The organism is Pseudomonas sp. 86_A (assembly GCF_017491705.1).
Classification (GTDB): Bacteria; Pseudomonadota; Gammaproteobacteria; order Pseudomonadales; family Pseudomonadaceae; genus Aquipseudomonas; species Aquipseudomonas koreensis.
In genome coordinates this window covers 56,681-172,023 of sequence record NZ_JAFGYS010000002.1, presented here as the reverse complement: position 1 = coordinate 172,023, position 115,343 = coordinate 56,681, and the positions used below count along the sequence as shown (strand labels likewise).

Annotated in this window: 98 protein-coding genes and 1 pseudogene; 53 read left to right on the top strand and 46 right to left on the bottom strand. The window is 57.6% G+C overall.

Annotated features, from left to right (window positions below; all coding sequences use genetic code 11):
- Positions 1–244: 244 nt before the first annotated feature.
- The 3 genes from J5M57_RS04105 (at position 245) to J5M57_RS04095 (ending at position 4,187) form a co-directional block, all read left to right on the top strand.
- A complete protein-coding gene (locus tag J5M57_RS04105) occupies positions 245–835 on the top strand; it encodes a fimbrial protein (protein WP_207847559.1) in 591 nt (196 codons plus the stop codon).
- 46 nt (positions 836–881) lie between these two features.
- The gene (locus J5M57_RS04100) at positions 882–1,613 is read left to right on the top strand and encodes a molecular chaperone (RefSeq protein ID WP_207847556.1); all 732 of its coding nucleotides are present in this window, start codon (positions 882–884) and stop codon (positions 1,611–1,613) included.
- 78 nt (positions 1,614–1,691) lie between these two features.
- Positions 1,692–4,187 carry a fimbria/pilus outer membrane usher protein gene (locus J5M57_RS04095; RefSeq protein ID WP_243435058.1) on the top strand — a complete coding sequence of 832 codons (2,496 nt, stop codon included), beginning with the start codon at positions 1,692–1,694 and terminating at the stop codon, positions 4,185–4,187.
- A 1,147-nt stretch (positions 4,188–5,334) separates the two neighbouring features.
- On the opposite strand, the gene J5M57_RS04090 is transcribed toward J5M57_RS04095, so the two are convergent.
- Positions 5,335–5,643 (bottom strand): winged helix-turn-helix domain-containing protein, encoded by a 309-nt coding sequence (locus tag J5M57_RS04090; protein ID WP_207847552.1) that lies wholly within the window; start codon positions 5,641–5,643, stop codon positions 5,335–5,337.
- A gap of 168 nt (positions 5,644–5,811) precedes the next feature.
- Positions 5,812–6,237: a hypothetical protein gene (locus tag J5M57_RS04085; RefSeq protein WP_207847549.1), complete on the bottom strand. Its 426-nt coding sequence runs from the start codon at positions 6,235–6,237 to the stop codon at positions 5,812–5,814.
- 1,024 nt (positions 6,238–7,261) lie between these two features.
- On the opposite strand from J5M57_RS04085, the gene J5M57_RS04080 reads away from it, so the two are divergent.
- From J5M57_RS04080 to J5M57_RS04040, 9 genes are all read left to right on the top strand, one after another.
- Positions 7,262–7,450, top strand: coding sequence for a carbon storage regulator (locus tag J5M57_RS04080; RefSeq protein ID WP_207847547.1), 189 nt, complete (start codon positions 7,262–7,264; stop codon positions 7,448–7,450).
- A gap of 270 nt (positions 7,451–7,720) precedes the next feature.
- On the top strand, positions 7,721–8,941 hold the full coding sequence (locus J5M57_RS04075) for an aspartate aminotransferase family protein (RefSeq protein ID WP_207847545.1): 1,221 nt from the start codon (positions 7,721–7,723) through the stop codon (positions 8,939–8,941).
- A gap of 20 nt (positions 8,942–8,961) precedes the next feature.
- Positions 8,962–10,023: an alcohol dehydrogenase catalytic domain-containing protein gene (locus tag J5M57_RS04070; RefSeq protein WP_207847543.1), complete on the top strand. Its 1,062-nt coding sequence runs from the start codon at positions 8,962–8,964 to the stop codon at positions 10,021–10,023.
- Between the two features lie 10 nt (positions 10,024–10,033).
- Positions 10,034–10,663: an HAD-IA family hydrolase gene (locus tag J5M57_RS04065; protein ID WP_207847531.1), complete on the top strand. Its 630-nt coding sequence runs from the start codon at positions 10,034–10,036 to the stop codon at positions 10,661–10,663.
- A 39-nt stretch (positions 10,664–10,702) separates the two neighbouring features.
- Positions 10,703–11,869, top strand: coding sequence for an MFS transporter (locus J5M57_RS04060; RefSeq protein WP_207847530.1), 1,167 nt, complete (start codon positions 10,703–10,705; stop codon positions 11,867–11,869).
- A gap of 82 nt (positions 11,870–11,951) precedes the next feature.
- Positions 11,952–13,715, top strand: coding sequence for an alpha-glucosidase (locus tag J5M57_RS04055; protein ID WP_207847529.1), 1,764 nt, complete (start codon positions 11,952–11,954; stop codon positions 13,713–13,715).
- 224 nt (positions 13,716–13,939) lie between these two features.
- Positions 13,940–14,983 (top strand): fimbrial protein, encoded by a 1,044-nt coding sequence (locus J5M57_RS04050; RefSeq protein ID WP_207847528.1) that lies wholly within the window; start codon positions 13,940–13,942, stop codon positions 14,981–14,983.
- 975 nt (positions 14,984–15,958) lie between these two features.
- Entirely contained in the window at positions 15,959–16,540 is a 582-nt protein-coding gene (locus tag J5M57_RS04045) for a hypothetical protein (RefSeq protein ID WP_243435056.1), read from the top strand.
- 63 nt (positions 16,541–16,603) lie between these two features.
- On the top strand, positions 16,604–16,975 hold the full coding sequence (locus J5M57_RS04040) for a histone-like nucleoid-structuring protein, MvaT/MvaU family (protein ID WP_207847527.1): 372 nt from the start codon (positions 16,604–16,606) through the stop codon (positions 16,973–16,975).
- An 85-nt stretch (positions 16,976–17,060) separates the two neighbouring features.
- On the opposite strand, the gene J5M57_RS04035 is transcribed toward J5M57_RS04040, so the two are convergent.
- Complete coding sequence (locus J5M57_RS04035; protein ID WP_207847524.1) at positions 17,061–18,809, bottom strand: recombinase family protein; 1,749 nt, start codon at positions 18,807–18,809, stop codon at positions 17,061–17,063.
- A gap of 37 nt (positions 18,810–18,846) precedes the next feature.
- On the opposite strand from J5M57_RS04035, the pseudogene J5M57_RS04030 reads away from it, so the two are divergent.
- Positions 18,847–19,113: pseudogene (locus J5M57_RS04030) on the top strand (phosphate-starvation-inducible PsiE family protein); the annotation flags it as partial.
- Here J5M57_RS04030 and J5M57_RS04025 read toward each other — a convergent pair.
- The 3 genes from J5M57_RS04025 to J5M57_RS04015 all read right to left on the bottom strand — a co-directional run bounded on the left by J5M57_RS04025 (position 19,110) and on the right by J5M57_RS04015 (position 22,505).
- The gene (locus J5M57_RS04025; protein WP_064586032.1) at positions 19,110–19,427 is read right to left on the bottom strand and encodes a DUF3509 domain-containing protein; all 318 of its coding nucleotides are present in this window, start codon (positions 19,425–19,427) and stop codon (positions 19,110–19,112) included. The pseudogene J5M57_RS04030 and the gene J5M57_RS04025 sit on opposite strands and share 4 nt — an antisense overlap.
- A 313-nt stretch (positions 19,428–19,740) precedes the next feature.
- Positions 19,741–21,042 (bottom strand): HAAAP family serine/threonine permease, encoded by a 1,302-nt coding sequence (locus J5M57_RS04020; protein ID WP_207847516.1) that lies wholly within the window; start codon positions 21,040–21,042, stop codon positions 19,741–19,743.
- 86 nt (positions 21,043–21,128) lie between these two features.
- Entirely contained in the window at positions 21,129–22,505 is a 1,377-nt protein-coding gene (locus J5M57_RS04015; protein ID WP_207847514.1) for an L-serine ammonia-lyase, read from the bottom strand.
- Between the two features lie 135 nt (positions 22,506–22,640).
- Between J5M57_RS04015 and J5M57_RS04010 the strand changes: the two genes are divergently transcribed.
- Together J5M57_RS04010 and J5M57_RS04005 are read left to right on the top strand one after the other, a co-directional pair.
- A complete protein-coding gene (locus J5M57_RS04010) occupies positions 22,641–23,588 on the top strand; it encodes a LysR substrate-binding domain-containing protein (protein ID WP_083366973.1) in 948 nt (315 codons plus the stop codon).
- 200 nt (positions 23,589–23,788) lie between these two features.
- Positions 23,789–24,193 carry an HPF/RaiA family ribosome-associated protein gene (locus J5M57_RS04005; protein ID WP_169843137.1) on the top strand — a complete coding sequence of 135 codons (405 nt, stop codon included), beginning with the start codon at positions 23,789–23,791 and terminating at the stop codon, positions 24,191–24,193.
- A gap of 206 nt (positions 24,194–24,399) precedes the next feature.
- On the opposite strand, the gene fecA is transcribed toward J5M57_RS04005, so the two are convergent.
- The 3 genes from fecA to J5M57_RS03990 all read right to left on the bottom strand — a co-directional run bounded on the left by fecA (position 24,400) and on the right by J5M57_RS03990 (position 28,362).
- On the bottom strand, positions 24,400–26,730 hold the full coding sequence (fecA, locus tag J5M57_RS04000; protein WP_207847505.1) for a TonB-dependent Fe(3+) dicitrate receptor FecA: 2,331 nt from the start codon (positions 26,728–26,730) through the stop codon (positions 24,400–24,402).
- Positions 26,731–26,944: 214 nt separating this feature from the next.
- Positions 26,945–27,877, bottom strand: coding sequence for a FecR domain-containing protein (locus J5M57_RS03995; RefSeq protein ID WP_207847503.1), 933 nt, complete (start codon positions 27,875–27,877; stop codon positions 26,945–26,947).
- Positions 27,874–28,362, bottom strand: coding sequence for a sigma-70 family RNA polymerase sigma factor (locus J5M57_RS03990; RefSeq protein ID WP_064586039.1), 489 nt, complete (start codon positions 28,360–28,362; stop codon positions 27,874–27,876). The genes J5M57_RS03995 and J5M57_RS03990 overlap by 4 nt, the downstream gene beginning before the upstream one ends.
- 178 nt (positions 28,363–28,540) lie before the next feature.
- Here J5M57_RS03990 and J5M57_RS03985 point away from each other — a divergent pair, with 178 nt between their 5' ends.
- From J5M57_RS03985 to J5M57_RS03960, 6 genes are all read left to right on the top strand, one after another.
- Positions 28,541–28,846, top strand: coding sequence for a DUF3649 domain-containing protein (locus tag J5M57_RS03985; protein WP_169843141.1), 306 nt, complete (start codon positions 28,541–28,543; stop codon positions 28,844–28,846).
- A complete protein-coding gene (locus tag J5M57_RS03980) occupies positions 28,843–30,432 on the top strand; it encodes a PepSY-associated TM helix domain-containing protein (protein ID WP_207847501.1) in 1,590 nt (529 codons plus the stop codon). Before J5M57_RS03985 ends, J5M57_RS03980 begins: the two co-directional genes overlap by 4 nt.
- Positions 30,432–30,758, top strand: a complete 327-nt coding sequence (locus tag J5M57_RS03975) for a DUF3325 domain-containing protein (protein WP_207847499.1) — start codon at positions 30,432–30,434, stop codon at positions 30,756–30,758. The genes J5M57_RS03980 and J5M57_RS03975 overlap by 1 nt, the downstream gene beginning before the upstream one ends.
- A gap of 1 nt (position 30,759) precedes the next feature.
- Complete coding sequence (locus J5M57_RS03970; RefSeq protein ID WP_064586043.1) at positions 30,760–31,326, top strand: RNA polymerase sigma factor; 567 nt, start codon at positions 30,760–30,762, stop codon at positions 31,324–31,326.
- Complete coding sequence (locus J5M57_RS03965) at positions 31,323–32,312, top strand: FecR family protein (protein ID WP_207847497.1); 990 nt, start codon at positions 31,323–31,325, stop codon at positions 32,310–32,312. The genes J5M57_RS03970 and J5M57_RS03965 overlap by 4 nt, the downstream gene beginning before the upstream one ends.
- A 204-nt stretch (positions 32,313–32,516) precedes the next feature.
- On the top strand, positions 32,517–34,946 hold the full coding sequence (locus J5M57_RS03960; RefSeq protein ID WP_207847495.1) for a TonB-dependent receptor: 2,430 nt from the start codon (positions 32,517–32,519) through the stop codon (positions 34,944–34,946).
- A gap of 84 nt (positions 34,947–35,030) precedes the next feature.
- Here J5M57_RS03960 and J5M57_RS03955 read toward each other — a convergent pair whose 3' ends face one another.
- Positions 35,031–35,906, bottom strand: a complete 876-nt coding sequence (locus J5M57_RS03955) for an AraC family transcriptional regulator (protein ID WP_207847493.1) — start codon at positions 35,904–35,906, stop codon at positions 35,031–35,033.
- Between the two features lie 201 nt (positions 35,907–36,107).
- Between J5M57_RS03955 and J5M57_RS03950 the strand changes: the two genes are divergently transcribed.
- On the top strand, positions 36,108–37,007 hold the full coding sequence (locus J5M57_RS03950) for a DMT family transporter (protein ID WP_169843146.1): 900 nt from the start codon (positions 36,108–36,110) through the stop codon (positions 37,005–37,007).
- A gap of 24 nt (positions 37,008–37,031) precedes the next feature.
- Here the strand turns inward: J5M57_RS03950 and J5M57_RS03945 are convergent, their stop codons facing one another.
- From J5M57_RS03945 to J5M57_RS03930, 4 genes are all read right to left on the bottom strand, one after another.
- A complete protein-coding gene (locus tag J5M57_RS03945) occupies positions 37,032–37,541 on the bottom strand; it encodes a DUF2165 domain-containing protein (RefSeq protein ID WP_169843147.1) in 510 nt (169 codons plus the stop codon).
- Positions 37,542–37,696: 155 nt separating this feature from the next.
- Entirely contained in the window at positions 37,697–38,671 is a 975-nt protein-coding gene (locus J5M57_RS03940; protein WP_064586049.1) for a D-glycerate dehydrogenase, read from the bottom strand.
- 894 nt (positions 38,672–39,565) lie between these two features.
- Complete coding sequence (locus J5M57_RS03935) at positions 39,566–39,940, bottom strand: DUF6124 family protein (protein WP_064586050.1); 375 nt, start codon at positions 39,938–39,940, stop codon at positions 39,566–39,568.
- Positions 39,941–40,321: 381 nt separating this feature from the next.
- Positions 40,322–41,290 carry a LysR family transcriptional regulator gene (locus J5M57_RS03930; protein WP_064586051.1) on the bottom strand — a complete coding sequence of 323 codons (969 nt, stop codon included), beginning with the start codon at positions 41,288–41,290 and terminating at the stop codon, positions 40,322–40,324.
- A 284-nt stretch (positions 41,291–41,574) separates the two neighbouring features.
- Between J5M57_RS03930 and J5M57_RS03925 the strand changes: the two genes are divergently transcribed.
- The 4 genes from J5M57_RS03925 (at position 41,575) to J5M57_RS03910 (ending at position 46,517) form a co-directional block, all read left to right on the top strand.
- Entirely contained in the window at positions 41,575–43,074 is a 1,500-nt protein-coding gene (locus tag J5M57_RS03925) for an efflux transporter outer membrane subunit (protein WP_169843149.1), read from the top strand.
- Between the two features lie 171 nt (positions 43,075–43,245).
- Entirely contained in the window at positions 43,246–45,438 is a 2,193-nt protein-coding gene (locus J5M57_RS03920) for an FUSC family protein (RefSeq protein ID WP_207847491.1), read from the top strand.
- Complete coding sequence (locus J5M57_RS03915; RefSeq protein ID WP_003221811.1) at positions 45,428–45,628, top strand: DUF1656 domain-containing protein; 201 nt, start codon at positions 45,428–45,430, stop codon at positions 45,626–45,628. The genes J5M57_RS03920 and J5M57_RS03915 overlap by 11 nt, the downstream gene beginning before the upstream one ends.
- Positions 45,629–45,653: 25 nt before the next feature.
- A complete protein-coding gene (locus J5M57_RS03910; RefSeq protein ID WP_064586054.1) occupies positions 45,654–46,517 on the top strand; it encodes an HlyD family secretion protein in 864 nt (287 codons plus the stop codon).
- 146 nt (positions 46,518–46,663) lie between these two features.
- Here the strand turns inward: J5M57_RS03910 and J5M57_RS03905 are convergent, their stop codons facing one another.
- Both J5M57_RS03905 and J5M57_RS03900 read right to left on the bottom strand, forming a co-directional pair.
- Positions 46,664–47,062, bottom strand: a complete 399-nt coding sequence (locus J5M57_RS03905; RefSeq protein ID WP_207847482.1) for a DUF4440 domain-containing protein — start codon at positions 47,060–47,062, stop codon at positions 46,664–46,666.
- On the bottom strand, positions 47,059–48,429 hold the full coding sequence (locus J5M57_RS03900) for an MFS transporter (RefSeq protein WP_207847480.1): 1,371 nt from the start codon (positions 48,427–48,429) through the stop codon (positions 47,059–47,061). The genes J5M57_RS03905 and J5M57_RS03900 overlap by 4 nt, the downstream gene beginning before the upstream one ends.
- Positions 48,430–48,538: 109 nt before the next feature.
- Between J5M57_RS03900 and J5M57_RS03895 the strand changes: the two genes are divergently transcribed.
- Positions 48,539–49,420: a LysR family transcriptional regulator gene (locus tag J5M57_RS03895; protein WP_083366957.1), complete on the top strand. Its 882-nt coding sequence runs from the start codon at positions 48,539–48,541 to the stop codon at positions 49,418–49,420.
- Positions 49,421–49,531: 111 nt separating this feature from the next.
- Here the strand turns inward: J5M57_RS03895 and J5M57_RS03890 are convergent, their stop codons facing one another.
- From J5M57_RS03890 to yaaA, 15 genes are all read right to left on the bottom strand, one after another.
- A complete protein-coding gene (locus J5M57_RS03890) occupies positions 49,532–50,356 on the bottom strand; it encodes an SDR family oxidoreductase (RefSeq protein ID WP_207847477.1) in 825 nt (274 codons plus the stop codon).
- Between the two features lie 31 nt (positions 50,357–50,387).
- A complete protein-coding gene (locus tag J5M57_RS03885; protein WP_064586059.1) occupies positions 50,388–50,852 on the bottom strand; it encodes a hypothetical protein in 465 nt (154 codons plus the stop codon).
- Between the two features lie 234 nt (positions 50,853–51,086).
- Positions 51,087–52,538, bottom strand: coding sequence for a mannose-1-phosphate guanylyltransferase/mannose-6-phosphate isomerase (locus tag J5M57_RS03880; protein ID WP_064586060.1), 1,452 nt, complete (start codon positions 52,536–52,538; stop codon positions 51,087–51,089).
- 215 nt (positions 52,539–52,753) lie between these two features.
- Entirely contained in the window at positions 52,754–53,410 is a 657-nt protein-coding gene (locus tag J5M57_RS03875; protein WP_038357614.1) for an alginate O-acetyltransferase AlgF, read from the bottom strand.
- Positions 53,411–53,425: 15 nt separating this feature from the next.
- Positions 53,426–54,601, bottom strand: coding sequence for an alginate O-acetyltransferase (locus J5M57_RS03870; protein ID WP_207847475.1), 1,176 nt, complete (start codon positions 54,599–54,601; stop codon positions 53,426–53,428).
- A gap of 10 nt (positions 54,602–54,611) precedes the next feature.
- The gene (locus J5M57_RS03865) at positions 54,612–56,177 is read right to left on the bottom strand and encodes an MBOAT family protein (protein ID WP_207847473.1); all 1,566 of its coding nucleotides are present in this window, start codon (positions 56,175–56,177) and stop codon (positions 54,612–54,614) included.
- Positions 56,178–56,424: 247 nt separating this feature from the next.
- On the bottom strand, positions 56,425–57,549 hold the full coding sequence (locus J5M57_RS03860; protein ID WP_207847471.1) for a mannuronate-specific alginate lyase: 1,125 nt from the start codon (positions 57,547–57,549) through the stop codon (positions 56,425–56,427).
- 8 nt (positions 57,550–57,557) lie between these two features.
- Positions 57,558–59,018, bottom strand: a complete 1,461-nt coding sequence (locus tag J5M57_RS03855) for an alginate O-acetyltransferase (RefSeq protein WP_207847468.1) — start codon at positions 59,016–59,018, stop codon at positions 57,558–57,560.
- A gap of 10 nt (positions 59,019–59,028) precedes the next feature.
- Positions 59,029–60,615, bottom strand: coding sequence for a mannuronan 5-epimerase AlgG (gene algG, locus J5M57_RS03850; RefSeq protein ID WP_064589955.1), 1,587 nt, complete (start codon positions 60,613–60,615; stop codon positions 59,029–59,031).
- Positions 60,616–60,641: 26 nt separating this feature from the next.
- Positions 60,642–62,129, bottom strand: a complete 1,488-nt coding sequence (locus J5M57_RS03845) for an alginate export family protein (protein WP_169843159.1) — start codon at positions 62,127–62,129, stop codon at positions 60,642–60,644.
- Positions 62,126–63,631, bottom strand: a complete 1,506-nt coding sequence (algK, locus tag J5M57_RS03840; protein WP_207847466.1) for an alginate biosynthesis TPR repeat lipoprotein AlgK — start codon at positions 63,629–63,631, stop codon at positions 62,126–62,128. The genes J5M57_RS03845 and algK overlap by 4 nt, the downstream gene beginning before the upstream one ends.
- 9 nt (positions 63,632–63,640) lie before the next feature.
- A complete protein-coding gene (locus tag J5M57_RS03835) occupies positions 63,641–64,810 on the bottom strand; it encodes an alginate biosynthesis protein Alg44 (protein ID WP_064586067.1) in 1,170 nt (389 codons plus the stop codon).
- A gap of 35 nt (positions 64,811–64,845) precedes the next feature.
- Complete coding sequence (gene alg8 / locus J5M57_RS03830; protein ID WP_169843210.1) at positions 64,846–66,330, bottom strand: mannuronan synthase; 1,485 nt, start codon at positions 66,328–66,330, stop codon at positions 64,846–64,848.
- A 175-nt stretch (positions 66,331–66,505) separates the two neighbouring features.
- A complete protein-coding gene (locus J5M57_RS03825; protein WP_207847455.1) occupies positions 66,506–67,822 on the bottom strand; it encodes a nucleotide sugar dehydrogenase in 1,317 nt (438 codons plus the stop codon).
- Positions 67,823–68,632: 810 nt separating this feature from the next.
- Positions 68,633–69,412, bottom strand: coding sequence for a peroxide stress protein YaaA (gene yaaA / locus J5M57_RS03820; protein WP_064586070.1), 780 nt, complete (start codon positions 69,410–69,412; stop codon positions 68,633–68,635).
- A gap of 297 nt (positions 69,413–69,709) precedes the next feature.
- Here yaaA and J5M57_RS03815 point away from each other — a divergent pair, with 297 nt between their 5' ends.
- The gene (locus tag J5M57_RS03815) at positions 69,710–70,786 is read left to right on the top strand and encodes a polysaccharide deacetylase family protein (protein WP_207847825.1); all 1,077 of its coding nucleotides are present in this window, start codon (positions 69,710–69,712) and stop codon (positions 70,784–70,786) included.
- 176 nt (positions 70,787–70,962) lie between these two features.
- Here the strand turns inward: J5M57_RS03815 and J5M57_RS03810 are convergent, their stop codons facing one another.
- Positions 70,963–71,109, bottom strand: a complete 147-nt coding sequence (locus J5M57_RS03810) for a hypothetical protein (protein WP_169843162.1) — start codon at positions 71,107–71,109, stop codon at positions 70,963–70,965.
- Positions 71,110–71,123: 14 nt separating this feature from the next.
- On the opposite strand from J5M57_RS03810, the gene J5M57_RS03805 reads away from it, so the two are divergent.
- From J5M57_RS03805 to J5M57_RS03785, 5 genes are all read left to right on the top strand, one after another.
- Positions 71,124–72,518, top strand: a complete 1,395-nt coding sequence (locus tag J5M57_RS03805) for a PhoH family protein (RefSeq protein WP_064586072.1) — start codon at positions 71,124–71,126, stop codon at positions 72,516–72,518.
- Between the two features lie 239 nt (positions 72,519–72,757).
- A complete protein-coding gene (moaC, locus tag J5M57_RS03800) occupies positions 72,758–73,231 on the top strand; it encodes a cyclic pyranopterin monophosphate synthase MoaC (RefSeq protein ID WP_207847453.1) in 474 nt (157 codons plus the stop codon).
- The gene (locus J5M57_RS03795) at positions 73,228–73,470 is read left to right on the top strand and encodes a MoaD/ThiS family protein (protein ID WP_169843163.1); all 243 of its coding nucleotides are present in this window, start codon (positions 73,228–73,230) and stop codon (positions 73,468–73,470) included. Before moaC ends, J5M57_RS03795 begins: the two co-directional genes overlap by 4 nt.
- Positions 73,471–73,473: 3 nt before the next feature.
- Positions 73,474–73,926, top strand: a complete 453-nt coding sequence (gene moaE / locus J5M57_RS03790; RefSeq protein WP_207847444.1) for a molybdopterin synthase catalytic subunit MoaE — start codon at positions 73,474–73,476, stop codon at positions 73,924–73,926.
- A 244-nt stretch (positions 73,927–74,170) separates the two neighbouring features.
- Positions 74,171–74,947 (top strand): ABC transporter substrate-binding protein, encoded by a 777-nt coding sequence (locus tag J5M57_RS03785; protein ID WP_064586075.1) that lies wholly within the window; start codon positions 74,171–74,173, stop codon positions 74,945–74,947.
- 99 nt (positions 74,948–75,046) lie between these two features.
- Here J5M57_RS03785 and J5M57_RS03780 read toward each other — a convergent pair whose 3' ends face one another.
- The 5 genes from J5M57_RS03780 to J5M57_RS03760 all read right to left on the bottom strand — a co-directional run bounded on the left by J5M57_RS03780 (position 75,047) and on the right by J5M57_RS03760 (position 80,343).
- Positions 75,047–75,673, bottom strand: a complete 627-nt coding sequence (locus J5M57_RS03780; RefSeq protein ID WP_064586076.1) for a transcriptional regulator — start codon at positions 75,671–75,673, stop codon at positions 75,047–75,049.
- A 93-nt stretch (positions 75,674–75,766) separates the two neighbouring features.
- On the bottom strand, positions 75,767–76,894 hold the full coding sequence (locus tag J5M57_RS03775; RefSeq protein ID WP_207847441.1) for an FAD-binding oxidoreductase: 1,128 nt from the start codon (positions 76,892–76,894) through the stop codon (positions 75,767–75,769).
- Between the two features lie 149 nt (positions 76,895–77,043).
- Positions 77,044–77,988, bottom strand: coding sequence for an ornithine cyclodeaminase family protein (locus J5M57_RS03770; protein WP_207847439.1), 945 nt, complete (start codon positions 77,986–77,988; stop codon positions 77,044–77,046).
- A 135-nt stretch (positions 77,989–78,123) separates the two neighbouring features.
- A complete protein-coding gene (gene rhlB, locus J5M57_RS03765) occupies positions 78,124–79,590 on the bottom strand; it encodes an ATP-dependent RNA helicase RhlB (protein WP_207847438.1) in 1,467 nt (488 codons plus the stop codon).
- 96 nt (positions 79,591–79,686) lie between these two features.
- A complete protein-coding gene (locus J5M57_RS03760; RefSeq protein WP_207847436.1) occupies positions 79,687–80,343 on the bottom strand; it encodes an alpha/beta hydrolase in 657 nt (218 codons plus the stop codon).
- A 468-nt stretch (positions 80,344–80,811) separates the two neighbouring features.
- Here J5M57_RS03760 and J5M57_RS03755 point away from each other — a divergent pair, with 468 nt between their 5' ends.
- From J5M57_RS03755 to J5M57_RS03740, 4 genes are all read left to right on the top strand, one after another.
- Positions 80,812–81,843: an amino acid ABC transporter substrate-binding protein gene (locus tag J5M57_RS03755; RefSeq protein ID WP_047292688.1), complete on the top strand. Its 1,032-nt coding sequence runs from the start codon at positions 80,812–80,814 to the stop codon at positions 81,841–81,843.
- A 65-nt stretch (positions 81,844–81,908) separates the two neighbouring features.
- Positions 81,909–83,090, top strand: coding sequence for an amino acid ABC transporter permease (locus J5M57_RS03750; RefSeq protein WP_027610940.1), 1,182 nt, complete (start codon positions 81,909–81,911; stop codon positions 83,088–83,090).
- A 10-nt stretch (positions 83,091–83,100) separates the two neighbouring features.
- Complete coding sequence (locus J5M57_RS03745) at positions 83,101–84,198, top strand: amino acid ABC transporter permease (protein WP_064586082.1); 1,098 nt, start codon at positions 83,101–83,103, stop codon at positions 84,196–84,198.
- A gap of 13 nt (positions 84,199–84,211) precedes the next feature.
- The gene (locus J5M57_RS03740) at positions 84,212–84,976 is read left to right on the top strand and encodes an amino acid ABC transporter ATP-binding protein (RefSeq protein WP_003221897.1); all 765 of its coding nucleotides are present in this window, start codon (positions 84,212–84,214) and stop codon (positions 84,974–84,976) included.
- Positions 84,977–85,046: 70 nt separating this feature from the next.
- On the opposite strand, the gene J5M57_RS03735 is transcribed toward J5M57_RS03740, so the two are convergent.
- Positions 85,047–86,672 (bottom strand): S8 family serine peptidase, encoded by a 1,626-nt coding sequence (locus J5M57_RS03735; RefSeq protein WP_207847434.1) that lies wholly within the window; start codon positions 86,670–86,672, stop codon positions 85,047–85,049.
- Positions 86,673–86,939: 267 nt separating this feature from the next.
- Between J5M57_RS03735 and J5M57_RS03730 the strand changes: the two genes are divergently transcribed.
- The 5 genes from J5M57_RS03730 to J5M57_RS03710 all read left to right on the top strand — a co-directional run bounded on the left by J5M57_RS03730 (position 86,940) and on the right by J5M57_RS03710 (position 90,912).
- A complete protein-coding gene (locus J5M57_RS03730) occupies positions 86,940–87,599 on the top strand; it encodes a FadR/GntR family transcriptional regulator (RefSeq protein ID WP_207847432.1) in 660 nt (219 codons plus the stop codon).
- Positions 87,589–88,875 (top strand): CynX/NimT family MFS transporter, encoded by a 1,287-nt coding sequence (locus J5M57_RS03725; RefSeq protein WP_064586085.1) that lies wholly within the window; start codon positions 87,589–87,591, stop codon positions 88,873–88,875. Before J5M57_RS03730 ends, J5M57_RS03725 begins: the two co-directional genes overlap by 11 nt.
- A 204-nt stretch (positions 88,876–89,079) precedes the next feature.
- A complete protein-coding gene (locus tag J5M57_RS03720; protein ID WP_003221901.1) occupies positions 89,080–89,550 on the top strand; it encodes a nuclear transport factor 2 family protein in 471 nt (156 codons plus the stop codon).
- Between the two features lie 39 nt (positions 89,551–89,589).
- Positions 89,590–89,892: a GIY-YIG nuclease family protein gene (locus tag J5M57_RS03715; protein ID WP_207847430.1), complete on the top strand. Its 303-nt coding sequence runs from the start codon at positions 89,590–89,592 to the stop codon at positions 89,890–89,892.
- Between the two features lie 84 nt (positions 89,893–89,976).
- Positions 89,977–90,912, top strand: coding sequence for a glutathione S-transferase family protein (locus J5M57_RS03710; protein ID WP_207847428.1), 936 nt, complete (start codon positions 89,977–89,979; stop codon positions 90,910–90,912).
- Positions 90,913–91,060: 148 nt separating this feature from the next.
- On the opposite strand, the gene J5M57_RS03705 is transcribed toward J5M57_RS03710, so the two are convergent.
- Positions 91,061–91,411, bottom strand: a complete 351-nt coding sequence (locus J5M57_RS03705) for a glutaredoxin family protein (protein WP_083366937.1) — start codon at positions 91,409–91,411, stop codon at positions 91,061–91,063.
- Complete coding sequence (yejK, locus tag J5M57_RS03700) at positions 91,411–92,415, bottom strand: nucleoid-associated protein YejK (RefSeq protein ID WP_003221908.1); 1,005 nt, start codon at positions 92,413–92,415, stop codon at positions 91,411–91,413. Before yejK ends, J5M57_RS03705 begins: the two co-directional genes overlap by 1 nt.
- Before the next feature lie 396 nt (positions 92,416–92,811).
- On the opposite strand from yejK, the gene J5M57_RS03695 reads away from it, so the two are divergent.
- Positions 92,812–93,093 carry an HU family DNA-binding protein gene (locus J5M57_RS03695; RefSeq protein WP_003221909.1) on the top strand — a complete coding sequence of 94 codons (282 nt, stop codon included), beginning with the start codon at positions 92,812–92,814 and terminating at the stop codon, positions 93,091–93,093.
- Between the two features lie 195 nt (positions 93,094–93,288).
- On the opposite strand, the gene rlmF is transcribed toward J5M57_RS03695, so the two are convergent.
- The 5 genes from rlmF to J5M57_RS03670 all read right to left on the bottom strand — a co-directional run bounded on the left by rlmF (position 93,289) and on the right by J5M57_RS03670 (position 100,025).
- Positions 93,289–94,308, bottom strand: a complete 1,020-nt coding sequence (gene rlmF / locus J5M57_RS03690) for a 23S rRNA (adenine(1618)-N(6))-methyltransferase RlmF (protein ID WP_207847426.1) — start codon at positions 94,306–94,308, stop codon at positions 93,289–93,291.
- A gap of 228 nt (positions 94,309–94,536) precedes the next feature.
- The gene (locus J5M57_RS03685) at positions 94,537–97,383 is read right to left on the bottom strand and encodes a valine--tRNA ligase (RefSeq protein ID WP_207847424.1); all 2,847 of its coding nucleotides are present in this window, start codon (positions 97,381–97,383) and stop codon (positions 94,537–94,539) included.
- 267 nt (positions 97,384–97,650) lie between these two features.
- On the bottom strand, positions 97,651–98,037 hold the full coding sequence (locus J5M57_RS03680; RefSeq protein WP_207847415.1) for a DNA polymerase III subunit chi: 387 nt from the start codon (positions 98,035–98,037) through the stop codon (positions 97,651–97,653).
- Between the two features lie 8 nt (positions 98,038–98,045).
- On the bottom strand, positions 98,046–98,474 hold the full coding sequence (locus J5M57_RS03675; RefSeq protein ID WP_064586093.1) for a DNA polymerase III subunit chi: 429 nt from the start codon (positions 98,472–98,474) through the stop codon (positions 98,046–98,048).
- Positions 98,475–98,534: 60 nt separating this feature from the next.
- Entirely contained in the window at positions 98,535–100,025 is a 1,491-nt protein-coding gene (locus J5M57_RS03670; RefSeq protein WP_083366934.1) for a leucyl aminopeptidase, read from the bottom strand.
- Between the two features lie 308 nt (positions 100,026–100,333).
- Between J5M57_RS03670 and lptF the strand changes: the two genes are divergently transcribed.
- The 8 genes from lptF to pdxJ all read left to right on the top strand — a co-directional run bounded on the left by lptF (position 100,334) and on the right by pdxJ (position 108,794).
- Positions 100,334–101,455: an LPS export ABC transporter permease LptF gene (lptF, locus tag J5M57_RS03665; RefSeq protein ID WP_207847413.1), complete on the top strand. Its 1,122-nt coding sequence runs from the start codon at positions 100,334–100,336 to the stop codon at positions 101,453–101,455.
- Positions 101,448–102,509, top strand: a complete 1,062-nt coding sequence (lptG, locus tag J5M57_RS03660) for an LPS export ABC transporter permease LptG (protein ID WP_169843177.1) — start codon at positions 101,448–101,450, stop codon at positions 102,507–102,509. The genes lptF and lptG overlap by 8 nt, the downstream gene beginning before the upstream one ends.
- Before the next feature lie 172 nt (positions 102,510–102,681).
- The gene (gene lepA / locus J5M57_RS03655) at positions 102,682–104,478 is read left to right on the top strand and encodes a translation elongation factor 4 (RefSeq protein ID WP_207847410.1); all 1,797 of its coding nucleotides are present in this window, start codon (positions 102,682–102,684) and stop codon (positions 104,476–104,478) included.
- A 9-nt stretch (positions 104,479–104,487) separates the two neighbouring features.
- Entirely contained in the window at positions 104,488–105,342 is an 855-nt protein-coding gene (gene lepB / locus J5M57_RS03650; protein ID WP_064586097.1) for a signal peptidase I, read from the top strand.
- A 183-nt stretch (positions 105,343–105,525) separates the two neighbouring features.
- On the top strand, positions 105,526–106,215 hold the full coding sequence (rnc, locus tag J5M57_RS03645) for a ribonuclease III (protein ID WP_024011703.1): 690 nt from the start codon (positions 105,526–105,528) through the stop codon (positions 106,213–106,215).
- A complete protein-coding gene (gene era, locus J5M57_RS03640; RefSeq protein WP_064586098.1) occupies positions 106,208–107,110 on the top strand; it encodes a GTPase Era in 903 nt (300 codons plus the stop codon). The genes rnc and era overlap by 8 nt, the downstream gene beginning before the upstream one ends.
- 208 nt (positions 107,111–107,318) lie before the next feature.
- Entirely contained in the window at positions 107,319–108,008 is a 690-nt protein-coding gene (gene recO / locus J5M57_RS03635; protein WP_064586099.1) for a DNA repair protein RecO, read from the top strand.
- Between the two features lie 39 nt (positions 108,009–108,047).
- Complete coding sequence (gene pdxJ, locus J5M57_RS03630) at positions 108,048–108,794, top strand: pyridoxine 5'-phosphate synthase (RefSeq protein ID WP_065118207.1); 747 nt, start codon at positions 108,048–108,050, stop codon at positions 108,792–108,794.
- 85 nt (positions 108,795–108,879) lie between these two features.
- Here the strand turns inward: pdxJ and mltF are convergent, their stop codons facing one another.
- Entirely contained in the window at positions 108,880–110,340 is a 1,461-nt protein-coding gene (gene mltF / locus J5M57_RS03625) for a membrane-bound lytic murein transglycosylase MltF (RefSeq protein ID WP_082920283.1), read from the bottom strand.
- A 285-nt stretch (positions 110,341–110,625) separates the two neighbouring features.
- Here mltF and purL point away from each other — a divergent pair, with 285 nt between their 5' ends.
- Both purL and J5M57_RS03615 read left to right on the top strand, forming a co-directional pair.
- Positions 110,626–114,522 (top strand): phosphoribosylformylglycinamidine synthase, encoded by a 3,897-nt coding sequence (gene purL, locus J5M57_RS03620; protein ID WP_064586101.1) that lies wholly within the window; start codon positions 110,626–110,628, stop codon positions 114,520–114,522.
- A gap of 5 nt (positions 114,523–114,527) precedes the next feature.
- Positions 114,528–114,839 carry a YqfO family protein gene (locus tag J5M57_RS03615; protein ID WP_169843178.1) on the top strand — a complete coding sequence of 104 codons (312 nt, stop codon included), beginning with the start codon at positions 114,528–114,530 and terminating at the stop codon, positions 114,837–114,839.
- Positions 114,840–115,343: the final 504 nt, after the last annotated feature.

Here is a 115,343-nt window from a genome sequence, read left to right as displayed (position 1 = left end):
GGTCGAGGTGCATTTTAAAAAATGTAGTTTTTTGATTCAATGCCGGTTTCTTTGGGCTTAAAGAATTTTGCTTTATGAATTTTAACGTGCAGGTAGTTTTCATGCTATCTAGTTTCTTGTTATGTATTCAATATCTTTATAATTATTCCAGTTAAGTATATCTGAAAAATAAGAATCGTCTCATATACGTTTTTTTTATTGTTTTATACAATAAGTGCTCTTTACAACAACGTGAGTCTCTTGAATGTCTTTTACTAAAAAAATGACCGTCTTAGCAATCGCCGCTGGCTTTAGCAGCCTCGTTTCTGCAGCAGATGGCGTAATCAACTTTACTGGTAGTATTACCGCTGCTTCGTGCTCTGTTACTGCGGGCGCCGGGACAACCGTAGGTGGCCAGGGTGGATCGCAAACAATTAGTGTGGCGATGGGTGCTGTAAGTACTGATTCCCTCGGCGACAGCAGTGCTGCGAACATCGTGGGTGCTAAAACCGTAAATCTTAACCTCGATTGCGGCGGCACTGCTAATGGCCTTAGTAGCGTGAAATTGCAATTCGACCCCGCTAGCGGTTCAGGTATCGATACAAATAATAATGCTCTTCTTAAAACTACTGGCAACGCTACAGGTGTAGGTATTGGCCTATACAATAGTTCTAATGAGCTAATTAATCTTTCTGGTAACGGCAATGTAGTAGGTCAACTCGTCCCTACTGGTACAAATCCGAATATCACTTATTCTGCAAATTTGAATTTGCGTGCTGCATACGTGGCTAATGGGCAGACTCTCGGCGCAGGTACTGCAAACGGTACTTTGCCGTTCACTCTTATTTACGAGTAATCGGAATAGGGGGGGGGGCTTAGCTTCCCCCTTTTGAGGATAAATTTTGAAATCTAAACTCATTATCAAATTGTTCTTGCTCTTTTCACTTTGTAATTTCCTTGAGACAGCAAGTGCAGGTATTACACTGGACAGAACTCGCTTAATTTATAACGGTTCGGATAAAGAGACGTCCTTTCTAGTTTCGAATAAAAATGATCAAGATGTAATGTTACAATCATGGGTTGAAGGAACTCGAACAGCGCCAGAATTTACAGTGCCTTTTATCGTAACTCCAACACTTGTAAAAGTAGGACCAGAACGACAACAAAAGTTACGTCTTTTTTACAAAGGATCTGGGCTTCCTGCTAATCAGGAAACCGTTTTGTGGATGGTGGTGCAAGAAATACCCCAGAAGATAAAAACAGATGGTTCGTTGGTGATGGCCGTTCGCCAAAAAATAAAACTATTTTACAGACCCGAAACACTGACAGGAACTCAATCAGCTGCTGCCAATGATCTCAAGTTTGTCGTTAAAACCACTCAAAACAGAAAAACATTAACACTATCTAATCCGTCTCCATACCATGTAACGATTGCTCAAAAGAAAATAGATCTGCATTCAATAGAAAGTAAACAAACTGTTTTTCTAGATGATGGGATGCTATCACCTTTTGAGACTCGAGAAATTGAGCTAGAAAGAAACGTTTCCCTTAACGCGGATAACTTTTTGGTTGAATTTGACAGTGTCAATGATTTTGGTGGTCTCGACAAAATTAAGATTACGGTCAAAAAGTAAATTTAGATCTTAATTAGGTAATCCGCTTACCGCAATTATAAACTTGTTTATGTATCAGCTTTTTGCTGAGGATGTTGTATGACTTTTTTTATAAAAATATTGTGTACTTGCTTTCAACTAAGCATCTGCTTGATGATTGCGATGTGCGCAGACATCTCTCTTGCGGAAGAAATCGAGTTTGACGAAACATTTCTTAATTCGGGTGCGGGTACTGGTGATTTAAAAACATTTCAGGGCATCAATTACGTCCGCCCTGGAGTCTATGATCTTGATATTTATTTGAACGATAGCTTAGTAAAGAGAGAGCCAATAACCTTTTTCGTTGATCCTGATGGTGACACTGTGCCTATGATTAACGTCAAGTTATTGGAGCGCCTTGGTGTTGATGTTGATAAGGCGCGTAAAGACCATGCCATACCAACAATTGTAGAAGATAATGAATCTGACAATTTGGTCCCTAAATTAGTTGGCAGTTCAGTAGAATTTGCAGCTGATAAATTAGAACTTAAGATAAGTATCCCACAAATTTATTTGAAAATAAAAAATCGTGGTAGCGTCGATCCATCTCTGTGGGATAATGGAATATCAGCAGCTTTCAGTGACTATCAGACAAACTTTTATAGATCTAAAAATTATGGTGAACAAAGTGATTACTATAATATTAATTTGAGAAATGGATTTAACATTGCTGGATGGAGGTTTAGGAATGAATCCGCCTATACTCAAGGTTCCAAAGTGGAGCGAGAATTCAAAAGTAATCGCTCATATCTTGAAAAGGATATCAATGCGCTAAAAAGTAAACTTTCTATTGGTGAACTTTTTGCTGGTGGCGATATCTTTGAATCATACCGCTTTAAAGGTATACAGTTAGGCTCTGAATTAGGAATGCTAAGCGATTCCGAAAATGGATACGCTCCTGTGGTGCGAGGCATTGCCGAATCTAATGCAGTCGTCGAAGTAAAGCAGAATGGATTTATAATTTACTCTGCGTCGGTGCCGCCTGGTCCATTTGAATTCAGAGATATTAATCCTAGTGGATCAAATGGCGATATTTTAATCAGAATTCTAGAATCAGATGGACGTATAAAAGAATACACGCAGTCTTTTGCTTACCAGCCAGTTATGACTAGAAAAGGAAATTTTCGTTATAGCCTTACATTTGGTGAGTACAGTTCCACCGATCTTCCGTCTCCATCTTTTGCACAAGGCACTGCTGTGTACGGTGCTCTTGACAACATCACCGGCTTTGGAGGATTTATTACATCACCCCGATATTCGAGTCTAAATACAGGCGTGGGATTGAATTCTCCCTATGGTGGTATATCGTTTGATGTGACAACCAGTGAGTCAAAAAATTATAATGGCGCTTCTGATCATGGCTATAGTTCACGTGTCTTATATTCGAAGACACTAAACGCTACACGTACTACTTTTACAATGGCCGGTTATCGGTATTCCACAGAGGGCTATCGTACATTCAATCAGCACGTTAGCGATCAACAGCAGCGTGAAAGATTCTCGCAGTCCATTATTTATAGAAACCCTCAAAAAAGCCGGTTCAACTTACGGGTAAATCAAACGCTATCCCAAAATAAATCAGTCTATATTTCTTTGGAAGAGACGGCCTATTGGCGATACAAAAAACCGAGCAAAAACTGGCAGCTTGGTTTTAATGGAAGCACGCAAAAGTTTAGCTACGGTATTGCAGTTGCAAGGACGCAGGGGCCGAATAGTTACAGCAGTGGCGATTCCCAGGTTACATTAAGTATCAGTGTTCCATTAGGCAGTGGCAGTAATACACATAATTTGTCCAGTTCAGTAGTTAGCTCAAAAGAAAATGGTGCAGCCTATCAATCTTCTATTTCTGGTTTTGTAGATTCAAATCAGAAATACGGATATACGGCGAGTGTTGGTAATAATAAATCAAGTGGCACATCCACAGGCGCTACACTTAACGCTGATACTTCAGTTGTGAAGATCCAAGGAGGATTTAATCAAGGGAGTAATAGCGAACAAATGAATATAGGTGCTTCAGGATCTGTGGTCGCTCATAGCAACGGCGTGACATTCGGACAGCCTGTTGGTGACACATTTGGTCTAATTGAAGTTCCAAATGTAGAAGGTGTGGGGGTATCCGGCTGGACAGGTATTAAAACCAACCGAAAAGGATTTGCTGTTGTACCGTATATGCAGGCTTATAGATACAACTGGATGAACCTCGATACGGAATCAATAGGTACTGATACTGAAATTAATGAAAATTCCAAAGTTGTAGTGCCAACCCGTGGTTCAATCGTGAAGGTTGCCTATAGTTCAACGACTGGGCGAAGAATTCAATTCTCAATTCTTAACGATAGCGGAAAACACATACCGCTAGGAGCTCAAGTACTTGACCAGAACTCTAAACCAGTTGGACTCGTAGATAATCAGTCAAAGGCTTTGATTTTTGGTATACCTGATCAAGGCAAACTAAAAGTTATTTGGGAAGGTGGTGAGTGCAGTCTGCCCTACGTTTTGCCTGAAAAAGATCCGAAACTCACCTATCAAGATGTAAAAGGAACTTGTTCGATGTAACACCTCGAGTATAGACCGCTCTCTTTAGAGCGGTTTTTTTAAAGCTTGAGTAGAAGCGCATGGTAAATTACAAAGACTATTAAAGGTTTTGCGTAATGAATTAGAAAAACTACAACATGCTCTATAATAATTATCTATGCTTAACTAAAATATTGTGATTTGCCTGTATTTGGTTGTTAGAAAGCCCGATAAAGATTAAAATTACGGAATTTTTTTAATCTTTGATTTGCTTATTTTTCTTTTGGACTATGAGCTTGTGGTGAGTTTTTTACAGGGAGTTGAAAATGGATTCGCAATATAGTGAAACACCGTCTTGGGTAACGCCTCGTTTTTTTATAGTTTACACACCATTGTGTCTCAATAAAAACATAGATGGCTTTAGTTTGGGAAATATCATGCTTATGCATATGGTTTCCGTCAGGCATAAGGATGTGTTTCTCGTGCGCGAGATAAGTGAACTCTGTACTCTAATTGATAAGGGCGATTCATTCGCATCCCTTCAGCTTTGGCGACTCGCACAAGGACTATATTACTCAGGAGGGTTGAAACCTGAGTTCTTAATTTTCCTAAAAAAGAATTTAAGTATTTTGTCGCCTTATTGGTGTAACCTATAGTTTTAATTTTTAAAATTGCTTAGCAATAAAAGGCCTTTAATACTGGAACTTTTTTATTTTATCATCTAATACCATTGCGTTCATACGATTGTTGGAATATCAATAATAAGTTTTAGGTCTCACTATGTTTTATTGAAATATAAATGGCGTAGCTTGTTAGTTGAAAGCTACCGAGCAACTATTTGTGAATTGATTTGCACTAAGATATAAATAAAATATTTCTTGGGGCGGTAGTATTTAGATAGTGATCCAGCCCGGTATTGAATATTTAAAATTTGTGAAAGTTCTGTTTATTAGCAGCATCTTTAAGTCTTCCTTATTACTGACATTGCATCCGCATCCATAGCGCTAGATGCGAGCTTTTTGATGGAAGGCTTAAAAAAAAACACGCCATGCCACAGTCCCCATATGGTAGATTTCACTGCGTGTCGCAATACATTTAATGATTAACGACACGAAGCGATTTGGTAATAGCGCCATCGTGTTTTGATGGAGAGTGTTCCATCAGAGCATTGATGTTTAATTAGAACTTATTATAGCTGACATTTAAAGAAATCTGAGATAGTTATTATTTGAACCAGACAGTATCCTTGATTCCTCACTGACCGAAACAACCGCTCCTCACTATCAATTTGTCTAAATTTTTTCTGTAACCGACTAAGGCACATCTCTAGGCCAGTGTAGTTTTCATAATTTTTGCCTAACGACTTTGCTAAATCTTCCTTACTAACAATACGAGTTGATTTAAGTAACAATGTTGTTATTAATTTTAATTCGCTGCGAGTTAAGTGTATTACGTGATTCCCGTTCTTTAGGTTAGAATCATTGTGATTAAGGAACAATGATGAAGTTTTAGGTTGATTTTTTTTTCATTATAAAGCACCAATATAATTTAAATGGTTGCATGGAGTATCTTAGGATTTAGCATACAATGATATATGGTAGCCAAGATAGAAAGGTATTATTCATATTAAATGCTATTATTAAAATGAAATGGAGAATGAAGCTGACTAACTTTTAAGAGCATTCATAATTGTCCGTCCAAAGCTAGCTGATGATAGTAACCCTAACAGAGCTCTTCTAAGCTCTTGTAAGTCTTCACATGAATGGTCATTTTCCTCGAAACTAAGTACACATGGGAAGCCATTTGAGGTATGTTGGAAGGTTGCTACTTCGGCATAAGTCTCGATTCCGAATTTATGGCATAGGTGTAATGTAAAAATCATGTTTGAATTGTGGTTTAAACCGTTTATTCTAAAATCCACACATTGATTATTACCTTCTTTAATTACTACCTTGAAATTATTAGAATGCTTTTGGAGGTCTGAATTTAATTCTTCAAAGATTTGTTTTATGCTTTCAATGTTTTTGATCTCCAGCATCGCCTTATTGATTCCGATATTAATGGACTCTAAAAATGTCATGTTAGGTTTCATTCTGTCTCCAGTAATTAGATAGTCGATTTGAAATATATGATAATTCCCTACTCGGCTGAATTTGTAACTCCATTTGGTCTAATAGCTAAGTTTCCTAGTGTTTAAGATGGCAGTACATAAGAAAAATCTTAAATCTCGTTTTTCTATTTCTCCGCCGCACCGCATTTCAAACTGCCCAACCGCTTGATAGATCAGCGCCAATTTAGAGCTTGATCGGGCGCGCCTAATTAAAAGAATGTTTTTAAAACTGAATAGCTAAATAAATCGCACCTAATAACCATATTTACAGTACTTACGATTTATGAAAGCGCCTAGTATTTAAAATCCTATTCGTTAGACTTAATCGAAACTTAGTTGAGTGCGCAGCTCGATTTTCGAATCTCTGCATTAACTTTAAGAAACTTATTTTTATGTACAGAACGATATTATTTTATGGGGCTATCAAAAAATTCAGTTAATTAAATGCGGTCTCTTTCGCAATTATTTTTGTGAGCGACGAAGTTATATCTTTCATATAACATGAAATTATTGTCGAATTGTTTAATGTTTTAAACTTGAAGGCGTAATTCAATTTCGATAAAGATAAAAAATACTAAGTTTAGTAAATGCACACTTTACTGGTGCTTTCTATTGCCAATCGCTAGACACCTTTGAAAGTTTTTCTCTTCTATGTCAGCAGTCTAACCTCAATCAACTGCAACTACTCCCCGTAATTTGATATTGCTTTGAATCCAACCAAGCTAGTTTTAATAAAGCGCTAACCAAATAGTCGATCACATTTTAACAATCCTAATCATCGTTTATATCCCCATGCGGGAAAGCTGATCTTATTTTCGAAACCCCATGATGATCAACAACGTAACGTTAGTATGTGTTCACATTATGAGCATCTGGACTCAAAATATACATTGTAATCAGATCGAAAAACCACCATGAACAAGATTTTTAAGATTTTTCTTATTGTGTTTGGTGCAATCTATATCGATTATATAGGGAAAGGAACGGAGCTACGAGGGATTGGGAAATGCTAGTTATTAGTCGACGCTCCAAAGAGCGAATTCGGATTGGCGAAGCTATCACAATAAAACTGATTAAAGTCGACGAAAACTCAGTTTTATTTGGTATTACCGCACCTTCACATGTGAAAATTTATAATAAACCCTCAACAAAATCTTCATTCAATAAAAATATAAGCGTTGATGGCGATATTTGATTACTTTTAATGATTTATTAAAAGCTTACAAAGGTGCATGAATTTTAGGGATCATTATCTGAACTCTAAACTTTTGTTTGTATCTGTAAATCACATTAAGGTTAAATCAATGCCGTTAATACTTTCTCTCAATGCACATTACTAATTTTGGCGAACTCTATGCGCCTAGTTGACAGTTGCTAGGAGTCAAAGATTATCCATTGATCATTAAAGGCGCGTAATTTTCATTTGCGACGGCCAATCGTTATAAATTAATTAAGGATTTGATAAATGAGAAATAACGTTGAGCATTTACTAAATAGGTTTAAAGGAGATGGACCATACTTATACATAGATAACGCGAAATTGATTGACGCAGCATCTGGAACTTTTAATTTACCACTTGGTTACACAAACGAGAGGATTACAAATAAATTGAGCGCCCAGCTTGCTAGAGGTGCACACCTAAGCTCAGCTTATACATTAGAGATGGCTCAATCGATTCTAGGACGCCTCTTACCATATGCGCCTGCCGGATTTACGAATATCTGGCTGAGAGATGTAACAGGATCTGGTGCTGTTGAATGTGCGATTCGAATGGCTCAAAAAGCTACGGGTCGTTCCGGTGTCATGTCTTTATACATGTCACACCATGGACAATCATTAGCGACTGCACAAATATCGGGTAACGCATTTCGCATTAAAGATTTCCATGTCGAAATAACAGGTTCTGTAAAAATCCCCGTCCCGCCTAGTGTCCTTGCAAATCAAATTGGTGATAGAGACCTTCATGAATTTGCGGATTTGGACGCTCTATTCGAATTTGGATTAACTCAAAATATTGCGTGCGTCATCGTCGAACCTGTATTAGGTAACGGTGGTAATATCGTTATCCCCAAGGCGTTCTACTCCCACCTAAATAAATTTTGCCGTCGCAATAATATCGTAATTGTAGCAGATGAAGTACAAACTGGTTTTGGTCGAACCGGAACATTTTTTGCTTCAACTGGTTATGCTAGAGATCTAGATCCGGACATTATTGTATTTGCTAAAGGAGCTGGTGGTATCGGTATTCCAACTGGTGGAGTACTGATGAGAAAGGAGTTAGATGTCCTAGAATCCTTTGAGCACTCTAGTACTTCAGGTGCAAATCCATTGTCTCTGATCGCAATGAACGAGACGATTAGCATAATTGAGGATGAAGATCTTCTTGGAAGGGTCACCGAAAATCAAGATTTTATTCTCAATGGGCTTATAGATATTCAGAGCAGGCATTCGTCGGTAAGCGGAGTTAGAGGCTTGGGCTATATGTTTGGGTTTGATACACCTTCACCGGAATTTGCCAAACAATTTATTGATCTTGCACATAAGAATGGTTTAATCATACGCGGTTCTAGATATGGCAAAAGTAGCGCGCTTAAAGTACGCCCACCGCTGATTTGCACACGACTGCATATTGATGAAATTCTCCAGAAAATTGATCTTACTCTAAATCAAATTTCCGCCCAATAAATTATTTAACAGAGGTTAATATGAAATCTTTAAAATTTAATTCTAATTGGTCTGTAAGTATTACTGAAACGCCTGAGTTAAATTGCATTGAGCCCGACGACGTAGTAATAGATGTCGGTGTATGTGGGATTTGTGGTACTGACGTAGGGATTATAAGCGGTGATTATTCGGTTGCTGTTGAGGGCGTAACATTAGGTCACGAGACTTCAGGTATTGTATCTAAAATTGGTAGTGACGTAACTCTGTTTAAGCCCGGTGATAGGGTAGTAGTTAATCCAACATACTTTTGTGGAGTTTGTCGGATGTGTAAAATTGGAAACCCAAATCATTGTGAAGCAAAAGCGGGAACAGAAGCAGGAGTTTCTTATGACGGTGCCTTCGCCACTCAGTATCGTTCTAAGCAGAAATTCCTTCTAAAACTACACGACAGCGTCTCATTACAGGCAGCATCTTTAACAGAGCCACTTAGCTGCACTATCACCGGTGTTGATAAGCTCGGAATAACAAGCACTGATCTCCGAGCTTGCGTTGTTGGCGCAGGCCCCATGGGGATGTTGTATCTTTGGGTACTTTATAATAAAGGTGTAAATGCGTTTCTAGTCGAAAACAATCCATTCCGCAAGACCTTCGCCAGGGACATCTTACCTCCTCATTGTAAAATGTATACCACTATCGACGACGCCATCGATGCGGAATACGGTGCTGATAATACTCAACTTGATCTTGTTGTTGATACAACAGGACAACTAACAGAGCAAGTTTTTAATTTGCTAGCACCAGGTGGGAAATTACTGAATGTTGCATTGAAAGAATCTAGAGCTTCTATCGATGTTCAGCGTATTGCCGACAAAAGTCTTACCATCGTCGGATCTATTGACTCTCTCAATAACAGCTTTGAGCGGGCGTACACTATGATCGAAAAGGGCCTTGTACCTGCGCAAGCGCTGGTAAGCCATGAATTAGATTTCGATGATTATGTAAATGCATTCAAATTGGTTGGGTGCGATCTTCAAAATTCTAGAATGGCGCCGGTGCAAGTACCTTGCTGTAAGGTTTTGCTTCGAATCGCTGATTTTAAATAAAGAGTTATTTATGAAAGACTTATCTGTAATTTTTGATATTGATGGCGTAGTGATAGATAGTGAACAATTGCACTTTAATGCTTTAATGCAAGTGGTTCCCAATCTAGCAAGGAATTTCAAACCGGAAAATCTCATCGGTTTAAGCTTAGATGAAACACTTAGACATCTAAAAGTCAACCCTGAACAAATTGAAAATCTTAAAGTAGATCTTCATATTGCTTATGAGTCTCTTTTGTCCGATCAATTTGTAAGGCCGGGAATTAAGAAATTAATTCATGAGCTTAAAGATTCTAAAATTTCTTACGGATATGTTTCGTCTGCACCTAGGGATACATGTTTGCTTAATCTTGCTTTAATTGAAAATTGTGCTCCGTTTTTGATCGCTGGTGACGATGTTATCCGAACTAAACCTTATCCTGATCCTTATCTTCAAATGATCGATAAATTAGGTGCTCACGCAGATGATGTAATTGTAGTTGAAGATACTGATATTGGAATAAATTCTGCAACAGCTGCAGGTATTACGAAGGTTTATGCGTGGCCTCATTCCTTATCGTCTAATCAAAATTATAAGCTTGCATATAGGGTGATTGACAGCCTCAACGACATATCTGAGTTTCAGATTTTGAAAAAAAGTTGACTCGCTCAGATAAACAAGCTTAATCATTAGGTCTATATGATGACTGGAAAAATTAAATGTAGTGCTAACAACAGTAAACTTATCTCGTCTACACGAATAGCTTTCTTTGTAGTAGGTTTTATTTTGGCAAGTTGGGCGCCTCTAATTCCTATTCTAAAATATAAGTTGGGAATCAGTGATGGTGATCTTAGTATTTTGCTGATTGCATTTGGAGTTGGCTCGATTAGCTCAATGTTTGTTTCTGGAGTGTTGGCAGCTAAGTTTGGATGTAGAATTATATATTTATTTTCGGTGATACTTGCTACCGTTTTACTACCAGTGATCATGACAATCGATAACTTCTTACTCATTGCTCTATTTATATCACTTTTCGGTGCTAGCGTAGGTGCAATGGATGTGATTGTTAATATACAAGCTGTTCAGGTTGAAAAAATTGCTGACAGATCTTTGATGCCCCGCTTCCACGCGCTTTTTAGTTTTGGTGCATTTATTGGTGTGTGTACAACCAGTTTATTACTTTTAATTGGATTAACAGCTAACCTTTGCTTACTTCTAACGGCGGTAATAATAGCCACATTATTGCGACGTTCTGTTCCAAACATTTTGCGGGAAGTAGAAACCTCATCATCGAACAATTTTGTTTTTCCTAAAGGTAAGGTTATTTTGCTGGGGCTTCTGTGCTTCATTGCTTACATAGTTGAAGGTTCGATGTTGGATTGGAGTGGCGTTTTGCTTGTCGATCAACACGCCGTAAGTATAAGTTATAGTGGAATTGGATACGCAGTGTTTTCCGTGACAATGACCATTGGTCGTTTTTATGGTGGATACTTTGTTGATAATCTCGGCAAAAGTAAAACTTTTTTAATCAGTTCTTTTTTAGCATTTATAGGCCTGATTATGCTGTGGTTGAGTAGCGGTCTTTCGATAGCTGTTTTAGCATTCCTAATGATTGGTTTAGGTGTAGCTAATATTGCGCCACTGTTGTTTACTGCGGCGGGCAACCAAAGTGTTATGCCTGTGACCCTTGCAGTAGCTGCAATTTCCACCATAGGCTATTCTGGAATATTGATGGGGCCGGGCATCGTGGGAGCTATTGCGCATTTCTCATCAATATCTGACGCCTTCTTGGTGTTGGCACTTTTTTCTAGCTTTCTAATTGTTTATTCAATTAAGGATACCTTCAAAAGCAAGAATTTGCTCAAGTAAGTTCAATATTGCTTGGTTTAAGCTGAGTTTAGAGTAGGCGTGTTCGCTAACAAGGAGAGGTAAAATGGCTAGGGGTTTTCTGATGACTAAAGTTCACAAATCTTTATTACTTTATTTTAATTTATTGATATATTGCTTTGGCCTACAGTTTGCTGTGGCATCCGAACTTGATGCAACTAGGCAAAGCCTGCCTTGGTGGAAAACAGCAGTCTTTTATGAAATTTATATCAAATCTTTCAAAGATACGACTGGAGACGGTATTGGTGATATTAACGGTATCACTGAAAAGTTAGATTACCTCCAAAATTTGGGTGTCGACGCTATTCTCCTGACTCCACACTATGGTTCGCCAGGTAAAGACAGTGGATATGACGTTAGTGATTATCGTAGGGTGATGAAGGAATACGGCAACAACCATGATTTTGATGTTCTAGTATCTGAGCTCAAAAAAAGAAACATGCGTATAATGATTGATGTTGTGGTGAACCATACTAGCGAAGAGCACCCTTGGTTTATCGAAAGCATGAAGTCTAAAGACAATCCTTATCGTGATTTTTACATTTGGAGAGATGGCGTTAACGGAGGACCGGCTACTGATAATAACTCTTCATTTGGTGGTTCTTCCTGGGAGAAATCAAAACAAACGGGTCAATATTATTATCACACCTTCGCGTCCAGCCAACCTGATCTTAATTGGGATAATCCCCGTGTTCGTGATGCTGTCTACGAGGACATACGATTTTGGCTTGATAAAGGGGTTTCAGGGTTGCGCTTCGATGCAGTCGCTGACTTCGTAAAGCCTTATGATACTAAAGCACAGTTCGAAAAATTCAAAAGTGATACTGTTGAAAAGGTCGTAGATCCTAAAGTTCATTCATATATTAAAGATATGCATGAAAAGCTTTTTGCTGGCAGAGATCTTGCCACCATTGCTGAGGTTTGGCGAACTCCTCCAGAAGAAATTCAATTATTTACTAATCCGTCAAACAAAGAATTTAATTTGGCTTTCATTTTCGACGCTATCTTCGTTGGTCGGAAAAGTGTTTGGGAAGCGAAAGAGTGGAGTATTCCGGAGTTTAAGCAAGCCATTAGTAATGTCGATAGAATTACCGGTAATAATGGTTGGGGCGCATTCTTTTTGAGCAACCATGATAACGCGCGAGTAGTATCCCATTTTGGTAATGATTCGAATGAATGGCGTGATTCGTCTTCTAAAGCTCTTGCCCTTTTAAGTCTGACCCAGCGCGGCACTCCGTTCATATACCAGGGCGATGAGATTGGCATGACTAATTACCCTTTTAAGGATATCAACGACTTTGATGATATTCAGCTCAAAGGTTACTGGCGTGATTTGGTCGAGACCGGAACTATTGATAGTGAGTATTTCCTCAATAATGCTCGACAAACTAATCGAGATAATGGGCGAACTCCTTTTCAATGGGATAGCTCTCCGAGCGGAGGCTTCACTTCAGGCACCCCGTGGATTAGTGTCAATCCGAACTACATTTCAATTAATGCGAGTAGCCAAGTCAACGAACCTAAATCAGTTTTCAATTTTTACAGAAAATTGATAAATTTGCGAAAGTCTAACCCGGCTCTTGTTGTTGGTGAATATCGTGACCTAGACCCTAGCCATGAACAGGTCTTCGCATATACTCGTACTCTAGGCACAGAGTCTTTTCTGATTGTCATAAATATGACGGATTATCAAGTCAAATATTCTTTGCCGAATAAACTAAACAGAGGTACACTAATTCTCCAAAATTTACCCGATCCACGTTCAAATGGCTCGCTTGAGTTTATAGATCTTAAACCCTGGCAAGCTTCAATATATAAGCTTCACTGATAAACTGCCTTAAGCGCCGAGTGGTAAGATTTACTTGGCGCTGTTGATTCAGTTATCTTCATTAGAGTGGATCTGATAATGGGCTGAAGTCTTTATGGTTATGACAATTGGTTAAGTTCGCCAGGATAACCTTTAAGAAATATAATATCAATTAGTTAATGGCTTTATATGGTTTTTAGAAGATTCATCGCCGAAATACCTGCGTTAGCAGTGTCGACATACTGATGAAAATTTTTAAAAATGTTAAACGCGTTTTAGATTTTAAGAGATTTAATAATATGTTTAAAATAATGTATGTGACGATATTGGCTTTATTTTCCTGTAATAGTTTTGCGACTCTTTGTCAGAGTTATGGGACATCAAACTCACAGTCGGTGAGTATAACTGAAAATATCGCGGTTTTACCGTCGTTGCCTAAAGGTACGAAATTGTGGGTTGGCGACCAATTTACTCTTTCTATTGAATGCTGGCAGAATGGTGCGGCTGATTCTGAAAATGTATATCTTTATCTCAATCCTGCTGATAAAGCGAACAACGTACTTGGCCCTGATATTGAAGTGGGAGTGACAGTCAATGGCGTTGATCTTATATGCAGTGTCGTTGGCGCTAGTGCATGTAAAACTGATATGGGGATTACATTAGGATCCTGTAATAGTTCCAGAGGTTGCAAATCAACAACGATTAGAAGTTTTATGGTAGGAATTCGCCCATTCGTATCGAAGAAGAGTGAAGCAGAGCCTAATAAAGAGGGTGCTCTCACCACTGTGTCTTCTTATCAGTTGTTAGCATTTGATGGCAAAGGAGGTGTAAATACAGGAGACGCTTATTATAAGTTTTTTGTCAATAATTTGAATAATTTCCGATATGTTTCATGTGCTTCTACGTTGTCCATATCCCCACAAACTGTCAATTTTGGGAATATTGCAGGGAGGCCTGATAAAGGAGTTCTTATAAAAGAGATTCCATTCACTGTTTCTTCCAGTAAGCAATGCGATAGCGTTTACGCTATTGGAGCAATGTTGACCCCGATTAATGCTGCTGTACAAGATAATCTTCTCATCCCATCTGATAATGATGCAGTTGGTATTAGAATTTTAACAGAGGATAATCGATCTATAGTTCCTTTCAATTCTGAGTTTCGGTTAATTGAGGCGACCAACCAATTATTGTCGAGTAAGCGCTTCATTGCTCAACTTTTGTGGAATAAAAATGTTTACCAACCTGGCTCCTTTAGTGCCGGGGCTTCCGTGGATATATATTACAGATAAAACAGATGATTATTTGATTTTCATTATGGTTTAATGTGGATTTTTTTGGGTGTATTTGTCGAAGGGCTTGCCGGCATTGTTAGATAATGCATCAATAATTTTAAATTCTTAGTGATTTAATACTTATTGGTGCATTTTTAATGCGGCGATGGGTGCGGCAATCTCTTAGCCAAATTTCTATATTTGCATGGTCTTGGCTATATAATAATATTTCGCTGTGCAAAGTTCGTGTTTTATTAGATTCTATATAATTAACACGTTAAGATCTATTGGCTCATAAATGTTTTATATATTCTTTCTAATTATGTTATTTTTGATTTAAATCTTACAGCGCATTTTATTTTTTAGCGCTTTTGTTTATTTTAAAGATATCGTGTTTTGATCTATGATTTATATTTTTATAAGAAATGTATTTTTCATTTTAGTCTTGATTAGAGTTGTTGTATGTATCCCTATAGCTTCGCTCGTCTGGAAATGCAATTGGTGATTTTTATGTATTCATGATCTTTGGTTTCTGTAAGATTTTATATTTCTCAGTTTGGTATAAGTTTATTTTGTCTTGATACTCATCCTTTTGTATGCAGGCTGAAGTAATCGAATCTATGATTAATATCCTCAGTCAAAAAACATGAACGTAAAGTTTTGCTGTCGGGATGCCACTGTCCTACTCAGTTGATTAAATAAATATGTGTCATGCTTAAAGGCGATTTAGCTTTGCTGCGTTCTGTTTAGGTTCTCCATCTCTTGCTTTGATGAATGTGTGATTAAATTTAACTGAGGTCGATATTAATTTATTTTCTAAATTGGATTTATTTATATAGAGGATTTCACAAATTTCGTTATTGTGCGTCCGCTGCGCGAAATAAATAAATGGATAAGGTTTCTGAAGAAGCTGTTTGTCATTTCAGGGAAAAGCAGTTTTAAAGCTATATCTGCCGGGTTTCGTAACGTTCTAAAATATTTTTTGGAACGATCTTGATTGATCCAACAGACTGGAGCTATGGTTTTGCCTCTAACCAACATCGAGTGATTCAAATGAAAAGGATTTTGACTGCTGTAGCTCTTGCCATGTGCGTAGCTTCTGCAAGCCATGCAGATGACCGATTCACCTTTGAGAAATACCCGGCTTCCTCGGTCTCTAACAAAACATTGTCAAAAGTCGATTGGTCGAGTAACAAAGCCCTAGCAGGGCAGTGGCGCATCAAAGAATCCATCGAAGGCACCATTGGCAAGAAAGCCGATTTTGCGGGGCACTTTGTTGTCGCTACTTATGGTTGCGGCACGGGATGCCAAGCCACGGTCTTCGTTGATGTGAACGATGGGAAGCTTTACAAAGCACCTATGCAGTTTCCAAGCGAATCAGATGCGCTAGCGCCTGCTAATGGTGGGGTTGCTCACAGGCAAAACAGCAATGCAATTTTCATGAGCGATTTGCGTTACTACAAAGCTGGTAGCCCGGACATGATGCAATCCGATGGTGTGGTGCTTTGGAATGAAAATTCTAAGAAATTTGAACTTGTAGCCAAATCCAAACCATTCAAAATGAAAATGGACTGACCTATTTTCAAACTGAATTAATTTGTTGTAGTATCCAATCATCACTAATTAAAGGGTTACATCATGTCGAAGCTTGCAGAATTCCGTCAGCTTGAAAAACACCTTGCAGAACAAATGGCCCAACTGGAAGCCTTGAAAGGTGACGCTGGTTTGGCTGAAGAAATCAAATTTGAAGAGAAGCTGCGCAATCTGCTAGGCCAATATGGCAAAAGTCTGCGTGACGTGATCGCAATCCTCGATCCAGCTTCGCTTAACCGCAAAGGTGGTGCTGCTCCTGTAGCTGCCAAAGCAACCCGCCGCGAGCGCGTGGTTAAGGTCTACAAGAACCCGCACACTGGCGAAACCATCGAAACTAAAGGTGGCAATCATCGCCAGCTTAAAGAATGGAAAAACGAGTTCGGTGCTGACACCGTTGAGTCGTGGTTGAGCAAGTAACACCAGCTATCATGCCGCCGCAATGGCGGCATGTGCTTCACGTCTCATCCCTTTGGTGCTTTGCTTGACTCAAAAAGCCACGTATTTAAGCATCTGGTAATTTGAATTCTTCTGCAATGTTCCCGATCCCGTATTTTTCAAGCGCATTGATTTCATACATTGTGTTGTATGTACTGACCACTTCGCCGTCTATTGCAACCTTTGTATTTAGCGTTTTTGCGTCTTTGTTGTAAGTGAAGAAAAATGTTATTCCGTTGGATGCTAGGAAGTTAATGATTTGAAGGCGTCCGTGTTCCTTCTTGAATAGCTCGACGAATTCATCAACGGTTTTGACGTGAAGCGTTGTTTTTGTGTCGATTGAATTTACGGTCAGTTCTTCAAGTTCTTCTTTTAGTCTCGAAACTTCTTCTTCTGCATTCATCAGCATTTTAAGAATGGAAGCCGGGATTGCTCCGTCCTGGATTGTCTCAACTGATTTTTCAAGGTTCTCCAATGTCATTTTCTTTTTGGAAAGAAGAATCTCTTTTTCAATTCTTTCTTTGTTTTGAGATTTGTTGTCCGTGTTTCCTTCCAAGAATCTAATGAAATGCTCGCCAACTTTTGCGTAGCTTATCATGTCCTCAGCCGTTTCTACTTTTGTTCCAAAATCGCCTTCGCTATAAAAAGTTGATTTTTTAACTGCTTCAAATAGGGCGGGCCGTTTTGATAGCATATTCCAAAAGAAGGATGAAGCGATAATGTGGAAAAGAACCGAAACGCCAAAATCATACCGAAAGCGGTTTTTGCATTTATTGTTCTGCTCAAAATTGCTTCTGCAACTCATGTAAAAATAGCGTTTCGTTTGCGAGCCGAAATTATTCATAAAGAACATGGATTCGCCGCAAATCCCGCACATGGCTGTGTGGCGAAAGATGTTTGAGTTGTCTTGGCTTGATCGGCCAGCGCGGCGGTTTACTTTTCGCCCTTGCATTGCTTGGCGAGCTTGTTCAAAAAGCTCAAAGCTTATAATTTGAGGGTAATAGTTTTCAATGTATTTATCGAACTGCATTTTCCCGTCTTTTTTTACTTGGGAATACATGTAGCCAAGTGGATATTTTTTTTCAAAAATGTCTTTAACTCGGTTTTGAGTCCATTTTACTGACGATGTTTTGTTAATTTCTTTAATCGTTGCTGTAACACCTTGAAGCCTTAACGATTCAAAAATTCGGTTAAGCTCTTCGGCTTGTTCAGGGTGTGGCTCAAACTTTTGTGTGAGTTCGTTGTACTGAATGCCAAAAGGAGGACGCTTTTTGTTGAAGGGTATTGATTTTTCAACCGCGTCTTTCTTGGCCTTTGCCCACGCTGATAGGCGGCGAACGCTTTTGGTTTTCGATTCTTCGTGTGAACGTTTTGAAATCACAGACAAAAGAATATCTTGTGATAAATCGTCAATACCGTTTTTATCAGAGGCTTTTTCGTAGCGCTGATTGTCAATCGTGGTGACTAAAACGATACCTTTTTCAAGAATTCCATTGACCAAATCTTTAGCTTGTAAAAGCCTCTGGCGACTCAAACGGTCAATAGATTCAACGAAAACAATATCGCCAGGGCGAATGCGTAGACTGTCGATTTGGTCAATCAGCTCTTTCAGCTTGCCGTGTGTGCGGTTCTTGCCGTTGTACGCTGACACCCCGTTTTCGTAGAAGAAATTCTCATCCGGGATCTGCACCTTGTACTGCTCTGCAAGCACTCGGATAGACTCTTTCTGGCGTGTTACAGAGTCCTTGTCCTCTGCGCCTTGACGCTTCGTGCTGTGCCTTATATATGCGTAGGCTGCTGGGGATGGACTTGTCATGATGGGTCATGCCGAATTGTTAGATTAAGACCTATTATACAAGACCAACCACATGCCGGTGCGCTTCCTGATCTACGTGGCGATCACCGCGCTGACCCGTCTGCTGATCTCCAACGTCTCGCACCACAACCCGCCGGACATGGGCATCATCTACCTGTGCGGCGGGATTCTGCTGCTGGCGTTCTCGATCCTGGTGGTGCGTTACGCCTCGTCGCAATTTCCCTCGGTGAAGATCGAGAAACCGCAACGCAAGCTCGGCGCCGGTTCCGGCGAACACCCCGAGATCGAGAAGGGCGAGCTCTAAAGACCTGCCGACGGTCGAGACTGGCCGTCGATTGGCTGCGGTGGCGGCGGCAGCCCGGCGCCGCTGGTCATCGCTTCGAGGATCGCCATGGCGCTGTGGCCCTGTTCGATGGCGATGCCGAATTGAATGCTTTGCACCAGTCGCTTCAAGCGCTCTGGATCGTTGCGTTGTTCGCTGCTGATCATGCGTTTGGCCACGATGCGGCCTCTGTCCGACAGGGTCAGCATGATGCTGCCGTCCAGCCCCTGAATGCTCAGGTTGATCTGATAGTCCGGCGCGAAGGCATCGGTAATGATCTGAAAAGGGTTGTCCATGATGCGTCACCGCCTGATTGAACGTGCAGTTGTTGACCGGCCGTGATCGGGTTGGTTCGCCATACCGGACCATCGGCCATTCCGTGGCCATTTCGCCAAGTGCTTCTGTGTAGGCGCTGCCGCAGGCTGCGATCTTTTGATCTTCAATGTTTTGATGTCGGTCACGAAGATCAAAAGATCGTCCGAACGCGGCCCGAACCTTCGGGAGCTCCTACAGGTGTGTAGCAAGGGCTGTGCCGGGAAAATTGTCGAACAATGAATACGGCATAAAAAAGGCGAGCACACAGCTCGCCTTGTTTGTTTATGGCCCGTTTCAGGGCAGAACCGAATAGATGATCGCCGACAGTGCAATCAGGCCGATCAGCACCACGAACACGTTCGACACCTGTCCCGAATACTGGCGCAAGGCTGGCACGCGGCGGATGGCGTACATCGGCATCAGGAACAACAGGCAAGCGATGACCGGCCCGCCAAGGGTTTCGATCATGCCGAGGATGCTCGGGTTGAAGGTGGCTACGGCCCAGCAGCTGAGGATCATGAACAGCGCGGTCGCACGGTTCAGCCAACTTGCCGACATCACCTTGCCTCGACCGCGCAGGCTTTTGACGATCATGCCCTGAAAGCCTTCGCTGGCGCCGATGTAGTGGCCGAGGAAGGATTTGGTGATCGCCACCAGCGCGATCAGCGGCGCGGCGTAAGCGATGACCGGGGTCTGGAAGTGGTTGGCCAGGTACGACAGGATCGAAATGTTCTGCGCTTTCGCTGCGGCCAGATCCGCCGGTGACAGCGCCAGCACGCAACTGAAGCAGAAGAACATCACCGTCACCACCATCATGCCGTGGGCCATGGCGAGGATGCCGCTGCTCTTGCGCTCGGCCTGGGCGCCGTAGCGCTGCTTCTGGTCAACGGCGAACGCCGAGATGATCGGCGAATGGTTGAACGAGAACACCATCACCGGAATCGCCAGCCACAGGGTCTTGAAGAACGTCGACAGCGGCATCGCCTCTTGAGCGCTGGCAAAGAACGCGCCGTTCCAGTTGGGGATCAGGCTCAGACCGAGCAACAGCAGGGCGGCGACGAACGGGTAGACCAGCACGCTCATGGCTTTGACGATCACGTTCTGCCCGCAGCGCACGATCGCCATCAGGCCGAGGATCAGCGCCAGCGACAGGATCGCCCGGGGCGGCGGGGCGATGTGCAACTGGTGTTCGAGGAAACTGCTCAGGGTGTTGGTCAGCGCGACGCTGTACACCAGCAGGATCGGGAAGATCGCGAAGAAGTAAAGCAAGGTGATCAGCTTGCCGGCACCGATGCCGAAGTGTTCTTCGACGACTTCGGTGATGTCGCCCGAACGCCCGGATAACACAAAGCGGGTCAGGCCCCGGTGGGCGAAGAAGGTCATCGGGAACGCCAGCAGCGCCAGAATCAGCAACGGCCAGAAACCGCCGACACCGGCGTTGATCGGCAGGAATAAGGTGCCGGCACCGATCGCCGTGCCGTACAGGCCGAGCATCCAGGTGGTGTCGGCTTTGCTCCAGCCCTTGTGGGCAATTTCGGTGTTGCGTGTGCGATCTACAGCGGGATTTTCGGCAGCAGGTGTACGTACATCGGTCATCGTTTTTGCCTCGTTATTATTTTTGCTCGGGCTCACGGTTGGCCGGCCGCAAGTTGCGGCCGGCCGGGGCGGTCAGGGAATGCGCGTCAGCACTCCACCCAGCTCACGGCCAGGCCGCCCCGTGAAGTCTCTTTGTATTTGTCGTGCATGTCGGCGCCGGTATCGCGCATGGTGCGGATCACCCGGTCGAGGGAAATGAAATGTTTGCCGTCGCCGCGCAGGGCCATTTGTGTGGCGTTGATCGCTTTCACCGCGGCGATGGCGTTGCGCTCGATGCAGGGCACCTGCACTAGGCCGCCGACCGGGTCACAGGTCAGCCCGAGGTTGTGTTCCAGTCCGATTTCGGCGGCGTTTTCCAGTTGCTCGGGGGTGGCACCGAGCACTTCGGCCAGGCCCGCAGCGGCCATGGCGCAGGCCGAACCGACCTCGCCCTGACAGCCGACTTCGGCGCCGGAGATCGAGGCATTTTTCTTACACAGAATGCCGACGGCGGCGGCGCCCATGAAGAACGCGACGACATCATCGTCGGACGCGTCCGGATTGAATTTCATGTAGTAGTGCAGCACCGCCGGAATGATCCCGGCCGCACCGTTGGTCGGCGCGGTCACCATGCGCCCGCCGGCCGCGTTCTCTTCGTTGACGGCGAGGGCGAACAGGTTGACCCACTCCATCGCCGACAGCGTCGAACTGATCACGTTCGGCTTGCCGATTTCCAGCAGGCTGCGGTGCAGTTTCGCCGCACGGCGCGGCACGTTCAGCCCGCCGGGCAGGATGCCTTCGTGGCGCAGACCCTGTTCGACGCACTCGCGCATCACCGACCAGATGTGCAGCAAGCCGTTACGGATTTCAGCGTCGCTGCGCCAGGCCCGTTCGTTGGCCATCATCAGCTCCGAGACCCGCAAGTCGTGCTGCTTGCACAGACTGAGCAGTTCGGCGGCGCTGGAAAAGTCATAGGGCAGCACCACGTCACCGGCAGGGGCGACACCGGATTCGGCTTCCGCCGCTTCGATGATGAAACCGCCGCCGATCGAGTAGTACGTTTGCGTGAACAACTCGGCGCTTTCGCCAAAGGCTGTCAGCGACATGGCGTTGGGGTGGTAGGGCAGGCTCTCGTCCAGCAGCAGGAGATCGCGCTGCCAGTTGAAGGCAATGTCTCGCTGCCCGGCCAGCGACAGCAGACCGCTTTCGCGCAGGTGCTGGATGCGCGGGTCGATGGTCGCCGGATCAACGCTGTCCGGCCATTCGCCCATCAGCCCCATGAGCGTGGCGCGGTCGGTGGCGTGGCCGACACCGGTGGCCGACAGCGAACCGTACAAACGGATTTCCACCCGACGTACATCGTTGAGCAACCGTTGGTCGATCAGCGCCTCGGCGAAGGTCGCTGCGGCACGCATCGGGCCGACGGTGTGGGAACTGGACGGACCGATGCCGACTTTGAATAGATCGAAAACACTGATAGCCATGCTAAACCCTTACAAGCAATGGAGTAGGAATCGCTGCCATTTTTTGTAGGACAAGCGCAATGTCGGCGATACTGCCTACCTCGGTCCTACGTGACCAACGAAACTTCCTAAGAAAGCCTTTAGCAGGACTAAACGATGAGTCGTCAATTGCACGCCCAGACCTACGTCTGGCTGCAGGTGTTTTCCTGTGCCGCGCGGCACCTGTCGTTCACCCGTTGCGCAGAAGAACTGCACATCACCCCGGGGGCCGTCAGTCAGCAGATTCGCCAACTGGAAGAGCGCCTCGGCTTTCGCCTGTTCCATCGCCGTGCGCGGGGGGTGGAACTGAGTGCGGAAGGGCAGCGGCTGGCGATTACGGTCAATGAGGCCTACGGCAGCATCGATGCTGAATTGCGCCGTCTGGATGCCGGAATGATCAGCGGGATTTTGCGGGTGCGCTCGATTCCGTCGTTCCTCAGCAAATGGCTGACCCCGCGTCTGCCCCGCCTGCAACAGCGCTATCCGGACATCCAGTTGCGCCTGGTGGCCGAGGACAGCAGCGTGCCGTTGCACGAGGGCGACTTTGATCTGGCGATTGACCTGAACGACGGCAGCTACCCGGGACTGTTATCCACAGCCTTGCTCGATGAGCAGATTTTCCCGGTGTGCGCACCGAGCCTGCTGCGTGGGCGCCCACCGCTGCATGGGCCGGCGGATCTGGGGCATTTCCCGCTGCTGCACGACATCACCGCCTGGCGCGGCAGTTATGAATATGCGGAATGGGAGTTCTATCTCAACGCGATCGGCTTCGAAGGCGCCGATGTCCGGCGCGGCCACACCTTCAATCGCAATCACCTGACCATCGAAGCGGCCATCGCCGGCATGGGCGTGGCGATCGCCCGACGCACACTGCTAAACGATGAGTTGGAGCGGGGGACTTTGATTGTGCCGTTCGGGCTGTCGGTGCCCAATCACAAGCGTTACGTTTTGTTGTATGCGCCGGGGGCGTTGAGCCATCCGGGCGTGCGTGCCGTACATGACTGGCTGGTGGAGGAGGCGGCGATTTTCCGCAGCTTGCACCCGTTGAACGACGGGCAATTGTGAGCAGATTTTGCAGGGTTGCGTGGCGACCCAACTCCCGACCTTACCAGTGACTTGCTCGGTTGTCCGGCTTTTTTTGCGAATGAATATTTATCTTTTTTCAGGGGTTGAAATGTTCGTCAGTCGGGCCGATTGTTGTAACCAAGAGGTCAAGAAATTCAATTCAAGGCCTCTCGCGAGCTAGCTGAAATAAGGGATGAACTATGCAAATCCAAGTCAACAGCGATAACCATATTCAAAGTAGTCAACGACTGGAGGAGTGGGTACGTACAACCATTGAGAGCACGCTCGAACGTTATGAAGAAGACCTGACCCGTGTCGAAGTCCACCTGAGCGACGAGAACGGTGACAAACCAGGTCCCCATGACTTGCGCTGCCAACTGGAAGCGCGGCCAAAAGGCCATCAACCGATTTCCGTCACCCATAAAGCCGATTCGCTGGAACAGGCGATCGACGGTGCAGCCGAAAAACTGGAACACGCGCTGGAGCACCTGTTTGGCAAACTGCGGGGCAAGCCCCGCGCCGCCACCGTGCCATTCAGCAAGGCGAATGACGCACTGCTGGAGGAAGAATTTCTCGAGAATGAACAGGCAGCGATCAACAGTTGATGCGCTGATTTTTCAAGCCACCCCATGAGAACGGGCCTGCGCAAGCAGGCCCGTTTTTTTTTGAACCGTGTGGCGAGGGAGCTTGCTCCCGCTGGGCTGCGAAGCGGCCCCAAAACCTGCAAAGGCGTTCAACAGCCAGACCGCATTAGCAGGATTTACGTCTGCTTCGCAGCCGAGCGGGAGCAAGCTCCCTCGCCACAGTTTTTTTAGAAAGCTACAGACGTCTGCACATAAACCGTGCGCGGCTCACCCACGTACTTGCCCTTGTTGTTGTCATCGAACGAGCGGGTGAAGTACTGGGTATTGAAGATGTTCTTCACCCCCACCGCCACATTCAAATCCGACAGTTGCGGGCCAAAGTCGTAACCCGCACGACTGCTGAACAACATGTAGCCCGGGATCTTGCCAGTGCTGCCGTCGGCGCTTTCTGTCGAGGTGTTGGCGTTGTCGGCAAACTGGTCGCTCTGGAAGCTGCTATCCAGATTCAGCTTCCACGGCCCCTCGGTGTAACCGACGCCAATCGTGCCTTTGTGTTTCGACGAGAACGGCACGCGGTTGCCCTTGTTCGGCCCGTCCTCGCGGATGGTCGCGTCGACGTAGGCGTAAGTCGCGTACACATCGAAACCGGCCAGCGCCGGGCTCAAGGCATCCAGTGCGTAATTGACGCTGGTCTCGATGCCTTGATGGCGGGTCTCGCCACGGGCGATCACCGAATCGTTGGTCTGGTTGCTTTCGTACTGGTTGTCGAAGTTGATCAGGAATGCGCCGATTTCCGCTCGCAGGGCGCCGTTGTCGTAACGGGTGCCGAGTTCCCAGGTGCGGGCCTTCTCCGGTTTGACTTCGCCGCTGCTCACGCGATTGGGCATCTGGCTGTACTGCACGCTACCGAATGAGCCTTCGGTGTTGGCGTACAGATTCCAGCTGTCGCTCAGGTGATACAGCACGTTCAGCGCTGGCAGCGCGGTGTTGTAGTCGCCCTTGTATTTGGCGTTGGTCAGGTTGTTGGTCTGCTGCGACTCGATCATCTCGTAGCGCACACCCGGGGTGATGGTCCATTTGCCGATGTCGATGCGGTCGTCGACGAACAACGCATTGGCTTCGGTGCCACCCCGAGTGTCGCGGTCGTTGCGGCTGTCGGTGGTCGGGTATTGGTTGCTGCTGATCGGCGTGCGGTAGCGCAACTCATGACCGGCCTCGTTGATGTAGCGGTAGCCGACGCCGACTTCATGGCTGGTCGGGCCGAGATCGAAGCCTTGGGCGAACCGGGTTTCGAAACCGCGTACCCAGTACTCGCGCGGCGACAGCGAGAGGAAGCTGCCCTGATCCAGATAACCGCTGCGCAGGGTCTTGGTGAAGAAGGTGTTGGCGGTGAATTCGCGACGGTCTTCCTGATAGCGATAGCCGAAGTTGAACATCGTCCGACGGCCCCAGAACTGGTCTTTCGGGCGTGTCGATTGATACGGATCAGCGTCGTAATCGGCAACGTTGAGGCCGCCGGGCATGTCGGCCTTGCCCTCGTAATACTGGGCCATGGCGTTGAAGCTGTTGGCCTCGTCGAGCTGGTATTTGCCCTTGAGGATCAGGTCGTCGATCTCGGTATCGCTGTGTTCACGCCAGTCGCCGTCCCGGGTGCCGGAGTACAGCAGCGCGCCGCCCAGGCCATTGTCATTGGTGCCGCCCGCGAGCAGGTTGGCGCTGGTCTTGAAGCCGTCATGGCTCGACGACGGGCTGGTTTCCGTCTGGAAGCCGCCCTTGACCGTCGGTTCGTCGGGGATGGCGCGGGTCACGAAGTTGACCACGCCGCCGACGTTCTGCGGGCCATAACGCACGGCGCCGCCGCCACGCACCACGTCCACGGCATCCATGTTGCCCATGCTGATCGGCGCAAAGGACAACTGCGGCTGACCATAAGGGGCGAAGGGCACGGGAATGCCGTCCATCAGCACCGTCGAGCGCGCGGCCAGCCGTGGGTTGAGGCCACGGATGCCGAAGTTCAGCGCCATGTCGTGACTGCCGGTGCCATTGTTTTCCGGGGCGTTGACCCCGGGAATGCGGTTGAGCACGTCGCGCGCCTGAGTCGCGCCCTGACGTTCGAAGTCTTCGCGGCGGATCACGTCGCGGGCGCCCGGATGCTCGAAGACGTTGACCTGCGCCGCGTCGCCGAGCCAGTCGCCAACGACTGTCGAGGTGTCCAGCTCCAGCGCGGTGTCGCTCACCGGTTGCAGGCTGAAGGCATTATCGCCCTCGGCGCGGGCTTGCAGACCGGTGCCTTCAAGCAGTGCATCGAGACCTTGCGCGGCGGTGTAGCTGCCTTCCAGGCCACGGCTTTGCACGCCGCGGGTGATCTGCGAGCCGAAGGAAATCAGCACGCCGGCTTCACGACCAAACTGGTTGAGGGCGTTTTCCAGCGACGCCGGGGCGATGTGATAGGCCTTGGTTTCGGCGGCCAGAGCGGGCAGGGCGCTGAAGCTCAGGCTGGCGCCGAGAACGAGATGACGCAGGCTGCGGGCCAGGGGCGTAAGGCGGGTCGGGTGCATGAACGATGATCCTGAGAAGGTTGAATCAAGGGGGCTTTCCTTCTCTGTCACGCCAGATCTGAAAAACGGCTCACGGTTTACGAATATTTTTTTGAACGACTGTTTTCTGTGGCGAGGGAGCTTGCTCCCGTTGGGGCGCGAAGCGGCCCCTTTATTGAAGAAGGGGCCTGCTGCGCAGGCCAGCGGGAGCAAGCTCCCTCGCCACAGTTTTGTTTCAAACCCGGGCTTCGACGCTCACCCAATAGCGGGTAAAACGCCGCACTTTCACTGGCAGACTGATTTGCAGCAGATCGAGAATCCGTTCGCTGTCGTCCAGTGGATAAGTCCCGGAGATCAGCAGGTCAGCCACTTTGGCAGCGCAATGCAACTGCCCGCGACGGTAGCGACCGAGCTCATCCAGAAAGTCCCCCAGGCGCATGTGCGCGGCAACCAGCATGCCCTCGGCCCAGGCGCCGCTGTTGGCGTCCAGTGCCTTGGCTGCGCTGATCGAGGTGGCGCTGAAACTCAGCTGACGGGCGACGGGCAGTAACATCGGTGCACGCCCGTGGGCGTTCAATTCGACCTGGCCTTCAAACACGGCCACCTGGGTGCGATCGGCAAATTGCCGCACGTTGAGGCGCGCCGCCCGGGTTTTCAGAATGCCCTGTGCCGTGCGCACTTCGAACGCTTGCGTGGTGCTCAGGAGGATCTCGCCTTCCAGCAGACGAATCAGCCGGCGCGTGTTGTCCACGTCCGCCGCACTCGCGGTGTTGAGCTGCAACTGGCTGTCCGCGCCCAGCGCCACCTTGCGTCGCTCACCCACCGGGCTGCGGTAATCAGCGAGCAGCGACGGCAGCGGATTGTGCTCGCGCACGCTCCAGGTGACGGCTGAACCGGCACCGACAATCAGCAGCAGTTTCAACGCCTGACGACGGCTGGCGGACTTCGCTCCGTTCAACGTCGCGTGTGCCAGCGGCGAAGACACACCGCGCAAGCGCTGGTTGACCCGCTGTATGTGGTCCCACGCCCGACGGTGTTCACTGTGCGCGTCCAGCCACTGCTGCCAGGCCTGTTGCTGGCGCGGGGAGAGCGTGCCCTGCTGCATTTCCATCAACCAATGCACCGCCTGCTCGGCCACGTGCGCGGAGAAATCCGGGACGCGGTTCATAGCGCGAAGTAACAGCGCATTGCTGCCTTGTTCAAATGACGTTTGACCGTGGCCACCGAGATGTTCAATTCAGCGGCGATCTGCGGGTAAGTCAGGCCATCGACCTGCGCGAGCAAAAAGGCGCGCTTGACCAGACGCGGCAAGCCGTCGAGCAACTGATCCAGCTCAATCAGGGTTTGCAGGATGATCGCTTTGTCTTCTTCCGACGGTGCAGTCATCTCCGGCATCTGCGCCAGGGTTTCGAGGTAGGCGCGTTCCAGGTCCTGGCGGCGGTAATGATTGAACAGCACGCGTTTGGCGAGGGTGGTGAGGAAGGCGCGCGGTTCGATGATCAGCGCCGGTTCGCGCGCGGTCAGTACGCGGATGAATGTGTCTTGAGCCAGATCCGCCGCGCTCTCCGGGCAGCCGAGTCTGCGCCGCAACCAGCCGGTGAGCCAACGGTGGTGGTCGTGATAGAGCGATTCGACGGGATGGGCGGACGGCAACGGTATTACTCCGGGCGCATGCGGCATGCGTTAGAGAACAAGAACTGTTCGCATTGTAGAGGCGAGGAAGGTCGTCCGGCAATCAGATGCTTTTGCGTATGAGAATATTTATCATTAATATTGCTCGCCTGTTGGTTCGGCTTGTCGGCCGGACGTTTTTTCGTTTCAGGGTCGAAACATGAAAGGCAAACTCGCCTCACTTCCCATGTCCTATCGTCTGGCGGTCACCTCGCGGGTGCTGGCGGCGGTGTTTGGCGGCTATCTGGTCGCGGCACTGGCCAGTGTCGCCCTGACGATGTGGCTGCCGTTGAGCCGCGCCGAAGCGGTGGTGACGGGCATGACCATTTCCTTTCTGGTCTATCTGGTCGCGGTGCTCTGGTGTTTCGCCTGCCGCACCGCGTGGTCGGCGTGGGTCGGGTTGCTGGTGCCGAGCGTGATTCTGGCGACGGCTTCCGGTGCCGCGCGTGGCTTGGGGTACGCATGAAAGAGGGCTTCCGCCAGGCCATGGCCTGGCTGCACACCTGGGCCGGATTGCTGTTCGGCTGGCTGCTGTTCGCGATTTTCCTGACCGGCACGCTGGCCTATTTCAAGGATGAGATCAGCCACTGGATGCAGCCGGAAATCCCCGCGCACGCTATCGATTCAGCGGTCAGCCTGAGCCTGGCGCAAGGCTATCTGCAGCAGCACGCCCCTGATGCCTCGCGTTGGGTTATCGATCTGCCGAATGCCCGTGATCCCGCGTTGTCCGTGCGTTGGCAAGACGCCCCGGCCGAGCGCGGTCAGCGTGGGCGTTTCACGCAAAAGACCCTCGACGCGCAGACCGGCGCCGAAATACAGCCCCGGGACAGCCGGGGTGGCGAGTTCTTCTACCGCTTCCACTTCCAGTTGCAGATGCCTTATCCCTGGGGCCGCTGGCTGGCGACGATAGCCGCGATGGTGATGTTCATCGCGCTGATCAGCGGGATCATCACCCACAAGAAAATCTTCAAGGACTTCTTCACCTTTCGCCCGCGCAAAGGCCAGCGTTCATGGCTCGACGGGCATAACGCGGTGGGTGTGCTGGTGCTGCCGTTTCACCTGATGATCACCTACAGCAGTCTGGTGATTTTCATGGCGATGGTCATGCCGGCGAGCATCCTGGCGTCCTACGGCACTGATCGCGATGCGTTTTACCAAGCGCTGTTTCCCGAAACGCCGATCCCGGAACGCGCCGGCCAGGCGAGCCTGCTGCCAGCGCTGGCACCGTTATTGGCAAAGGCCAGCGAGCAATGGGCGGGTGGGCACACGGCCCGGGTCAGCGTCATCAACCCGGGCGACGCCAATGCCACGGTGCAGCTGTCCCGCGCCAGCTCCGACAGGATCGCCTATGAGTACAGCCACGACGTGACCTTCGACGGCGTCACCGGGCAGCGCCTCGGCGCCACGCCCGACAAGCCGTTGCCGATGACGGTTGCCAGTGGTTTCTACGGATTGCACCTCGGCCATTTCGCCGGACCGATCCTGCGTTGGCTGTACTTCATCTGTGGTCTGGCCGGCACCGCGATGATCGGTACCGGGCTGGTGATCTGGCTTGGCAAGCGTCAGCTCAAACACGCTAAAAGCGGCGTGATGCCGTTCGAGTTGCGGCTGGTGGAGGTGCTGAACATCGCCAGCATGGCTGGGTTGGTGCTGGCCGTGGCGGTGTTCTTCTGGGCCAATCGGCTGTTGCCGCTGAACTTGAGCGCAAGGGCAGAGTGGGAAGTGAACGGCTTTTTCATCGCCTGGGGTTTGAGCGTGCTGCACGCGCTGCTGCGCCCGGGGCGCAAGGCCTGGATCGAGCAACTGACACTGGCGGCAGCGCTGTTCATCGCGCTGCCATTGCTCAACGCCTTGACCACCGCACATCACCTCGGTGTCACGCTGGTTCAGGGGGACTGGGTACTGGCCGGATTCGATCTGACCTGCTTCGCGGCGGGCCTGTTCCTGGCGTGGGCCGCGTGGAAAATGCAACGCGCCGGCCATAGCGTGCGGGTGAAAAAAGCCCCTCGCACCGCGCCCCGGCCAGTCACCCTTGAGCAGAGGACGCACTGATGCTGCTGGCGCTGTTGCTGTGCTATGCGGGGTTCACCGCGCTGTGTCTGTCGATGCCGCGACACCACGATGAACTGCTGGGCAACAAACCTTCGGCGCGGCGCGCCCGTCATTTGAAGCTTGCCGGATGCCTGCTGCTTGGCGCTTCACTGTGGGCTGCAGTGGCTGCCAACGGCTGGAGCTTCGGCCTGGTCGACTGGTTCGCGGTATTGATGGGCAGCGCCTTGGTGCTGGTGCTGCTGATGCCGTATCGACCGAAACTGGCCTTGCTGCTGGCGGCGCTCAGCTTGCTGGCCACGCCGGTCGCCGCCTGGGCGCAGTACTGAGATGTTGACCGGCCATCCCCCGGAATCCCGCGACGACGAGCCGCACGGCGCGCGTGCGCATTTTCTTCAGGTGTTCCTCTCGCAGCGTTCGCAGATGGAAGCGCTGGTGAACCGGCGCGTCGGCTGCCGGGCCACGGCGGCGGACCTGGTGCAGGACCTGTTCCTGCGCTTCTGGCGTCGGCCGCTGGTGCAGGTCGAAGAGCTCAGCACCTACCTTCTGCGCTGCGCCGGCAACATCGCGATCGATCATTTGCGCAGCGAAGGCACGCGGGTGCGAGTCAACGAGGGCTGGCAACCGGACGCGCCGGACAGCCACGGCAGCGAGCCGCAAGCCGCGCTCGAAGCGGGCAATGATCTGCGCCATGTCGAAGCGGCGTTGCGCGCCTTGCCCGAACGCACCCGGCAGATCTTTTTGCTCAATCGCATCCACGGTCGCAAGTACGCGGACATCGCCAAGGCCATGGGCCTGTCCCAAAGTGCCGTGGAAAAACATATGATGCGCGCCCTCGAGGCCTGCAAGGCCAGCCTGCGCGAACCCGCGCCACGCCTGCCAGGGAAAGCACCGTGAATCCCACCGACCGCGTCGCCCCGACGCCCGCTCAGGAACAGGCCGCGCTTGCCTGGCTGAGCCTGTTGCACGACCGCCCGAGCACCGGCGATCAACTGACGTTCAGCCAATGGCTGCGCGCCGACCCGGCTCACGCCGAGGCCTATGCCCAGGCGCAAGTACTCTGGGAATTGAGCGAAAGCCCGGCGCGGACATTGGCCGATGAAGACGCGTTGGCGTTGCAGGGCTACCTCAATGCGATGGATCGTCCGCGTCGCTCACCGCTGCTGCGCGGGTCGGGCGCGCTGGCGATGGCCGCGTGCCTGTTGCTGATGCTCAGCCTCGCCACAGGCTGGCAGCCGCAGCGCTGGATCGATGATCTGGGCGCCGATTACGTCTCGGCGCCGGGGGAAATCCGCACGGTGACCCTGGCCGATCAATCGCAAGTCACGCTGGACGCCGACAGCGCCATCGCCGTGGATTTCAGCCGGGGCGAGCGACATGTGCAGCTTCGTCGCGGCGCCGGTTTTTTCACTGTGACACACACCGGCGAGCCCTTTGTGGTCGAGGCCGAGAAAGGCCAGGCGCGGGTGCTCGGCACGCAGTTCGAAGTGCGTCTGCAGCCGCAGGGCGCACAGGTCACGGTACTGTCCGGACGTGTTGGCGTGACGGCGGATCGCGATGCGCCACAGCAGATTCTGACCGCCGGCCAGCAAGTGGCTTACGGGCAGGGCCGCGCTGAAAAACTGCACGCCGTGGACAGCGAAGCGCAACTGGCCTGGCGTCAGGGCTGGCTGACTTACTACAAGTCGTCGCTGGCCGAGGTGGTGGAGGATTTGCGGCGCTACTACCCGGGGCGGATTGTGTTGCTCAACGCTGAACTGGGCGCGCGCAAGGTCAGCGGCAGTTTTCCGAGCAAGAACCCGCAGGCAGTGTTGAGTTCGCTGCAAGGGGTGATGGGGTTTGAGCAGCATCAGGTGCTGGGGCATCTGATCATTCTGCGCTGAGGCGGCCGGCGCCATCGCGAGCAGGCTCACTCCTGCATTTGGAATGCGTTCCCTCTGTAGGAGTGAGTCTGCTCGCGATAGCGTTCTTTCAGACTCCAAAAAATATTTTCCAAATGTGGTGAGGTAAACCCTGGGCCCATCCGTGTAGTGACTGAAACTGCGAGTCATTCGCATCCGTTGCGGTTCTACACAGGTCATTGAGCAATGAAGTCCAGGGCAAAATCGGGTTCGGTCAAACAGTGGTTGGGTGTTTCGGCATTGAGTTTTTCCACATTGGCGCTGTTGCCGCTGAGCGTGGCGCTGGCCGCTGAGGCCGTCAGCAGACCGGCGCAACAGCAGTTCAGTTTTTCCCTGAATGCCAAACCACTGCCGCAGGCCTTGAGCGACTTCAGCCGCGTCACCGGGCAAAGCGTGGTCTACACCGATGAGGCGCCGTATGGCCTCAATGCGCCGGCCGTCAACGGCCAGATGAGCGCCGAACAAGCGTTGCAACGCCTGCTCAGCGGCTCCGGCATGACCTTCCGCCGCACCGACAGCCACACCCTGGCGCTGGAACCGCAACCCACTGAAGGTGCGCTCAATCTTGGCGCCACCACCATCACCTCGACCCGTGATGAGTCGATGACGTATCAACCGCCGCAAACCAGTTCGGTGATGCGCTCTTCGGCTTCGCTGCAGGAAATCCCGCAGACCGTCAACGTGATCCCGGCCCAGGTCATCCGCGATCAGACCCCGCGTAATCTCGACGACGCGCTGGCCAACGTCAGCGGCATCACCCAGGGCAACACCTTGGGCAGCACCCAGGATTCGGTGATGACTCGCGGTTTTGGCGACAACCGCAACGGCTCGATCATGCGTGACGGCATGCCGATCGTGCAGGGTCGCGGGATGAGCGCCACGGTCGATCGCGTCGAAGTGCTCAAGGGGCCGGCCTCGTTGCTTTACGGCATCCAGGACCCGGGCGGCGTGGTCAACCTGGTCAGCAAGAAACCGGAACTGACCCAGTACAACGCCCTGACCCTGCGCGGCTCGAGCTACGGCGACGGCAAGAACGGCAGCGGCGGCACCTTCGACAGCACCGGTGCGCTGGGTGAGTCCGGGCTGGCCTATCGGCTGGTGCTCGATCACGAAGACGAAGATTACTGGCGCAACTACGGCACGCATCGCGAGACGCTGATTGCGCCGTCGCTGGCCTGGTTCGGCGAACGCACCAAGCTGTCGTTCGGCTACGAGCATCGCGAGTTCCTCACGCCGTTCGACCGTGGCACGGTGATCGACCCGCGCACCAACCACCCGCTGGACATCTCGCGCAACGAGCGTCTGGACGAGCCGTTCAACGACATGGAAGGCCGCTCCGACCTGTACCATTTCGAGGCCGACCACGAACTCAACGACGACTGGAAAGCCCACTTCGGCTACAGCTGGAACCGCGAAACCTACGACGCCAGCCAGGTCCGTGTGACCGCCATCGACACCAAGAAAGGCACGCTGACCCGCAGCATGGACGGCACGCAAGGCGCGATCAGCACCGACCGCTTCACCACCGCCAGCCTCGAAGGCAAGGTCAACGTGCTGGGCATGCAGCATGACCTGGTGTTCGGCGTCGACGACGAGTACCGCAAGATCTACCGCGCCGACCTGATCCGCCAGAAAAGCCTGAGCACCTTCAGCTACGTCAATCCGGTGTATGGCCGCGAAGTCGAAGGCACTACGGTCAGCCCGGCGGACAGTGCGCAAACCGATCTGCTGCGCAGTGATTCGGTGTTCCTGCAGGACTCCATTCACCTCAACGACCAGTGGATTCTGGTCGCCGGCGGGCGTTTCCAGGAATACGACCAGTACGCCGGCAAAGGCGTGCCGTTCAAGGCCAACACCGACAGCAACGGGCAGAAGTTCGTGCCGCGTGCCGGTCTGGTGTATCGCTACACCGACGAGCTGTCGTTCTACGGCAGCTACACCGAATCGTTCAAACCCAACTCGACCATCGCCCCGCTCAGCGGCAGCAGCACCGTGCTCGACGGCAGCATCGCGCCGGAAGAAGCCAAGTCGTGGGAACTGGGCGCGCGCCTGGACATGCCGGGGCGCCTCACCGGTAACATCGCGCTGTTCGACATCAAGAAACGCAACGTGCTGGTGGCCAACTCCGAAGGCCCGACCACGATTTACAGTGCCGCCGGCGAAGTGCGTTCCCGGGGTCTGGAACTGGACCTGACCGGTCAACTGAGCGACCGCTGGAGCATGATCGGCGCCTATGCCTACACCGACGTCGAGGTCACCGAAGATCCGACTTACAAGGGCAATCGCCTGCAAAACGTGGCGAAGAACAGCGGCTCGCTGTCTGCGGTGTATGACTTCGGCAGCGTGATCGGTGGCGATCAATTGCGGGTCGGCGCCGGGGCGCGCTATGTCGGCGAGCGAGCGGGTAACGCGGTGAATGATTTCGACCTGCCGAGCTACACCGTGGCCGATGCGTTCGCCACTTATGACACCAAGCTCGAAGGGCAGAAGGTCAAGTTCCAGCTCAATGTGAAGAACCTGTTCGACCGCACCTACTACACCTCGGCGGCGAGCCGATTCTTTGTGTCGATGGGCGATTCGCGGCAGATTTCGTTGTCGAGCACGCTGGAGTTCTGATCCGAAACCAGCAAAAGATCGCAGCCTTCGGCAGCTCCTACAGTTGGAATGCGTTTCCCCTGCAGGAGCTGCCGAAGGCTGCGATCAGCGCAAAAACGCCTGCCGATATTCCCCAGGCGTCCCACCCAGCACCTGCTTGAACCGATTGGTGAAGTGACTGGCACTGGCAAAGCCGCACGCCAGCGCAATCTCCCCCAACGGCAACGCCGTGCCGCGCAACAACTCCCGCGCCCGGCTCAAGCGGCGTGCCAGCACATACTGATGCGGCGGCAAACCGAAACTGGTGCGGAACATCCGCGCAAAGTGGTATTCCGACAGCGCACACAACCCGGCCAGTTGCCCGAGACTGATCGGCTCGGCCAACTGACTGTCGATGAACTCCACCAGTTGCCGACGCTGATGCGGCGCCAGCCCGCCCTTGAGGCGCAACCCCTGGCGGGCGCCGACCTGGCTGAGCAAGGTGTGGCTGATCAATTCATGGGCGAGGCTACTGGTCAGCAGACGCTCGGCGGGTTCGTCCCAGTTCAGGCTCAACAGTTGCCGAAAGCGCCGCGCCTGTTGCGGGTCTTCGAGAAAAGTCTGCTCGCGCAACTGCATTTCCCGAGGTTCGCGATCAAGCAGGGTGACGCAACCGAGGGCGAATTGTTCGGCGCTGAAATACAGGTGTGCCAGGCGAATGTCGCCGTTGATCACCCAGCCTGATTCATGCTCGGCGGGCAGGATGCAGAGTTTGTCCGGGCCACCCTTGTGCCCCGGCTGACCGCGCCGAAACGTGCCGGTACCGCCGGCGATATAGCAGGAAAGTGTGTGGTGACTCGGTGCTTCGTATTCCTGGGCGTCGTGGTGGTTGGTCCACAGCGCCGCAGACAAGCCGTCACCGAGCTCGGCGCTGTGCACCAGGCGTGCATTCGGCGAGCGGTTGAGGGCTTGAAAGACTTGCAGGGTATCGATAGCGGCCATATGCGGTTCTCTCCAACGCCTTGCATCCTACTCCGTAGGCGTCGCGCTGCCAGCCAGTACGCCGACAAAAGCGCAAGATTGTGCAAGCGCTCCAACCCTTGCTGCCGCACCCTGATTCTCAATTAAACGCGAAACCTGTAGCGAGCGAGCTTGCTCGCCACAGAAAAGCGCTCAGCGTTGCCGCATCAAGGAGTGTTTGCCATGAACCTGTCGTTGTATTTGTTGACCGTGCTGATCTGGGGCACCACCTGGATTGCCCTGAAGTGGCAACTGGGGGTGGTGGCGATTCCAGTGTCGATCGTCTATCGCTTCGGCCTCGCCGCGCTGGTGCTGTTCGTGCTGTTGCTGCTCAGCCGCCGGCTGCAACCGATGAACCGCCGTGGCCATCTGATCTGCGTGGCGCAGGGTTTGTGCCTGTTCTGCGTCAACTTCATGTGCTTCCTGACAGCCAGCCAGTGGATCCCCAGCGGCCTGGTGGCGGTGGTGTTTTCCACCGCGACTTTGTGGAACGCGCTCAATGCGCGGGTGTTCTTCGGCCAGCGTATTGCGCGCAATGTGCTGATGGGCGGGGCGCTGGGCTTGTTCGGGTTGGGGATGTTGTTCTGGCCGGAACTGGCCGGCCATCACGCCAGCCCGCAGACCTTGCTCGGTCTGGCGCTGGCGTTGTGCGGAACCCTGTGTTTCTCGGCGGGCAACATGCTCTCGAGCCTGCAACAGAAAGCCGGTCTGAGACCCTTGACCACCAATGCCTGGGGCATGGCCTATGGCGCGGCGATGCTGTCGGTGTGGTGCCTGGTCAAAGGCATTCCGTTCGACATGGACTGGTCGCCACGCTACGTCGGCGCGCTGCTGTACCTGGTCATTCCGGGCTCGGTGATCGGCTTCACCGCGTACCTGACGCTGGTCGGGCGCATGGGGCCGGAGCGTGCGGCGTATTGCACCGTATTGTTCCCGGTGGTGGCGCTGAACGTATCGGCGTTTGCCGAAGGTTATCAGTGGACGGCGCCGGCGCTGGTCGGACTGGTATTGGTGATGCTGGGTAACGTGCTGGTGTTTCGTAAACCGCGTGCGGCGCTGCTGGCACACAGCAAATTGGCGTGAATGTCCAAGTGCAGCGTTAGTGCCTCAACGCTCCACTTTGATGGCGATGTAAATTAATAGCGGAAAGATGAAATCGACAATATGCCGAGCCCAGTCCTTGGCATTCCAGATTTGTGATGTATCCATGTCAAACCATTCGACACCGATCACCTGCAGGCAGACGTAATAAACAAACATCGCGATCAATAAACCGATAATCGAATATTTCTTTGCTTCATGAAAGGCTTGCTCTGAAGCATTGATCTTGCGCAGAAGATGGTAGGTGCCTATCAGGCAACACGCGGTCCAGGTCACTTCCAGCGTGATGATGAGCCAATAGATTCGGTGGTGCAGCATCGGCGAGTCGATGGCCCGGTAACGGATGTTGGGGTTTGTCTGGGTGGTGTCCATGCTGAGAATGTGGCCGACGTATTCGTAATTCGAGGCGTAGTCGGTAAAGTTGCTAAACATCACCAGCAAGCCGAAAAAGCTGATGTAAGCCATCAGCGTGACTTTGCTGTAGCGGATGAGTTTTTGTGTGCTCAGGCTGTTCAAGTATTTCTCCAGGATGTTTGTCGTGTTGTTGATAAGTCTGGAGAGTTTAATGTTCAGTGTTGTGCTTTTAATCCAAGGTTAAGTTGCAAGGTATTTAGCTGCGGGCGAGTGATGGATGAAACGGGCAAGTGCCGATGAAGCACTTGCCCGTTTTTTCAGCCGCGCCAGACCTGCGGATTGACCAGGTCCTGCGGGCGCTCGCCGAGCAGCGCGCTGCGCAAGTTGGCGAGGGCACGGTTGGCCATGGCTTCGCGGGTTTCGTGGGTGGCGGAGCCGATGTGCGGCAATGTCACGGCGTTTTTCAACTGGAACAGCGGCGATTCGGCCAGCGGTTCTTTTTCGTAGACGTCGAGGCCGGCGCCACGGATGCGGTTGTTTTGCAGGGCTTCGATCAGCGCCGGTTCATCGACCACCGGGCCGCGGGAAATGTTGACCAGAATGGCGCTCGGTTTCATCAGCGCCAGTTCGCGGTGGCTGATCAGGTGGCGGGTCTTGTCGCTGAGCGGCACGACCAGGCAGACGAAGTCGGCTTCGGCCAGCAGTTGGTCGAGGCTGCGAAATTGCGCGCCGAGTTGTTGTTCCAGTTCGGTCTTGCGGCTGTTGCCGCTGTAGAGGATCGGCATGTTGAAACCGAAGTGGCCACGGCGGGCGACGGCGGCGCCGATGTTGCCCATGCCGACGATGCCCAGGGTTTTGCCGTGGACGTCACAGCCGAACAACGGGGCGCCGACGCTGGCTTGCCATTGGCCGGCCTTGGTCCAGGCGTCGAGTTCGGCGACCCGGCGGGCGCTGCTCATGATCAGGGCGAAGGCGAGGTCGGCGGTGCTTTCGGTGAGCACGTCGGGGGTGTTGGTGAGCATGATGCCGCGTTGGTTGAAGTAGTCGAGGTCGTAGTTGTCGTAGCCGACGGAGACGCTGGAGACGACTTCGAGTTTGGCTGCGTTTTCGAGTTGGGCTTTGCCGAGTTTGCGGCCGACGCCGATGAGGCCGTGGGCGTGGGGGAGGGCTTCGTTGAATTGGGCGTTGATGTCGCCGTTTTTGGGGTTGGGGACGATGACGTCGAATTCCTGTTGCAGGCGTTCGATCATTGGGGGGGTGATGCGGCTGAAGGCCAGGACTGTTTTTTTCATTGGGCTGGGGCTCGGCTTCTGGGCTTTATTGCCAAGCAAGCTAACATTTCTTTGTGGGGTTTGGCTTGTCTTGGCGGCCTTTGGGCCGACCAGGTTCTTGGGGTTTTGGGTGTATATCCGTTTCTGCGGGTGTTGCCGCTGGCGGTTTCGCCCTTACGGCGAGTCCCTTTGGCAGACGCCCCAAAGGAACCAAAGGTCTGGGCCCCGGCGTTCGGCCCTCGCTTAGGCTCGGGTTCCTTCGCTCCGGGGTTCATCCGGGGGCATCGTCTACGGTTTGCTTCGCTGCACCTCCTCTCGCTGTGTTCGACTTCGTCGAACGGTCGCTGCGCTCCCACCCCCGGATAAACCCCTCCACTCAGCCTGCCGAAGGGGCCGGTACGGCAAGATCAAGAGCTGCAGCCGAGCTAACGCTCATCCTGTTGAGTGGTGAAGAGCATGCGGTCGGCTTTTGCTTTTCTGTAGGAGTGAGCCTGCTCGCGATGACGGCCTGACAGCCAACCAATCTCCGACTGAATGCACCCAATCCAATTGTAGGAGTGAGCCTGCTCGCGATGACGGCCTGACAGCCGACCAGTCTCCAACTGAATGCACTCAATCCAATTGTAGGCGTGAGCCTGCTCGCGATGGCGGCCTGACAGCCAACCAATCTCCGACTGAATGCACCCAATCCAATTGTGGGAGCTGGCTTGCCAGCGATGGCGGCCTGACAGCCGACCAGTCTCCAACTGAATGCACTCCATCCAACTGTAGGAGTGAGCCTGCTCGCGATGACGGCCTGACAGCCAACCAATCTCCAGCTGAATGCACCCAATCCAATTGTGGGAGCTGGCTTGCCAGCGATGGCGGCCTGACAGCCGACCATTCTCTAACTGCCTGCCCCAATCCAACAAGGGTTCAGCTGTGTGCTGCTGGCTGGGTGATTTCGACATTATCCAGCACTCGATTCACGGCCAGTTCCGCCAGCATGATGATCTGCTGAATCGCCAGAAGGGTGTGCCGCTGTGGCGGATCCACATAGGCCGCAATGTCGCTGGTCATGATGCTCGCCGAGGCCAGTGATTCGCAGGCGTGCACCAGCAAGCTTTCGTTGTCCATGTCGGGGACGACCTGGAACATGGTGCTGGGCTTGTGGGATTTCAGGGGGGTGGAGGAGGGTTTGAGGTAGTGGTCCAGCGCACGCTCGGCGGCGTCGTGGAGTTTTTTCGAGTCGATGGATTCGTAGGGGGAGGTGCAGTCCGTCTCGGGCGGGTTGGGCGATGGTTTGATCATGGTGAAACTCCATTCGGGGTGTGGAGTTCGCCACGTACTGCGACCAAGCAATAGGGTGGCGAACCGTACGCAGGTTGGTCGACCAGGGAATGGAAACCCGGCAGGGCCAAGGCCCTCCCACGCACAGCTCGCCATTAAGCAAGCTTAAAAAGTGCGCCATTCTAAACCCGGACGACCAAGTCCGGTCGTTGATTCGTCAACGACCCCCTGAGCGTATCCACCCAATTTCCGACCCACAACCTTCAAAACCTGTCGGAAAACTTCCGCAAAATCACTCCTTTGTAGGAGCTGCCGTAGGCTGCGATCTTTTGATGTTTAAACATCAAGCCCAAACGATCGCAGCCCGCGGCCGCGCCTGCAGGTTTCGCGATGTGTTGAAAATCAGTTGGCGACGCGGGCTCCGGCGAGGCTGCCGCTTAACTCGTAGGCGGCCAGTTCTGCTTGGTGCGCGGCGAGGATTTCCGGCAGCGATCCGCGCAAGTACTCCACCCAGGTCTTGATCTTCGCATCCAGGTATTGCCGCGATGGGTAGATCGCGTACAGGTTGAGTTCCTGCGAGCGGTAGTTCGGCATCATTCGCACCAGCGTGCCGTTGCGCAGGCCTTCGATGGCGGCGTACACCGGCAGCACGCCGACGCCCATGCCGCTGATGATCGCGGCTTTCATTGCGTCGGCGGAGTTCACCAGGAATGGCGAGCTGTTGATGGTGACCATTTCCTGGCCGTCCGGGCCGTTGAAGGCCCATTTTTCCAGGGGTATCACCGGGCTGACGAGGCGCAGGCAGGCGTGGTTCAGCAGGTCGCTGGGCTTTTGTGCGCAGCCGTTGGCTTTCACGTAGGCCGGCGAGGCGCAGACGATGCTGTAGGTGATGCCCAGGCGTTGCGAGACGAAGCCCGAGTCCGGCAGTTCGCTGGCGAGCACGATGGACACGTCGTAGCCCTCGTCGAGCAGGTCCGGCACGCGGTTGGCCATGGTCAGGTCGAAGGTCACGTCCGGGTGGGTCTTGCGGTAGCGGGCGATGGCGTCGATCACGAAGTGCTGGCCGATGCCGGTCATGGTGTGCACTTTCAGCTGGCCGGCGGGGCGGGCGTGGGCTTGGCTGGCCTCGGCTTCGGCTTCTTCGACATAGGCCAGGATCTGTTCGCAGCGCAGCAGGTAGCGCTTGCCGGCTTCGGTCAGGGCGATGCGCCGGGTCGTGCGATTGAGCAGGCGGGTTTGCAGGTGGGCTTCCAGGTTGGAGACCGCGCGCGAGACGTTGGCCGTGGTGGTGTCGAGTTGCACGGCGGCGGCGGTGAAGCTGCCGGCTTCGGCCACGCAACTGAAGGCGCGCATGTTTTGCAATGTGTCCATGGGGTGCTCTCAAGGGAGATGGCAAATTGTGACACGAAGTTTCAGGGGCTGAGACCCCCGACCAAGGGATTATCTCGTTAACGGTAACAAAGATTCACAGGAATCCCAGCTTATCGCCGCACAGGGCGTTCCATAGAATTGCGCCGTTCCCATGTAGGAGCTGCCGAAGGCTGCGATCTTTCGATTTTGTTTTAAGGGAATCAAGATCAAAAAGATCGCAGCCTTCGGCAGCTCCTACAGAGGGGAACACGCCCCGCCTTATCCTCTTTCAGGAATTCGCAGCTGTGCCGCGTCGCATCAACAGAGCGCTTTTGCCGCTCAGTGTTCTGGCTTTCACTTTGGCTCTCGGCGGCTGCATCGGTACCGCAGGCATTGCCCCGCAAGGCAAGGCGTTGGAGGCCAATACGCTGGCCACCGACGACGCGATTGCCCACGCCGCCAAAGACGCCCACTGGCCCACCGCGCAATGGTGGCAAGCCTACGGCGACCCGCAACTCAATCACTGGATCGACCTCGCCGTGCAGGGCAGCCCGAGCATGGCCATGGCCGCGGCGCGGGTGCGTCAGGCCAAGGCGCTGGCCGGTGTCGCCGAAGCCGCCGAGTCGTTGCAGATCAATGGCGAGTCGACGCTCAAGCGCCACAACTGGCCGACCGACCCGTTCTACGGTCCCGGCGACCTGGCCAACACCAGCACTTGGGACAACAACGCCGCGCTGGGTTTCAGCTACGCCCTGGACCTCTGGGGCCGGGAAAGCAATGCAAGCGAACGGGCAGTGGATCTGGCGCACATGAGCGCCGCCGAGGCGCGGCTGGCGCAGCTGGAATTGCAGAACAACCTCGTGCGCGCCTACATCGAGCTGTCGCTGCATTACGCCCAGCGCGACATCGTTGCGGCGACGCTCAAGCAGCAACAGCAGATTCTTGATCTGGCGCAGAAGCGTCTGGACGGTGGCATCGGTACGCACTTCGAAGTCAGCCAGGCCGAAACGCCGTTGCCGGAAACCCATCGACAGCTGGATGCGCTGGACGAAGAAATCGCCCTGAGCCGCAACCAGATCGCCGCGCTGGCCGGTAAAGGCCCGGGCGCCGGTGCGCAGTTGCAGCGCCCAACCCTGGCGCTGAGTGCAGCGTTGAAGTTGCCGTCGGCATTGCCTGCCGAGTTGTTGGGGCAGCGCCCGGACGTGGTCGCCAGTCGCTGGCAGGTGGCGGCGCAGGCGCGCGGTATCGATATCGCGCATGCCGGCTTTTATCCCAACGTCGATCTGGTCGGCAGCCTTGGCTACATGGCCACCGGCGGCGGGGCGCTGGAGTTTTTGACCGGCAAGAAGCTCAACTACAACGTCGGCCCGGCGATCTCCTTGCCGATCTTCGACGGTGGCCGTTTGCGCAGCGAACTGGGCGAAGCGTCCGCCGGCTATGACATCGCCGTGGCGCATTACAACCAGACGCTGGTCAATGCGCTGAAGAACATCTCCGACCAGTTGATCCGCCGCGAGTCGATGGACAAACAGCAGGCCTTCGCCGCCGAATCCGTGGCCACTGCGCAGAAGACCTACGACATCGCGATGATCGCCTATCAGCGTGGCCTCACCGATTACCTCAACGTGCTCAATGCGCAGACGCTGTTGTTCAAACAACAGCAAGTGCAGCAGCAGGTGCAGGCGGCGCGATTGAGTGCGCATGCCGAGTTGGTGACAGCGTTGGGTGGTGGACTTGGCGCCGGCAACGACGTGCCGACTGCCGAACAAACCCAAGCCCCGAAAACCCCGGCACTTTTGCGGTGAACACAATCCCGACGGCATGCGCAAACCTGTGGCGAGGGAGCTTGCTCCCGCTTGAGCGCGCAGCGCTCACAAGATTTTGGGGGCCGCTTCGCAGCCCAGCGGGAGCAAGCTCCCTCGCCACAGGAATTGTGTGATCCACAGATTTTTTCTTCATTCATTGAGCAAGACCAAATGACTCCCTTGCCCGCACCTCTACGCTGGCTCTACTCCCTGGAATGGCGCCGGGGTCTGTTTGACTGGGCGCGCAGTGATGGCGTGACCTGGGTGTATATCTTCAAGGTTTTGCTCGCCGCGTTCCTCACGCTGTGGCTGGCGATGCGCCTGGAACTGCCGCAACCGCGCACGGCGATGATCACCGTGTTCATCGTCATGCAACCGCAGAGCGGTCATGTGTTTGCCAAGAGTTTCTATCGCTTCCTCGGCACCCTGGCCGGGTCGGCGATGATGGTCACGCTGATCGCGCTGTTCGCGCAGAACACCGAACTGTTCCTCGGCTCGCTGGCGATCTGGGTCGGCATCTGCTCGGCCGGTGCGGCACGCTGCCGCAACTTTCGCGCCTACGGTTTTGTCCTCGCCGGCTACACCGCAGCGATGGTCGGGCTGCCGGCGCTGGCGCATCCGGACGGGGCGTTCATGGCCGCGGTGTGGCGGGTGCTGGAAATCTCTCTGGGGATTCTCTGTTCGACCGTGATCAGCGCCGCGATCCTGCCGCAAACCGCCAGTGCGGCGATGCGCAACGCGTTGTATCAGCGCTTCGGCGTGTTTGCCCTGTTCGTCACCGATGGCCTGCGCGGGCGCAGCAAGGCCGACGCCTTCGAGACCAACAATGTGCGCTTCATCGCCGAAGCGGTGGGCCTGGAAGGGCTGCGCAGCGTGACCGTATTCGAAGACCCGCACATGCGTCGGCGCAACGGTCGCCTCAGTCGCTTGAACAGCGAGTTCATGGGCATCACCACGCGTTTCAACGCCTTGCATCAGTTGCTCGAACGCCTGCGCGGCAACGGTGAAGAACACGTGGTGGCTGCGATCAAACCGGGTTTGCAGGACTTGGCCGAAGTGCTCGACGGTTTCAGCGGCCGCGCCCTGACCAGCCCGGACGCTGCACGCTTGGCGACCGCTTTGGCGACCTACAAGGAAGGCCTGCCGACGCGCGTGCGAACCTTGCGCGGCATCTTCCAGGAAACCGGCCCGAGTGAAGCCGAGCAACTGGATTTCCACACCGCGTACGAGCTGCTGTATCGCTTCGTCGACGACCTGCACAGTTATGCACAGACCCACGCCTCGCTGGCCGATCACAGCCACGAACGCGAACGCTGGGACGAGCCGTTCACCCCGCAGACCAACTGGTGGGCCGCCGCCGCTTCGGGCATTCGTGCCTCGTTCATCCTGATCGTGCTGGGCAGTTACTGGGTCGCCACTGCGTGGCCAAGCGGCGCGACCATGACCCTGATTGCTGCGGCCACCGTCGGCCTGTCCGCCGCCACGCCGAACCCGAAGCGCATGGCGTTCCAGATGGCGTGCGGCACGTTTCTCGGGGCGCTGATCGGCTTCGTCGAGATGTTTTTCATCTTCCCGTGGATCGACGGTTTTCCCCTGCTGTGCGTGATGCTCGCACCGGTGATCGTGCTCGGTTCGTTTCTCGCTTCGCGGCCGCAATACGCAGGCGTGGGCTTGGGGTTGTTGATCTTTTTCAGCACCGGTTCGGTGCCGGACAACCTGACCGTCTACAACCCTTACACCTTCATCAACGACTACATCGCCATGGTCATGGGCATGCTCGTTTGCGCCGCTGCCGGCGCAATCATTCTGCCGCCCAACAGCCGCTGGTTGTGGAAGCGTCTGGAGCAGGATCTGCGCGGCCAGGTGGTGTACGCGATCAGCGGCAAGCTCAAGGGCCTGGCGTCAAGTTTCGAGAGCCGCACCCGCGACCTGCTGCATCAGGCTTACGGGCTCGCCGCCGGGCAGCCGACCGTGCAGAAGAACCTGCTGCGCTGGATGTTCGTGGTGCTGGAAGTCGGCCACGCGATCATCGAGTTGCGCAAGGAACAGGCGATTCTCCCGGTGCACCCGGCGTATGCCGAATCGCAGCCGTGGCGTCAGGCGATCCGCGTGATGGGCCGGGCGCTGGTGCGGCTGTTTCTGCAACCGAACCAGAGCAATCTGGAGCGCGCATTGGTGGCGGTGGATCACGCGATCAGCCGGGTCGCCGCGACTGACGAGCCATTCGCGCCGCACTTCGATACGTCCGCGTTGCGCCGGGTGAAGAGCTACCTGCACTTCATCCGCACCTCGTTGCTCGACCCGCAATCACCGCTCGCCGCCTATGCCGTCGCCAAGCCCGAAGGACTTGCCCATGCCTCGTGAAATCGCCTTCCACGGCGTGTACATGCCGACCATGACCCTGATGTTTTTTGTCGCTGCGGCGCTGGCCTGGGCGCTGGACCGGTTCCTCTCGGGGTTCGACCTGTACCGCTTCTTCTGGCACCCGGCGCTGCTGCGCCTGAGCCTGTTTACCTGTCTGTTCGGCGCCATGGCGCTGACTGTTTACCGTTGACTCTCTCTCTCTGAAGAAGGCCCTGATGAAAAAGTTTTTCAGCCTGCTCGCGACCCTGCTGGTGCTGGCCCTGGCGTTGTGGATCGGCCGCACGTTGTGGGAGCACTACATGAATACTCCGTGGACCCGCGACGGTCGGGTGCGCGCCGACATCATCAACGTCGCCGCAGACGTCACCGGTGAAGTCATCGATGTGCCGGTGCGCGACAACCAGTTGGTGAAGAAGGGCGATTTGCTCATGCAGATCGACCCGGAGCACTACCGCATCGCGGTCAAACAGGCGCAGTCGCTGGTCGCCTCGCGCAAGTCGACCTGGGAGATGCGCAAGGTCAACGCGCACCGCCGCGCCGACCTCGACAACCTGGTGATCTCCAAGGAAAACCGCGACGACGCCAGCAACATCGCCGACGCCGCGCTGGCCGATTACCAACACGCGCAAGCGCAACTGGAAGCCGCCGAACTCAACCTCAAACGCACCGAAGTGCGCGCGGCGGTGGACGGCTACGTGACCAACCTCAATGTGCATCGCGGCGACTACGCGCGCATCGGCGAAGCGAAAATGGCCGTGGTCGACATGAACTCGTTCTGGGTCTACGGCTTCTTCGAAGAGACCAAGCTGCCGCACGTGCGCGTGGGCGACAAGGCCGACATGCAACTGATGAGCGGCGAAGTGTTGAAGGGCCACGTGGAGAGCATTTCCCGCGGCATCTACGACCGCGACAACCCGGAAAGTCGCGAACTGATCGCCGACGTCAACCCGACGTTCAACTGGGTGCGCCTGGCGCAGCGGGTGCCGGTGCGCATTCACATCGATGAAGTGCCGGAAGGTGTGCTGTTGGCGGCGGGGATTACCTGCACGGTGGTGGTGAAGCAGGATACGGGAGAGTAAACCTGTGGCGATGGAGCTTGCTCCCGCTCGGCTGCGTAGCAGTCGTCAAAGCTGACGGCGCGGTTTGCCTGACAGGGTTGGGAGCAGGTATTGGGGCTGCTGCGCAGCCCAGCGGGAGCAAGCTCCCTCGCCACAAAGGGGTTGCATCAGCCTTGGCAAAACGTCTCGTGCAAATGCCGCCACAGCACCCGACCGCCCTCGGTTCTTTCAAACACTACCGTCGAGCGCCGATCGGTGTGCACCCCGCTCGCATCGGTTTGCTGCTCGCGGTAACTCAGCGTCGCTCCCTGCGAATGCAGGGCAATCCCGCGCAGCTCACTGAGCTCGATCCTGAACCCGGGCTTCTTCCCGCCCGCCGTCTGAAACAGCGCGCGCAAGGCGTCGATATCCAGCGCCCGGCCCAGGGGTGTGAACATGGAAAAATCCGCCGAGAACCGGCTCAGCAAGCGCTCCAGTTCTGCCGAATCCTGCTCCACGGCAAACCAGCGCTCGATGACCAGGTGGGCCTGGAGCACCTCATCAAAATATTCGTTGTAGTCAATCATGTGGATTTTTCCTGAAGGGGCGGTGTGCTCAGCAGCGCGAGCACTTTGGAGGCGTCGAAACGCAGCACGGCGACCATTGGCAACAGCGTCAGCAAGGCAGCCGCGAGAAAACAGTATTGAAAACCGTGGCCGCCCAGAGCGCCCAACAGCGAACTCAGCAGCGCCGCGCCGAGGCAGAAACCGAGTTGGCGATTGATGTTCCACAAGGCGCTGGAGTGGCCCATTTTTTCCGGGGTCATACCGACAAATGCCAAGGTCTGCGCGGTCACGCTGCACAGGCTGCCGCCCAGTCCCATCAGGGCGTAGGCGATGATCAGCGGAGCGGCGGCGGGCTGTTCGATGCGCATCAGCAGGACAATGCCCAGGCATTGCAAAAGCATGCCGGCGATCAGCAACGGTTTGGGACCGATACGGTTGAAACTGCGTTTGCCGAGCATGATCGCCACGCCCGAGGCGGCGGCCCAGGCCAGCATCAGCGCACCGGTTTGCGCGGCGCCGACACCGAGCTGGTGCAGGTACAACACGGCAATCATGTTGGTCCCGGTAAAGATCCCGGGCACGAACAGGTAGATCAGCATCGCCAGGCGCAGCGACGGGCTCTTGATCAGTTGCAGGTCGAGGACGGCGTCGGGTTTGTGCCAGCCATCACGCAGGTAAAACCATAAGGTCAAGGCACCGAGCAGCAGGACCCCGCCAGCGAGGTGACGAGTTGCGGAGGCGCTGGCCAGGCTCACGGCCACCAGCAACAGGCTCAGGGCTGACACCGCCAGCAGCAGGCCGCGCAGATCCAGCGTCGGGCGTTCGGTGCTGGGCTGATCGGCTTTCAGCCATAACAGGCCCAGGGCGAACGCCAACAATGCCAGCGGCAGGTTCAGGTAGAAAATCCAGCGCCACGACAAGGCCTCGACGATCAGGCCGCCCGCCGCCGGCGACAGGGCCGGGACCATCAGCGCGACCAGCAACACCACGCCGGTGAGGTGCGCCCGCTGCGCCACCGGGAATTGCCGATACGCCAGGGCTTGCCCGACCGGCAGCAACAAGCCGCCCCCGAGCCCTTGCAGCAGGCGCCAGCCAATCAGGCTTTCAATCGAGCCGGCCTGGGCCACCAGCCCCGAGGCGATGCCGAACAGCAGCAGCGAACCGAGAATCAGCCGGCGCTCGCCCAGCCGTGCAGCCAGCCACACGCTCATCGGAATGATCAGCGTCAGCCCGAGCATGTAGGCGTTGCTGATCCACGCCAGTTGCGTCACCGAGGCGTGCAACTCCCGCGCGATGTCCGGGTAGGCAATGCTGGCGGCGAACATGTTCAGCAGGTCGAGAGCGAACCCGAACAAATACACCAGCGCGACTTTCGAGCGATATGCCATGGCAGCTTCCCTGTGATGAGACGTGCAGGGTAGGGCGCTTGTGGCGATAGGAAAACGCTGGTTTGCCTGCTAGTTTGTCAAAATCATTTTGACAGCGAGGGCCGTGACGATGGTCAGCCTGGACCGTTTCGACACGTTTAAAGCCGTGGTGGAGGCCGGGTCACTGACGGCCGCCGCCGATACCCTGGGCCAGACCCGCGCCGTGGTGAGCTTCAACCTCAAGCGCCTGGAAGAGGAATTGGGCGTGACGCTGCTTACGCGCAACACCCGCCAACTGGCCCTGACCGATGCCGGCGAGCGTTTTTATCGCCGCTGCCTGCGCACCCTCGACGAGGCGCGCCTGGCGATCGAGGAAGCGCGCTCCGAGCATTCGCAACTCAAGGGCACGCTGCGCATCACCACCACCGTGGAATTCGCCCTGGCCCAGGTGGTGCCGGCGCTGGAAGTGTTTCGTCAGCAACAGCCGCAATTGAACATTCACCTGTCGACGTCCTCGACCCATGCTGATCTGATCTCTGAGCGCTTTGACCTGGCGATTCGTCTGGGGCGCATGCACGACTCCAATCTGCGCGCGGTGCGGCTGTCGACGTTCGAAGTGTTTGCAGTGGCCGCGCCGCAACTGGTCGAACGCTTTGCACCGGTGGCCACGCTGGCGACGCTGGAGTCGATGCCGACGCTGGGACACGGACGAGTGCCGGAAATGACCGTGACCGACCCGGCCGGCAGCGAGCATGTCTACCAGCCCAAACCGGGGACCACTGCCATCGTCGCCGACAACTCGGCAACGCTCAGGGCCTTTGCATTGACCGGGCAAGGCGTGGCGATTTTGCCGCAATGGCTGATTCAGGATGATCTGGAGGCCGGGCGATTGGTGCGGTTGCTGGCGGATTACCGCTTTGCCCAGCAGGGTGTGTATGCGCTGTATCCGGACACCCGGCATCTGCCGCTGAAGGTGCGGGCGTTTATTGATTTCATGAAAGCGTGGGGATGACTGTTGGCTGACCCGGCCTCTTCGCGAGCAGGCTCGCTCCCACAGGGGACCTTCGGCATGACAGAGATCCAATGTGGGAGCGAGCCTGCTCGCGAAGGTGTCGACTCCAGGTCAGAGCTTTGCGCGCAACCCGAACCGCTTCATCAACGTCGACTCCAGCAACCCCTTGGGCAACAAATTAGCCAGCAACGGCAACGCCCGGCTGCCATTGCCAATGCGAACTAACCGTGGCGGCTTGTCCTGCTGCACAGCCTTGAGCAATTCAGCGGCAAATTCAGTGGCCGGGGTCGGCTTGTCCTGCGACGCCTTGGCCCGCGCGCGAATCCCCTCACGCAGCGCAAACCACGGCGATTGCTCGTTGATCAACTGCTCGGCTTCATGCCCGGCGTTCTTGGCGAAGCTCGACTGGATCGCCCCCGGCTGCACTTCCATCACGCGGATGCCGAACGGTGCCAGTTCCATGCGCAAGGCATCGCTCAAGGCATGCACTGCGGCTTTCGAGGCGCAGTAGGCGCCGGCGAAGGGCGTGACCAAAACCCCTGAGACACTGCCGATGTTCACCACCAGGCCCTTGGCCCGGCGCAGCACCGGGAACAGTGCGCGAGTCACGCCGACAATCGAGAACACGTTGGTCTCGAACTGGCGCTGCATGGCCGGCACGCCGCCATCGAGCAGCGGCCCCATCGCGCCATAACCGGCGTTGTTGATCAGCACGTCGAGGCCGCCGTGTTGCTGGTTGATCCGTACGCCGAGCTGTTCCAGCGCGGCGCTGTCGTTGACGTCCAACTGGATCGCGGTGAACCCGGCAGCGGCGAGGGCCGAGACGTCCTCGGCCTTGCGCGCACTGGCCCAGACCTGGTAACCGGCGGCTTTGAAGGCGTCAGCGAGGGCGCGGCCAATGCCGCTGGAGCAACCGGTAATCAACGCAACGGGCATGGCGCATTCCTTGTGCAAAAAGGGGGGAGGATCAGTCGGAGAAGCTGCCTTGCAAACGCTCGGCGCGGAACTCCAGGGTTTGCGGACGGTAACCGGCACGCAGCGGTGGCATCGGCAGACAGTCTTCCCATTCGCCGCCGGCCTGCAATTCGCCGGGGCCACGATAGCGCGGCGCGGTGTATTGGTTGTCGGCCAGATTGACCGTGTCGCCCGGCGCGTAGGCGGCGATGCGCCAGCGCAGTTCGGTCAGCGGGACGTCGTTGCCGTTTTTCATTTTCAGTTGCAACGGGCGGTCCGCCGGGCATTGCTCTGGGGCGTAGGCAATGCGCATTTCCAGACGCGCCAGTTGCTTGAGCTCGCGGTTGTCCAGCCACACCACCCAGACCGCCACCAGGCCCAGGCCAACAGCGGCCGCCACCGACACCGGCAACGCCTTGGCCGGATAGCGCAGCAACAGGATCAGCCAGGTGATGACCAGCAAAATGCCGATGAACATGTCGCACAACCTCGCAGGGGTAGAGGGGCATCCTACCTAAGCGTAGGTGAGGTTGGCGATGGGCAGGGCAAAGTCAAAAGATCGCAGCCTGCGGCAACTCCTACAGTTGGAACGCGTTTTCCCTGTAGGAGCTGCCGCAGGCTGCGATCTTTTGCTTTTAAAAAAAGCCCCCGCCCAACCCACTGCGGATAGGGGACGCAGCGGGCTGGACGGGGGCTTCTTGTTACGCGGTGATCACTGCGCGATGGTTTTCACCGACACGCCGCGTTCGATCGGGGTCGAGCGACCGTAGATGTCTTCGAAACGCTCGATGTCATCTTCGCCCAGGTAGCTGCCCGATTGCACTTCGATGATTTCCAGCGGGATCTTGCCCGGGTTGCGCAGACGGTGCACCGAGGCGATCGGGATGTAGGTCGACTGGTTCTCGCAGAGCAGGAACACGTTGTCATCGCAGGTCACTTCGGCGGTGCCGCTGACCACGATCCAGTGTTCGGCGCGGTGGTGGTGCATCTGCAGCGACAGGCACGCGCCCGGTTTGACCGAGATGTGCTTGACCTGGAAACGGCCGCCCATGTCCACCGAGTCATACGAGCCCCACGGACGGTAGACCTCGCAGTGGTTCTGGGTTTCGCTGCGACCCTGCTCGTTGAGGGTGGCGACCATCTGCTTGACGCCCTGCACCTTGTCCTTGTGGGCGATCATCATCGCGTCCTTGGTTTCGACCACGACGATGTTCTCCAGACCGATCACCGACACCAGTTTGCCGTTGCCGTGGATCATGCAGTTCTTGCTGTCCTGGATCACCACGTCGCCCTTGCTGACGTTGCCGTTGGCGTCTTTCTCGTTGACTTCCCACAGCGACGACCAGCAACCGACATCGCTCCAGCCGGCGGTCAGCGGCACCACGCAGGCGCGCTGGGTTTTTTCCATGACGGAATAGTCGATGGAGTTGTCCGGGCAGCAGGCGAAAGTGGCTTCGTCCAGCGTGACGGTGTCGGCGTCCTGCTGGCTGCGCTCGAGGGTCAGCAGGCAGGTGTCGTAGATGTCCGGATCGTGTTTTTTCAGCTCTTCGAGGAAGCGGCTGGCGCGGAACAGGAACATGCCGCTGTTCCAGTAGTAGCCGCCGGACTCGACGTATTCGGTGGCGCGTTTGACGTCGGGTTTTTCGACGAAGTGCGAGACGCGACTGACGCCTTCGGGCAGCAGCGAATCAGCGGTGGACTTGATGTAGCCGTAACCGGTTTCCGGTTTGGTCGCCGGCACACCGAACAGCACCATCTCGCCATTTTCGGCGGCGACGGTGGCCAATGCGAGGGCGCGTTGCAGGGCTTTCTGGTCTTCCAGCACGTGGTCGGCCGGCAGTACCAGCATCAGTTCGTCACGACCTTCGTTGACCAGCATCATCGCGGTCAGCGCCACGGCTGGCGCGGTGTTGCGGCCGAACGGTTCCATCAGGATGCGCTGGCATTCGAGGTTACGGTTGGCCAACTGCTCGTTGACGATAAAGCGGTGATCCTTGTTGCAGACCACGATCGGCGTGTCCATGCCTTCGAACACCAGGCGCTCCAGGGTTTGCTGGAACAGCGTGTGTTCACCGGTCAGGGCCAGGAATTGTTTAGGGAATTGCTTGCGCGAAAGCGGCCAAAGACGTGAACCGCTACCACCTGACAAGATCACCGGAATCATATTGTTACTCCATAAAATCGATTGGTTAGAGGCACGAACGTTGTGTCGTTTCACTCTTGTTGTTGTTTCGTATCCGAACTCTCACTGCGACCCCCTGTAGGAGTGAGCCTGCTCGCGATTGCGGTGGGTCAATCAACACATTCGGTGAATGTGAAACCGATATCGCGAGCAGGCTCACTCCTACAAAGGGAGCCGGGTAAGTTCAGGAAATTTTGTTAGCGGGTCGACACCGGGCGTTTTACCCAGACTGGCGACAGGCTGCTGCCGCTGCCGGTGACATACAGCACCGCGGCTTCACCGCGCTCCAGCGCGACCGGTTTCACGTCGCCGACTTTCTTGTCGCCTTCGTACAGCGCCAGGCTGACTTTCACCGGGTTGATTTCACGTTCGCCACGGCCCTTGGCGGCCACGTTCGGCACCACGTCGGTCTTGCCGTCGGCGGTCTTCAGGGTCAGCGGCTTGTCGCTGAGGTTCTGCACGCGCACCAGGGATTTCTGCTTGTTCTTGAACGGCGGCTCTTCGATCAGTTGCGGCGCGCCGGAAGCGTTGTTGACCAGGGTGTAGTAGTGGTCACCGGCCAATTTCACCGGCAGGGTCTGGCTGCCGACCTTGGCGCTGTAGTCGCCGCCCGGCATGAAGCTGAAGTCGCTGCTGGCCAGTGGTGCAACGTCGCTCAGGTTGGTGCTGCCGACGGTGGCGCTGACTTCGGCGTTGCTGGCGTTGTAGATCCGCACGAAGGTCGAGCCTTTCGGGGCGGTCGGGCCGTACAGCGCGGCGTCGCCACCGGCAAATGCAGGCACCGAGAGCACGCTGAGGCCAGCGACCAGAGCGAAGCTTTTAGCGAGACGACGAGGAGTAGTAGTGAAAGTCATGGTGTTACCTCTCTTTCAGTTTTGCGCCCGATCGGGCGTCTCGGATTTGGTGTTTACAGCTACGTTTTGTTGGCGCGCGCCGGCTTGTTTGAGCTCTGCGACCCACTGCGGGTCGGCGTCACCGATTTCGTTGTTCACAGGCAGATATCGTTCAGGAAACTCCCAGATCAGCACCTGCGGCGGGCTGTTCTTGAAGTCATCGCTTTTCAGGTAGCTGAGCATCGGCAGGATCGGGCCATGGCCGTCTTCGGCGTAATTGACCACGTCGCTGTGCAGCGCTTGTTTCAGCGCGCCGACGAAGTTCCAGTTGGGGTTGGCGCTGTAGCTGGTGCCGACCAGTGCCACCGGCACTTCATGGCTGGCGAACAGCGCGTCGTCACCGGCAGGCTGCTCGCCGGCCGCGACGGTGTTGCGCTTTTGCAGCGGCTCTTGCGCCGGCATCAGGTTTTCGAACAGCGGGTCCAGCGGCAGGAACAGGCGCAGGTCGCCCTTGTGCGTGACCTTCTCCGCCGGCGTGGTGACAAAGCGCTGCGGCTCGCCGCTGAGCGGGAACTTGTCGGCGATGGTTTTCGCCAGGGTGTTGGCCGCGATCTCGGCGCCTTCAGGCGTCCAGTGCGTGTCGGTGCGCAGGAACACTTGCTGACCGTTGTGCTTGGCCTGTTGCAGCGGGCCGAGCAGGTCCGGGGCGAGGATCTTGTCCGCCGCAACACGGGCGTGGAAGTCCTGATAGAGGTTGGCGTGGATGCTCGCCGGTTTCACTTCACCCAGGTGTTCCGGGTACAGGCGCACCTTGGCCGGAACGATCGCCATCACCAGTTTCACGCCTTTGGCCTTGAGGGTCTGGCGCACGCCTTCGACCAGCGCGTAGTTGCCTTGCAGGTTCAGCTCTTCGTTGACGATCGGGTTGAATTCCTCGTCGCTGTACAGCCACTGATCGCGACCGAGCACCACGCCCGGACGACCTTCGTTGAACAGTTTGAAATCCAGCGCGGCCCAGAGGTTGGTGCCCAGACGCTTGATCGGGAATTGATCGTCGTAATGGGTTTCCACGGCTTTGCTCCAGCGGCCGTTGAGAACCGTCGCGTCGGCATTGGTGCTGAAGCCGAAGAAGCTGCGCACCGACCACAGACCGAGCACCAGCAGGGTCACCAGAAACAGCGCGATGTAGAAGATGCGTAATGAGCGGGTCATGTCAGATCCCTCAGAACTGGAAGTAAAGGAACGGCGAGAAGCTTTGCGCCGAGAGTTTGAGAATCGAGGCGATGAACAGCAGCAGGATCAGGCCGCGCATCACGTAACGCGACCAGTCCGCGGTCCAGTAGGCCGGTTGCACCTGGGCTTCGAGGCCGACGGTGTAGCCAGGCTCGTGGATGCTCGCCGGGTTTTCGCCAGGCGCGGCTTTGATCATTCCCGGGGTCGCAGTGGCAGGGCCGTTGGCCTCGACGTTGACTTCGGGTTTGCTTTTGGCCGGCGGCTGGTTGGTGTACAGATCACGCAGGCCGAAGAACGCCAACGTTGCATACGCCACCACCAGGGTTGCCACTTGCAGACCGGTGAGGCTGGCGCGGTTGAGTTCCGACAGCGACCAGTCGCTGAAGCTGAACATTGCGCCGTACATGCGACCGGCGACGTGCAGGTTTTCGGCACGGAAAATTACCCAGCCCATGACCACCAGCAGGAAGGTCAGCGCCCAGCGGATCGGGTTGAGGCTGCGCGGCGAGGTGTTGATGCCGAGCATTTTTTCGATCGCCAGCCACATGCCGTGCCAGGCGCCCCAGACGATGTAAGTGATGTTCGCACCGTGCCACAGACCGCCGAGGAGCATGGTCAGGAACAGGTTGCGATAGGTCATCAGCGTGCCTTTGCGGTTACCGCCGAGGGTGATGTACAGGTAGTCACGCAGCCAGGTCGACAGGCTGATGTGCCAGCGGCGCCAGAACTCGGTGATCGACTGGCTGATGTACGGCTGCTTGAAGTTTTCCATGAAGCGGAAACCCATCATCAAGCCCAGACCGATGGCCATGTCGCTGTAACCGGAGAAGTCGAAATACAGCTGCGCGGTGTAGGCCAGTGCACCGAGCCAGGCATCACCCGTGGTCGGGTTTTGCAGGGCGAAGCAGTGATCGGCGACCACCGCGAGGGTGTCGGCGATGAAGACCTTCTTGATGAAACCCTGCATGAACCGCGTGCAACCTTCGGAGAACTTGTCGAGGGTGTGGGTGCGGTTGTTGAACTGGTCGGCGAGGTCGCGGAAACGCAGAACCGGGCCGGCAATCAGGTGCGGGAAGATCGCCACGAACGCCGCGAAGTCGATCAGGTTACGGGTGGCCGGGGTGTCGCCGCGATAGACGTCGATGATGTAGCTGATCGACTCGAAAATGTAGAACGAGATGCCGATCGGCAACAGCACGTGCGTCAGGATGAACGGCTCCAGACCGAACGAGGTCATGATCGCGTTGATGCTGTCCACACCGAAGTTGGCGTACTTGAAGTAGCCGAGGATGCACAGGTCGACCGCCACACCGAGCAGCAGCCAGCGCTGGGCCGGTTTGGTGCGCACGCCGGCGGCACCGACTTTCAGGCCGATCCAGTAGTTCCACAGGGTGACACCGGCGAACAGCGCCAGGAAGTCCACCCGCCACCAGGCGTAGAACACGTAGCTGGCGATCAGCAGCAGCAGGTTGCGATAGCGTTGCCCGCTCAAGTAGTACAAGCCGAGAAAGATCGGCAAGAACAGAAACAGGAACACGTTGGATGAAAATACCATCCCGATCTCTCCATGTTTGAACCAACAGTCAAGGGCCAAAGCCCCCCCAAACCCCCCACGAAAAACGGGTGGTTGTATTGCATGCTGCGCACTTGCCTGTGGCGAGGGAGCTTGCTCCCGCTGGGGTGCGAAGCGCCCCTGAAAACCTGATCACACGGTGGGTCAGTCAATCCGTGTTCACGGGGTTACGACTGCTTCGCAGCCGAGCGGGAGCAAGCTCCCTCGCCACAGGGGAATATCGTCAGCCTTACGAACCTTTATTGCCCTTCTCATGCGCCGGGTCATAGACCTTGGTCAGGTCGCCACCGAGGCGGAAGGTCTTGAACGGCTGCATGCCGCGCTTCTTCTCGATGACATCCGGCGGGCAGGTGTAGAGCGTGCAGAACGGTTCGAGCCAGGAGAATTTCATGTCCTCTTTGAGGTCGGTCATGTCCTGTTCTTTGCCGTTCTTCTTCTCGAATGCATCCGGGTCTTTCACCCCGGCCAGAACCCGATCACCCAGGCGCTTCAGCGCGCTGTTGTTTTCCTGACGCAGATCGACACCGTTGACCTGGGCGAAGCTGGCGATCATCGCCAGCGGCGGCAGGGCGTAGTTGTGGTAGGCGAGGGCGCGTTGCTGACGCTTGAGCTCGTTGGGCAGGAAACCGTCGGCGTCGACTTGATTGACCCCGACCTTGTATTCCTTCACGGCCCAGTCGAACAGGTCGCGACGGTTGGTCGCGACCGACGTTGCCATCACCGACCAGGCAGCCCAGTAGGAGTGGTTGTTGGTTTTTTCCAGCGGTAGGTTGTCCCAGTCGCTGACCACCTGATCGGCCATCTTGCTGAACCACGCCTCGATCTGCTGCGCCTCTTGCTGATGCGCCGCCAGCGGATGCGAGTCGGAGAATTTCAGGCGAATGTAGGACGAGGCCATGCTGCCCAGCGCCCATTTGCGCATCGACTTGCCGGTGTGGTTGAAGTCTTTCGACATCAGCGCGTCGGCCTTGGCCCACGCGGTCAACCAGTTGAGCGTGCAGTCGAGCTGCTCCGGGCGACCGTCGCGCATGAACTGCATCACCCGTTTAGCGGTGCCGCGTTCCAGGGTGGTGATGTCTTTGGTGGTGTCGCGGAAGGCTTTTTCCGACTGCACGTTCAGCGTCGCGCGGGCCTTGTCCGAACCTTCGTATTTGCTGCGAAACTGCAGCGGCCCGGTGTACGGCGCCGGCATCGCGTCGCAGCCTTCGCTCTTGTCGCCGGTCTTGAATTTATCCACCGGGGCGAAGTAGCCCTGTGGTGGACGCAGTGGCGCGGCGGCCTGCGTGGCGCCGGCGAACATCGCCAGGCTCAACAGGGTGGGCGCCAATAAAGATTTCAATTTCGGATTTCGCATAGCAGACCTCATTGCCCGACCTGAGCGGTTTGTGGCCCAGCGCCCGGGAATACGTTGCGTTTGCAGATTTTCGCTTCGACTTTTTGTGGCGCGGTGCCCGCTTCCGGGCCCTGGACTTCGACTGCCAGCAGGTTTTGCGAGGCCCAGTCTTCGTCCGTGCGCAACTCAAAGGCGAAACGACCGTCGGTGTCGGAGGTTTCCGGTTTCTCGATCTTGATGTCCTCGTGGCGACCGTTCATGTACCAGAGGGTGGCTTGCAGGGTTTTCACCGAAGGGTCGGCGAAGCGGATGTCGACCTGATGGCTGCTGTTCTGCAGGTTCAGGTTTTTGCTGTTGACCAGCAGTTCCTGTTTGCCGCCAGGCTTGAGCGTGGTGCTGGCGGACATTTGCGTGTCTTTGCCTTCGCAGCCGTTATCGAGCAGCGACATCATCTGGCGGTAGATGGTCTCCTGGTCGAGGCGGTACAGCGGCGAGAATTCCCAGATGAGAATCTTCGGTGGCGTTTTCTGGAATTCGTCGCTGCCCAGGTACTGCAGCATCGAACCTTCCAGACCACCGCCGGGGAACGCGACATTGAGAATGTCGGCGCCAATGGCTTCTTCGAGGAAGCCGGCGAAGTTGTAGTTCTTGCCGCTGTGCGAGGTCCCGACGAGGGTAATTTGCGGGTTGCCGGAATCGCCGAACAGGTCGCCGTCACCGGCTTCGCCTTTCGGCTCGGTGGTGAACTGGTCCATGTACTGGATTGCGTAACTGGTGCCGCACAGTTGTCCGGCCATGTTGTGCAGGGTGCCGGTCTTGCCCATGCGTCCGGTGCGCTTGGTTTCGAATTCACGCTTGGGAATGTCGGCGAAGGCCGGGATCTGCTTGACCTTCTCGGCGACGATTTTCGCCGTGCGCTGGGCGCCGTACGGGGTCCAGTGCTGGTCGCCGCGGAAGTAGAAATCGTGCGCGGGCAGGGTGTCCGGCAGCGATTCGTTGGTCAGCGGCGACAGGTCCGGCACCACGTAACCCATCTTGGCGAAACGGCCGAGCATGGTCTTGTAGTTGCCCAGCGCTTTCTCGTAATCGAACGCGGCTTTTTCGGCCGGGTTGAGCTTGTTGCGGTTCACCAGGCCACGGGTCGGCTGATAAACGATCACCAGCTCGACGCCTTTGGCCTTGAACGCATCGTGCAGCTGTTGCAGGCGTTTGTAGCCGGCCGGCGTGGTGTTGAACTCGGTGCGCAAATCTTCCTGGGTGCGGAACAGCCAGTCGCCCTGCGCCTGCACCAGGGTGGTGAAGTTCTGCTGATAGCGCGTGGTGTAGTTCTTCGCGTCATGCGCGGCCGGGCACAGGTTGCAGCACGGTTCGGCGCTGAACTTCGGCGGGGTGGCGGCGGCGCCTTCATCGGCGCGGGCGCCGTTGCTGGCCGCGAGAATGCCCACGGTCAGGGCCGACAGGCTGAGTAATCTGATCAAGTGTGGGTGCATAAAATTATCCTCAGTCCTGCAGTTCGGTCTGGCGTTCGACAGGGTCGATCAGCACGGCTTTCTGCTGGCGCACCAGCAGGTCGAGAATTTCATCCTGGCGCTCGCCGAGGATGCCGTTGAAGCTGATGCCGCTGGATTTGGTCGGCGCCAGCATCGACACGCGATACAACTCGACACTCAAGGGCGAATCGATCGACAGCGGGCCGCTGCCGTTGGCCGCCAGTTCACCGCCGACGACGATCAACGAGACCTGGGCGTCGAACGGGTCAAGCTTGATGTCACGGTCGGTGTCGGTCAGGTCTTTGATGTGGCCGTAGACGCCGGTCAAACCGTTGGCCATGGCGACGTTTTCGTAGAGGCGGATGTTCACGCTGTTACGAATGCGGATGCCGTGGCGCTTGTTGCTGATGACCTTGTTGCCCCACAGCAGGTTGTCGGCAGACTCGTAGAGGGTGATGCCGTCGGTGTGGTTCTTGTAGATCTCGTTGTAGGCAATGATGTTGTTGACGCTGTTACGGTCGATCACCAGGCCCGAGAGGTGGTTGTCGAAGCTCTTGTTGTTGAAGATGAAGCTGTCGTTGACCTCACGGGAAATAATGATCCCGTGCTTCTTCTTCGTACCGTGGACGGTGTTCTCGGCAATGATCAGACCGTGGGAACGGTCATGCGGGTCGATGCCGTAGACGATGTTGTCCTTGTAGGTGTTGCCCTTGACCACGAAGTCGCGGGTCTCGTAGCAATAGAAGCCGTACCACATGTCGGAGAACTCGGAGCCGACGATCCAGCCGGTCGGCTCGGGACGCTTGAGGACCTTGGCCATGTTTGGCGTGTACTGGGAAATACTCACCCCGTACGACTTACTGTTGGCGTAGCCGAAGCTGGCCATCTTGCTGTTGACGATGTAGGTCTCGGTGCCCCCCCAGGCCAGCAGGAACGGCCGGAATTCCTTCGGCGAACGGAAGGTTGCCGGGCCATTGTCCTTCTCGCGCCAGCCGGTGACCTTGGTGTCACGCACGAACAACTGTCCGTCGTTGACCAGGAACGAACCGGCCTCTTGCGACAGACGCAACTCCTGGGTCTGGCCGTCGATTTCGAGGATGCCTTTGCGGCCGACCACGATCGGCAGCTTCGCCAGGTACACGCCCGGCGAGGTTTCGCTGAAGTACTGCTTGGGCAGTTTCTGCGCCAGATCCTTGAGGTTCATATAGCCGTCGTCAACGAAGATCGCCTGCGGGATGCCGTGCTGACGCACCACCCATTCGGCCATCTTGTTATCGCCGCCGATGAAGTCCTTCAGGGCGTCTTCCTGCATCATCCGGCGCACGCTGATCTTGCCCGCTTTACTGCGGTTGATCTTCGCGGCGGCGGCCTCGGCGGTGAAGCCGGACAGGTCAGGCAGTTTCGGCTTGGCCAGTTCCAGCGCCTCGGTCGGCGCGCTGCTGACGGTGTAGGTCTTGGCTTGTTGCAGCTCTTTGGCGGTGGTCACCGGTTTGCCCTGTTGAGGCACAGCCGGCTCCACCGTGGCGAAGGCGCCAGCGGAGGCCAGCAGCATGGCGCCGGCCAACAGGCTGAGCGAGCCTTTCCTTGCATGGTGCATGTCGGGCACTCCCTTGGCGGTTTGCATCAGAAGCGCCAGATCACGTCGATGAACGCGCGGTGCATGTACGAATCAACCTGGCTGCCATAGGCATCACCCGGCTTGAACACGCCGCCACGGAAGCGCACCAGCGCCGAAGGCTCGTCGATCGACTGGCTCAACGCCGCCGGCAACAGGCCTTGCTTGAAGTATTTGGTGACCACCAGGTCCATCTCCTGCCCCAGGTCCTTGTTGCCATCCTGCAGCGGCAGCGAGGTGCTGGAGAGGATCGCGCCAGTAACGTCGTCGGTGTTGTTTTCCACGGCGTTGATGCCGTTGCTGCCCACCGGCTTGTTGCCGTCCACGCGCCAGAACTTGTGGTAGATCAGGCTGGCGTCGTACTGGTCGTTGAGCATCCACGAACCGAACAGGGTGGCGGTCTGCATGTTGCTCATCTCGCCACGGAACGCTTCGCCAAAACGGTGCACTCGCGAGCGCGTACCGGTGTAGTTGGAGCGGTTGCTCTCCAGACCGTTCTGTTGGTAATCGGCGCTGGCGCGGGCATACGCCGCACCGACCTGCCACTGCGGATCGAGGCGCAGGCGCACGCCGAGGTCGGTGGCCCAGCCGTTGATGTCGTCGCTGCGCTTGGCTTGTGCCGGGGCGCTGCCGTCTGAGTTCAGCGGGTTGACCGAGTCGCGGTCGCCGCTCATGCCGGTGATGCTGCCCCAGTAGTTGACGGTGTTGGTGTTGCGCCAGTTGTAGGCGTCGCTGTCGGCGGTCAGGCCGAGCCAGCTGATGTCACCGTTCTGGGTCTTGTCGAGCGAGTCGCGGGGCACACCCGGTTCGGCGTAATCGAGTTTGCCGTCATCGTGGGTGTGGTGGCCGCGAATGCCGACCCATTGCCCCGGCGTCCATTGGTAAGCGGCGTCGGCGTAGGCGTGCAGGCGATCCTTGTCTTTCGGCGCCAGCTCTTTGAGGTCGGTGCGGTATTCGCTGAAGCGTTCGGCCACACCGACGTTGGCGCGCAACAGGGTGGTGTCGAAGGTCCAGTTCAGCGCTTCGATGTTGGTGTCGCGCCACTGGCCGTCGTCGTTGCGCAGACGCTGGCGACCGAACTTGAGCATCTCGCCCGGGTAAGGCGTGAGGCCGCTGTAGCCGACCCAGAACTCGCGCATCGCCAGGTAGTTTTTCTTGGTCTTGCGATCACCGTTGTCGGTGGTCTGGGTGCCGTCGGTGTCGGACTGCTGCAGGGTGTCGGTCTCGATGATGTCGGTCGAGGTCACGGCCTGGCCCATGGCGTAGGCGCTCCACGCGCCGCTTTCGCCGTAGACCCACGGACGCAGGTCCAGGCCCACACCGTTGACGTCGCCACCGGGGGCGGTGCCGAGGTCGCGGTCGTCTTCGGACTGGCCGGTGATTTTCACTTCCAGGCCGAAGTTTTTGCTTTCAGTCATCGCGGCCAGTGTCGGGCAAGACCAGATCAGCGCGAAGGTGAGGCCAATGCCGGCCTTCACAAAGGGATTCAACTTCATAGGGATTCCTCGCCGTCTTCTTCTTGCAGGGCGTGCAGTTGCAGCGTGTTCTGGTTCAGGGCGCCACGGCTGGCCTGTTCCTGTTGCAGCAGGCGCTGGGCTTCGGCCAGACGCTCGGGCGGCAATTGCGCTGCGAGGGTGGTCGCCAGTTCATCGGCTTGCGGGGTGTTCTGCGCCTTGGCCAACTGGCTGAACACGTAGGCGTTGAGCGGGTCGGGCTGGGTGCCCTTGCCTTGGGAAAACAGTTGGGCAATGGCGAAATCGGCGCTGTTCTGGCCGTTGCGCGCGGCGGTCAGCAGATGGTCGAGCGCTTTCTGCGGATAGACCTTGCCCAGGTAACCACGGCGGTAGATCTGGCCGAGGTAGTAGTCGGCGGCGACTTCGCGGCCAACGGCTTTCTGGAAGTGTTCTTCGGCGACTTTCGCGTCGGCCGGGACCAGTTTGCCTTCGTAGTAGAGCTTGCCCAGCAACAGTTCGGCGCGCGGCTGATCGGCGGCGCGGCCATTGTCCAGGTACTGCATCATCTGATCGACGTCACCCAGTTCCGGGAAGTCGTAGAGCAGTTGCGCGAGGGTCACCCACGACGCCGGGTAGCCCGGGGCGATCGGTTCAAGCAGCGCTTGCGCGGTCTTCTCGTCGGTCTTGCCCAGGGTCGCATCGGCCAGCACGCGGGCCACCGAATCGACGCGCTGCGCGCTGACCGTGCCACGGCTGTAACCGGCCTGCATCTGCTTGATCAGCTCGGCCTGTTGCTCCGGCTGGGCACGTTTCTGATAGACCGTGGCCAGTTCGACGTAGCAGATGTCGGTGCTGTTGAGCGCGGCTTTGCAGATCTTTTCCACGTCATCCAGATGCTGGTCGTAAGTGCCCTGGGTGCGATACAGCAGCACCTGCGCCAGACCCGCTTCCGGGTAACCGGATTTGCGCCACTGATCGATCTGCTGCTGGGCGTTGATGTTGGGGAAGCTGTGCGGGTATTGCAGGTACAGCATCGCCAGCGGGATCAACGTATTGCCTTCGCCATGGGCGGCGGCCTTTTTCAGCAGGCTTTCGGCTTCGTGATGCTCAGCCTCGGTGGAACCCGGCTTGGCCACCAGCAGGCGCCCGAGACGGGCCTGGGCCCGTGGCGAAACATCGGCGGCAGCGCGGTAGGTCGCCTCGGCCTGCTTGATCTGCTCGGGGTCGCGGCTGTCGACCTGGATATCGGCGAGGCCGACTTGCGCTTCGCTGTAACCCAGGTCCGCCAGCGCCCGGTAGTTCTGCGCGGCGGTGGCGGTGTCGCCACGCTTGAGCGCTTCGTTGGCCAGACGCTGGTCGGGCAGGCCGGCGCAACCGGCCAGACTAACTGCCAATGCCAAGGCACACACTGTTCCCATGTAGGAGTGAGCCTGCTCGCGATTCAGGCAACTCGGTACATCAGACAAACCGCGGCGCTCCCATCGCGAGCAGGCTCGCTCCCACAGGGTCGGCGGTGTGTTGAAGATATGAGTAGTCACAGGCATGTCCTCGACTTAAAGACCGGCAGCCGTGGCTTTGTCGATCAGCCAGTTCAGGTTCGGGCCACGGTCGCTGTTCACTTCCACCGGGCGGCCGGCGAAGCGGCTGTCCAGCGGCTCGTCCGGCTGGATCTGTACGCGGATGTCGGAGGACAGGTCGGCGCTTTTCAGGCTGGTGCTGCTGACGACCTTGCCGGTGCGGGTCTGGTCTTCGCCGGCGATCTGGAAGCTGACGGGTGTGCCTGGACGCACGTCGCCGAACTGGCGATAGGAGAAGCGTGCATCGACGGTGGCCTGGGTGTTGCGCGGTACCAGGGTGAAGATCACGTCGCCCTTGCTCGCGTACTGCCCGTCCGCCACCAGTTGCTGGGCCACGGTGCAATCGCAAGGGGAGGTCAGGGTGCCGGTCATCTGTTTGCCGAACAGTTCTTCAACCTTGGCCGGCGACAGTTGATCTTCGTCCAGATGACCCTTGAGCACATCGAGCATGCTGGTGCTGAAGGTCGCCAGCGGGGCGCCTTTGGCCGCCACGCCGTCGGACTTGACCAGGCTCTGCACGGTGCCGTCGCGCGGCATGGTGATGTTCATCCCCGGTACGCTGACCAGACCGGCCTGCGCGTGGCTGACGAAGTACATGCCGTATACCGATTTGGCGACAAACCCGAAGGCCAGCAAGCCGACGGCGAAAATCCCGGCACTGAAGGTCACCGCTTTCAGACGCCCGAACGGGGTCATGCCGCTGCCGCCGTCCTTGACCTTGCGCGCCTTGGTGAAGTTGTCGCGCTGCAGGGTCGCCAGCACTTCACCCATGCTGACGATGTCGCCGGCCAGGTGCGAGGTGATCAGGTGACGCAGGGTCGAGATGTCCTGTGGCTCCAGGTTCTGGAACTGGCAACCGGCGCGGCCGGTCTGGCGGTCGTAGGAGCGCACTTGCAGCTCGACGTCCATGGCCAGGCCGAGGTTGTCGATCACGAACTGCAGGCGTGCCTTGTACACCTCGCCGAGGGTCAGCGGCATCTGCCCGGCGTTGAACGCCAGGCCGCCGGCGGACAGGTCCAGGACCCGGGCTTCGACTGGCGTCCGGTCAGGGCCGAAGAAGCGCAGTTTGGCCGGGATTTTCACGCGGGCGTGTTGGCGCTGGGCTTCGGATTCATGCACTACGTTGGCGTTGACGGCGGTATTCATAGGGGCGATTTCCTTGTTAATTCAATAGGGGCGGGTCAGACCATCATCAGCAGCACGGCGACGAAAATGCTGCCGGCGGAGAAGGTCATGGTCCGAGACGACCAGGTGTTGAACCAACGTTGAAAGCTGGCGAGATCACGGGTCAGGGAAGTGGGTTGGCGAGTCCAGGATTGTTGGTCGAGGCGGAAGAACACGTAGATCTTCACCAGCGCACCGACGATCTGGTTGTAATAGAGGATCACCGGGTAAGCCGGGCCGATCCGGTGACCGGAGCACGACAGCAGCAGGGTCAGAATCAGCCGGGTGATGCCGATCCACAGCAGGTAGGCGAGGATGAACGCGCCGCCGTACTTGAAGCTGGCGATGATGGCCACGGTCAGGCCCAGCAAGGACGTCCACATCGATACGCGCTGGTCGAACAGCACCACCGAGGTGAAGGCGCCGAGGCGTTTCACACCCAGGCCCAGCGCTCGCGAGTTCTGGCGCAGGTTGTTGCCGTACCAGCGGAACATCAGTTTGCGGCTGGCCTTGATGAAGCTCTTTTCCGGCGGGTGTTCAACGGTGTTGATCGCCGCGTCCGGCACGTAAAAGGTGTCGTAACCCAGGCGCATCAGGCTGAACCAGCTCGACTTGTCGTCGCCGGTGAGGAACTTGAAACGGCCCAGGCGCCAGTGTTGCAGCGAGTCGCTTTCGACGTCGGCGATGAATTCCGGGTCTGTCACCACGGTGGCACGGAACACCGACATACGACCGGTCATGGTCAGTACGCGCTTGGACAGGGCCATCGAGCACATGTTGATGTGGCGCTGGGCGAAACGCAGCTTGTGCCATTCGCTCATGATGTAGCCGCCGCGCACTTCGCAGAACTCGTTGGTGGTCAGGCCGCCGACGTTGCCGAACAGCTGGAACCACGGCACGGTCTTGCGCACGGTGCCTTCGCCGAGCACGGTGTCGCCGTCGATCACGGCGACCACCGCGCGGTCGTCCGGCAGGTGACGGGAGATCGCCCGGAAACCATAAGCCAGGCCATCGCGCTTGCCGGTGCCGGGAATGCGCACGAAGTCGAGCTTGACCCGGTCTGGCGGATTCATCCGCGCCCACAGCGCCTTGACCAGCAGCTCATCGGACATTTCGACGATCGAGCAGACCACGGTGGTCGGCAGTTCGCAGTCGATGGCTTCGCGGATCACCGAGCTGTAGACCTGCGCCGTAGTCAGCGCGTCGATACGGAAACTGGTGACCATCAGAAACACATGCGACGGGTCCGCCGCTTTACCCAGCTTGCGCACTTTGCGGCGCAGATGCGGGTAGACGATGTAGAGAAAAATCATGCCGCGCACAAAGTGCGTAGCACCCATCGAATAGCGCCAGATACCCACGGCGCCAATCAGGAAAATGAAGTCCTTCGACTCGGAGTCGAATGTGGACGTGGGCAGCATCAAGGCCAGGCCCATCAACAAACTGAGGTAAAACAGCCAACCGGCGGCCTGAAGTAGGCCGTGCTTTAGCCTGTGCATAATCTGCATCCGTCTCGATCTCGGGCCGGGCCCGATGGGGTTAAGGCAGGCTTACAAAAACTTGCAAGGACATGTAGGAGCTGCCGAAGGCTGCGATCTTTTGATCTTTCGCTTGGGATTTTGGTGTTCCCGAAAAGATCGCAGCCTCGTTTCACTCGACAGCTCCTACAGGGCTGCTTTACCAGCAAATGCCTTCGGTGCGCGTACCGGCGTTGGTGGCTTTGGCCATGAAGCCGACCAGGTCGATGACCTGTTTGCCTTGCGGTGCTTCCTGGGCCAGCGAGCGGAATTTCTCGTCGCGGTTGCCGAGGATGATCACGTCGGAGTTATTGATCACCGAATCGAAGTCCGAGTTGAGCAGGGACGACACGTGCGGAATCTTTGACTCGATGTAGTCCTTGTTCGCGCCGTGGACACGGGCGTACTCGACGTTGCTGTCGTAGATGCTCAGGTCGTAGCCCTTGCCGATCAGCATTTCGGCCAGTTCCACCAGCGGGCTTTCGCGCAGGTCATCGGTACCGGCCTTGAAGCTCAGACCGAGCAGGGCGACTTTGCGTTTGTCGTGGCTTTCAACGATGTCGAAGGCGTTCTGCACTTGCGATTCGTTACTGCGCATCAGCGAGTTGAGCAGCGGTGCTTCGACGTCCAGCGAACCGGCACGGTAGGTCAGGGCGCGCACGTCTTTGGGCAGGCACGAACCGCCGAAGGCGAAGCCCGGGCGCATGTAGTACTGGGACAGGTTGAGGGTCTTGTCCTGGCAGACCACGTCCATCACTTCACGGCCATCGACGCCGACCGCTTTGGCGATGTTGCCGATCTCGTTGGCGAAGGTCACTTTGGTCGCGTGCCAGACGTTGCAGGTGTACTTGATCATCTCGGCGACGGCGATGTCCTTGCGGATGATCGGTGCGTCGAGCTCTTCGTACAGCGATTGCAGAACGTCGCCCGAAGCCTTGTCGAACTCGCCGATGACGGTCATCGGTGGCAGGTCGTAGTCCTTGATCGCGGTGGACTCGCGCAGGAATTCCGGGTTGACCGCGACGCCGAAGTCGACGCCGGCCTTCTTGCCCGAGCAGTCTTCGAGGATTGGGATCACCACGTTGGCGACGGTGCCCGGCAGCACGGTGCTGCGGACCACGATGGTGTGGCGGGTGGTTTTTTCACGCAGCACGAAACCGATCTCGCGGCACACGGCCTCGATGTAGTTCAGTTCCAGGTCGCCGTTCTTCTTGCTCGGTGTACCGACGCAGATCATCGACAGGTCGGTGTCACGAATCGCCTCGGCGAAGTTGGTGGTACCGCGCAGACGACCGGTCTCGATACCCTGGGCCAGAAGTTCGCCCAGACCTGGTTCAACAATCGGCGACTTGCCGGCGTTGATCATGTCGATCTTGTCTTTGGCAACATCGACGCCAATCACGTCATGGCCCCGTGCAGACAGGCAACCGGCACACACTGCGCCAACGTAACCCAAACCAAATATGCTGATGCGCATCGCAATTACCTCTGTGTTTTATCAGGCCATTAGATGGCCGGAGTTAATGGTGTTCAGCGGTCATAGTGCACTCGAAAGTGCGGCAAACAGGCGCCACAATGCCGTGTGCAGGCATACTAAGTTCCGAGTGTCTAAATAAGTGCACTCAAGATGTGCGCAACTAGGCCTGATTGTTATTGCTTGCCCTGTTATGCAGCCGATCATCTTGTAGAAAGACTCTTGTGCATGTGTTCAGTCCACCTGATGTCGGGCGAAAAGCCCGTAGATCAAGCGGTTGGGTGCTCAGGCGAGCACGTTTACAGGGGCGCAGCCTCGGCCTTGTAGAGGATGTTTCTGGTGCGTATCACCTATCCATCGCTAGTTCATCAGATGAGTGAACCATCTAGGCAAGTTGCTGTGACAACTTGGTTACATGGTTCTCCGCTCTGCGTAAGTTATCTCGTACAAACTCGGTGAGAATCGTTACCGGTGGTATGAGCTATGCATTTGGACATAGTTCCTACCCACTCATCGCGAAATCTGAAATTTTTTGAAATATTGCCAAAGATGGCACTGGTCTCAATTTGATAGCACTTTCGATTTGGGCCTTTATTAATCGGTGCGTAATCGAGCTAGATAGTTTTGTGCCACTACCGTAAAAAATTTTACGTGCCACTACTGAAAAAAAGTGCGGCTGTCGAGTGAAACTAAAATTAGAATTGGGGAGGTCGGTTTTATGGCGCCAATAAATCGGCGAAATGTAGCGGGGGATTTTTGACGTCGTGCGAGCTGCACGACTCTTTATAGAAAGAGTCGTGCAATGGGCATGCTTTATTCAGGGGCGTGGTCGCGCAGAAACACCAGATTGTCCGGTTTGGACTGTTCGGCGCTGTAGCGATAACCCTGCACATCGAACTGTTTGAGGGCAGCCGGATCGTTGATCTGCTCCTGAATCACGAAACGGCTCATCAGGCCTCGGGCCTTCTTCGCGTAGAAGCTGATGATCTTGTACTGGCCGTTCTTCAGGTCCTTGAACTCGGTGTTGATGATCCGCGCGTTCAGTGCGTTGCGCTTGACCGCCGAAAAGTACTCGTTGGAGGCCAGGTTCAGCAGCACGTCATCGCCTTGCTCGGCGAGCGCTTCGTTGAGCCATTCGCTGATGCGCGTGCCCCAGAAGGCGTACAGGTCCTTGCCACGGGCGTTGGCCAGTTTGGTGCCCATTTCCAGGCGATAGGGTTGCATCAAGTCCAGTGGACGCAGCAGGCCATAGAGGCCGGAGAGCATGCGCAGGTGCTGTTGCGCGTAGTCGAACTGGGCCTCGCTGAACGATTGCGCGTCGAGACCGGTGTACACGTCACCTTTGAACGCGAGCAGGGCCTGCTTGGCGTTTTCCGGAGTGAAGGCGGGCGTCCAGCTGCCGAAACGAGCGGCGTTGAGGCCGCCGATCTTGTCGGACACGTGCATCAGTTCGCTGATTTGCGCCGGGCTCAGTTCGCGCAGTTGCTGGATCAGCTCCTGGGAATGGTCCAGGTATTGCGGCTGGGTGAAGCGCTGGGTCGCCGGCGGTGTTTCGTAATCGAGGGTCTTGGCGGGGGAAATCACCATCAGCATGAAGTCGTCTCCTTTAATCGTGGAGGCGATTCTAGGGGGTTGGCCGGGTTGACTCCAGCTATGAGCGTGATAGGTGATCGACGGCCTGCCGCGATCCCTGTAGGAGTGAGCCTGCTCGCGATAGCGATAGATCAGTCACCACAATGTTGAATGTCAGACCGCTATCGCGAGCAGGCTCACTCCTACAGGGGTCGGCGTTGTGGCTTATCAGCTATAGTGCCGCGCGGGTTTGGTTATGGAGACACCCCTTTGCGCATTGTTCTTTTTTTCACCGCGTGGCTGTTGAGCTGCGGTGCCATGGCGGCACCGGGTGACGCGGCGACGCTGGATCGCAGTACCTGGCCGGAGCAGCTCGGCAGCCCGACGCTGTTCGACGTCGCGTCCCGCGCGGAAATCCTCATGTTCGCCCGTGGCCTGCTCGGCACCGAGGCGCTGGACGAGGCCGCGCTGGCTCAGCGTCTGGGGCTGCGCACGGTCAATGTCGACGCGATCAACAGCCTGCGTCAGCGGTTGTGGGAACGTCTGTTGGCCAACTACAACTTCGCCCAGCAAAGCTGCGACCAGGATGCTTCGTTCTGCTTCCTCGTCGAAGACTTGCCGACCCTGCGTGAGCAGGCCGCCAAGTTCGCGGTCAGCGACGACAGCTATTACACCAAGTGGGCCGAGCCGAGCCGGCTGTTTCATTTGCAATACCTGGACGAGTTGATGCGCAAGGCGGCGCTGTCGCCGCAGACCAGCAGTGAAATCGATCGTTTTGGTGACTACGAGCGCAACGGCGACGAGATGCACGATCGGCTGTTTTTGCTGAGTTTCGACAGTGCCGCCAATCTGCAGCCGGACAACACCGACTGGATCGCCGAGTACCTGCGCAAATCCAACCTCAGCGGCACCTTCTTCCTGTTGGGCAAGGATGTGCAGACGCGGCTGGCGGATCGCTCGGTGAACAACCTGCAGTCGGCGTTCTCCAAACAGTGCGTCGGTGTCCAGGGCTGGGAATTCCGCTCTCACAGCCATTGGCAGGACTGGCAGGACTCGGTGCGCCGCAGCAGCGATCTGGTGAAGAACAAGCTGCCGGAAAACTACGTGCCGCTGTTCCGGCCGCCGGACGGGCAACGGCGCAGTGATGCCGGCAGTTTCTTGCGCAATCAGGGCCTGCAAGTGGCGCTGTGGGACATCGATGCCCAGGACGGCGCGGGCAAGCTCAAGGGCGCACCGAGCGCGCAGCGGGTGCTGACCCTGATGCTGTTGTGGCGTCACGGGGTGATCAATTTCAACATGAAACAGGATGCGGTGAAGACCGCGTTGCCGTGGCTGATCACGCAAACCGCGCAAAGCGGAATCGGTTGGGAGGATTGTCAGGACGCGTTTCGCTGATAAACGGAAAAAGCCCGGAAACATTGGGTTTGGGGCGATTTTGTTTGAGAATTCGATGCAGGCGGACTTCCGACTTTAGCGGGGTCTGAACGGTCCGCCAAGGGCTTTTCGTCACTCTGCAAAATAAACTTAAAAAAACCGTCAAAGTGCTTTTTTATGTCATGGGTTTTGGAGTATTACGAAGACAGACCGCCGAAACCTGCAACACAGGTGGCGTCTTCCAAGACCCACTTTGTGTGCAGTTCATCCGGGCCCTCGCGGATGAATTCGGCAGTCACTTCGAGGCGCAGCACCGCCCAGGTATTGCGTCGAATGGCTCCCACAAAGGTGACCGAGTATGGATGATCACGGACGTAGCCCTTCTTCCAACCAGCCAATCCTTTATGTACTCGATACCAACGTATTGATTCACGATCCAAATGCCCTGCTGAATTTCGAAGAACACCACGTCGCGATCCCGATGACCGTGCTCGAAGAGCTGGACAAGCTCAAGAGCGGGCATCACAGCGTTGCTGCCGAATGCCGCCAGGCGATCCGGCTGATCGACAAGACCCTGGGCGATGCCTCCCCCGAGGACGTCGAGCTGGGTGTGCCGATCCAGCGCGGCAAGGGCGGGCCGAAGGGCTTGCTGTCAATTCTGATGAGCAAGCAGGCCGAGTCGAACCTGATTCTGCCCGAGCACCTGAACGACAACAAAATCATCAACCAACTGATCGACCTGCACACCCGTGATCCGCAGAAGGCGGTCGTGCTGGTCACCAAAGACATCAACATGCGCCTCAAGGCGCGCGCCTGCGGGATCGCGGCCGAGGACTACAGCACCGACCAGTTGGTCGACGACGTGTCCCTGCTGCCCAACGGTTACCACAACATGACCGGTTCCTTCTGGGACCGCGTGAGCAAGGTCGAAACCCGCCAGGATCACGGCCGCACCTGGCACCAGGTGCAACTGATCGACAACCTGCCGGCGGTGCACATCAACGAGTTCATCATTGACGAACAAGGCTTCGTCGGCTGGATCAAGGAAATCCAGGAAGACAAGCTGCTGATCCTCGATCTGCATCAGGAACCGTTGCTGCACCAGGAAGCCTGGGGCCTCAAGCCACGGGACATCTATCAGAGTCTGGCGCTGTATGCGCTGCTGGATCCGGACATCCATCTGGTCAACCTGTCGGGTGCGGCCGGTTCGGGTAAAACCATTCTGGCGCTGGCCGCTGCCATCGAGCAGACCATGGTCAGCAAGCGTTATCGCCGTATCATCGCCACCCGCAGCGTGCAGGGCCTGGACCAGGAAATCGGCTTCCTGCCCGGCACCGAAGCGGAAAAAATGGAGCCTTGGCTGGGCGCCATCACCGACAACCTCGAAGCCTTGCACATGGATGACGAAAACACCCATGGCAGCGTCGACTACATCCTCAGCAAAGTGCCGTTGCAGTTCAAATCGCTCAACTACATTCGCGGTCGCAGCTTCCAGCAGAGCCTGATCCTGATCGACGAATGTCAGAACCTCACGCCGCACCAGATGAAAACCATCATCACCCGCGCCGGCGCCGGTTCCAAAGTGGTGTGCCTGGGCAACCTGGCACAGATCGACACCCCTTACCTGTCCGCGACCAGCTCCGGGCTGACCTACCTGACCGAACGCTTCAAGGACTTCCCGAACGGTGTGCACATCACCCTGCAGGGCGTGCCACGCTCGATTCTGGCCGAATACGCCGAATCGCATTTGTAACCCTTCACACAAAACCGGGCGGCCGAACAGCCGCCCGGTTTTTTATGGATAAACACAAGGCCATTGTAGGAGTGAGCCTGCTCGCGATAGCGGTGCGACATTCAGCGTGAGTGTCGACTGATACACCGCTATCGCGAGCAGGCTCACTCCTACAGGGGATTTACGGGGCAACAGTAATCTCACTCGCAGATATTTGACCCGCAGGTTTACAATCCCTGCTCCTGATCAGGAGTAATCCCGTGCTGACTCATCTCGATTCCCAAGGTCGCGCCAACATGGTCGACGTCACCGAAAAAGCCGTGACGTTCCGTGAGGCGACCGCCCAGGCGCTGGTGCGCATGCTCCCCGAAACCCTGCAGATGATCGTCAGCGGCGGCCATCCCAAGGGCGATGTGTTTGCCGTGGCGCGCATTGCCGGCATTCAGGCGGCGAAGAAAACCAGTGATCTGATCCCGCTGTGCCATCCGCTGATGCTCACCGGCGTCAAGGTCGAACTGAGTGCCGAAGGCGCTGACAGCGTGCGCATCGTCGCCCGCTGCAAGCTGTCCGGGCGGACCGGTGTCGAGATGGAAGCGCTGACCGCCGCCAGCGTCGCCGCCTTGACCATCTACGATATGTGCAAGGCCGTGGACCGCGGCATGACCATCGAAAGCGTGCGTCTGCTGGAGAAGGTCGGCGGCAAGAGCGGGCATTTCCAGGCGGAGCAGCCATGAACCTGACCGTGAAGTTTTTCGCCCGTTACCGTGAAGCGCTGGGCGTGGACTCGGTGAAGGTCGAAGGCGATTTCGCCACCGTCGATGACGTGCGCGCACTGCTGGTGCAACGTGACGGTGCCGAGGTGTTGAGCGAACAGAACCTGATGTGCGCGCGCAACGAAGACCTGTGCCAGCTCGACGAGCCGGTGAGCGATGGCGACGAAGTGGCGTTTTTCCCCACCGTGACCGGAGGCTGAGGCATGGCGATTCGTGTGCAGTCCACGGCGTTTGATCCCGGTGCTGAAGTCAACGCGATGCACGCGGCCAATGTCGGCGTCGGCGCGGTGGTGAGTTTTGTCGGCTACGTGCGCGACTTCAATGACGGGCTGGAGGTGGCCGGGATGTTCCTCGAACACTACCCGGGCATGACCGAAAAAGCCCTCGGCAAGATTGCCGTCGAGGCCGAGCAGCGCTGGCCGTTGTTGAAACTGGAAGTGTTGCACCGCATCGGCGCGCTGGAACCGGGTGAGCCGATCGTGTTTGTCGGCGCCGCCAGCGCCCATCGCCAGGCCGCGTTCGATGCCTGCGCCTTTGTCATGGACTACCTGAAAACCCGCGCGCCGTTCTGGAAGAAAGAAAACACCAGCGACGGCCCGCGTTGGGTCGAAGGGCGTGACAGTGATCATGCCGCTGCGGATCGCTGGAACAATTAAAGTCCTGTTGCGCCCTCAAGTCAGCCATCGCGAGCAGGCTCACTCCTACAGTTGGAATGCGTTCCCCTGTAGGAGTGAGCCTGCTCGCGATGGCGTCATCCGCCATACAAAAAAATCCTGCCTATCTGCCCGATTGACGGCTTGTACCTATAAGTCCAATATGGATTTATAAGTACAAAAAAGGCATGTCCCTCCGTTTCAGCTCTTTCTTGCCAAACCAACAACAACCCGCGAGAGAACGAACATGAAGAAACTCCCCCTCATCACCGGTCTGGCCCTGAGCCTGTTGGCGTGCACCAGCGTGTATGCCGCCGAGCAAACCCTGCGCATCGGCATCGAAGCCGCCTATCCGCCGTTCGCCTCAAAAACCGACAAGGGCGAAATCGTTGGTTTCGACTACGACATCGGCAATGCCCTGTGCGCGCAGATGAAGGTCAAGTGCGTGTGGGTCGAGGGTGAGTTCGATGGCCTGATTCCGTCGCTGAAAGTGAAGAAAATCGACATGGCCCTGTCGTCGATGACCATCAATGAGGACCGTAAAAAGTCGGTGGATTTCACCCACAAGTATTACTTCACCTCGTCGCGACTGGTAATGAAGGAAGGCGCCACGGTCGATGATCAATACGCCAGCCTCAAGGGCAAGAACGTCGGCGTGCAGCGTGCGACCACCACCGACCGTTATGCCACCGAGGTGTTCGAGCCCAAGGGCATCAACGTCAAGCGCTACAGCAACAACGAAGAAATCTACATGGACCTGGCGGCGGGGCGCCTCGATGCGATTTTCGCCGACACCATTCCGTTGAATGATTTCCTGTCGATGCCGCGCGGCAAGGGTTACGCATTTGTCGGGCCTGAGTTGAAGGACCCGAAATACGTGGGAGAGGGCGCGGGGATTGCGGTGCGCAAGGGCAATACTGAACTGGTCAGCCAGTTGAATGGCGCCATCGATGGCATTCGCGCGAGTGGCGAGTACCAGAAGATTTCCGAGAAGTATTTCAAGTCCGATATCTACGGCGACTGATAGTCCGCTATCGCGAGCAGGCTCACTCCTACATTTGGAATGCGTTCCCCTGTAGGAGTGAGCCTGCTCGCGATGGCGTCAAAGAAATCACCGCAAATCTCAGCCCTTCAATTCCTTCAAATGCTTGTACACCGTCGCCCGCCCCATGTTCAGCACATTGGCCACATAGTTCGAGGCGCTCTTGCCCTTGAACGCACCCTCGGCGTGCAGCGCCAGCACCAGTTCGCGCTTGTGGTCACGGGTCAGCAGATTCAGGCTCAGCTGACGTTCGCGCAGCCAGGCGTGGAGGAAGGTGTTGATGCGTTCCTGCCAGTCATCGCGAAACAGGGAGTCCGGTTGCGGGATCAGTTTGCTCGGCGACAGGAACAGGTCCAGCGCGGCCTTGGCATTTTCGAACAGCGAAATATTCAGGTTGATGCACAGCACGGCCAGCGGCCGGCCTTCGCTGTCGCGCAGCACCGTGCTCAGGCTGCGAATCTTCTGGCCGTCCCAATTCAGTTTTTCATACGGGCCAATGTTACGGTCGCTGACATCCTCGCTGAGCATGTCTTCGAGCGACGAATCGTCGCCGATCTCGCGTTTGGACAGGTTGTTGGCGATGTAGTCGACCTTTTGCGTGCGCAGGTCGTGCAGCACCACTTCGGCGTGGGGAAAGAACAGCGTGGCGATGGCGTCGGCGACGGCACGGAAGTTATCCAGTGCCGGATCGAATTCGGGGGCGGTCATGATTGTGGAGCTCCAGGCGGCGTCAACGCCCCCGTGAACAGGGGGCGCTGCGAGTGTGCCGCAATCCGTTGGGCGCGTCATCCGCGAGGGTGTTCAGCCAAGGCGTGCCGGCGAGAGCATGGCGCTGCTCAGCCCGGCCTGCAGCAGCGCCTCAGGCAGCGGCTGACCCCGCACCAATGCCGCGCTGGCCTGGCCCATGGCCGGTGAGGTCTGAATGCCGTAGCCGCCCTGCGCCGCGACCCAGAACAGCCCCGGCACCTGTGGATCGAAGCCGCTGACCAAATCACCGTCGGCGACAAAGCTGCGCAACCCGGCCCAGGTGCGGGTCGGGCGGCGAATGGTCAGGGTCGTGGCTTCTTCTATCTGGTAGATGCCCATGGCAATGTCCAGTTCTTCCGGCTGCACGTCGTGCGGTTCGACCGGGTCGGCATTCGCTGGCGAGCCGAGAAACATCCCGGCGTCGGGCTTCATGTAGAACGATTCGTCGAGGCTGACCAGCATCGGCCAGTGATGGATGTCGACGCCTTTTGGCCCGGCGAAAATGAATGCGGCGCGGCGCTTCGGTTGCAGGCCCAGCGGTCTGGCGCCGGCCAGCGTACCGATCTGGTCGGCCCAGGCACCGGCGGCGTTGATCACCACTGGCGCGCTGAAGGTCTGGCCGTTGGTCTGCACTTGCCATTCGCCGTCAGCGTCACGACTCAGGCCCAGAACCTCGCAATCGGTGTGCACTTCACCGTGGTGACGGCGGATGCCGCGCAGGTAACCCTGATGCAGGGCGTCGGTGTCGATGTCGCTGGCGTTCGGGTCGTAGATCGCGCCATGGACCTTTTCCCGACGCAGGATCGGCAGGCGGGCGCAGGCTTCTTCAGCACTGAGCAATTGCATCTCCGGCACCGTGGCCTTGGCGCTGAGGTACTGGTTATTCAGTTCGGCGGCGTCACCGGTGAAATCGACGGTCATTTCGCCGCGCGGTGTGAGCAATGGATGTTCGCAGAAGCCACTCGGCGGCTGATCGAAAAACTCCCGGCTGGTCAGGGTCAGCGCCCGCACCTGCGTCGTTCCATAAGCGGCGGTGTAAATCGCTGCCGAGCGTCCGGTGGAGTGGTAGGCCGGGTGCGACTCACGTTCCAGCACAATCACTTTGGCGTGCGGCGACAGCCAGAACCCGGTGGAAGCGCCGGCAATCCCGCCGCCGATGATGATGAAGTCTGCCTGGCTCATGAAGGTCTCCGGTGTGGACGCAATATTGAGGAGTTCGCGATCTCCTGTAGGCGTGAGCCTGCTCGCGATAGCGCTTTTACATTCAACATTATCGTTGACTGATATACCGCTATCGCGAGCAGGCTCACTCCTACAGGGGATTTGTGGTGTTAGTTGGTCAAGTGATAAACCGCATTGGCCAGCGCAATGTCCTCCAGTCCCAAGCCGATTGAGCGGAAAAATACGTGACGGTCGTAACCGGGGCGCGAGACTTTCTCGCTGAGCAGATCGGCCAGGTCACCGACAATCGCCGACGAGTCCCAGCCATGCTGCTCGGTCGCGATCAGCATCTCACCGGCCGAGCCCGGCGTGGTCAGCCGATAATCGCAGAACACCTGCATGGCGTTGAGGCTCTGCGGCGGCACTTCATGGGCGCGCGGGGCGTTGGTGCTGATCGAAGTGATCAACGCCGGTTTGCTCAAGCTGGCCGGGTCGATCACCGGGCCGGCGGATGAGGTGCAGAGCATGATTACATCGGCCTCGGCGAGCGCGGCTTCGCGGCTGTCGGCAATCTTCAGATCGGGCGCGATGGCTTTCAATTGTGCCTGAGTTTCAACGTCTGCCAGCAAGGAGGGCGAATACACGCTGATGCTCTGCCAGTCGCGCAGACCTTTCACGTAATGCAGATGGGCCTGTGCGACCTTGCCACTGCCAATGATCGTCAGTCGCGCAGCATTCAGCGGGGCGAGGGCGTCGACTGCCACCGCCGTGGTCGCGGCGGTACGCGCGGTGGTCAGTTCACCGGCATCGCACAGCAGCAGCGGCTGACCGGTTTGCATCGACATCAACAGGGTCCACGCCGTCACCAGCGGCCCCTGTTCGCGGACGATGTACGGCGACGTCTTGACCCCGTACACACCGTCTTCGGCCAGCACCCCCAGATAATTGATGAAGTCGCCAGCGCCCTGCGGGAACTCCACCAACTGCTGCGCCGGTTGCACGGCGTGACCGGCGGCGAGGTCGCGAAACAGTTTGCGCAGGATCTGCGGGACGTCGATGCGCGCCAGCAGTTCGCGGGCCTGAGGTTGGTCGATCACGTAGGGCGTAGTGGCCATGTCAGGCTCCGGCGTCTAGATTTAAACTAATTTGTCCATTATGGACTTTTGGTTGTCTATCGCAAGCGCCCGGTGAAACGCCGGGCGAAAAAAAAGCGCAGTCGTCGCCGGCTGCGCTTTTCTTTATGGGCTCGCTTATTGCGGACGCTTGCGCTCTACCGCACGCAGCAGGTGCGTCGGCGGGGTTTCGCAGCTGATCTTGCGACCGAGCTTCTCTTCGATGGACGGCAACTGGTAGGAGTCGTCCTCGCCGGCGAAGCTGATCGACACGCCGTCAGCGCCGGCGCGACCGGTACGGCCGATGCGGTGCACGTAGTCGTCCGGCACTTCCGGCAGGGTGAAGTTGATCACGTGGCTGATGCCGTCGATGTGAATACCGCGACCGGCGACATCCGTGGCCACCAGCACGCGGATCTTGCCTTCGCGGAAGCCTTCGAGGGTCTTGATGCGCTTGTGCTGCGGCACGTCGCCGGACAGTTGCGCGGCGTTGATGCCGTCGCGCACCAGGCGTTCTTCGATGCGGCGCACTTCGTCCTTGCGGTTGGCGAAGACGATGACCCGTTCCCAGCCGTTATCGTTGACCAGGTTGTAGAGCAATTTGTATTTGTCAGCCGCGGCCACCGCATAGATGTGCTGCTCGACGTTTTCGTTGGCGACGTTGGTGATTTCGATTTCGACGATCGCCGGATCCGTGGTCCATTGCTTGGCCAGGTTCATCACGTCTTCGGTGAAGGTCGCGGAGAACAGCAGGGTCTGGCGCTCGGCCTTTGGCGGGGTCTGGCGAATGATCTGCCGCACTTGCGGGATGAAACCCATGTCGAGCATGCGGTCGGCTTCGTCCAGCACCATCACTTCGACCATGTCCAGGTGCACGTCGCCGCGCTGGTTGAAGTCGAGCAGACGGCCCGGGGTGGCGACAAGAATGTCGCAATGGCGCGCTTCGAGGTGCTTGAGCTGCTTGTCGAAGTCCATGCCGCCCACGAACGTCATGACGTTGAGGCCGGTGTACTTGGTCAGGTCAGCGGCGTCCTTGGCGATCTGCACCACCAGCTCGCGGGTCGGCGCGATGATCAGCGCACGGGGTTCGCCCATGTAGCGTTCTTTCGGCGGCGGGGTCTGCAACAGCTGAGTGATGATCGAGATCAGGAACGCGGCGGTCTTGCCGGTGCCGGTCTGCGCGCGGCCGATGGCGTCTTTGCCGGCGAGGGTGAAACCCAACACCTGCGCCTGGATCGGCGTGCAGTACGGAAAGCCCAGGTCCTGGATGGCGTGCATCAGTTCCGGAGCGAGTTTGAAATCGTGGAAGCGGGTTTTGCCTTCCTGGGGTTCGACGACGAAGTCTTCGAGTTTCCAGGGAATGACCGGTGCCTTGGGCTTCGGTTCGCGGCGCGGGCGGGGCGGTTTCGGCGCTTCGGCGCGGACCGGTTCGGCGGCGGCAGCGGGTTGTGGCTCGGGCTCGGGTGTCGCTACCGGAGCCGGACGTTCAGCCTTGGGCGCATCGCTGCGAGGGCCGGGGGCGTGCGACGGCGCACTGGGAACTGGCGCGAGCTGCTCAGCCTCGCTTTTACCGAACATTTTCTTGAGTGCTTCGAGCACGGTCATCTCATCAATTGGTTAAGGAATGTACGCCGGCCAGTGTAATGCAAGAATCGGGCGCGGCGTAGTGGGATGATCAAAGGGGCGATGCAGCTGAAACGATCAACGCAGGCGTTCAGCCAGCCAGACGCTGATGTCACGAATTTCTTCGGGTAACACTTCGTGCTCCATTGGGTATTCCTGCCATGTCACGGTGACACCATGCTTCACCAAATGCTCATAGGCACTGCGCCCCATCGAGTTTTGCACCACCCCATCGAACTGGCCATGCAGGCACAGTGCCGGGATTCGTTGCTGGCTGGCGCAAAGCTCCATTTCGTCGGTGAAGGTCGGGGCATAGGTGGACAGGGCAAGTACGCCACCCAATGGACCTTGCCACTTTATATAAGCGGTGTGCAGGACCACGGCGCCACCCTGGGAAAACCCCGCGAGGAAAATCCGCGAGGCGTCTATTCCGAGGGTGCGCTGCACATCGATCATTTTGACGATGCGCGCTGACGATTCTTCCAGTTGCCCACGGTCAATCGACCGCGCCGGGCTCATGGCCTTTATGTCGTACCAGCTCGGCATCGCATAACCGCCATTGATGGTGACGGGCAGGGTCTGTGCCTGAGGCAGCACGAAGCGCGTGCTCAGCAGGTTTTCCTGCAGCGCTTCGGCCACCGGCAGGAAGTCATAGCGGTCCGCGCCGAGGCCGTGCAGCCAGATCACGCAGGCGTCTGCGGGCTTTACGGGTTCAAGAATCAGGGGCTCGGTCATGGCTGCTCCAAAAAAGTGCGGGCGCTCTCAATAAGTGCGTGATTGAGGTGCGCGCCCGGTCGATCCGTTAAGAAGATGTCGCAAGGCTACAAGTTTTGCTATTGACCTGTCGCGCAATCGCTTCAGCAGGCGGTGTGGTACGGGCTTTGCTATGAAGGATTCTGTACGAAGCATCCTACGTCTGGCGGTAACACTATCAGTGTACGTCTTGCGACGGGATTGCAAAGAATCCGGTGATGGATGTTCGCCAATGGCCGCTACGGGCAAAGCGAACGTGAAAGGGCTACAGCCCGTTCGGCCGATTGGTGAGAAGTGAGTTGTCCATGATGTGGATTTTCTCCTACTAGACTCATAGCGAAGGTCTTACGTCGGTTGACCCCAAAAAAAGCCAACACGGGTCAACAACGCCTCAAAAGGGTGCGACTGGACTCAAGCTCCGACACAACAAGAGCAAAACTGGAGGTTTGAATGAAGATGTTGAAATCCACTCTGGCGGTCGTGACTGCTGCAGCAGTACTCGGCGTCAGCGGGTTCGCTCAGGCGGGTGCAACCCTGGATGCCGTGCAGAAGAAAGGTTTCGTGCAGTGTGGCGTGAGCGACGGTCTGCCGGGCTTCTCGGTACCGGACGCTTCGGGCAAGATCCTCGGGATCGACGCTGACGTCTGCCGCGCTGTGGCCGCTGCCGTATTCGGCGACGCCAACAAGGTCAAGTTCAGCCAGTTGAACGCCAAGGAGCGCTTCACCGCGCTGCAGTCCGGCGAAATCGACCTGCTCTCGCGCAACACCACCATGACCAGTTCGCGTGACGCCGGCATGGGTCTGAAATTCCCGGGCTTCATCACCTACTACGACGGCGTGGGCTTTCTGGCCAACAACAAGCTGGGCGTGAAAAGTGCCAAGGAACTGGACGGTGCAACCATCTGCATCCAGGCCGGTACCACCACCGAGCTGAACGTCTCCGACTACTTCCGCGCCAACGGCCTGAAGTACACCCCGATCACTTTCGACACCTCCGATGAAAGCGCCAAGTCGCTGGAATCCGGTCGTTGCGACGTGCTGACCTCCGACAAGTCGCAGCTGTACGCACAGCGCAGCAAACTGGCCTCGCCAAAAGACTACGTGGTGCTGCCGGAAACCATTTCCAAGGAACCGCTGGGCCCGGTCGTGCGTAACGGCGACGACGAGTGGCTGGCGATCGTTCGCTGGGTTGGCTACGCGCTGCTGAACGCAGAAGAAGCCGGCGTGACGTCGAAAAACGTGCTGGAAGAAGCCAAATCCACCAAGAACCCTGACGTTGCCCGTCTGCTGGGTGCTGACGGTGAATATGGCAAGGACCTGAAACTGCCGAAGGATTGGGTTGTGAAAATCGTTTCGCAGGTCGGTAACTACGGTGAAATCTTCGAGAAAAACCTCGGCAAGAGCACTCCGCTGGAAATCGACCGTGGCCTGAACGCGCTGTGGACCAACGGCGGTATTCAGTACGCACCACCAGTGCGCTAATGGTTCTATCACCCGGCGGGCCAACCGCCGGGTGATGTTCTGTTCCATTTCTTCCGGGGCACTTCATGCAAAATTCAATCGGCGCACCAAAGCAGAGGCTCAGCCTCAGCGATCCGCGAGTGCGTGCGTGGCTGTTTCAGATCATCACCGTTGTGGCGGTGGTCGCCATGGGCTGGTATCTGTTCGATAACACCCAGACCAACCTGCAGCACCGGGGCATCACCTCCGGTTTCAGCTTTCTGGAGCGCAGTGCCGGATTCGGCATCGCTCAGCACCTGATCTCCTACACCGAAGCGGACAGTTACGCCCGGGTGTTCGTGATCGGCCTGCTCAACACGCTATTGGTGACCTTCATCGGCGTGATCCTGGCGACCCTGCTGGGCTTCATCATCGGCGTGGCGCGGCTGTCGCCGAACTGGATCATCAGCAAACTGGCGACCGTGTATGTGGAAGTGTTCCGCAACATTCCGCCGTTGCTGCAGATCCTGTTCTGGTACTTCGCGGTGTTCCTGACCATGCCGGGACCGCGCAACAGCCACAACTTCGGCGACACCTTCTTCGTCAGCAGCCGTGGCCTGAACATGCCGGCCGCGCAAATGGCTGACGGCTTCTGGGCGTTCTTCATCAGTGTGGTGCTGGCGATTGTCGCCATCGTGCTGATGTGCCGCTGGGCCAACAAACGTTTCGAAGACACCGGCGTACCGTTCCACAAGTTCTGGACCGGCCTGGCGATTCTGCTGGTGATCCCGACCTTGTGCGCGCTGATCTTCGGCGCACCGCTGCACTGGGAAATGCCGCAGCTCAAGGGCTTCAACTTCGTCGGCGGCTGGGTGTTGATCCCGGAACTGCTGGCATTGACCCTGGCGCTGACCGTGTACACCGCCGCGTTCATCGCGGAAATCGTGCGTTCGGGGATCAAGTCGGTCAGCCACGGCCAGACCGAAGCGGCCCGTTCGCTCGGCCTGCGCAACGGCCCTACCCTGCGCAAGGTGATCATTCCGCAAGCACTGCGGGTGATCATTCCGCCGCTGACCAGCCAATACCTGAACCTGGCGAAAAACTCCTCGCTGGCCGCCGGTATCGGTTACCCGGAAATGGTTTCGCTGTTCGCCGGCACCGTGCTCAACCAGACCGGCCAGGCCATCGAAGTCATTGCCATCACCATGAGCGTGTACCTGGCGATCAGTATCAGCATTTCCCTGCTGATGAACTGGTACAACAAGCGCATTGCGCTGATCGAGCGGTGAGGAAACGCGCATGACAACCCATACTTTCAAACCCGACATGCCACCGCCGGCCAAGGTCTTCGGCCCGATGGCATGGATACGCGCCAACATGTTCTCCAGCTGGCTCAACACCCTGCTGACGCTGTTTGCGTTCTATCTGATTTACCTGGTGGTCCCACCGATTCTCAGCTGGGCGATTCTCGATGCCAACTGGGTCGGCACCACCCGCGCCGACTGCACCAAGGACGGCGCCTGCTGGGTGTTCATCCAGCAGCGTTTCGGCCAGTTCATGTACGGCTACTACCCGGTGGAACTGCGCTGGCGCGTCGACCTGACCGTGTGGCTGGCAGTTCTCGGCGTGGCGCCACTGTTCATTTCGCGCTTCCCGCGTAAAGCGGTGTACGGCCTGAGCTTCCTGGTGGTCTATCCAATCGTCGCGTGGTGCCTGCTGCATGGCGGCGTCTTCGGCCTCGACAGCGTGGCGACCAGCCAGTGGGGCGGGTTGATGCTGACGCTGGTCATCGCCACGGTCGGTATCGCCGGCGCCTTGCCGCTGGGGATCATCCTCGCGTTGGGCCGGCGCTCGAACATGCCGGCGATTCGCGTGGTCTGCGTGACGTTCATCGAGTTCTGGCGGGGCGTGCCGCTGATCACCGTGCTGTTCATGTCGTCGGTGATGCTGCCGTTGTTCCTGCCCGAAGGCATGAACTTCGACAAGCTGCTGCGGGCGCTGATCGGGGTGATCCTGTTCCAGTCGGCCTATGTCGCCGAAGTGGTGCGTGGCGGTCTGCAAGCGATCCCCAAAGGTCAGTACGAAGCCGCGGCCGCGATGGGCCTCGGTTACTGGCGCGCCATGGGCCTGGTGATTCTGCCGCAAGCCCTGAAGCTGGTGATCCCGGGCATCGTCAACACCTTCATTGCGCTGTTCAAGGACACTAGCCTCGTGATCATCATCGGCCTGTTTGACCTGCTCAACAGCGTCAAGCAAGCCGCTGCCGATCCGAAATGGCTGGGCATGGCCACCGAAGGCTACGTGTTCGCCGCCCTGGTGTTCTGGATTTTCTGTTTTGGTATGTCGCGCTATTCCATGCACCTGGAACGCAAGCTCGACACTGGCCACAAGCGTTAGGAGTTCTCTGTAAATGAGCGAAGCAATCAAAAAGCCTGTGGGCCCTGAAGGCATTATCCAGATGCAGGGCGTGAACAAGTGGTACGGCCAGTTCCACGTGCTGAAAGACATCAACCTCAACGTCAAACAGGGCGAGCGTATCGTGCTGTGCGGCCCGTCGGGTTCCGGCAAGTCGACCACCATCCGTTGCCTCAATCGCCTGGAAGAACACCAGCAGGGCCGCATCGTGGTCGACGGCGTGGAACTGACCAACGACCTCAAGCAGATCGAGGCGATCCGCCGCGAAGTCGGCATGGTGTTCCAGCACTTCAACCTGTTCCCGCACCTGACCATCCTGCAGAACTGCACGCTGGCGCCGATGTGGGTGCGCAAGATGCCCAAGCGCAAGGCCGAGGAAATCGCCATGCATTATCTGGAGCGCGTACGCATTCCGGAGCAGGCGCATAAATTCCCGGGGCAACTGTCCGGCGGCCAGCAACAGCGTGTGGCGATCGCCCGCGCGCTGTGCATGAAACCGAAAATCATGTTGTTCGACGAACCGACTTCAGCACTCGACCCGGAGATGGTCAAAGAGGTGCTGGACACCATGATCGGCCTCGCCGAAGACGGCATGACCATGCTCTGCGTGACCCACGAAATGGGTTTCGCCCGCACCGTGGCCAACCGCGTGATCTTCATGGACAAAGGCGAGATCGTTGAACAGGCGGCACCGAATGACTTCTTCGACAATCCGCAGAATGATCGGACCAAGTTGTTCTTGAGTCAGATCTTGCATTGATGGCTTGATCACCGCGTCAAACAGAAAAGCCCTGCCGGATGCCCGGCGGGGCTTTTTTCATTGTGCGGAATCAATCTGCGCCGGCTTGGCGCTCAAGGGCCAGTTGCACGGCGCGCAATGCGTTGAGGCGGCCGTGCCCGTAGTAATGACTGTGGCCGTTTGCATCGTATTGACCGAGCGGCCCGTCGTCGGGGTGGCCGATCTTGTCGCAGCAGTCGGCAAGTATCTGCCGCACCGCCAGGCGATCGAGGCCGGGGTTGACGCTCAGCACCAATGCCGCGATGCCCGCGGCGCCAGGGCAGGCGCTGGAGGTGCCGCTGAAGGCGTCGGTGTAGGCCGGCAGCGTTTGCGTGGCGAAGCGTCCACTCAAATCTGTGGTGCGGATGCCGCGGGTCTGCGGGATCGAGGTGGAGGGTTTGAACTTTGGATCAGGGTGTTGCTGATCGCCGCTGGGAAAGCAGCACCAGAGCGCCTTGCCATAATCGCTGTAGGCACTGCGCCGGCTCTGGTCATTGCAGGCACCTACGGCGATCACCTGCGGGTGGCTGGAATAGCCGTCATTATCAGCGCTTTCGTTACCGTTGCCGGCACCGAAGAAAATCACGCAGCCTTTGCCATTACGGCCCTGGGTGGCCGCATATTCGATGGCCAGCCGAGTGCTCGCCGCCAACGGAAATATCTGGGTGTGACGCGGATCCGTCGGGTCGGCCCAATGCCCTTCAGCCGGTCCCCAGCTGCAGGAAATGATGTCGGCCCCCTGCTCGGCAGCCCAGAAGAAGGCGTCGGCCTCGGCGCGTGCACCCAAGGGGCGGGTGAGTTTCAGCGGCATCAGACTGGCCTTGGGGGCGACGCCACTGGCGCCGGACGCGCCATTGGCACAAGCCACCCCGGCAGCGGCAGTGCCATGACGCTCCATGGCATTTTTCGGCCGCGGACCCTGTTTGGCGTTGCGTCGGTCAAAATTCTGCGCGCCGACGACTTTGCCTTCCCCGGCGAACTCGGGATGGTCGATATCAAAGGCATCATCAATGACCGCTATGACGACACCTGCGCCCTGCGTGAGCGCATGGGCGGCCTCGACATTGGCGCTGGCGTCGATGTCGACCTGATAGGTCACGGTGGTTTTTTTCAGGTGCCATTGATTGGCGTGAATTGCCCGGCGCTCACCTTGGCGCAACATTTCCGGATGGCAGTATTCAATGTCGTCGCGCTTGAGCCATTCACAGGTGAGTGGGCAAACATCGGTGCCCCGCGTGCCCGGGTGGTAGACGAAAAAGGCATTTTTTGCGTAGGCCACCTCTTGTTTGATCATCAGACCCAGCTCGTCGAGTATCGCCATGCACTGAGTGGGTTTCAGCGAGTCGATGAACTTCAGAAAGATGTTTTCGGTGTAAAGCACGGGCTCCTGCGTGACAGGGTCCATCAGCACGCTGCCAGCGAAGCGAACATCCGGCAGCGCTCGTAACAGCGCCTTGCGCTGCGCCGGGTCCGAATGCTCAGGCAGTTTGAAGACTTGCACATCCGCATCTTCGACATGCAGCAACAGCTCGCAGCCTTCCAGCGCCGTGTCGGCAGATTCGCAGCACAGCGCGTGCGCCAGTTGTTTTCCCGCGTGGCTGCGCACAGCCAGCCATTGGCGGTTCTTCTCCAATATGAAAGGGCGCCCGTGCTGCTTGCCGAATTGGACTTCTACCATGGTGTTTCAAATCCCTTTGGATGAAAAAGGGCGAGCAAAAGGGCGCTCGCCGTTCAATGCCCGAAGTCTGAAACCAGTCTGCGCCGGGGTATGTAGGAGCATTCTTTCCGCTTCTGTGGGAAAGCACTTTGCTTGAAAGGGGATTCGGCTACTCGAGGTGTAGGTCGTACGCTGCTTGGTGGCGGCGCCCCCAAAGGTTGCCTACAGATGCCATCCTGACTACCATGTCAGAAAATTCATCCTATGATTGGATGAAAGGGCGAATCCATGTCAGACATTTCTCCACTCATTAAACGATCCCTGGTCGATCAGGCCCTGGATCAGTTACGGCAGCGCATCAACAGCGGTGCCTGGCAGGTGGGCGAGCGCCTGCCGACCGAGCCGGAAGTGAGCGCTGAGTTGGGCATCAGCCGCAACACCGTGCGCGAGGCCATGCGCGTGCTGGCGTTCTCCGGGTTGATCGAAATCCGCCAGGGCGACGGCAGTTATTTGCGCGCGGTGGTCGACCCGATGGACACGCTCAAGGCGCTGTCCCGCTGTTCGCCGGAGCATGCACGCGAGACCCGGCACATCCTGGAAGTCGAGGCCATTGGCCTGGCGGCGTTGCGTCGCACCGATGAGGATCTGATCGCCTTGCGTGAAGCGCTTGGCACCAGCGGCAGCCACTACCACGGCGATCTCGACACCTACATTGCCTGCGATCTGGTGTTCCACCGCCGTCTGGTGGATGCCGCGCATAACCCGACCCTGAGCGAGTTGTATCGCTATTTTTCCAGCATTGTCGGCGCGCAATTGCGCCAGACGCTGAACATCGTCCCGCGCCGTCAGGAAGTGTTCGACCTGCACATCGAGCTGCTCGATGCGGTCGAACAACGCGACCCGGAACGGGCCAAAGCCATATCGAGGCAGTTGATCAATGAACCTTGAAAGCGAGAAAAACTTCTCAACCCCCAAGCGTACGGCAGAACTTGAAGAGCTGCTGATCGACGCCGAGGCCGATGATGAGCAAGTGCAGCAAAGCCATCCGCTGGTGCGCCGGCCGTGGCTGTTGCTGCTGGGGCTGATTCTGGTGGCGCTGAACCTGCGCCCGGCGCTGTCGAGCATGGCGCCACTGCTCAGTGAAGTATCGAAGAGTCTGGGCCTGTCTGCCGCGCAGGCCGGTCTGCTGACCACTTTGCCGGTGTTATGCCTTGGCTTGTTCGCACCGCTGGCGCCGATTCTGGCGCGGCGTTTCGGTGCCGAACGGGTAGTGCTCGGCATTCTGCTGACCCTGGCCGGCGGGATCATCCTGCGCAGCAACTTCGGTGAGATCGGCCTGTTCGCCGGCAGCGTGCTGGGCGGTGCGAGCATCGGCATTATCGGCGTGTTGCTGCCGGGCATCGTCAAACGCGACTTCGCCAAACATGCCGGGACCATGACCGGCGTCTACACCATGGCCCTGTGCCTGGGCGCGGCGATGGCGGCGGGTTCTACCGTGCCGCTGAGCGAACACTTCGACAACAGTTGGGCGCTGGGCCTGGGTTTTTGGGTGATCCCGGCGCTGGTGGCGGCGCTGTTCTGGCTGCCGCAAGTCGGGCAAAAACACGGCGCGCACAACGTGGCCTATCGGGTGCGCGGGCTGCTGCGTGATCCGCTGGCCTGGCAGGTGACCTTGTACATGGGCCTGCAATCGTCGCTGGCGTACATCGTGTTTGGCTGGTTGCCGTCGATCCTGATCGGCCGCGGACTGACCCCGACCCAGGCCGGTCTGGTGCTGTCCGGCTCGGTGATCATCCAGCTCGCCAGCTCCCTCGCGGCGCCATGGCTGGCGACCCGTGGCAAGGATCAACGCCTGGCAATCGTGCTGGTCATGGCGCTGACCCTCGGTGGTTTGTTCGGTTGCCTGTATGCACCGATCGAAGGGCTGTGGGGCTGGGCGATTTTGCTGGGGCTGGGGCAGGGCGGTACGTTCAGCCTGGCGCTGACGCTGATCGTGCTGCGTTCGCGCGACTCGCATGTCGCGGCGAACCTGTCGAGCATGTCGCAGGGCTTCGGATACACGCTGGCGTCAATGGGGCCGTTCGCGGTCGGCGTGGTGCATGACTGGACCGGCGGCTGGAATGCGGTGGGCTGGATCTTCGGCATCATTGGCACCGGTGCGATCATCGCCGGGCTGGGTGCCGGGCGTGCGTTGTACGTGCAAGTGCAAAGCGAAAAGATCTGACACGGTTCAAATTGTAGGAGTGAGCCTGCTCGCGATAGCGGTGTGTCAGTCAGCGCAATGTTGACCGACACACCGCTATCGCGAGCAGGCTCACTCCTACAGTGGTTCTGTGTGTTGCTGATATTCGGTGCGCGAATGCCGATAGTGTTTCTGCGGTCTTCCGCTTATCGTGCTGGCAATCTGTCCATCTTCTGGAGTTTGCCCATGAGCGAAGCCCACGCCGCCCTGATCACCCGCTTCTACCAGGCCTTCCAGCGCCTCGACGCCGAGGCCATGGCCGCCTGCTACACCGACGACGTGGTGTTCAGCGATCCGGCATTCGGCGAGTTGCGCGGGCGGGATGCCGGCGACATGTGGCGCATGCTGACCACCCGCGCCAAGGATTTCTCCCTGACCTTCGACAATGTTCGCGCCGACGAGCGCAGCGGTGGTGCGCACTGGGTGGCGACGTATCTGTTCAGCCAGACCGGCAACGTGGTGATCAACGATATCCAGGCGCGATTCGTGTTCCGTGACGGCAAGATCTGCGAGCACCACGACCACTTCGACCTGTGGCGCTGGTCGCGTCAGGCCCTGGGTTTCAAAGGCTTGCTGCTGGGCTGGACGCCACTGGTGCGCAACGCTGTCCGTGCGCAGGCGCTGAAGGGACTGAAGGCATTTCAGGCCGGTCGCTGATAAGATCGCGTCCTGTTTCCTACACATCCTGATCCTGAAGTGACCAGCCTTAGCGAAAAATCTGTCGACGTTGCCGAACCGGTGTGCAAGTCCTGGTTCGTCTACCTCGTGCGCGCGGCCAACGGTTCGCTGTATTGCGGGATCAGCGACGACCCGGTGCGCCGTTTCGCCAAGCATCAGAGCGGCAAAGGCGCACGCTTCTTTCTGTCCAGCCCGGCGATGGCACTGGTCTACACCGAGCGCTGCCGCGACAAGAGCGATGCCTTGCGCCAGGAACGCTTGATCAAGAAGCTGCGCAAGAGCGCCAAGGAATGCCTGGTGGCGTCTTATCAATCTGACTGATTGGTTCCCATCAGCCAGATCTGTAGGCTGCTAAGCAAATGCACGCTAAGCTGCCGGCTCACTAATTGAGCGGCGGAGCCGAGCATGTCCGAGTTGATCCTGCATCATTACCCGACCTCTCCATTTGCCGAAAAGGCCCGCCTGCTGCTGGGCTTCAAAGGCCTGTCCTGGCGCTCGGTGCACATCTCGCCGGTGATGCCGAAGCCGGATCTGACGGCCCTGACCGGCGGCTATCGCAAGACCCCGGTGCTGCAGATCGGTGCCGACATCTACTGCGACACATCGTTGATCGCCCGTCGTCTGGAGCAGGAAAAAGCCCTGCCGGCGTTTTTCCCCGAAGGTCAGGAAATGACCAGCGCCAGCTTCGCGGCGTGGGCCGATTCGGTGGTGTTCCAGCATGCGGTCAGCCTGGTGTTCCAGCCGGAGTCGGTGGCGGTGCGTTTTGGCAAATTGCCGCCGGAAGCGATCAAGGCGTTCATTGCCGACCGTGCCGGTCTGTTCAGTGGCGGCAGCGCCACCCGGCTGTCGGCCGAACAGGCCAAGCATCAATGGCCAACGATCATGGCGCGCCTGGAGCAACAGTTGCAGCGCGAGCAGGGCGACTTCCTGTTTGGTGAGCCGTCGATTGCCGACTTCGCGCTGGCGCATCCATTGTGGTTCCTCAAAGCCACCCACGTGACCGCACCGCTGGTGGATGAGTATCCGGCTGTTTCGGCCTGGTTGGGTCGTGTGCTGGGCTTTGGCCACGGTGCGGCGAGCGAGATGACCTCGGACGAGGCGTTGGCGGTTGCGCGTAACGCGACACCGGCGGCCTTGCCGAATGAGCAGTTCGTTGACCCGAACGGCTTCAAGGCCGGCCAGCAGGTGGCGATTGCCGCGACGGATTACGGGGTTGATCCGGTGGTGGGCGAGCTGCTGTTTGCCGGCCGCGAAGAGCTGATCCTGCGCCGTGAAGACGAGCGTGGCGGTGTGGTGCATGTGCACTTCCCGCGCTTTGGTTTCCGCATCGAAGCCAAGTAACGGTTACACACAACATCCTGTGGCGAGGGAGCTTGCTCCCGCTCGACTGCGCAGCAGTCGCAAAATATGCGAACGCGCGCTCGCCCTGAAAAGCGGGGGCCGCTTCGCAGCCCAGCGGGAGCAAGCTCCCTCGCCACAGGTGTGTGTGCTATTTCAGGGCAGCGAGAATTTCGTCCGGGTCGAATCCACGAATCAATGTGCCATTCACGTCGATCAACGGAATCCCGCGCCCGCCCAGTGCCTCATACGCCTTGCGCGCCTCGGCATCCTTCTCGATGTCGAATTCCTTGAAGGGAATCCCCTTGCTGTCGAGAAAACGTTTGGTCTGCTTGCAGTAGCCGCACCAGTCAGTGGCGTACAGCACAACACGGGCCTGGGCCCGCGTCTGCTCAGAGACCATTTGCGACGGATTGAATACCCGCTCGATCTTGCCCCAGTTCTGATAGATCACCACCACCAGCAGAACCAGCGCGACCTTCTTCAGCACATTGCCCAGCATCAGTTGCGGCGCTTGAGCTGATCGGTGAGCGAGGTCGGCAGGCCCTTGATGATCAGGGTGCCGGCTTCTTCGTCATACTCGATCTTCGAGCCCAGCAGGTGCGCTTCAAAGCTGATCGACAGGCCTTCGGCGCGGCCGGTAAAGCGGCGGAACTGGTTGAGCGTGCGTTTGTCCGCCGGAATCTCCGGCGACAGGCCGTAATCCTTGTTGCGGATGTGGTCGTAGAAGGCTTTCGGGCGCTCTTCGTCGATCAGTTCCGACAGCTCTTCCAGGCCCATCGGCTCGCCCAGTTTGGCCTGGCTGCTGGCGTAATCCACCAGGGTCTTGGTTTTCTCGCGGGCCGAGTCTTCCGGCAGGTCTTCGCTTTCGACGAAATCGCTGAAGGCCTTGAGCAGGGTGCGGGTCTCGCCCGGGCCGTCGACGCCTTCCTGGCAGCCGATGAAGTCGCGGAAGTATTCCGAGACTTTCTTGCCGTTCTTGCCTTTGATGAACGAGATGTACTGCTTGGACTGCTTGTTGTTCTGCCACTCGGACACGTTGATCCGCGCCGCCAGGTGCAGTTGGCCGAGGTCGAGGTGGCGCGACGGGGTCACGTCCAGCTCGTCGGTCACCGCCACGCCCTCGCTGTGGTGCAGTAGGGCGATCGCCAGGTAATCGGTCATGCCTTGCTGGTAGTGGGCGAACAGCACGTGGCCGCCCACTGACAGGTTCGACTCTTCCATCAGCTTTTGCAGATGCTCCACCGCGACTTTGCTGAACGCCGCGAAGTCCTTGCCGCCGTCCATGTATTCCTTCAGCCAGCCGCTGAACGGGAACGCGCCGGACTCCGGATGGAACAGGCCCCAGGCTTTGCCCTGTTTGGCGTTATAGCTTTCGTTGAGGTCGGCGAGCATGTTCTCGATGGCCGCGGACTCAGCCAGTTCGGAGTCACGGGCGTGCAGAACTGCGGGCGTGCCGTCGGGTTTTTTGTCGATCAGGTGGACGATGCAATGACGGATCGGCATGGGCTTCTCGGCTGGTGGAAGGGAGGAGGGCAGGCTCCCCCGAAAAAGCGCCCAGTGTACCGCAACCACTGGTTTTGGCGCGGGGTGAAGGGCAAATCCGGGGCGGGTGGCGGCCCTTATGCAGTTTTTTACCGATTTAGAGCAATAAACCTGACCAAATGGGTAGCTAGAGGCGGATATTTCCCCGTCTCTGTGCTAGTTTTGCCCGGTCTTACGCGAAGTCACTGCGTTAAGCGTGCATTCAGCATTTGTCAGGTCGAACCAAACCCTGATTTCGGCATCTATAACCCCGACTCGTCGTGGTTATCGCCGAGGGTGCCAGATCCAGAAGATCGGGCTCGATGGCTGACACTGCACTCTGCAATCCATATGAATTTGATAGGGAAGGAACACTACATGGCTCTTACTAAAGACCAACTGATCGCTGACATCGCTGAAGCTATCGACGCGCCGAAAACCACCGCGCGTAACGCTCTGGACCAACTGGGCCAAATCGTTGCTGATCAGCTGGAAAATGGCGGCGAAATCACCTTGCCAGGTATCGGCAAGCTGAAAGTGACCGAGCGTCCTGCCCGCACTGGCCGTAACCCTTCGACTGGCGCTGCCATCGAAATCCCTGCCAAGAAAGTGATCAAGCTGGTTGTGGCCAAAGGCCTGACCGACGCTGTGAACAAGTAAGACGCAGCGATAAAAAACCGTGCACCGGAGCGATCCGGGCACGGTTTTTTTGTGCCTGCGATTTGGCGAGGAGTTGAGCCGCCCTGTAGGAGCTGTCGAGTGAAACGAGGCTGCGATCTTTTGATCTTGTTCTTAAGGATCAAGATAAAAAGATCGCAGCGTGCCGCAGCTCCTACAGCTTCGCCGGTGCAGGCGTTAGCGCGTCCAGCGCTCGCGACGCCAGATCTGCTGTTCGGACTTGGTCTGGAAGGTCCACGCCACGAAGCGGCTCTGCTTCTGCCCTTGCGACATCTCCACCACCTGGCTTTCCAGCACGCCGGCCTTCTTCAGCGCGGTTTCGATGGCAGGCAGGTTCGAGGCTTTCGACACCAGCGTGCTGAACCACAGCACCTTGTGCTGGAAGTTCGCGCTCTCGGCGATCAGTTGTGTCACGAAACGGGCTTCGCCACCCTCACACCACAGCTCGGCCGACTGACCGCCGAAGTTCAGCACCGGCAGTTTGCGTTTCGGATCGGCTTTACCCAGTGCGCGCCATTTGCGCTCGCTGCCCTTGGTCGCCTCTTCCATCGAAGCGTGGAACGGCGGGTTGCACATGGTCAGGTCAAAGCGTTCACCCGGCTCCAGCAAGCCAATCAGGATGTGCTTGCGGTTTTCCTGCTGGCGCAGCTTGATGACCTTGCTCAAGTCGTTGGACTGGACGATGGCCCTGGCCGCTGCCACGGCCGTCGGGTCGATTTCCGAGCCGAGGAAGTGCCAGCGGTATTCGCTGTTGCCGATCAGCGGGTAGACGCAGTTGGCGCCCATGCCGATGTCCAGCACATTGACGATCGCGCCACGCGGGACCTTGCCGTCGTTCATGCTCGCCAGCAGGTCGGCGAGGAAGTGCACGTAATCGGCACGGCCCGGCACCGGTGGGCACAGATAATCTGCCGGGATGTCCCAATGTTCGATGCCATAGAACGACTTGAGCAGCGCCCGGTTGAACACGCGCACCGCATCGGGGCTGGCGAAGTCGATGCTTTCCTTGCCGTACGGGTTGGTGATCACGAACTTCGCCAGTTCCGGCGTGGTCTTGATCAGCGCCGGGAAGTCATAGCGACCCTGGTGGCGATTGCGCGGGTGCAGGCTGGCCTTTTCACGCGGCTCGACGGCTTTGGCCGGGGTCGCGACATCAGGCTTCTTGCGCGCAGGTTTGGGTGTGCGGGGGGCGTTCATGGGTGTGATCGATTCGGGTATGGCTGAAAGTGGCGGGTATTGTCCCACATCCGGCCGCTGTGAACCCTATTCCCTGTAGGAGCTGCCGCAGGCTGCGATCTTTTGACTTTGATTTTTAAAAACAACATCAAAAGATCGCAGCCTGCGGCAACTCCTACAGGGGAAAAATGTGGCAGGAACAAAAAAGGGAGGCCGTTGCGGGCCTCCCTTTTTCATTGCGGCTTGCCCTTACAGGCTGGAAATCCGCGCGTGCTGCTCGGCCAGCTTACCCAAAGCCTGTTCAGCCTCGGCCAGTTTGGCGCGTTCCTTCTCGATGACTTCGGCCGGAGCCTTGTCAACGAAGCCGGCGTTCGACAGCTTGCCGCCCACCCGCTGGACTTCGCCCTGCAGACGCAGGATTTCCTTGTCCAGACGGGCCAGCTCGGCGCCCTTGTCGATCAGACCGGCCATTGGCACCAGCACTTCCATCTCGCCCACCAGCGCGGTCGCGGACAGTGGCGCTTCTTCGCCGGCCGCCAGCACGGTGATCGATTCCAGACGCGCCAGCTTCTTCAGCAGCGCTTCGTTCTCGGTCAGGCGACGCTGATCTTCAGCGCTGACGTTTTTCAGGTAGATCGGCAGCGGTTTGCCCGGGCCGATGTTCATTTCGCCACGGATGTTGCGCGTGCCGAGCATCAGGCCCTTGAGCCATTCGATGTCGTCTTCGGCCGCCGGATCGATGCGCTCTTCGTTGGCCACCGGCCAAGGTTGCAGCATGATCGTCTTACCCTGAATACCGGCCAGCGGCGCGATGCGCTGCCAGATTTCTTCAGTGATGAACGGCATGAACGGATGCGCCAGGCGCAGCGCCACTTCCAGTACGCGAACCAGCGTGCGACGGGTGCCGCGCTGACGTTCAACCGGCGCGTTCTCGTCCCACAGCACGGGCTTGGACAGTTCCAGGTACCAGTCGCAGTATTGGTTCCAGATGAACTCGTACAGCGCTTGCGCGGCGAGGTCGAAACGGAATTGATCCAGTTGGCGGGTCACTTCGGCTTCGGTGCGTTGCAGCTGCGAGATGATCCAGCGATCCGCCAGCGACAGCTCGTAGGCTTCGCCGTTCTGGCCGCAGTCTTCGCCCTTGTCCAGAACATAACGCGCGGCGTTCCAGATCTTGTTGCAGAAGTTGCGATAGCCTTCGACGCGGCCCATGTCGAACTTGATGTCGCGACCGGTGGAAGCCAGCGAGCAGAAAGTGAAGCGCAGGGCGTCGGTACCGTAGCTGGCGATGCCGTCGGCGAACTCGTCGCGGGTCTGCTTCTCGATCTTCTTCGCCAGTTTCGGCTGCATCATGCCGGAGGTGCGCTTCTGCACCAATTCTTCCAGCTCGATACCGTCGATGATGTCCAGCGGGTCAAGGACGTTGCCCTTGGACTTGGACATCTTCTGGCCCTGGCCATCACGCACCAGGCCGTGCACGTAAACGGTCTTGAACGGCACCTGCGGGGTGCCGTCCTCGTTCTTGATCAGGTGCATCGTCAACATGATCATCCGGGCAACCCAGAAGAAAATGATGTCGAAACCGGTGACCAGCACGTCGGTGGAGTGGAATTTCTTCAGGAATTCGGTCTTTTCCGGCCAGCCGAGGGTGGAGAAGGTCCACAGCCCCGAACTGAACCAGGTGTCGAGCACGTCGTTGTCCTGCTGCAGCGCAACGTCCGGACCGAGGTTGTGCTTGGCACGCACTTCGGCTTCGTCGCGACCGACGTAGACCTTGCCCGACTCGTCGTACCAGGCCGGAATCCGGTGGCCCCACCACAACTGACGGCTGATGCACCAATCCTGGATGTCGCGCATCCACGAGAAGTACATGTTTTCGTACTGCTTGGGCACGAACTGGATACGGCCGTCTTCAACGGCAGCAATCGCCGGTTCAGCCAATGGTTTGGTCGACACGTACCACTGGTCGGTCAGCCACGGCTCGATGACGGTGCCGGAGCGGTCGCCTTTCGGCACTTTCAGGTTGTGATCGTCGACGCTGACCAACAGGCCGGCGGCGTCGAACGCAGCGACGATCTGCTTGCGCGCTTCGAAGCGCTCGAGACCGGCGTATTCAGCCGGGATCTTGCCGTCGACGCTGTCGTTCAGCGTGCCGTCGAGGTTGAACACCTGCGCCGCAGGCAGCACGTTGGCGTTCTTGTCGAAGATGTTCAGCAGCGGCAGGTTATGACGCTTGCCGACTTCGTAGTCGTTGAAATCGTGGGCCGGGGTGATTTTCACGCAGCCGGTGCCGAATTCCGGGTCGCAGTAATCGTCGGCGATGATCGGGATGCGGCGGCCGACCAGTGGCAGCTCGACAAACTTGCCGATCAGCGCTTTGTAGCGCTCGTCGTTCGGGTTAACGGCCACGGCGGAGTCGCCGAGCATGGTTTCCGGACGGGTGGTCGCGACGATCAGGAAATCGTTGCCTTCAGCGGTTTTCGCGCCGTCGGCCAGCGGGTATTTCAGGTTCCACAGGAAGCCTTTCTCGTCGTGGTTTTCCACTTCGAGGTCGGAAATCGCCGTGTGCAGCTTGGTGTCCCAGTTGACCAGGCGCTTGCCGCGATAGATCAGACCGTCTTCGTGCAGGCGTACGAAGGCTTCTTTAACCGCTTCCGAGAGGCCGTCGTCCATGGTGAAGCGCTCGCGGCTCCAGTCCACGGACGAACCGAGACGGCGGATCTGCCGGCTGATGTTGCCGCCGGACTGATCCTTCCATTCCCAGACTTTCTCGAGGAATTTCTCGCGGCCCAGGTCGTGACGGTTCTGGCCGGTGGCTTCCAGCTGACGCTCCACCAGCATCTGCGTGGCGATACCGGCATGGTCGGTGCCCGGCTGCCACAGGGTGTTGCGACCTTGCATGCGGCGGAAACGGATCAGGGCGTCCATGATCGCGTTGTTGAAACCGTGACCCATGTGCAGGCTGCCGGTGACGTTCGGCGGCGGGATCATGATGGTGTAGGAATCGCCCGCGCCTTGCGGTGCGAAATAGTTCTCGGACTCCCAGGTGTTGTACCAGGAAGTTTCAATGGCGTGCGGCTGGTAGGTCTTATCCATGCGCGGCGGGACCCTATTGGCATTTATTCAGGAAAAGCCGGGAAGTATAGCGGGGCATGGGGCCGAGGGCGAGCGGGACGGGCCGGATGGGGATCTAAATGTGATCGCGAACTCTGTGGCGAGGGAGCTTGCTCCCGCTCGGCTGCGCAGCAGCCGTAACCACTGCCACGCAAGCTTCGCGGACAAAACACTGTTGAATGGTTTTGGGGGCGCTTCGCGCCCCGGCGGGAGCAAGCTCCCTCGCCACAAAAAATGCCTGGGGCCGGTTTATTCGTACTGGCTGAGCAACCGTTCCATGCGCGCGTCGAGGCGGCGTTTGATTTCGGTTTCGATGTGCGGCGCGAAGTCGTCGATCACGTCTTGCATGATCAATTGCGCGGCGGCGCGCAGTTCGCGGTCCAGGTGCAGCAGGGCGTCCGGGCCTTTATCCACAGGTGCAGCAACAGGTGCGGGGGTCGGCGCGGCTGGCGGTTCGATGGCGGGCGGCGTGGCGTCGACGGCCTCGAACAGCATCGGAATCTGTTCCTGTTCACCCTCATCGACCGTGTCGGTCAGCAGGGGCGGTTGCAGGTTGTCATCGCCGAGCAGTTGGCGGATCGATTCGAGATCGTCCAACAGATGCGCGGGCTTTTGCAGCGGTTTTGGAGTGTCCATCGGCGTACTCAGAGTCGCTGTAAACGGTGATCTTGCAGAGGATAGCCCTGTTCGCGGTAGAAACGGAAACTCTCCCGTGCCGCCGCACGAATCGTCGGATCTTCCACCACCACTTCCGCCACACGGGCGAATTTGCTGGCGAAGGCCGGGACTTTCAGGTCGAGATTGACCAGCAGATCCTGATGCGCGCCACAGTCAGCGCCCACCCCCAGCACGATCAAACCGTCCGGTTCGCTGTCGGCAGGGCCGTGAGGCACGAAGGTTTCGCCCTTGAACGCCCACAGGCGTGCATCGAGGTCGTCACGCTGGGCAACATCGCTGCAATGCAGGTAGATGCGGTGGCCCATGCGCCAGGCTTTCTCGGTGAGTTTGCAGGCAAAGTCCAGCCGGGCCGAAGGGTCGGCGCTGGGCAGGATATAGAAGTCGACTTTGGTCATTGCGGTTCCTGAGCCTTGAACGGCATCACCGCAAAGTGACGCCGCTCAGGTTCATCGGTTTCAGGCTTTGGCGCGGTCCAGCAGGTATTGGGTCAACAGTGGGACCGGACGGCCAGTGGCGCCCTTGTCCTTGCCGCCGCTGGTCCATGCGGTGCCCGCGATGTCCAGGTGCGCCCAGTTGAGGTTCTTGGTGAAGCGCGACAGGAAGCACGCGGCGGTGATGGTGCCGGCCTTTGGTCCGCCAATGTTGGCGATGTCGGCGAACGGGCTGTCCAGTTGCTCCTGGTATTCGTCGAACAGCGGCAGTTGCCAGGCGCGGTCGTCAGCAGCCTTGCCGGCGCTGAGCAGTTGCTCGATCAGTTCGTCATTGTTGCCCAGCAGGCCGGAAGTGTGTGCACCCAGTGCCACGACGCAGGCGCCGGTCAGGGTGGCGATGTCGATCACCGCTTGCGGCTTGAAGCGCTCGGAGTAGGTCAGGGCGTCGCACAGCACCAGACGGCCTTCGGCGTCGGTGTTGAGGATTTCCACGGTCTGGCCGCTCATGGTGGTGACGATGTCGCCCGGACGCGAAGCGGTGCCGCTCGGCATGTTTTCGGCGCAGGCGAGGATGCACACCAGGTTGATCGGCAGCTTCAGCTCAAGCACGGCACGCAGAGTACCGAACACGCTGGCGGCGCCGCCCATGTCGTATTTCATCTCGTCCATGCCGGCGCCCGGTTTCAGGCTGATGCCGCCGGTGTCGAAGGTGATGCCCTTGCCGACCAGCGCGTAAGGCTTCTCGGACTTCTTGCCGCCGTTGTATTGCATGACGATCAGGCGTGGCGGTTGGGCGCTGCCCTGGCCCACGGCGTAGAACGAGCCCATGCCCAGGGATTTGATCTTCTTCTCGTCGAGGACTTCGACTTTCAGATCCTTGAACTCTTTGCCGAGGTTCTTCGCCTGTTCGCCGAGGTACGTCGGGTGGCAGATGTTCGGCGGCAGGTTGCCCAGGGTGCGGGTGAAGGCCATGCCGTTGGCGATTGCCGTGGCGTGGTTCACGGCGCGCTGTACTTCGGCCTGAGCGGCCTTGATGGTCAGCAGGGTGATTTTTTTCAGGGCGCGCGGTTCGGCTTTCTGGCTCTTGAACTGGTCGAAGGTGTATTCGCCGTCTACCAGGGTTTCGGCCAGCAGGCGGGTCTTGCCGTAGCTGTCGCGGTTTTTGACGATGATTTCATCCAGCGCCAGCACGGCGTCGCTGCCGCCCAGGCCCTTCAGGGTGTTGAGGATGCCGGCAACGATTTTGCGGAACGGACGGTCGCCCAGTTCTTCATCCTTGCCCACGCCGACCAGCAGCACGCGCTCGGCCTTGAGGTTCGGCAGGCTGTGCAGCAGCAGGCTTTGACCGACCTTGCCGGCCAGGTCGCCACGCTTGAGCACGGCGCTGATCGCGCCCCCGCTCAGCTCGTCGACCTGTTTGGCGGCGACGCCGAGTTTGCGGCCTTCGCCGACGGCAACCACCAGGGTGGCGGTTTTCAACGTTTCTGGGCTAACGCTTTTTACAACCAGTTCCATGTCCGGATCCCTGAATGAATGGTCAACACACAGGCGTTCGACGGTGTCCGCAGTCGCCTGCTTATAGATAGAAGAGACGCAGGCCAGTGCCCGCGACAAAGGCCGCAGTTTGAACCTCGCTCCCTGCGCCTGACAACCCTCGGCGGCACGATCTTCAACCGATTACACGCTTGGGTGAGTGTGCGCAGTGACAGGCGCCCTCAATCACAGGATAATGCCGCATCTTTTTTCGACGGCTCTGCCTTGCGGGTCGCTCGAAACGTTTGCTTGTTTGGCCGCCTTAGCCTGACAACCCTGGAGTGTCTGGTTTGATCGTCTTCCGTTATCTGTCCCGTGAAGTGATGTTGACCCTGAGCGCCGTCAGCGCCGTGCTGCTGGTCATCATCATGAGCGGTCGCTTCATCAAATACCTTGCCCAGGCCGCTGCGGGCCAACTCGATCCGGGATCGCTGTTCCTGATCATGGGTTACCGTCTGCCGGGTTTCATGCAGCTGATCCTGCCGCTGGGCCTGTTTCTCGGGATCCTGCTGGCGTACGGCCGGTTGTACCTCGAAAGCGAAATGACCGTGCTCTCGGCCACCGGCATGAGTCAGCAGCGTCTGCTGCGCATGACTCTGTTTCCGGCGACGCTGGTGGCACTGGTGGTGGCGTGGTTGAGCCTGAGCCTGGCCCCGCAGGGCGCCAATCAGTTCCAGCTGTTGCTGAACAAGCAGGACGCCCTGACCGAGTTCGATACCCTCGAGCCCGGCCGTTTCCAGGCGCTGCGTGATGGCACCCGGGTGACCTACACCGAGACCCTGACCGACGATCGCGTCAACCTCGGCGGCGTGTTCATCTCGCAGAAGAACCTGGGTGCCAATCAGAAGGACCGCGGGATTTCCGTGCTGGTGGCCGAGAAGGGCCGTCAGGAGATCCACCCGGACGGCAACCGCTACCTGATCCTGCACAATGGCTATCGTTATGACGGCAGCCCGGGTCAGGCCGATTACCGCGCAATCAAATACGAAACCTACGGCGTATTGCTGCCCAAGCCCGATGCCAGCGACGAAGTCACCGACCGCGACGCGATGCCGACCTCGACTCTGCTGAGCAACGACGACGAGCGTTCCAAGGCTGAACTGCAATGGCGTCTTTCGCTGCCGTTGCTGGTGTTCATCGTGACCCTGATGGCGGTGCCGCTGTCGCGGGTTAACCCGCGTCAAGGGCGTTTCCTGAAGCTGCTGCCGGCGATTCTTCTTTATATGGCTTACCTGACCATCCTGATTGCCGCCCGCGGCGCCCTTGAAAAAGGCAAAATCCCGCCGGCCCTCGGCTTGTGGTGGGTGCACGGGATCTTCCTGGTCATCGGTCTCGGCCTGCTGTACTGGGAGCCGCTGCGCCTGAAGCTGGCCAGCCGTCGCAGCGCTGCGCTGGAGGTGGCCCGTGGTTAAACTCGACCGCTATATCGGCAGCAGCGTATTCGTGGCGATCATCGCCGTGCTGGCGATCATTCTGGGTCTGGCGACCCTGTTTGCCTTCATCGACGAGATGAGCGACGTCAGCGATACCTACACGCTGACCGATGTGCTGAGCTTCGTCATGCTCACCGCGCCGCGTCGTCTCTATGAAATGCTGCCGATGGCCGCGCTGATCGGCTGCCTGATCGGCCTTGGCAGTCTGGCCAGCAGCAGTGAGCTGACCGTCATGCGTGCGGCGGGTGTGTCCATCGGGCGCATCGTCTGGGCGGTCATGAAGCCGATGCTGGTGCTGATGCTGGCCGGTGTGCTGATCGGCGAGTACGTGGCCCCGGCCACCGAAAGCATGGCCCAGGCCAATCGCTCGCTGGCACAGGGCAGCGGCGACGCGCAAAGCGCCAAGCACGGCATGTGGCACCGTCAGGGTGAGGAGTTCATCCACATCAACGCCGTGCAGCCCGACGGCCTGTTGTATGGCGTGACTCGCTATCACTTTGACAAGGAGCGCCATCTGCTCAGCTCCAGCTTCGCCAAGCGTGCAGAATTCGACGGCAAGCGCTGGCTGCTCACCGACGTGACCACCACGGTGTTTCACGAGCGCAGCACGGAAGTGCTGAACGCGCCGAGCGAGGAGTGGGACGTGTCGCTGAGCCCGCAACTGCTCAACACCGTGGTGATGGCGCCTGAGTCGCTGTCGATTTCCGGTCTGTGGGGCTACATCCACTATCTGGCGGACCAGGGGCTGAGCAACGGTCGCTACTGGCTGGCATTTTGGGTCAAGGTGTTGCAACCGCTGGTCACCGCCGCGCTGGTGCTGATGGCGATCTCCTTCATCTTCGGTCCGTTGCGCTCGGTGACCCTCGGTCAGCGGGTGTTCACCGGTGTGCTGGTGGGCTTCACCTTCCGCATCGTTCAGGATCTGCTCGGCCCATCGAGCCTGGTGTTCGGCTTCTCGCCACTGTTCGCGGTGCTGGTACCGGCCACGGTGTGTGCGCTGGCCGGGGTCTGGTTGCTGCGACGGGCCGGCTGATGGCCGCGTTGTTGCCAGCGCTTTAACCTCGAAAACGCCTCGGTCGACAGATCGGGGCGTTTTCGTATGCAATCCGGGTGACAGGTGAACGTGACGCTTGCGCCGTGTATCAGGTACAATTCCCGGCTATTTTTCGGCGGGCCAAGCCTGCAGCCTTTTTGAGTGTTGATCCGTGAGTGATTTGAGTCATATCCGCAATTTCTCCATCATCGCCCACATTGACCATGGCAAGTCGACGCTGGCTGACCGTTTCATCCAGATGTGCGGTGGCCTGGCCGAGCGTGAAATGGAAGCCCAGGTACTGGATTCCATGGATCTGGAGCGCGAACGCGGGATCACCATCAAGGCCCACAGCGTTACTCTCTATTACAAAGCCAAAGATGGCGTCACCTACCAGCTGAACTTCATTGACACCCCGGGCCACGTCGACTTCACCTATGAAGTCAGCCGTTCCCTGGCCGCGTGTGAAGGTGCGTTGCTGGTGGTCGATGCCGGTCAGGGTGTTGAAGCCCAGTCCGTGGCCAACTGCTACACCGCGATCGAGCAGGGCCTCGAGGTCATGCCGGTGCTGAACAAGATCGACCTGCCACAGGCCGAGCCGGACCGCGTCAAGGACGAGATCGAGAAGATCATCGGCATCGACGCCACCGACGCCGTTACCTGCAGTGCCAAGACCGGCCTGGGTGTCGACGAAGTGCTCGAGCGTCTGGTCGCGACCATTCCCGCGCCAACCGGCAACATCGAAGATCCGCTGCAAGCGTTGATCATCGACTCCTGGTTCGACAACTACCTGGGCGTTGTCTCCCTGGTGCGCGTGCGTCATGGCCGCGTGAGGAAGGGCGACAAGATCCTGGTGAAATCCACCGGCAAGATCCACCTGGTCGACAGCGTCGGTGTGTTCAACCCGAAACACACCGCCACCGCAGACCTCAAGGCCGGCGAAGTGGGCTTCATCATCGCCAGCATCAAGGACATTCACGGTGCACCGGTGGGTGACACCCTGACCCTGAGTTCGACGCCGGATGTCCCGGTACTGCCGGGCTTCAAACGCATCCAGCCACAGGTTTACGCCGGTCTGTTCCCGGTCAGCTCCGACGACTTCGAGGACTTCCGCGAAGCGCTGCAGAAACTGACCCTGAACGACTCGTCGCTGCAGTACACCCCGGAAAGCTCCGACGCCTTGGGCTTCGGCTTCCGTTGCGGGTTCCTCGGCATGCTGCACATGGAGATCATCCAGGAGCGCCTGGAGCGCGAATACGACCTGGACCTGATCACCACCGCGCCAACGGTAATTTTCGAGCTGGTGCTGAAAACCGGTGAAACGATTTACGTCGACAACCCATCCAAGCTTCCGGATGTGTCGGCCATCGAAGACATGCGCGAACCGATCGTGCGTGCCAACATCCTGGTTCCGCAGGAACACCTGGGCAACGTCATCACCCTGTGCATCGAGAAACGCGGTGTGCAGGTCGACATGCTGTTCCTCGGCAATCAGGTGCAGGTCACTTACGACCTGCCGATGAACGAAGTGGTCCTGGACTTCTTCGACCGTCTCAAATCCACCAGCCGCGGCTATGCTTCGCTGGATTACCATTTCGATCGTTACCAATCGGCTAATCTGGTGAAACTGGACGTGCTGATCAACGGTGACAAGGTCGACGCCCTGGCGTTGATCGTGCACCGCGACAATTCGCACTTCAAAGGTCGCCAGTTGACCGAGAAGATGAAAGAACTGATTCCTCGTCAGATGTTCGACGTGGCGATCCAGGCGGCCATTGGCGGTCAGATCGTTGCCCGGACAACCGTCAAGGCACTCAGAAAGAACGTATTGGCCAAATGCTACGGCGGTGACGTAAGCCGTAAGAAAAAACTGTTGGAAAAGCAGAAGGCCGGTAAGAAACGCATGAAGCAGGTCGGCAACGTGGAAATTCCACAAGAAGCCTTCCTTGCCGTGCTCAGGTTGGAATAGTCAGGTCCTATGTCACTAAATTTCCCGCTGTTGCTGGTCATCGCCGTGTTCGTCTGCGGCCTGTTGGCGTTGCTCGATCTGTTGTTCCTGGCACCGCGTCGGCGTGCTGCCATTGCCTCTTATCAAGGCAGTGTCAGCCAGCCAGAAGCCGTGGTGGTCGAGAAACTGAACAAAGAGCCGTTGCTGGTTGAATACGGCAAGTCGTTCTTTCCGGTGCTGTTCATCGTGCTGGTGCTGCGTTCGTTCCTGGTGGAACCGTTCCAGATCCCGTCCGGCTCGATGAAACCGACCCTGGACGTTGGCGACTTCATTCTGGTGAGCAAGTTTTCTTACGGGATCCGCCTGCCGGTGATCGACAAGAAAATCATCGAAGTCGGTGATCCGCAGCGCGGTGATGTGATGGTGTTCCGCTACCCAAGCGACCCGAACGTCAACTACATCAAGCGTGTAGTCGGCCTGCCGGGCGACACGGTGCGTTACACCGCTGACAAGCGTCTGTTCGTCAATGGCGAGTCGATTGCCGAGCAACTGGTCGGTTCCGAGCCGGGCACGCTGGGCAGCGCGGAGCTGTACAAGGAAAAACTCGGCGCTGCCGAACACCTGATCCGCAAGGAAATGAGCCGCTACCGCGCTACCCCGGACCATACCTGGACCGTGCCGGCCGGCCATTACTTCATGATGGGTGACAACCGCGACAACTCCAACGACAGTCGCTATTGGGATGATCCGAACATTCCCAAGGATCTGCTGGGCATGGTTCCCGACCAGAATATCGTCGGCAAAGCCTTCGCCGTCTGGATGAGCTGGCCGGAACCGAAACTCAGCCACCTGCCGAATTTCTCGCGGGTTGGCCTGATCAAGTAATCAATCACGGCGCTGTTGACCACAGCGCCGAATGCATTTCTGGAGTCGACACAAATCGGCGCCAGGGCATGAAGCCACGATATTCAGGACGTCATTTTTGAACACAGCGTTAATTGTCCCAGGCCTGCGCCGTACCCCGGCGATGGCGGTGGAATCCAGCCACGAACTCAGCGTGGGTAAACCGTGAGCGTTTCTCTAAGCCGTCTCGAGCGCCAGCTCGGTTACACCTTCAAGGATCAGGAGCTGATGCTGCTGGCCCTCACGCACCGCAGCTTTGCCGGGCGTAACAACGAACGCCTGGAATTCCTCGGCGATGCCATCCTCAACTTCGTTGCCGGCGAGGCACTGTTCGATCGCTTCCCGCTGGCCCGCGAAGGCCAGTTGTCGCGTTTGCGCGCGCGTCTGGTGAAGGGTGAGACACTGGCCGTGCTGGCCCGTGGTTTCGACCTGGGTGATTACCTGCGTCTGGGCTCGGGCGAGCTGAAAAGCGGTGGCTTCCGTCGCGAATCGATTCTGGCCGACGCCCTCGAAGCGCTGATCGGTGCGATCTACCTCGATGCCGGCATGGACGTCGCCCGCGAGCGCGTACTGGCCTGGCTGGCCGGCGAGTTCGAAGGCCTGACGCTGGTCGACACCAACAAGGACCCCAAGACCCGTCTGCAGGAACACCTGCAATCGCGCGGTTGTGAACTGCCCCGCTATGAAGTGGTGGATATTCAGGGTGAGCCGCACTGCCGTACCTTCTTCGTCGAGTGCGAAGTTGTCTTATTGAATGAAAAAAGCCGAGGTCAGGGTGTGAGCCGTCGTATTGCCGAACAGGTAGCGGCCGCCGCAGCACTGATTGCCCTGGGCGTGGAGAATGGCAATGACTGATACAAACGCAACTCGCTGTGGCTACGTTGCCATCGTCGGCCGTCCCAACGTCGGTAAGTCGACGCTGCTGAACCACATCCTTGGCCAGAAGCTGGCGATCACCTCGCGCAAGCCGCAGACCACCCGCCACAACATGCTCGGGATCAAGACCGAGGGGGACGTGCAGGCGATCTATGTCGACACCCCCGGCATGCACAAGGGTGGCGAAAAGGCCCTGAACCGCTATATGAACAAGACCGCTTCGGCGGCGTTGAAAGACGTCGACGTGGTGATCTTCGTGGTCGACCGCACCAAGTGGACCGAAGAAGACCAGATGGTCCTGGAGCGCGTGCAGTACGTGACCGGCCCGCTGATCGTCGCGCTGAACAAGACTGACCGCATCGAAGACAAGGCCGAGTTGATGCCGCACCTGTCGTGGTTGCAGGAACAGCTGCCGAACGCGCAGATCATTCCGATTTCCGCGCAGCACGGGCACAACCTCGAGGCGCTGGAAAAGGTCATCGCCGATCATCTGCCGGAGAACGATCACTTCTTCCCGGAAGACCAGATCACCGACCGCAGCAGCCGCTTCCTCGCCGCCGAACTGGTGCGCGAGAAAATCATGCGCCAGATGGGCGCCGAGCTGCCGTACCAGATCACCGTCGAAATCGAAGAGTTCAAGCAGCAGGGCAAGACCCTGCATATTCACGCGCTGATCCTCGTCGAGCGTGACGGTCAGAAGAAAATCATCATTGGCGACAAGGGCGAGCGCATCAAACGCATCGGCACCGAAGCGCGCAAGGACATGGAGCTGCTGTTCGACTCCAAGATCATGCTCAACCTGTGGGTCAAGGTGAAGGGCGGCTGGTCCGACGACGAGCGTGCACTGCGTTCGCTGGGTTACGGCGACCTGTAATTCACGGTTCTGCTTTGCGGGCGGGCTTCTGTGGCGAGGGAGCTTGCTCCCGCTCGGCTGCGAAGCAGTCGTAAAATCAGGCAGCACAGGGTGTCTGAAAAAGTTACGTCGCTGATCGTGGGGCTGCTTCGCAACCCAGCGGGAGCAAGCTCCCTCGCCACAATGGATTGGCTCCTAAAGAAGTATCTCCCAGAGATTCGGACTTCCGATGTCCTCAACCCCACCTCCCGCCCAACTCGCCTACGTCCTGCACTCTCGCGCCTATCGCGAAACCAGCGCGCTGGTCGATTTCCTCACGCCGCAAGGTCGGTTGCGGGCGGTGCTGCGCAGTGCGCGGGGCAAGGCCGGGACGCTGGCGCGGCCGTTCGTGCCGCTGGAGGTGGAGTTTCGTGGCAAGGGTGAGTTGAAGAATGTCGGGCGCATGGAAAGTGCCGGTAACGCGACGTGGATGGTCGGCGAGGCGCTGTTCAGCGGCCTCTATCTCAATGAACTGCTGATCCGTCTGCTGCCCGCCGAAGATCCGCACCCGGCGGTGTTCGAGCATTACGCCGCGACCTTGCTGGCGCTGGCCGAAGGTCGTCCGTTGGAACCGCTGCTGCGCTCCTTCGAATGGCGCCTGCTGGACGATCTCGGTTACGGCTTCTCGATGAACACCGATATCCACGGCGAGCCGGTGGCTGCGGATGGCCTCTATCGCCTGCAAGTGGATGCCGGGCTTGAGCGTGTCTACCTGCTGCAACCGGGCCTGTTCAACGGCGTTGAATTGCTGGCCATGGCCGAAGCCGACTGGACAGCCCCCGGTGCACTCTCGGCGGCCAAGCGTCTGATGCGTCAGGCACTGGCGGTTCATCTGGGCGGTCGTCCCCTCGTCAGCCGCGAGCTATTTCGCAAGCCCTGATATGCTGTGCGCCGAATCTTTCCCTTCAGGAGCGCATCCGTGACCACCAGCAATCGCATTCTTCTTGGCGTGAACATCGACCACGTCGCCACCCTGCGTCAGGCCCGTGGCACGCGCTACCCGGATCCGGTCAAGGCGGCGCTGGACGCGGAAGAGGCGGGCGCCGACGGCATCACCGTGCACCTGCGTGAAGACCGTCGGCACATTCAGGAGCGCGACGTGTTGCTGCTCAAGGATGTGCTGCAGACCCGCATGAACTTCGAAATGGGTGTCACCGAAGAAATGATGGCCTTTGCCGAGCGCATCCGTCCGGCGCACATCTGTCTGGTCCCGGAAACCCGTCAAGAGCTGACCACTGAAGGCGGTCTGGATGTGGCGGGGCAGGAAGAGCGCATCAGGGCGGCGGTCGAACGCCTGTCGAAGATCGGCAGCGAAGTGTCGTTGTTCATCGATGCCGACGAGCGTCAGATCGCCGCGTCCAAGCGCGTCGGCGCACCGGCCATCGAGTTGCACACCGGGCGTTACGCCGATGCCGAAACACCGACCGAAGTGGCTGAAGAGTTGAAGCGTGTGGCGGACGGTGTGGCGTTCGGTCTGGCCCAGGGCCTGATCGTCAATGCCGGGCATGGCTTGCACTACCACAACGTTGAAGCCGTGGCGGCGATCAAGGGCATCAACGAACTGAACATCGGCCATGCGCTGGTGGCGCATGCGTTGTTCGTCGGCTTCAAGTCGGCTGTCTCTGAAATGAAAGCGCTGATTCTGGCTGCTGCGCTCAAAGGCTAAAGATCAAAAGATCGCAGCCTTCGGCAGCTTCTACAGGTTTTTGAGTACACCCGTAGGAGCTGCCGAAGGCTGCGATCTTTTGCTTTTAGAGCGGGGCAGGTTCCTGCGCCGGTTTGGTCTTGTCGATCCCCGGCACATGCAGATTGCCTTCTGCAACCTGATCGCCTTCAAGCTGCGGCTGGGTTACCCAGGTCAGGATGTCGTAGTAGCGACGGATATTCGCCACGAAATGCACCGGCTCGCCGCCCCGGGCGTAGCCGTAGCGGGTCTTGCTGTACCACTGCTTCTGCGACAGGCGTGGCAGCATCTTCTTCACGTCCAGCCACTTGTCCGGGTTCAGGCCTTCGCGGGAAGCCAGTTTGCGTGCGTCATCGAGGTGGCCGCTGCCGACGTTGTAAGCCGCCAGGGCGAACCAGGTGCGGTCCGGCTCCTGAATCGATTCGTCGAGCTGATCCTTCATGTAGGCCAGGTATTTGGCGCCGCCCATGATGCTTTGCTTGGGATCGAGACGGTTCGATACGCCCATGGCCTGAGCCGTGTTCTGGGTCAGCATCATCAGGCCGCGCACGCCGGTCTTCGAGGTGACCGCCGGTTGCCACAGCGACTCCTGATAACCGATGGCCGCGAGCAGGCGCCAGTCGACTTTCTCTTTCTTGGCGTAGGTCTTGAAGTGCTGTTCGTATTTGGGCAGGCGCTGCTGCAAGTGCTGGGCGAAGGTGGTGGCGCCCATGTAGCCGAGGACATCGACGTGGCCGTAATAACGGTCCTTCAGGCGCTGCAGGGTGCCGTTTTTCTGCACCTTGTCGAGGTAGGCGTTGATCTCGTTGAGCAGGCTGTTGTCTTCGCCGGCGGCCACGGCCCAGCTCTGGCTGCGCGCATCGCCAAGGTCGAAGGCCACGCGGATGTTGGTGAAGTACACCTGGTTCATCGCCACTTCGTTGGAATCGACCAGCGTCAGGTCGATCTGGCCTTCATCGACCATGCGCAACAGGTCGACCACTTCAACGGCGTCGGATTCTTCGTATTCGATACCAGGAAATTTCTTTTTCAGCTCCGCCAGCTGTTCGGCGTGGGTGCTGCCCTTGAGCACCATGATTTTCTTGCCGACCAGATCACCGGGATCGGTCGGCCGCGACTGGCCGTTGCGGTAGATGATCTGCGGGGTGACTTCGAGGTAGGAGTGGGAGAACCGCACCTGCTTCTTGCGTTCTTCGCTGCTGACCAGGCCGGCCGCCGCCAGCACCGGGCCGTTCGGTTTGCCGATCTGGTCGAACAGGTCGTCGAGGTTGTCGGCCGTCTCGATCTTCAGCTCGACCCCCAAATCGTCGGCGAAGCGCTTCACCAGCTCGTATTCGAAGCCGGTTTCACCGCTGCGATCCTGAAAGTAGGTGGCGGGGCTGTTACGGGTAATCACCCGCAGCACACCATCCTCCTTTACGCGCTCGAGTGTGTTGGGTTTATCAACACAGCCACCGAGCATCAGGAAGAGTCCGGTTGCGATCAGCCATTTGGCGTACCGCGGACGCAAAGCCGTTGGGAAAAACATCTGCGCAGTATACGCAAACGGCTGCGGGCGCCATATCTCGACAGTGAAGGGCTTGTCTGCTAGAGATCACAAATCTGGCCGAAACCCCACAGGAATGGGGCTAAAGGGCATTTTGTTACAGTAAAAATAAGCCAGCGTCACAGCCCCGTTAAATCTGACTTCAAAGGCAGAAACACAGATTGATATCCGAGTGCAACCGTGCGTAGCGTTTCGGGTGATGTTGAGGGCGGTTTAGGCTAGAATGCACGGCCTCAAAGCACACCCCTTCCCGAGGCTGTCCCGAAGATGTTGATCCTGCGCGGCGCTCCTGCCCTTTCTGCCTTTCGCCACAGCAAACTCCTTGAGCAACTGAGCCAGAAGGTTCCAGCTGTCAGTGGCCTGTATGCTGAATTCGCTCACTTCGCCGAAGTCACCGGCGTCCTGACCGGCGACGAACAGCAGGTGCTTGCGCGCCTTCTGAAGTACGGCCCAAGCGTTCCGGTACAAGAGCCGACCGGTCGTCTGTTCCTGGTGTTGCCGCGTTTCGGCACCATCTCGCCATGGTCGAGCAAGGCCAGCGACATCGCCCGCAACTGCGGCCTGAGCAAGATCCAGCGCCTGGAACGTGGTATCGCGTTCTACGTGGCCGGCCAGTTCAGCGAAGCTGAAGCTCAGCAGATCGCCGACGTGCTGCATGACCGCATGACCCAGATCGTTCTGGCCAACCTGGAACAGGCCGCCGGTCTGTTCAGCCACGCCGAGCCGAAGCCGCTGACGGCGATCGACATCCTCGGCGGCGGCCGCGCCGCACTGGAAAAGGCCAACACCGAGCTGGGCCTGGCCCTGGCCGAAGACGAGATCGACTACCTGGTCAACGCCTTCAACGGTTTGAAGCGCAACCCGCACGACATCGAACTGATGATGTTCGCCCAGGCCAACTCCGAGCACTGCCGCCACAAGATCTTCAACGCCAGTTGGGATATTGACGGCGAGAGCCAGGAAAAAAGCCTGTTCGGCATGATCAAGAACACCTATCAGATGCACAACGAAGGCGTGCTGTCCGCTTATAAGGACAACGCGTCGGTGATCGTCGGCAACGTGGCCGGCCGCTTCTTCCCGGATCCGGAAACCCGCCAGTACGGCGCGGTGCAGGAACCGGTGCACATCCTGATGAAAGTCGAGACCCACAACCACCCGACCGCGATTGCCCCGTTCCCGGGCGCGTCCACCGGTTCCGGTGGCGAGATTCGCGACGAAGGTGCAACCGGTCGTGGCGCCAAGCCAAAGGCCGGCCTGACCGGTTTCACCGTGTCCAACCTGCAGATCCCGGGCTTCGAACAACCGTGGGAAGTGCCGTACGGCAAGCCTGAGCGCATCGTTACCGCGCTGGACATCATGATCGAAGGCCCGCTGGGCGGCGCCGCGTTCAACAACGAATTCGGTCGTCCGGCCCTGACTGGCTACTTCCGCACCTTCGAACAGTCGATCAGCACCCCGCACGGTGACGAAGTTCGCGGTTACCACAAGCCGATCATGTTGGCTGGCGGCATGGGCAACATCCGTGAAGAACACGTCAAGAAAGGCGAAATCGTCGTTGGCTCCAAGCTGATCGTGCTCGGCGGCCCGGCGATGCTGATCGGTCTGGGCGGCGGCGCCGCTTCTTCCATGGCCACCGGCACCAGCTCGGCGGATCTGGACTTCGCTTCCGTTCAGCGTGAAAACCCTGAAATGGAGCGTCGGTGCCAGGAAGTCATCGACCGTTGCTGGCAGCTGGGCGACAAGAACCCGATCAGCTTCATCCACGACGTGGGCGCGGGCGGTCTGTCCAACGCCTTCCCGGAACTGGTCAACGACGGCGACCGCGGTGGCCGTTTCGAACTGCGCAACATTCCAAACGACGAGCCGGGCATGGCCCCGCACGAAATCTGGTCCAACGAATCCCAGGAACGTTACGTTCTGGCGGTCGGCCCGGAAGACTTCGAGCGCTTCCAGGCGATCTGCGAACGCGAGCGTTGCCCGTTTGCCGTGGTCGGCGAAGCCACTGCCGAGCCACAACTGACCGTGACCGACAGCCACTTCGGCAACAACCCGGTGGACATGCCACTGGAAGTGTTGCTGGGCAAGGCGCCGCGCATGCACCGTTCGGTGGTTCGCGAAGCCGAGCTGGGCGATGACTTCGATCCGTCGAACCTCGACATCACTGAAAGCATCGAGCGCGTTCTGCACCACCCTGCAGTGGCGAGCAAAAGCTTCCTGATCACCATCGGCGACCGCACCATCACCGGCCTCGTGGCCCGTGACCAGATGGTGGGCCCATGGCAGGTTCCGGTGGCCGACGTTGCCGTGACCGCCACCAGTTTCGACGTCTACACCGGTGAAGCCATGGCAATGGGCGAGCGCACTCCGCTGGCTCTGCTGGACGCCCCGGCGTCGGGCCGCATGGCCATCGGCGAAACCCTGACCAACATTGCCGCTTCGCGCATCAACAAGATCTCCGACATCAAACTGTCGGCGAACTGGATGTCCGCTGCCGGCCACCCGGGTGAAGACGCACGTCTGTACGACACCGTGAAAGCGGTCGGTATGGAACTGTGCCCTGAGCTGGGCATCACCATCCCGGTGGGCAAGGACTCGATGTCCATGGCCACTCGCTGGAACGACAATGGCGAAGAAAAAACCGTGACCTCGCCGATGTCGCTGATCGTGACCGGTTTCGCGCCAGTGGCTGACATCCGTCAGACCCTGACCCCGGAACTGCGCATGGACAAGGGCACCACCGACCTGATCCTGATCGACCTCGGTCGCGGCCAGAACCGCATGGGCGCCTCGATCCTTGCCCAGGTTCACGGCAAGCTCGGCAAGCAGGCGCCGGACGTCGATGACGCCGAAGACCTCAAAGCCTTCTTCGCGGTGATCCAGGGTCTCAACGCCGACGGTCACCTGCTGGCTTACCACGACCGTTCCGACGGTGGTCTGCTGACCTCCGTGGTGGAAATGGCCTTTGCCGGCCACTGCGGTCTGAGCCTGAACCTGGACAGCGTTGCCGAAAACTCGGCAGAAATCGCCGCGATCCTGTTCAACGAAGAGCTGGGTGCCGTTATCCAGGTTCGTCAGGACGCGACGCCAGACATCCTCGCGCAGTTCAGCGCGGCCGGTCTGGGCGACTGCGTGTCGGTGATCGGTCAGCCGATCAACAATGGCCAGATCAACATCACCTTCAACGGTGACACCGTGTTCGAAGGCCAGCGTCGTCTGCTGCAACGTCAGTGGGCCGAGACCAGCTACCAGATCCAGCGTCTGCGCGATAACGCCGACTGCGCCGAGCAAGAGTTCGACGCGCTGCTGGAAGAAGACAACCCGGGCCTGAGCGTCAAGCTGAGCTTCGACGTCAACCAGGACATCGCCGCGCCTTACATCAAGAAAGGCATCCGCCCACAGGTTGCCGTGCTGCGTGAGCAGGGCGTCAACGGTCAGGTAGAAATGGCCGCCGCGTTCGACCGCGCCGGTTTCAACGCGATCGACGTGCACATGAGCGACATTCTCGCTGGCCGCGTCGACCTGAACGAGTTCAAAGGTCTGGTGGCGTGCGGTGGTTTCTCCTACGGCGACGTTCTCGGCGCCGGTGAAGGCTGGGCCAAGTCGGCGCTGTTCAACAGCCGCGCCCGCGATGCGTTCCAGGGCTTCTTCGAGCGTAACGACAGCTTCACCCTCGGCGTGTGCAACGGTTGCCAGATGATGTCCAACCTGCACGAGTTGATCCCGGGCAGCGAGTTCTGGCCGCACTTCGTGCGCAACCGCTCCGAGCAGTTCGAAGCGCGCGTGGCGATGGTGCAGATCCAGGAATCGAACTCGATCTTCCTGCAGGGCATGGCTGGTTCGCGCATGCCGATCGCCATCGCTCACGGTGAAGGCCATGCCGAGTTCTCCAGCGAAGAAGCCCTGCTGGAAGCCGATCTGTCCGGTTGCGTGGCGATGCGTTTTGTCGACAACCACGGCAAGGTCACCGAGGCCTACCCGGCCAACCCGAACGGTTCGCCGCGCGGGATCACCGGTCTCACCAGCCGTGATGGCCGTGTGACGATCATGATGCCGCACCCGGAGCGTGTGTTCCGTGCGGTGCAGAACTCGTGGCGTTCGGAAGACTGGACCGAGGATGCTCCTTGGATGCGCATGTTCCGTAATGCGCGCGTCTGGGTGAACTAAGGCCTGTGTACAAGCTGGCGTTTTTTGTTCCTGACAGTCATGTCGAGGTGGTCAAGGGGGCTGTGTTCGCTGCCGGTGGTGGGCGGATCGGTGACTATGACCACTGTGCTTGGCAGGTGCTCGGTCTGGGCCAGTTTCGTCCGTTGGATGGCAGTCAGCCGTTTATTGGGCAAGCGGGGCAGGTTGAGCGGGTTGAGGAGTGGAAGGTTGAGCTTGTCGTTTGTGATGAGTTGATTCGTGATGTGGTGGCGGCTTTGAAGTTGAGCCACCCTTACGAGACGCCGGCTTATGAGGTGTGGCGGTTGGAAGATTTCTGATCTTTCTGCCGCTGGAACGAGAAACCCGCAGATGAGAGATTGTCTGCGGGTTTTTTGTTGCCTGCGATTTGCTTTTCTGTAGGAGTGAGCCTGCTCGCGATGGCGCCCTGACAGGCGACCACGTTCTGGCTGATTGAGTGAATATCCGTTTCTGCGGGTGCTGCGGCTGGCGGTTTCGCTCTTACAGCGAGTCACTTTTGACAAACGCCTCAAAAGTAACCAAAAACGCTTGCTCCTACGTTCGGCCCGCTCGCTGGGGCTCGGGGTCCCTTCGCTCCGGGATCGATCCGGGCGCAGCGTCTACGGTTTGCTTCGCTGCACCTCCTCTCGCTGTGTTTGGCTTCGCCAAACGGTCGCTGCGCTCCCACGCCCGGATCGATCCCTCCGCTCAGCCTGCCGACGTCGCCCGTGGATCAAGATCAAGAGCTGCAGCCGAGCTAACGCTCATCCTGTTGAGTGGTGAGGAGCAAGAGCGGTGCGCGTTCTGCTCCTGCTGTTGTGTGA

What these genes read in the sequence shown, in the direction of transcription:
- J5M57_RS04105 (WP_207847559.1), top strand. Translation starts at nt 245, where the DNA reads ATGTCTTTTACTAAAAAAATGACCGTCTTAGCAATCGCCGCTGGCTTT.
- J5M57_RS04095 (WP_243435058.1), top strand. Translation starts at nt 1,692, where the DNA reads ATGACTTTTTTTATAAAAATATTGTGTACTTGCTTTCAACTAAGCATC.
- J5M57_RS04085 (WP_207847549.1), bottom strand. Translation starts at nt 6,237, where the DNA reads ATGAAACCTAACATGACATTTTTAGAGTCCATTAATATCGGAATCAAT.
- J5M57_RS04080 (WP_207847547.1), top strand. Translation starts at nt 7,262, where the DNA reads ATGCTAGTTATTAGTCGACGCTCCAAAGAGCGAATTCGGATTGGCGAA.
- J5M57_RS04075 (WP_207847545.1), top strand. Translation starts at nt 7,721, where the DNA reads ATGAGAAATAACGTTGAGCATTTACTAAATAGGTTTAAAGGAGATGGA.
- J5M57_RS04070 (WP_207847543.1), top strand. Translation starts at nt 8,962, where the DNA reads ATGAAATCTTTAAAATTTAATTCTAATTGGTCTGTAAGTATTACTGAA.
- J5M57_RS04065 (WP_207847531.1), top strand. Translation starts at nt 10,034, where the DNA reads ATGAAAGACTTATCTGTAATTTTTGATATTGATGGCGTAGTGATAGAT.
- J5M57_RS04060 (WP_207847530.1), top strand. Translation starts at nt 10,703, where the DNA reads ATGACTGGAAAAATTAAATGTAGTGCTAACAACAGTAAACTTATCTCG.
- J5M57_RS04055 (WP_207847529.1), top strand. Translation starts at nt 11,952, where the DNA reads ATGACTAAAGTTCACAAATCTTTATTACTTTATTTTAATTTATTGATA.
- J5M57_RS04050 (WP_207847528.1), top strand. Translation starts at nt 13,940, where the DNA reads ATGAAAATTTTTAAAAATGTTAAACGCGTTTTAGATTTTAAGAGATTT.
- J5M57_RS04040 (WP_207847527.1), top strand. Translation starts at nt 16,604, where the DNA reads ATGTCGAAGCTTGCAGAATTCCGTCAGCTTGAAAAACACCTTGCAGAA.
- J5M57_RS04035 (WP_207847524.1), bottom strand. Translation starts at nt 18,809, where the DNA reads ATGACAAGTCCATCCCCAGCAGCCTACGCATATATAAGGCACAGCACG.
- J5M57_RS04025 (WP_064586032.1), bottom strand. Translation starts at nt 19,427, where the DNA reads ATGGACAACCCTTTTCAGATCATTACCGATGCCTTCGCGCCGGACTAT.
- J5M57_RS04020 (WP_207847516.1), bottom strand. Translation starts at nt 21,042, where the DNA reads ATGACCGATGTACGTACACCTGCTGCCGAAAATCCCGCTGTAGATCGC.
- J5M57_RS04015 (WP_207847514.1), bottom strand. Translation starts at nt 22,505, where the DNA reads ATGGCTATCAGTGTTTTCGATCTATTCAAAGTCGGCATCGGTCCGTCC.
- J5M57_RS04010 (WP_083366973.1), top strand. Translation starts at nt 22,641, where the DNA reads ATGAGTCGTCAATTGCACGCCCAGACCTACGTCTGGCTGCAGGTGTTT.
- J5M57_RS04005 (WP_169843137.1), top strand. Translation starts at nt 23,789, where the DNA reads ATGCAAATCCAAGTCAACAGCGATAACCATATTCAAAGTAGTCAACGA.
- fecA (WP_207847505.1), bottom strand. Translation starts at nt 26,730, where the DNA reads ATGCACCCGACCCGCCTTACGCCCCTGGCCCGCAGCCTGCGTCATCTC.
- J5M57_RS03995 (WP_207847503.1), bottom strand. Translation starts at nt 27,877, where the DNA reads ATGAACCGCGTCCCGGATTTCTCCGCGCACGTGGCCGAGCAGGCGGTG.
- J5M57_RS03985 (WP_169843141.1), top strand. Translation starts at nt 28,541, where the DNA reads ATGAAAGGCAAACTCGCCTCACTTCCCATGTCCTATCGTCTGGCGGTC.
- J5M57_RS03980 (WP_207847501.1), top strand. Translation starts at nt 28,843, where the DNA reads ATGAAAGAGGGCTTCCGCCAGGCCATGGCCTGGCTGCACACCTGGGCC.
- J5M57_RS03975 (WP_207847499.1), top strand. Translation starts at nt 30,432, where the DNA reads ATGCTGCTGGCGCTGTTGCTGTGCTATGCGGGGTTCACCGCGCTGTGT.
- J5M57_RS03970 (WP_064586043.1), top strand. Translation starts at nt 30,760, where the DNA reads ATGTTGACCGGCCATCCCCCGGAATCCCGCGACGACGAGCCGCACGGC.
- J5M57_RS03960 (WP_207847495.1), top strand. Translation starts at nt 32,517, where the DNA reads ATGAAGTCCAGGGCAAAATCGGGTTCGGTCAAACAGTGGTTGGGTGTT.
- J5M57_RS03955 (WP_207847493.1), bottom strand. Translation starts at nt 35,906, where the DNA reads ATGGCCGCTATCGATACCCTGCAAGTCTTTCAAGCCCTCAACCGCTCG.
- J5M57_RS03950 (WP_169843146.1), top strand. Translation starts at nt 36,108, where the DNA reads ATGAACCTGTCGTTGTATTTGTTGACCGTGCTGATCTGGGGCACCACC.
- J5M57_RS03940 (WP_064586049.1), bottom strand. Translation starts at nt 38,671, where the DNA reads ATGAAAAAAACAGTCCTGGCCTTCAGCCGCATCACCCCCCCAATGATC.
- J5M57_RS03935 (WP_064586050.1), bottom strand. Translation starts at nt 39,940, where the DNA reads ATGATCAAACCATCGCCCAACCCGCCCGAGACGGACTGCACCTCCCCC.
- J5M57_RS03930 (WP_064586051.1), bottom strand. Translation starts at nt 41,290, where the DNA reads ATGGACACATTGCAAAACATGCGCGCCTTCAGTTGCGTGGCCGAAGCC.
- J5M57_RS03920 (WP_207847491.1), top strand. Translation starts at nt 43,246, where the DNA reads ATGACTCCCTTGCCCGCACCTCTACGCTGGCTCTACTCCCTGGAATGG.
- J5M57_RS03915 (WP_003221811.1), top strand. Translation starts at nt 45,428, where the DNA reads ATGCCTCGTGAAATCGCCTTCCACGGCGTGTACATGCCGACCATGACC.
- J5M57_RS03910 (WP_064586054.1), top strand. Translation starts at nt 45,654, where the DNA reads ATGAAAAAGTTTTTCAGCCTGCTCGCGACCCTGCTGGTGCTGGCCCTG.
- J5M57_RS03905 (WP_207847482.1), bottom strand. Translation starts at nt 47,062, where the DNA reads ATGATTGACTACAACGAATATTTTGATGAGGTGCTCCAGGCCCACCTG.
- J5M57_RS03900 (WP_207847480.1), bottom strand. Translation starts at nt 48,429, where the DNA reads ATGGCATATCGCTCGAAAGTCGCGCTGGTGTATTTGTTCGGGTTCGCT.
- J5M57_RS03895 (WP_083366957.1), top strand. Translation starts at nt 48,539, where the DNA reads ATGGTCAGCCTGGACCGTTTCGACACGTTTAAAGCCGTGGTGGAGGCC.
- J5M57_RS03890 (WP_207847477.1), bottom strand. Translation starts at nt 50,356, where the DNA reads ATGCCCGTTGCGTTGATTACCGGTTGCTCCAGCGGCATTGGCCGCGCC.
- J5M57_RS03885 (WP_064586059.1), bottom strand. Translation starts at nt 50,852, where the DNA reads ATGTTCATCGGCATTTTGCTGGTCATCACCTGGCTGATCCTGTTGCTG.
- J5M57_RS03880 (WP_064586060.1), bottom strand. Translation starts at nt 52,538, where the DNA reads ATGATTCCGGTGATCTTGTCAGGTGGTAGCGGTTCACGTCTTTGGCCG.
- J5M57_RS03875 (WP_038357614.1), bottom strand. Translation starts at nt 53,410, where the DNA reads ATGACTTTCACTACTACTCCTCGTCGTCTCGCTAAAAGCTTCGCTCTG.
- J5M57_RS03870 (WP_207847475.1), bottom strand. Translation starts at nt 54,601, where the DNA reads ATGACCCGCTCATTACGCATCTTCTACATCGCGCTGTTTCTGGTGACC.
- J5M57_RS03865 (WP_207847473.1), bottom strand. Translation starts at nt 56,177, where the DNA reads ATGGTATTTTCATCCAACGTGTTCCTGTTTCTGTTCTTGCCGATCTTT.
- J5M57_RS03860 (WP_207847471.1), bottom strand. Translation starts at nt 57,549, where the DNA reads ATGCGAAATCCGAAATTGAAATCTTTATTGGCGCCCACCCTGTTGAGC.
- J5M57_RS03855 (WP_207847468.1), bottom strand. Translation starts at nt 59,018, where the DNA reads ATGCACCCACACTTGATCAGATTACTCAGCCTGTCGGCCCTGACCGTG.
- algG (WP_064589955.1), bottom strand. Translation starts at nt 60,615, where the DNA reads ATGCACCATGCAAGGAAAGGCTCGCTCAGCCTGTTGGCCGGCGCCATG.
- J5M57_RS03845 (WP_169843159.1), bottom strand. Translation starts at nt 62,129, where the DNA reads ATGAAGTTGAATCCCTTTGTGAAGGCCGGCATTGGCCTCACCTTCGCG.
- algK (WP_207847466.1), bottom strand. Translation starts at nt 63,631, where the DNA reads ATGCCTGTGACTACTCATATCTTCAACACACCGCCGACCCTGTGGGAG.
- J5M57_RS03835 (WP_064586067.1), bottom strand. Translation starts at nt 64,810, where the DNA reads ATGAATACCGCCGTCAACGCCAACGTAGTGCATGAATCCGAAGCCCAG.
- J5M57_RS03825 (WP_207847455.1), bottom strand. Translation starts at nt 67,822, where the DNA reads ATGCGCATCAGCATATTTGGTTTGGGTTACGTTGGCGCAGTGTGTGCC.
- yaaA (WP_064586070.1), bottom strand. Translation starts at nt 69,412, where the DNA reads ATGCTGATGGTGATTTCCCCCGCCAAGACCCTCGATTACGAAACACCG.
- J5M57_RS03815 (WP_207847825.1), top strand. Translation starts at nt 69,710, where the DNA reads ATGGCGGCACCGGGTGACGCGGCGACGCTGGATCGCAGTACCTGGCCG.
- J5M57_RS03805 (WP_064586072.1), top strand. Translation starts at nt 71,124, where the DNA reads ATGGATGATCACGGACGTAGCCCTTCTTCCAACCAGCCAATCCTTTAT.
- J5M57_RS03795 (WP_169843163.1), top strand. Translation starts at nt 73,228, where the DNA reads ATGAACCTGACCGTGAAGTTTTTCGCCCGTTACCGTGAAGCGCTGGGC.
- moaE (WP_207847444.1), top strand. Translation starts at nt 73,474, where the DNA reads ATGGCGATTCGTGTGCAGTCCACGGCGTTTGATCCCGGTGCTGAAGTC.
- J5M57_RS03785 (WP_064586075.1), top strand. Translation starts at nt 74,171, where the DNA reads ATGAAGAAACTCCCCCTCATCACCGGTCTGGCCCTGAGCCTGTTGGCG.
- J5M57_RS03780 (WP_064586076.1), bottom strand. Translation starts at nt 75,673, where the DNA reads ATGACCGCCCCCGAATTCGATCCGGCACTGGATAACTTCCGTGCCGTC.
- J5M57_RS03775 (WP_207847441.1), bottom strand. Translation starts at nt 76,894, where the DNA reads ATGAGCCAGGCAGACTTCATCATCATCGGCGGCGGGATTGCCGGCGCT.
- J5M57_RS03770 (WP_207847439.1), bottom strand. Translation starts at nt 77,988, where the DNA reads ATGGCCACTACGCCCTACGTGATCGACCAACCTCAGGCCCGCGAACTG.
- rhlB (WP_207847438.1), bottom strand. Translation starts at nt 79,590, where the DNA reads ATGACCGTGCTCGAAGCACTCAAGAAAATGTTCGGTAAAAGCGAGGCT.
- J5M57_RS03760 (WP_207847436.1), bottom strand. Translation starts at nt 80,343, where the DNA reads ATGACCGAGCCCCTGATTCTTGAACCCGTAAAGCCCGCAGACGCCTGC.
- J5M57_RS03755 (WP_047292688.1), top strand. Translation starts at nt 80,812, where the DNA reads ATGAAGATGTTGAAATCCACTCTGGCGGTCGTGACTGCTGCAGCAGTA.
- J5M57_RS03750 (WP_027610940.1), top strand. Translation starts at nt 81,909, where the DNA reads ATGCAAAATTCAATCGGCGCACCAAAGCAGAGGCTCAGCCTCAGCGAT.
- J5M57_RS03745 (WP_064586082.1), top strand. Translation starts at nt 83,101, where the DNA reads ATGACAACCCATACTTTCAAACCCGACATGCCACCGCCGGCCAAGGTC.
- J5M57_RS03740 (WP_003221897.1), top strand. Translation starts at nt 84,212, where the DNA reads ATGAGCGAAGCAATCAAAAAGCCTGTGGGCCCTGAAGGCATTATCCAG.
- J5M57_RS03735 (WP_207847434.1), bottom strand. Translation starts at nt 86,672, where the DNA reads ATGGTAGAAGTCCAATTCGGCAAGCAGCACGGGCGCCCTTTCATATTG.
- J5M57_RS03730 (WP_207847432.1), top strand. Translation starts at nt 86,940, where the DNA reads ATGTCAGACATTTCTCCACTCATTAAACGATCCCTGGTCGATCAGGCC.
- J5M57_RS03725 (WP_064586085.1), top strand. Translation starts at nt 87,589, where the DNA reads ATGAACCTTGAAAGCGAGAAAAACTTCTCAACCCCCAAGCGTACGGCA.
- J5M57_RS03720 (WP_003221901.1), top strand. Translation starts at nt 89,080, where the DNA reads ATGAGCGAAGCCCACGCCGCCCTGATCACCCGCTTCTACCAGGCCTTC.
- J5M57_RS03710 (WP_207847428.1), top strand. Translation starts at nt 89,977, where the DNA reads ATGTCCGAGTTGATCCTGCATCATTACCCGACCTCTCCATTTGCCGAA.
- J5M57_RS03705 (WP_083366937.1), bottom strand. Translation starts at nt 91,411, where the DNA reads ATGCTGGGCAATGTGCTGAAGAAGGTCGCGCTGGTTCTGCTGGTGGTG.
- yejK (WP_003221908.1), bottom strand. Translation starts at nt 92,415, where the DNA reads ATGCCGATCCGTCATTGCATCGTCCACCTGATCGACAAAAAACCCGAC.
- J5M57_RS03695 (WP_003221909.1), top strand. Translation starts at nt 92,812, where the DNA reads ATGGCTCTTACTAAAGACCAACTGATCGCTGACATCGCTGAAGCTATC.
- rlmF (WP_207847426.1), bottom strand. Translation starts at nt 94,308, where the DNA reads ATGAACGCCCCCCGCACACCCAAACCTGCGCGCAAGAAGCCTGATGTC.
- J5M57_RS03685 (WP_207847424.1), bottom strand. Translation starts at nt 97,383, where the DNA reads ATGGATAAGACCTACCAGCCGCACGCCATTGAAACTTCCTGGTACAAC.
- J5M57_RS03680 (WP_207847415.1), bottom strand. Translation starts at nt 98,037, where the DNA reads ATGGACACTCCAAAACCGCTGCAAAAGCCCGCGCATCTGTTGGACGAT.
- J5M57_RS03675 (WP_064586093.1), bottom strand. Translation starts at nt 98,474, where the DNA reads ATGACCAAAGTCGACTTCTATATCCTGCCCAGCGCCGACCCTTCGGCC.
- J5M57_RS03670 (WP_083366934.1), bottom strand. Translation starts at nt 100,025, where the DNA reads ATGGAACTGGTTGTAAAAAGCGTTAGCCCAGAAACGTTGAAAACCGCC.
- lepB (WP_064586097.1), top strand. Translation starts at nt 104,488, where the DNA reads ATGTCACTAAATTTCCCGCTGTTGCTGGTCATCGCCGTGTTCGTCTGC.
- era (WP_064586098.1), top strand. Translation starts at nt 106,208, where the DNA reads ATGACTGATACAAACGCAACTCGCTGTGGCTACGTTGCCATCGTCGGC.
- recO (WP_064586099.1), top strand. Translation starts at nt 107,319, where the DNA reads ATGTCCTCAACCCCACCTCCCGCCCAACTCGCCTACGTCCTGCACTCT.
- mltF (WP_082920283.1), bottom strand. Translation starts at nt 110,340, where the DNA reads ATGTTTTTCCCAACGGCTTTGCGTCCGCGGTACGCCAAATGGCTGATC.
- purL (WP_064586101.1), top strand. Translation starts at nt 110,626, where the DNA reads ATGTTGATCCTGCGCGGCGCTCCTGCCCTTTCTGCCTTTCGCCACAGC.